Source organism: Stenotrophomonas sp. Y-13 (assembly GCF_046267925.1).
GTDB classification, from domain to species: Bacteria; Pseudomonadota; Gammaproteobacteria; order Xanthomonadales; family Xanthomonadaceae; genus Stenotrophomonas; species Stenotrophomonas acidaminiphila_A.
The window spans coordinates 245,001-360,343 of the sequence record NZ_CP176501.1 but is presented as its reverse complement, the minus strand read 5'-3'; the positions used below and the strand labels follow the sequence as shown (position 1 = coordinate 360,343).

General features: G+C 69.2%; 88 protein-coding genes, 2 rRNA genes and 1 pseudogene (2 of these 91 cut by a window edge). 28 read left to right on the top strand and 63 right to left on the bottom strand.

Going from position 1 to position 115,343, the window contains the following annotated elements; genetic code table 11:
* The 3 genes from ACJ7VY_RS01500 to ACJ7VY_RS01490 form a co-directional block, all read right to left on the bottom strand.
* On the bottom strand, positions 1-1,339 hold the 5' portion of the coding sequence (locus ACJ7VY_RS01500) for an MATE family efflux transporter (protein ID WP_312347751.1). The gene continues 23 nt to the left of window position 1, outside the view; only the first 1,339 of its 1,362 coding nucleotides appear in the window; its start codon is at positions 1,337-1,339; its stop codon lies beyond the left edge, outside the window.
* Positions 1,340-1,499: 160 nt separating this feature from the next.
* Positions 1,500-2,063 carry a DUF3106 domain-containing protein gene (locus tag ACJ7VY_RS01495; protein WP_409476223.1) on the bottom strand — a complete coding sequence of 188 codons (564 nt, stop codon included), beginning with the start codon at positions 2,061-2,063 and terminating at the stop codon, positions 1,500-1,502.
* The gene (locus ACJ7VY_RS01490; RefSeq protein ID WP_409476222.1) at positions 2,050-3,060 is read right to left on the bottom strand and encodes a hypothetical protein; all 1,011 of its coding nucleotides are present in this window, start codon (positions 3,058-3,060) and stop codon (positions 2,050-2,052) included. Before ACJ7VY_RS01490 ends, ACJ7VY_RS01495 begins: the two co-directional genes overlap by 14 nt.
* Positions 3,061-3,524: 464 nt before the next feature.
* Between ACJ7VY_RS01490 and ACJ7VY_RS01485 the strand changes: the two genes are divergently transcribed.
* Entirely contained in the window at positions 3,525-5,720 is a 2,196-nt protein-coding gene (locus ACJ7VY_RS01485) for a primosomal protein N' (RefSeq protein WP_409476221.1), read from the top strand.
* Positions 5,721-5,759: 39 nt separating this feature from the next.
* Here the strand turns inward: ACJ7VY_RS01485 and ACJ7VY_RS01480 are convergent, their stop codons facing one another.
* From ACJ7VY_RS01480 to ACJ7VY_RS01445, 8 genes are all read right to left on the bottom strand, one after another.
* Positions 5,760-6,869 (bottom strand): serine hydrolase domain-containing protein, encoded by a 1,110-nt coding sequence (locus ACJ7VY_RS01480; RefSeq protein WP_409476220.1) that lies wholly within the window; start codon positions 6,867-6,869, stop codon positions 5,760-5,762.
* 144 nt (positions 6,870-7,013) lie between these two features.
* Positions 7,014-8,441 carry a glycoside hydrolase family 47 protein gene (locus ACJ7VY_RS01475; protein ID WP_409476219.1) on the bottom strand — a complete coding sequence of 476 codons (1,428 nt, stop codon included), beginning with the start codon at positions 8,439-8,441 and terminating at the stop codon, positions 7,014-7,016.
* On the bottom strand, positions 8,441-11,113 hold the full coding sequence (locus ACJ7VY_RS01470) for a beta-mannosidase (protein ID WP_409476218.1): 2,673 nt from the start codon (positions 11,111-11,113) through the stop codon (positions 8,441-8,443). Before ACJ7VY_RS01470 ends, ACJ7VY_RS01475 begins: the two co-directional genes overlap by 1 nt.
* An 82-nt stretch (positions 11,114-11,195) precedes the next feature.
* On the bottom strand, positions 11,196-12,473 hold the full coding sequence (locus ACJ7VY_RS01465; protein WP_409476217.1) for an AGE family epimerase/isomerase: 1,278 nt from the start codon (positions 12,471-12,473) through the stop codon (positions 11,196-11,198).
* Positions 12,470-13,465, bottom strand: a complete 996-nt coding sequence (locus tag ACJ7VY_RS01460; RefSeq protein ID WP_409476216.1) for a carbohydrate kinase family protein — start codon at positions 13,463-13,465, stop codon at positions 12,470-12,472. The genes ACJ7VY_RS01465 and ACJ7VY_RS01460 overlap by 4 nt, the downstream gene beginning before the upstream one ends.
* A 6-nt stretch (positions 13,466-13,471) precedes the next feature.
* Positions 13,472-14,779, bottom strand: coding sequence for an L-fucose:H+ symporter permease (gene fucP / locus ACJ7VY_RS01455; protein WP_409476215.1), 1,308 nt, complete (start codon positions 14,777-14,779; stop codon positions 13,472-13,474).
* A 31-nt stretch (positions 14,780-14,810) separates the two neighbouring features.
* A complete protein-coding gene (locus tag ACJ7VY_RS01450; RefSeq protein WP_104937825.1) occupies positions 14,811-15,872 on the bottom strand; it encodes a LacI family DNA-binding transcriptional regulator in 1,062 nt (353 codons plus the stop codon).
* A 127-nt stretch (positions 15,873-15,999) separates the two neighbouring features.
* The gene (locus ACJ7VY_RS01445) at positions 16,000-18,450 is read right to left on the bottom strand and encodes a GH92 family glycosyl hydrolase (protein WP_409476214.1); all 2,451 of its coding nucleotides are present in this window, start codon (positions 18,448-18,450) and stop codon (positions 16,000-16,002) included.
* A gap of 743 nt (positions 18,451-19,193) precedes the next feature.
* Here ACJ7VY_RS01445 and ACJ7VY_RS01440 point away from each other — a divergent pair.
* Positions 19,194-22,274, top strand: coding sequence for a TonB-dependent receptor (locus ACJ7VY_RS01440; protein ID WP_293763791.1), 3,081 nt, complete (start codon positions 19,194-19,196; stop codon positions 22,272-22,274).
* Between the two features lie 193 nt (positions 22,275-22,467).
* On the opposite strand, the gene ACJ7VY_RS01435 is transcribed toward ACJ7VY_RS01440, so the two are convergent.
* Together ACJ7VY_RS01435 and ACJ7VY_RS01430 are read right to left on the bottom strand one after the other, a co-directional pair.
* Positions 22,468-23,088, bottom strand: a complete 621-nt coding sequence (locus ACJ7VY_RS01435; protein ID WP_161615367.1) for a glutathione S-transferase family protein — start codon at positions 23,086-23,088, stop codon at positions 22,468-22,470.
* A 79-nt stretch (positions 23,089-23,167) separates the two neighbouring features.
* Complete coding sequence (locus tag ACJ7VY_RS01430; RefSeq protein ID WP_104937821.1) at positions 23,168-23,944, bottom strand: NYN domain-containing protein; 777 nt, start codon at positions 23,942-23,944, stop codon at positions 23,168-23,170.
* Positions 23,945-24,075: 131 nt separating this feature from the next.
* Here ACJ7VY_RS01430 and ACJ7VY_RS01425 point away from each other — a divergent pair, with 131 nt between their 5' ends.
* A complete protein-coding gene (locus ACJ7VY_RS01425) occupies positions 24,076-25,377 on the top strand; it encodes an NAD(P)/FAD-dependent oxidoreductase (RefSeq protein WP_409476213.1) in 1,302 nt (433 codons plus the stop codon).
* Positions 25,378-25,388: 11 nt separating this feature from the next.
* On the opposite strand, the gene ACJ7VY_RS01420 is transcribed toward ACJ7VY_RS01425, so the two are convergent.
* From ACJ7VY_RS01420 to rhlB, 7 genes are all read right to left on the bottom strand, one after another.
* The gene (locus tag ACJ7VY_RS01420) at positions 25,389-25,790 is read right to left on the bottom strand and encodes a GFA family protein (protein WP_409476212.1); all 402 of its coding nucleotides are present in this window, start codon (positions 25,788-25,790) and stop codon (positions 25,389-25,391) included.
* A 179-nt stretch (positions 25,791-25,969) separates the two neighbouring features.
* Positions 25,970-26,845, bottom strand: a complete 876-nt coding sequence (rpoH, locus tag ACJ7VY_RS01415) for an RNA polymerase sigma factor RpoH (protein WP_054661518.1) — start codon at positions 26,843-26,845, stop codon at positions 25,970-25,972.
* A gap of 177 nt (positions 26,846-27,022) precedes the next feature.
* Positions 27,023-27,757 (bottom strand): uracil-DNA glycosylase, encoded by a 735-nt coding sequence (gene ung / locus ACJ7VY_RS01410; protein WP_409476211.1) that lies wholly within the window; start codon positions 27,755-27,757, stop codon positions 27,023-27,025.
* A complete protein-coding gene (locus ACJ7VY_RS01405) occupies positions 27,754-28,596 on the bottom strand; it encodes a response regulator (RefSeq protein ID WP_161615372.1) in 843 nt (280 codons plus the stop codon). The genes ung and ACJ7VY_RS01405 overlap by 4 nt, the downstream gene beginning before the upstream one ends.
* Positions 28,597-28,603: 7 nt before the next feature.
* A complete protein-coding gene (ftsX, locus tag ACJ7VY_RS01400; RefSeq protein ID WP_409476210.1) occupies positions 28,604-29,581 on the bottom strand; it encodes a permease-like cell division protein FtsX in 978 nt (325 codons plus the stop codon).
* Positions 29,578-30,264, bottom strand: coding sequence for a cell division ATP-binding protein FtsE (locus tag ACJ7VY_RS01395; RefSeq protein ID WP_054661506.1), 687 nt, complete (start codon positions 30,262-30,264; stop codon positions 29,578-29,580). Before ACJ7VY_RS01395 ends, ftsX begins: the two co-directional genes overlap by 4 nt.
* A 96-nt stretch (positions 30,265-30,360) precedes the next feature.
* Positions 30,361-32,052, bottom strand: a complete 1,692-nt coding sequence (gene rhlB, locus ACJ7VY_RS01390; protein WP_409476209.1) for an ATP-dependent RNA helicase RhlB — start codon at positions 32,050-32,052, stop codon at positions 30,361-30,363.
* A 197-nt stretch (positions 32,053-32,249) separates the two neighbouring features.
* Here rhlB and trxA point away from each other — a divergent pair, with 197 nt between their 5' ends.
* Both trxA and rho read left to right on the top strand, forming a co-directional pair.
* Entirely contained in the window at positions 32,250-32,579 is a 330-nt protein-coding gene (trxA, locus tag ACJ7VY_RS01385; RefSeq protein WP_054661500.1) for a thioredoxin TrxA, read from the top strand.
* 221 nt (positions 32,580-32,800) lie between these two features.
* The gene (rho, locus tag ACJ7VY_RS01380; RefSeq protein WP_409476208.1) at positions 32,801-34,525 is read left to right on the top strand and encodes a transcription termination factor Rho; all 1,725 of its coding nucleotides are present in this window, start codon (positions 32,801-32,803) and stop codon (positions 34,523-34,525) included.
* Positions 34,526-34,600: 75 nt separating this feature from the next.
* Here rho and ACJ7VY_RS01375 read toward each other — a convergent pair whose 3' ends face one another.
* From ACJ7VY_RS01375 to ACJ7VY_RS01345, 7 genes are all read right to left on the bottom strand, one after another.
* A complete protein-coding gene (locus tag ACJ7VY_RS01375) occupies positions 34,601-35,470 on the bottom strand; it encodes a protein tonB (protein ID WP_409476207.1) in 870 nt (289 codons plus the stop codon).
* A gap of 58 nt (positions 35,471-35,528) precedes the next feature.
* Positions 35,529-37,247, bottom strand: coding sequence for a bifunctional isocitrate dehydrogenase kinase/phosphatase (aceK, locus tag ACJ7VY_RS01370; RefSeq protein WP_409476206.1), 1,719 nt, complete (start codon positions 37,245-37,247; stop codon positions 35,529-35,531).
* A 186-nt stretch (positions 37,248-37,433) separates the two neighbouring features.
* Entirely contained in the window at positions 37,434-39,659 is a 2,226-nt protein-coding gene (locus tag ACJ7VY_RS01365; protein WP_293762477.1) for an NADP-dependent isocitrate dehydrogenase, read from the bottom strand.
* Positions 39,660-39,959: 300 nt separating this feature from the next.
* Positions 39,960-40,448, bottom strand: a complete 489-nt coding sequence (locus tag ACJ7VY_RS01360) for a hypothetical protein (protein WP_240212837.1) — start codon at positions 40,446-40,448, stop codon at positions 39,960-39,962.
* 44 nt (positions 40,449-40,492) lie between these two features.
* Positions 40,493-40,792: a LysM peptidoglycan-binding domain-containing protein gene (locus ACJ7VY_RS01355; RefSeq protein WP_161614030.1), complete on the bottom strand. Its 300-nt coding sequence runs from the start codon at positions 40,790-40,792 to the stop codon at positions 40,493-40,495.
* 102 nt (positions 40,793-40,894) lie between these two features.
* The gene (queF, locus tag ACJ7VY_RS01350; protein ID WP_409476205.1) at positions 40,895-41,707 is read right to left on the bottom strand and encodes an NADPH-dependent 7-cyano-7-deazaguanine reductase QueF; all 813 of its coding nucleotides are present in this window, start codon (positions 41,705-41,707) and stop codon (positions 40,895-40,897) included.
* A 208-nt stretch (positions 41,708-41,915) separates the two neighbouring features.
* Positions 41,916-43,232: an amidohydrolase gene (locus tag ACJ7VY_RS01345; protein WP_240212835.1), complete on the bottom strand. Its 1,317-nt coding sequence runs from the start codon at positions 43,230-43,232 to the stop codon at positions 41,916-41,918.
* 209 nt (positions 43,233-43,441) lie between these two features.
* On the opposite strand from ACJ7VY_RS01345, the gene ACJ7VY_RS01340 reads away from it, so the two are divergent.
* From ACJ7VY_RS01340 to ACJ7VY_RS01330, 3 genes are all read left to right on the top strand, one after another.
* Entirely contained in the window at positions 43,442-44,692 is a 1,251-nt protein-coding gene (locus ACJ7VY_RS01340) for an efflux RND transporter periplasmic adaptor subunit (protein ID WP_409476204.1), read from the top strand.
* Positions 44,693-44,850: 158 nt separating this feature from the next.
* The gene (locus ACJ7VY_RS01335; RefSeq protein WP_240212834.1) at positions 44,851-48,087 is read left to right on the top strand and encodes an efflux RND transporter permease subunit; all 3,237 of its coding nucleotides are present in this window, start codon (positions 44,851-44,853) and stop codon (positions 48,085-48,087) included.
* On the top strand, positions 48,084-51,203 hold the full coding sequence (locus ACJ7VY_RS01330) for an efflux RND transporter permease subunit (RefSeq protein ID WP_409476203.1): 3,120 nt from the start codon (positions 48,084-48,086) through the stop codon (positions 51,201-51,203). The genes ACJ7VY_RS01335 and ACJ7VY_RS01330 overlap by 4 nt, the downstream gene beginning before the upstream one ends.
* 246 nt (positions 51,204-51,449) lie before the next feature.
* Here the strand turns inward: ACJ7VY_RS01330 and ACJ7VY_RS01325 are convergent, their stop codons facing one another.
* From ACJ7VY_RS01325 to ACJ7VY_RS01260, 14 genes are all read right to left on the bottom strand, one after another.
* Complete coding sequence (locus ACJ7VY_RS01325; protein ID WP_409476202.1) at positions 51,450-52,814, bottom strand: VOC family protein; 1,365 nt, start codon at positions 52,812-52,814, stop codon at positions 51,450-51,452.
* 113 nt (positions 52,815-52,927) lie between these two features.
* On the bottom strand, positions 52,928-53,512 hold the full coding sequence (locus ACJ7VY_RS01320; RefSeq protein ID WP_409476201.1) for a hypothetical protein: 585 nt from the start codon (positions 53,510-53,512) through the stop codon (positions 52,928-52,930).
* On the bottom strand, positions 53,509-54,258 hold the full coding sequence (locus tag ACJ7VY_RS01315; protein WP_104937807.1) for an HAD family hydrolase: 750 nt from the start codon (positions 54,256-54,258) through the stop codon (positions 53,509-53,511). Before ACJ7VY_RS01315 ends, ACJ7VY_RS01320 begins: the two co-directional genes overlap by 4 nt.
* Before the next feature lie 88 nt (positions 54,259-54,346).
* Complete coding sequence (locus ACJ7VY_RS01310) at positions 54,347-54,694, bottom strand: EF-hand domain-containing protein (RefSeq protein ID WP_409476200.1); 348 nt, start codon at positions 54,692-54,694, stop codon at positions 54,347-54,349.
* A 222-nt stretch (positions 54,695-54,916) separates the two neighbouring features.
* Positions 54,917-55,297 (bottom strand): hypothetical protein, encoded by a 381-nt coding sequence (locus ACJ7VY_RS01305; RefSeq protein ID WP_161613995.1) that lies wholly within the window; start codon positions 55,295-55,297, stop codon positions 54,917-54,919.
* Positions 55,298-55,444: 147 nt separating this feature from the next.
* On the bottom strand, positions 55,445-56,149 hold the full coding sequence (locus tag ACJ7VY_RS01300; protein WP_409476199.1) for a M15 family metallopeptidase: 705 nt from the start codon (positions 56,147-56,149) through the stop codon (positions 55,445-55,447).
* 21 nt (positions 56,150-56,170) lie between these two features.
* Positions 56,171-58,210, bottom strand: a complete 2,040-nt coding sequence (locus tag ACJ7VY_RS01295; protein ID WP_409476198.1) for a hypothetical protein — start codon at positions 58,208-58,210, stop codon at positions 56,171-56,173.
* Positions 58,211-58,267: 57 nt separating this feature from the next.
* Positions 58,268-59,026 (bottom strand): N-acetylmuramoyl-L-alanine amidase, encoded by a 759-nt coding sequence (locus ACJ7VY_RS01290; protein WP_409476197.1) that lies wholly within the window; start codon positions 59,024-59,026, stop codon positions 58,268-58,270.
* 143 nt (positions 59,027-59,169) lie between these two features.
* Positions 59,170-62,058 carry a TonB-dependent receptor domain-containing protein gene (locus ACJ7VY_RS01285; RefSeq protein WP_409476196.1) on the bottom strand — a complete coding sequence of 963 codons (2,889 nt, stop codon included), beginning with the start codon at positions 62,056-62,058 and terminating at the stop codon, positions 59,170-59,172.
* Positions 62,059-62,573: 515 nt separating this feature from the next.
* A complete protein-coding gene (locus ACJ7VY_RS01280; protein WP_409476195.1) occupies positions 62,574-64,130 on the bottom strand; it encodes a serine hydrolase domain-containing protein in 1,557 nt (518 codons plus the stop codon).
* A 17-nt stretch (positions 64,131-64,147) separates the two neighbouring features.
* Positions 64,148-64,978 (bottom strand): N-acetylmuramoyl-L-alanine amidase, encoded by an 831-nt coding sequence (locus ACJ7VY_RS01275; protein WP_409476194.1) that lies wholly within the window; start codon positions 64,976-64,978, stop codon positions 64,148-64,150.
* Positions 64,975-66,255, bottom strand: coding sequence for a diaminopimelate decarboxylase (gene lysA / locus ACJ7VY_RS01270; protein ID WP_321989803.1), 1,281 nt, complete (start codon positions 66,253-66,255; stop codon positions 64,975-64,977). Before lysA ends, ACJ7VY_RS01275 begins: the two co-directional genes overlap by 4 nt.
* A gap of 94 nt (positions 66,256-66,349) precedes the next feature.
* Positions 66,350-69,343: a TonB-dependent receptor domain-containing protein gene (locus ACJ7VY_RS01265; protein ID WP_313256410.1), complete on the bottom strand. Its 2,994-nt coding sequence runs from the start codon at positions 69,341-69,343 to the stop codon at positions 66,350-66,352.
* A 49-nt stretch (positions 69,344-69,392) separates the two neighbouring features.
* The gene (locus ACJ7VY_RS01260; RefSeq protein ID WP_409476193.1) at positions 69,393-70,880 is read right to left on the bottom strand and encodes a transglutaminase-like domain-containing protein; all 1,488 of its coding nucleotides are present in this window, start codon (positions 70,878-70,880) and stop codon (positions 69,393-69,395) included.
* A gap of 126 nt (positions 70,881-71,006) precedes the next feature.
* Here ACJ7VY_RS01260 and ACJ7VY_RS01255 point away from each other — a divergent pair, with 126 nt between their 5' ends.
* From ACJ7VY_RS01255 to ACJ7VY_RS01225, 7 genes are all read left to right on the top strand, one after another.
* The gene (locus ACJ7VY_RS01255; RefSeq protein WP_409476192.1) at positions 71,007-72,455 is read left to right on the top strand and encodes an SH3 domain-containing protein; all 1,449 of its coding nucleotides are present in this window, start codon (positions 71,007-71,009) and stop codon (positions 72,453-72,455) included.
* Positions 72,452-73,549, top strand: a complete 1,098-nt coding sequence (locus ACJ7VY_RS01250; RefSeq protein WP_104937795.1) for a dipeptide epimerase — start codon at positions 72,452-72,454, stop codon at positions 73,547-73,549. Before ACJ7VY_RS01255 ends, ACJ7VY_RS01250 begins: the two co-directional genes overlap by 4 nt.
* A gap of 78 nt (positions 73,550-73,627) precedes the next feature.
* Positions 73,628-73,753, top strand: coding sequence for a hypothetical protein (locus ACJ7VY_RS01245; RefSeq protein WP_409476191.1), 126 nt, complete (start codon positions 73,628-73,630; stop codon positions 73,751-73,753).
* Positions 73,754-74,444: 691 nt separating this feature from the next.
* Entirely contained in the window at positions 74,445-75,299 is an 855-nt protein-coding gene (locus tag ACJ7VY_RS01240) for a MurR/RpiR family transcriptional regulator (RefSeq protein WP_313249916.1), read from the top strand.
* Positions 75,300-75,316: 17 nt separating this feature from the next.
* Complete coding sequence (locus ACJ7VY_RS01235) at positions 75,317-76,105, top strand: L,D-transpeptidase (protein ID WP_409476190.1); 789 nt, start codon at positions 75,317-75,319, stop codon at positions 76,103-76,105.
* 182 nt (positions 76,106-76,287) lie between these two features.
* Positions 76,288-77,556, top strand: a complete 1,269-nt coding sequence (locus ACJ7VY_RS01230; protein ID WP_104937791.1) for a dicarboxylate/amino acid:cation symporter — start codon at positions 76,288-76,290, stop codon at positions 77,554-77,556.
* A gap of 100 nt (positions 77,557-77,656) precedes the next feature.
* On the top strand, positions 77,657-78,802 hold the full coding sequence (locus ACJ7VY_RS01225) for a PQQ-dependent sugar dehydrogenase (RefSeq protein WP_409476189.1): 1,146 nt from the start codon (positions 77,657-77,659) through the stop codon (positions 78,800-78,802).
* A 59-nt stretch (positions 78,803-78,861) separates the two neighbouring features.
* On the opposite strand, the gene ACJ7VY_RS01220 is transcribed toward ACJ7VY_RS01225, so the two are convergent.
* From ACJ7VY_RS01220 to tsaD, 5 genes are all read right to left on the bottom strand, one after another.
* The gene (locus ACJ7VY_RS01220; RefSeq protein WP_104937789.1) at positions 78,862-79,356 is read right to left on the bottom strand and encodes a hypothetical protein; all 495 of its coding nucleotides are present in this window, start codon (positions 79,354-79,356) and stop codon (positions 78,862-78,864) included.
* Positions 79,357-79,455: 99 nt separating this feature from the next.
* The gene (locus ACJ7VY_RS01215; protein ID WP_409476778.1) at positions 79,456-81,630 is read right to left on the bottom strand and encodes a glycoside hydrolase family 3 N-terminal domain-containing protein; all 2,175 of its coding nucleotides are present in this window, start codon (positions 81,628-81,630) and stop codon (positions 79,456-79,458) included.
* A gap of 86 nt (positions 81,631-81,716) precedes the next feature.
* Positions 81,717-82,985 (bottom strand): mechanosensitive ion channel family protein, encoded by a 1,269-nt coding sequence (locus ACJ7VY_RS01210; RefSeq protein WP_409476188.1) that lies wholly within the window; start codon positions 82,983-82,985, stop codon positions 81,717-81,719.
* A 68-nt stretch (positions 82,986-83,053) separates the two neighbouring features.
* Positions 83,054-83,407 (bottom strand): dihydroneopterin aldolase, encoded by a 354-nt coding sequence (folB, locus tag ACJ7VY_RS01205; RefSeq protein WP_313249904.1) that lies wholly within the window; start codon positions 83,405-83,407, stop codon positions 83,054-83,056.
* Between the two features lie 108 nt (positions 83,408-83,515).
* The gene (gene tsaD, locus ACJ7VY_RS01200; protein WP_104937786.1) at positions 83,516-84,541 is read right to left on the bottom strand and encodes a tRNA (adenosine(37)-N6)-threonylcarbamoyltransferase complex transferase subunit TsaD; all 1,026 of its coding nucleotides are present in this window, start codon (positions 84,539-84,541) and stop codon (positions 83,516-83,518) included.
* A 186-nt stretch (positions 84,542-84,727) separates the two neighbouring features.
* Here tsaD and rpsU point away from each other — a divergent pair, with 186 nt between their 5' ends.
* The 6 genes from rpsU (at position 84,728) to ACJ7VY_RS01170 (ending at position 89,819) form a co-directional block, all read left to right on the top strand.
* Positions 84,728-84,943 carry a 30S ribosomal protein S21 gene (gene rpsU / locus ACJ7VY_RS01195; protein ID WP_002808376.1) on the top strand — a complete coding sequence of 72 codons (216 nt, stop codon included), beginning with the start codon at positions 84,728-84,730 and terminating at the stop codon, positions 84,941-84,943.
* Positions 84,944-85,078: 135 nt separating this feature from the next.
* The gene (locus tag ACJ7VY_RS01190) at positions 85,079-85,525 is read left to right on the top strand and encodes a GatB/YqeY domain-containing protein (RefSeq protein ID WP_104937785.1); all 447 of its coding nucleotides are present in this window, start codon (positions 85,079-85,081) and stop codon (positions 85,523-85,525) included.
* A 97-nt stretch (positions 85,526-85,622) separates the two neighbouring features.
* Complete coding sequence (locus tag ACJ7VY_RS01185) at positions 85,623-86,507, top strand: YihY/virulence factor BrkB family protein (protein ID WP_409476187.1); 885 nt, start codon at positions 85,623-85,625, stop codon at positions 86,505-86,507.
* Positions 86,508-86,564: 57 nt separating this feature from the next.
* Positions 86,565-88,298 (top strand): DNA primase, encoded by a 1,734-nt coding sequence (dnaG, locus tag ACJ7VY_RS01180; RefSeq protein WP_161613973.1) that lies wholly within the window; start codon positions 86,565-86,567, stop codon positions 88,296-88,298.
* Positions 88,299-88,318: 20 nt separating this feature from the next.
* Positions 88,319-88,816, top strand: a complete 498-nt coding sequence (locus tag ACJ7VY_RS01175; RefSeq protein ID WP_104937782.1) for a beta-lactamase hydrolase domain-containing protein — start codon at positions 88,319-88,321, stop codon at positions 88,814-88,816.
* A gap of 31 nt (positions 88,817-88,847) precedes the next feature.
* Entirely contained in the window at positions 88,848-89,819 is a 972-nt protein-coding gene (locus tag ACJ7VY_RS01170) for a bile acid:sodium symporter family protein (RefSeq protein WP_104937781.1), read from the top strand.
* A gap of 81 nt (positions 89,820-89,900) precedes the next feature.
* Here ACJ7VY_RS01170 and cyoE read toward each other — a convergent pair whose 3' ends face one another.
* From cyoE to ACJ7VY_RS01150, 4 genes are read right to left on the bottom strand one after another with little or no spacing between them, the layout of a single operon-like run.
* Positions 89,901-90,794, bottom strand: coding sequence for a heme o synthase (gene cyoE / locus ACJ7VY_RS01165; RefSeq protein WP_104937780.1), 894 nt, complete (start codon positions 90,792-90,794; stop codon positions 89,901-89,903).
* A gap of 4 nt (positions 90,795-90,798) precedes the next feature.
* Positions 90,799-91,962, bottom strand: a complete 1,164-nt coding sequence (locus ACJ7VY_RS01160; protein WP_409476186.1) for a COX15/CtaA family protein — start codon at positions 91,960-91,962, stop codon at positions 90,799-90,801.
* Between the two features lie 10 nt (positions 91,963-91,972).
* Positions 91,973-92,548 (bottom strand): hypothetical protein, encoded by a 576-nt coding sequence (locus ACJ7VY_RS01155; RefSeq protein ID WP_409476185.1) that lies wholly within the window; start codon positions 92,546-92,548, stop codon positions 91,973-91,975.
* A gap of 27 nt (positions 92,549-92,575) precedes the next feature.
* Positions 92,576-93,286, bottom strand: coding sequence for an SURF1 family protein (locus ACJ7VY_RS01150; protein WP_313232092.1), 711 nt, complete (start codon positions 93,284-93,286; stop codon positions 92,576-92,578).
* A gap of 57 nt (positions 93,287-93,343) precedes the next feature.
* Between ACJ7VY_RS01150 and ACJ7VY_RS01145 the strand changes: the two genes are divergently transcribed.
* Positions 93,344-93,562 carry a twin transmembrane helix small protein gene (locus tag ACJ7VY_RS01145; RefSeq protein WP_104937776.1) on the top strand — a complete coding sequence of 73 codons (219 nt, stop codon included), beginning with the start codon at positions 93,344-93,346 and terminating at the stop codon, positions 93,560-93,562.
* Between the two features lie 83 nt (positions 93,563-93,645).
* Here ACJ7VY_RS01145 and ACJ7VY_RS01140 read toward each other — a convergent pair whose 3' ends face one another.
* From ACJ7VY_RS01140 to ACJ7VY_RS01115, 6 genes are all read right to left on the bottom strand, one after another.
* Positions 93,646-94,521 carry a cytochrome c oxidase subunit 3 gene (locus tag ACJ7VY_RS01140; RefSeq protein WP_409476184.1) on the bottom strand — a complete coding sequence of 292 codons (876 nt, stop codon included), beginning with the start codon at positions 94,519-94,521 and terminating at the stop codon, positions 93,646-93,648.
* A gap of 21 nt (positions 94,522-94,542) precedes the next feature.
* Complete coding sequence (locus ACJ7VY_RS01135; protein ID WP_161613967.1) at positions 94,543-95,130, bottom strand: cytochrome c oxidase assembly protein; 588 nt, start codon at positions 95,128-95,130, stop codon at positions 94,543-94,545.
* A complete protein-coding gene (locus tag ACJ7VY_RS01130) occupies positions 95,127-95,261 on the bottom strand; it encodes a hypothetical protein (RefSeq protein ID WP_256363883.1) in 135 nt (44 codons plus the stop codon). Before ACJ7VY_RS01130 ends, ACJ7VY_RS01135 begins: the two co-directional genes overlap by 4 nt.
* 11 nt (positions 95,262-95,272) lie before the next feature.
* Positions 95,273-96,883, bottom strand: coding sequence for a cytochrome c oxidase subunit I (gene ctaD / locus ACJ7VY_RS01125; RefSeq protein ID WP_104937773.1), 1,611 nt, complete (start codon positions 96,881-96,883; stop codon positions 95,273-95,275).
* 64 nt (positions 96,884-96,947) lie between these two features.
* Complete coding sequence (gene coxB / locus ACJ7VY_RS01120) at positions 96,948-97,871, bottom strand: cytochrome c oxidase subunit II (protein WP_409476183.1); 924 nt, start codon at positions 97,869-97,871, stop codon at positions 96,948-96,950.
* A gap of 17 nt (positions 97,872-97,888) precedes the next feature.
* Positions 97,889-98,362, bottom strand: coding sequence for a DUF2244 domain-containing protein (locus ACJ7VY_RS01115; protein WP_161615605.1), 474 nt, complete (start codon positions 98,360-98,362; stop codon positions 97,889-97,891).
* Between the two features lie 303 nt (positions 98,363-98,665).
* On the opposite strand from ACJ7VY_RS01115, the gene putA reads away from it, so the two are divergent.
* Positions 98,666-101,872, top strand: coding sequence for a bifunctional proline dehydrogenase/L-glutamate gamma-semialdehyde dehydrogenase PutA (gene putA, locus ACJ7VY_RS01110; RefSeq protein ID WP_312347607.1), 3,207 nt, complete (start codon positions 98,666-98,668; stop codon positions 101,870-101,872).
* Between the two features lie 88 nt (positions 101,873-101,960).
* Here putA and ACJ7VY_RS01105 read toward each other — a convergent pair whose 3' ends face one another.
* The 3 genes from ACJ7VY_RS01105 to ACJ7VY_RS01095 form a co-directional block, all read right to left on the bottom strand.
* Positions 101,961-103,028 (bottom strand): AAA family ATPase, encoded by a 1,068-nt coding sequence (locus ACJ7VY_RS01105; protein ID WP_409476182.1) that lies wholly within the window; start codon positions 103,026-103,028, stop codon positions 101,961-101,963.
* Complete coding sequence (gene pnuC, locus ACJ7VY_RS01100; protein ID WP_409476181.1) at positions 103,015-103,614, bottom strand: nicotinamide riboside transporter PnuC; 600 nt, start codon at positions 103,612-103,614, stop codon at positions 103,015-103,017. Before pnuC ends, ACJ7VY_RS01105 begins: the two co-directional genes overlap by 14 nt.
* A gap of 121 nt (positions 103,615-103,735) precedes the next feature.
* Positions 103,736-105,115 (bottom strand): outer membrane protein transport protein, encoded by a 1,380-nt coding sequence (locus ACJ7VY_RS01095; RefSeq protein ID WP_104937768.1) that lies wholly within the window; start codon positions 105,113-105,115, stop codon positions 103,736-103,738.
* 213 nt (positions 105,116-105,328) lie between these two features.
* Here ACJ7VY_RS01095 and ACJ7VY_RS01090 point away from each other — a divergent pair, with 213 nt between their 5' ends.
* Both ACJ7VY_RS01090 and ACJ7VY_RS01085 read left to right on the top strand, forming a co-directional pair.
* Positions 105,329-106,021, top strand: coding sequence for a rhomboid family intramembrane serine protease (locus ACJ7VY_RS01090; RefSeq protein ID WP_104937767.1), 693 nt, complete (start codon positions 105,329-105,331; stop codon positions 106,019-106,021).
* Positions 106,022-106,057: 36 nt separating this feature from the next.
* Positions 106,058-106,381, top strand: a complete 324-nt coding sequence (locus tag ACJ7VY_RS01085; RefSeq protein WP_104937766.1) for a DUF1820 family protein — start codon at positions 106,058-106,060, stop codon at positions 106,379-106,381.
* Between the two features lie 148 nt (positions 106,382-106,529).
* On the opposite strand, the gene ACJ7VY_RS01080 is transcribed toward ACJ7VY_RS01085, so the two are convergent.
* Positions 106,530-107,933 (bottom strand): S41 family peptidase, encoded by a 1,404-nt coding sequence (locus ACJ7VY_RS01080; RefSeq protein ID WP_104940073.1) that lies wholly within the window; start codon positions 107,931-107,933, stop codon positions 106,530-106,532.
* 114 nt (positions 107,934-108,047) lie between these two features.
* Positions 108,048-109,322, bottom strand: a complete 1,275-nt coding sequence (locus tag ACJ7VY_RS01075) for a murein hydrolase activator EnvC family protein (RefSeq protein ID WP_321989789.1) — start codon at positions 109,320-109,322, stop codon at positions 108,048-108,050.
* A 91-nt stretch (positions 109,323-109,413) separates the two neighbouring features.
* Between ACJ7VY_RS01075 and ACJ7VY_RS01070 the strand changes: the two genes are divergently transcribed.
* The 3 genes and pseudogenes from ACJ7VY_RS01070 to ACJ7VY_RS01060 form a co-directional block, all read left to right on the top strand.
* Positions 109,414-110,070, top strand: a complete 657-nt coding sequence (locus tag ACJ7VY_RS01070) for a hypothetical protein (protein ID WP_409476180.1) — start codon at positions 109,414-109,416, stop codon at positions 110,068-110,070.
* 59 nt (positions 110,071-110,129) lie between these two features.
* Positions 110,130-111,845: a M28 family metallopeptidase gene (locus ACJ7VY_RS01065; protein ID WP_409476179.1), complete on the top strand. Its 1,716-nt coding sequence runs from the start codon at positions 110,130-110,132 to the stop codon at positions 111,843-111,845.
* A 29-nt stretch (positions 111,846-111,874) separates the two neighbouring features.
* A pseudogene (locus ACJ7VY_RS01060) lies at positions 111,875-112,045 on the top strand (beta-ketoacyl-ACP synthase I); the annotation flags it as partial.
* 496 nt (positions 112,046-112,541) lie between these two features.
* On the opposite strand, the gene rrf reads toward ACJ7VY_RS01060, so the two are convergent.
* Both rrf and ACJ7VY_RS01050 read right to left on the bottom strand, forming a co-directional pair.
* Positions 112,542-112,656 (bottom strand): 5S ribosomal RNA (gene rrf / locus ACJ7VY_RS01055).
* 124 nt (positions 112,657-112,780) lie between these two features.
* Positions 112,781-115,343, bottom strand: a 23S ribosomal RNA gene (locus tag ACJ7VY_RS01050); it runs 315 nt beyond the window's last position.

Below are 115,343 nucleotides of genomic sequence, written 5' to 3'. Positions count from 1 at the left end.
GGCGCTGGCTGCTGATCCGCAGGCGCCAGCCCATCAGCACCGCGGCGGCGGTCAGGCCCATGATCAGGCCGATCCACATGCCCTGCGGTCCCCAGCCCAGGCCCAGGCCGAGGCCGGCGCCGAGCGGCATGCCCAGCCCCCAGTACGCGAACATGGCGATGAACATCGGCACGCGCGTGTCCTTGAGCCCGCGCAGCGCGCCGGCCGACAGCACCTGGATGCCATCGGGGAACTGGAAGGCCGCCGCGTACAGCAGCAGGGTGGAGGCCAGCGCGGCCACCGCCAGGTCATCGGTGTACAGGCGTACCACCGCGTCGTGGCCCAGCAGCAGCACGGTGATCGACAGCAGCTGCGTGACCAGCACGATCGCGTAGCCGGCCCAGGTGGCGCGGCGCACGCCCAGCGGATCGTTGCCGCCCACCGCATGGCCGACGCGCACGGTGGTGGCCTCGGCCACGCCCATCGGGATCATGAAACACAGCTGGGCGACGTTGATGGCGATCTGGTGGGCGCTGGCCTCGACCGCGCCGATACGGCCGATCAGCAGCGCGGTGATGATGAACAGGCCGCCTTCCATGAGCACGGTGATGCCGATCGGCAGGCCGGTACGCAGCAGGTCCCAGATCGCGCGCCAGCGCGGCGGCTCGAAATGGCCGAACAGCCGCAGGTGGGCGAAACGCCGGGTCTTCCACAGGTAGCCGGCGAAACACAGCGCCTGCAGCCACATCGTCACCGACGAGGCGATACCCAGGCCTTCGGCACCCATTTCGGGAAAGCCGAAGCGGCCATTGCACAGCGCATAGCCCAGCGGCCCCAGCACCAGCAGCCCGCCGAACCCGAGCAGCATGGTCGGCAGCGTCCAGTGCATGCCCTCGCTCAGGTAACGCATGCAGAAATAGAGCGTCAGCGCCGGCACGCCCCAGCGGATCGCGTGCAGGAAGCCGGTGGCGCCGGGAACGATCTCCGGGGCGATGCCGAACGCGGGCAGGAACGCCGGCACCACGCTGAGGAAAGCGAACATCAGCGCGCTCAGGCCCACGCCCAGCCACAGCGCCTGGCGGAACAGCGGGCCGATGTCGCGCTCGCGGCCGGCGCCGTGCAGCTGCGACACCGAGGCGGTCAGCGAGATCAGGGTGCCGATCGGCACCAGCATCGGCAGCCACAGCAATGCGGTGCCGATACTGACCGCGGCGAAGGTATCGGTACCGTGGTGGCCGGCGATGGTGTTGTCGACGAAGGCGATCAGGCCGGTCGAAACATGGCCCAGGACCAGCGGCAGGGCGAGCAACCCGGTGGCGCGCACTTCCTGGCGGAAGCGCGGCGTGGCGGTGGTGGACATGCGGGAAATGGCGCGGACTGCGGCCGGCGCGGGACGCGCTGTTGCCGGGTCGCGGAGGGGACGCATTGTAATGGCTATGGATGAAGCCGGGTGAAAGGCGCGACCTTGACGACACTTTCGCCCTGGCCGCGGCACCGGCGCCATGGCCGGCGTGCGCGTCTCAGCGCGATTCGGTGCGCTGCCGCAGCCAGTCGCCGCGCTGCGCCGCCGGCAGCGCCAGCAGGCGCTCGCGCAGCGCATCGCGCTCCTGCGGCGGCGTGCGCTGCGCCAGCACGCCCAGCTGCGCCAACTGCGTGGCGTCAAGCTGGCGCAGCAGCGCCAGCATCGGTTCGCGCTGGTGTCCGGGCAGGTAGCCCAGCAACGGCTGCAGCTTCGGGTAGTGCGCGCCCAGCTGCGGGCCCAGCCGCCAGCCATCGCGGTGCAGGCGGTCCAGGCCGAGGAAGCGGTTGCGCACGGCCGCGCGCTCGGGCGCGGGCAATGCCGCCACCTCGGCCGCGGCCCGGCGCACCCGCTGGCGCTCGGATTCGGGCAGCGCGCGCCACGCCGCATATCGTGCGCGCAGCTCGCGCTGCTGGGCCGGGGCCAGTGCCTGCCAGCCCACCGCCGGATCGGGCGCGGGCGTGGCACTGCCCGCCGGCAGGACAGGCGCCACCGGCACCGCCAACGACGGCGCGGCCGGCAACAGCGCCAGCACTACCACCAGCAGCCCCTCAATCCTCGGCATCGACCGTCTCCAGTGCACCGCCGGCAGGTTCGGCGCGGCCGGGCTGCGCCTGCGATTCGTCCACCGGCAGCGGGCCGCCGGCGGCGTACCAGGCATGGAAGTCGGCGTCCCGCGCCAGCGCCAGCTCCGGATCGGCCAGCATCGCGGCATCGTCGGCGGCATGGCTGCCGGCGGCCGCCGGCCCGGCGGGGGCGCCGTCGTCCGGCAGCGCTTCCACCTGCACCGGACCGTTGTCCGCCACCGCGCCCTCGGCGGCCGGCGCCGCCGCACCCGGCAACGCCGGGCCATGGCGGATCCACCCCCAGGCCAGGACCAGCGCCAGCAGCAGCAACGGCAGGCACAGCAACAGCCAGGTCCGCCGGCTCCAGCGCGCCCGGGTACGGCGCGGCGCGCGTACCCTGCGTCCATCGGCCTCCACCCGGGGCGCGGGTGCCGGCCGCGGCGCCGGCGCGGCGGCGGCCGCCATCATCCCGCGCAGTTGTTCCAGCTGTTGTACCTGCCCGGCCGGCAGCTCGCGGACCCGTGCCTGCACCTGCTCGGCCAGCCCGCGCCAGGCCAGCGCATCCGGATGGCCCTGCGCATCCAGTGGACAGGCAGCGGCCAGCGCGCGCCGGTATGCCTCGGGCGTGAGCCCCAGCACGGCGGCCGCGGCGTCTTCGTCCAGGCCGCCACCGACGCGCAGCAGCAGTGCCAGCCGCGGGTCGGGCGCCAGCCGCTGCAGGTGCAGCAGCGCGGGCGGCCAGCGCCCGCCCTGGGACGCTGCCCGCAGTTGCGGGCTGCCGCACAGCAACGCCCAGAAGCGCGCCGGCCAGTCGGCCATGGGCAGGTCCGCGGCGGGGCCGGCAAAGGCACGCATGGCGGCCGCCACGGCCTGGGCGGCGGCGGCCTCGTCGCCGCCCTGCAGGCTGGCGACGACCAGCGCGCGGCGTTCGACACCTTTCAGGAAAGCGGACAGGGCGCTGGCTGCGGCCGGTGCGGGGGAGGCGGGTGCAGCCATCAGGTGGACTCCTTCATCGGCGGGAATGATACCCAGCCGATCCCGCCCTGCAGATGCCGCCGGCGGCGGCCTCCACGCGCTCTTCACGCCGTTGCGGGCGGCCCATGCCGCAACTTGTGCACAGCGTCAATAGTCCGGCCCCGGATGCCCGCGATTGCGCCAGCGCGCCCACATTTCGCTTTTGTTTCACGGCCAAGTTGTTGATTTTAAATATATTGATGGCGTGGCTATTTTTTGACCAAGTTGACTGAAAGGCTTCAACCACCGCCTTGGACGCGTGGAGCACAACGCTGATGCACAGAGTTATCCACAAGTTGTGTGGATAAGCCCAAATCTCCAATCGGGGCCTGCGTTTACACGGTGTTTATGCTTCTGGCGCTGCACAAGCGCACGCAAGTAACGCGCCCGCGGGCAGCGGGCGCGGGGGTGTGCCGGGCACCGGCCACCGCCCTACACTGCCGCCCATGCCCACCTGCCCCACCCTGCGCATCGCGCTGCCGGTTCCGTTGCCGCAGACCTTCGATTACCTGCCCCCGCCCGGCAGTCCGGCGCCGGACACCGGCGATGCCGGGCGCCGGATCAAGGTGCCGTTCGGCAACCGCGAGCTGGTCGGCATGGTCGAGGGCATCGGCACGGTGCAGGACCCGGCGACCCTGCGCGAGGCGCTGCAATGGCTGGATGGGCCGCCGCTGCTCGGCGGTGAACTGTACGCCTCGCTGCGCTGGCTGGCGCGCTATGCGCATGCGCCGCTCGGCGAGGTGGTCGCCACCGCGCTGCCGGCGCCCCTGCGGCGCGGCGAACCGCTGCCCGATACCCAGGAGTGGGGCTGGGAACTGACCGCGGCCGGTCGCGAGGGCCTGTCGCGGCTGCGCGCGGGCAGCCGGCCGCGACGCCTGGCCGAGCTGCTCGGCGACGGTCCCCTGGCCGAGGACGCGCTGGCCGCGCGCATGGACGGTTGGCGCGAGGCCGGGCGCGCCCTGCTCAAGCGCGGCTTCGCGCAGCGCGTTGCGCTGGCGGCGGCACCGGCGGTTGCGCAGCCGCTGCCGGGGCTGGACCCCAACCCGCAGCAGCAGACGGCGATCGCGGCGATCACCGCGGCCGACGGCTTCCAGCCCTTCCTGCTGGACGGGGTCACCGGCAGCGGCAAGACCGAGGTCTACCTGCAGGCCATCGCCCGCTGCCTGGCGCAGGGCCGGCAGGCGCTGGTGCTGGTGCCGGAGATCGGCCTGACCCCGCAGATGCTGGCGCGCTTCCGCGGCCGCCTGGGCATCGCCGTGCACGCGCTGCATTCGGGACTGAACGACAACGAGCGCGCACGGGTGTGGGCGGCGGCCGCGCGCGGCCAGGCGCGGGTGATCGTCGGCACCCGCTCGGCGGTGTTCACGCCGCTGCCGCAGGCCGGGCTGCTGATCGTCGACGAGGAACACGACGGCAGCTACAAGCAGCAGGACGGCATCCGCTACCACGCCCGCGACTTCGCCCTGGTGCGCGGCAAGGCGCTGGACGTGCCGGTGGTGCTGGGCAGCGCCACGCCGTCGCTGGAATCGCTGCACAACGCGCGCGCCGGCCGCTACACCCACCTGCGCCTGCAGCAGCGCGCCGGCGACGCGCGACCGCCGGCGGTGCGGGTGTTCGACGTGCGCAAGCGGCCACTGCAGGACGGCCTCTCGCCGGAAGTGCTGGCCGGCATCGAGCAGCACCTGCGTGCCGGCAACCAGGTGCTGGTGTTCAAGAACCGGCGGGGTTACGCGCCGGTGCTGTTGTGCCACGACTGCGGCTGGACCGCGCCGTGCAGCCGCTGCAGCACGCCGTTGCACACCACCCCGATGACCGTGCATGGCGCCGGGCGCCGCCTGCAGTGCCACCATTGCGGCGCGCGCGCGCCCGTGCCGCTGGCCTGCCCGGACTGCGCCAGCCTGGCGCTGCAGCCGCAGGGCATCGGCACCGAGCGGCTGGAGGAACGGCTGCTGCAGCTGTTCCCGGATTTCCCGGTGCTGCGCATCGACCGCGGCACCACCGCCCGCCGCGACGCGCTGGAACAGACCCTGGCCACCCTCGGCGCGCAACCCGGCATCCTGGTCGGCACCCAGATCCTGGCCAAGGGCCACGACCTGCCGCGGCTGACCCTGGTGGTGGTGGTGGGGATCGACGAAGGCCTGTTCTCGGCCGACTTCCGCGCCAGCGAGAAGCTGGCCCAGCAGTTGATCCAGGTCGCCGGCCGCGCCGGCCGCGCCGACCGCCCCGGCGAGGTCTGGCTGCAGACCCACCACCCGGACAACGCGTTGCTGCACACGCTGGTCAACGGCGGCTACCACGCCTTCGCCGATGCCGAACTGGCGCAGCGCGAGGCCGCCGGCTTCCCGCCGTTCGCGCATCTGGCGCTGATCCGCGCCGAGGCCAGGCAGGTGGAGCATGCCAATGCGTTCCTGGCCACGGTGAAACAGGCCGTTCCCGACGCCAGCCCGGTCGAATGCTACGGCCCGATGCCGGCGCCGATGCCGCGCCGCGCCGGTTTCCAGCGTACCCAGCTGCTGCTGTCGGCCACGCAGCGGCGTGCGCTGCACGGCCTGCTCGACACACTGATGCCGCAGGTCTACCCGTTGCCGCAGGCACGGCGCGTGCGCTGGTCGCTGGACGTGGACCCGATGGACCTGTATTGACCGCGGCGCCCGGCCGCGCGCCGGGCATGCGATACCGGGTCAGCGCGCCGCGGCGGCCGGCACCGTGCGATAGAACCCGGCGATCCCGGCGATGAAATCCTGCGGGTCGGCACCGACCAGGTTGGTCAGCACGACCACCGCCAGGCCCTCGTCGGGATAGATGCGGAAGGCCGCGCGGGCGCCGCCCATGCTGGTCACTTCGCGATGCGGGGCGGTGCCGGCCACCGGCCAGCCGGCGGCCCAGTCACCCAGGCCGCCATTGTTCAATCGCTCCGGCGCCCACATGCGTTCGCGTACGTCCGCCTCGAGCAGCCGCCCCTGCATCAGCGTGACCAGCCACTGCGCCAGTTCGTCGGCGGTGGTCTGGATCCCGCCGCCCGCCCACAGCCCGTGCGGCACGTCGTAGAACCAGTGCGACAGCCGCGCGGGCATGCCCGGCGCATCGCTGCGGCGCGGCAGGAAGCTGTACACGGTGGCCGCGCCGGCGGCCAGGTCGTAGCTGTCGCCAAAGCGCGAACGGTGCATGCGCAGCGGCGCGAACTGGTGGTCGGCGACGAACGCCGCGTACGGCATCGCGCCCTGCGCTTCGACGATCCGCGCCAGCAGCCCGTAGTTGGTCTGGTTGTAGGCGAAGCGCTCGCCCGGCGCGGCCTGCAGCGGCATCGCCGCCACCGCCTGCCACGCGTCCGGCTCCGCGCCGGTGCCGACCAGCCCCTGCGCGTCGACGATGTCCGGCAACCCGGAGGTATGCGCGAGCAGCTGGCGCACGCGGATCCCACGCCACGCCGGCGGCAGGTCCGCCAGGTAGGTCGAGATCGGCGCCTCCAGGTCGACGCGCCCGGCCTGCTCCAGCTGCATCACCGCCACGCCGGTGAAGGCCTTGGTCGCGGAGTTGATCGGGAACAGGGTCGTGGGTTCGACCGGCACGCGGTTCTCAACATTGGCCAGGCCGTGGCTTTCGGAGAACACCACGCGACCATCGCGGACCACCGCGACCTGCAGGCCCGGGATGCCCCGCGCCTTCATGGTCGCGCGGACGAAGTCGCGGGCGGCGGCATTGGCATCGGCCAGGGAAGCAGCGGTGGCCGGCGCGCCGGCCAGCAGGGCAAGTAGCGCCAGCAGCAACAGCCGGCGGAGCGTGGTCGGCATCCAATGTTCTCCAGGGTCGGGTATGGCCGATGCGCACCGACAGGTGCGCGACTGGAGGTTGGATGGCGGACAGGTGCAGAAAGGTTTAAAGCGACGCAACCGCAGCCGCCCTCTCCCCCGCGGGGAGAGGGGGCCGGCGTGCGCTCACCAGGTGCGGCGCAGCGGATGCGCTTCGGTGTTGAACACCACGCCGTCGAAGTCCAGGGTGTCGGCGGGGGCGAACAGCAGGTAGTAGTACTTGAAGGTCTCGGCGAACAGGAAGCTCTCCATAGAGTCGTCCTTCTCCTTGCTGCGCACATCCTTCAGCGCCGAAAAGCCGTGTTCGGTGCGGGTGTATTTCACGAAGTCCTCGAAGAACTCCTTGCCCATGCCGCGGTAGCGCGCGTCGCCGGTGTAATGGTGCAGGTAGTAGGCCGACTCGACGATTTCCGGACGCAGCGCGTAACCCGGCGAGCGCACCTGCATCGCCGCGTAGTCCAGCGACTCCGGCTCGATGCCGTGCAGCCGCCACATCTTCAGGTTGGATTCCTGCAGGCGTTTGGCGCGGTCCAGGTCGCCGCCCAGGGCGAGCAGGCCCGGCATGAACGCATCCAGCGCGCCGTAGGTGGTGGAGGTGCGCGCGCCGCTGTCCATGTCGGCGTGGCCGTACCACAGCTCGCCCTCGCGCACGTCGTCGGCCAGGTACTGGTTGAGCGGGCCGATGCTGTCCTCCCACATGCGCTTGCAGTCCTCGTCGCCGAACAGCTTCCAGCACTTGAGCAGGTACTCGTAGTACGAGTCGATGCCGCCGGCGATCGAGGCGTCCTTGTTGGTCCACTCGCCGGTTTCGACATCGATGTTCAGCCCGACCAGGCCGATCTTCGAGCGGCGCTTGTAGGTTTCCACCAGCGCGCGCTTGGCCTTGTCGTAGTACGCCTGCTTGCCGGTGAGCTTGGCGAGCGTGCCGAACTCCAGCAGCAGGGTGCCGGTCTCGGCCGGGTTGCTGATCGTGCCGCGGGTCTTGCCGGTGCGCAGGTTGACGTGGGTGTACGGCAGGCCGGTGGGGCTGTCGAACACCGGCGACAGCCGCGTGCCCAGGTCGTCGGCGAGCTTGAGCAGGCGCGCGTCGTTGGTCATCTGGTAGGCCGACAGCAGGCCACCGAGCAGGCGGATGGTGACCTCGAAGTTCTGCACTTCGATGTCCTGGTCGAACGACAGCTGTCCGACGATCAGTTCGCGCGCCTCGTTGGCCTCCTTGTCCAGGCCCAGCAGCAGCAGCGTGTCCAGCGCGTCGACCGGCGACATCAGCAGCGGCGCCGGGTACCAGTCGCGCGGCTGCGCGCTGATCGGCTTCAGGTCGTCGTGGCCCCTGGCGTACTGCATGTAGCCCTGCCAGGCATGGCGGGTGGCCTCGCGCACCTGCTCGGCCATGCGTGCGGCCTCGGCGGCGTCGACCGCCGGCACGTCGGCGGTGGCGGCCGGGGTGGCGGTGGTCGCCGCATCGGCCGGCGTGGCGGGCGGCGGCGGGCTGCAGGCGGACAGCGCCAGCAGCAGGGCGGCGGCCAGGGGGGCGTTGCGCAGGGCTCGGTTCATCATCGGGTCCTCGGGGTGGAAGCGGGGTCGTGCGGGGAAGTGGAAGCGGCGTGCAGGGTGTCGCCCAGGGTGTGCACGCGCAGCGCGGCGCGCAGCGCATCGAGACGGGCGTCGGCGTCCACGCGCAGCTCGCGGGTTTCGCCCGGCAGCAGGTCGAAGGCGTTGTCGTCCACGCGGGCACCGGTGTCGCCGAAATCGACCCACACCGCGCGCACCAGGCCATCGGCGTGCAGTCGCAGGCGATAGTCGCCGCCGTCGGCAACCAGCTCGGCGCGCAGCTGGCCGGCGGCCAGCGCCTGTTCCCTGGCCGGCACGAAGTGCACCAGCCGCCGCGCGACCACCTCGCCGTCGCGCAGCAGCTCGAACGCCGCCACGCTGCGTGCCGGGTCGTGGCCCTTGAGCAGGTCGGCATCGACCAGATCGGCCACCGCGGTCGCGGCCATCGGCGCCAGGGTGATGGTTTCCTGCTGGCGCGCGAACTCGCCACCGGCCACGTCCATGACCCGCACGCGCCACTGCGCGGTGAGCGGCTGGCGGCCATCGTTGAGCAGGCGGAAGCGGGTGACCCCGTCGTCGTCGCGCAGCGCCGCCACGACCACGTCGGCGAAGAAGCGGCGCGCGTGGTAATGCAGCGCCTTCCAGTGGCCGAAGTAATCCAGGCTCGACCATGACGCGCCCGGCCACACGTCGTTGAGCTGCCAGTACAGCGAGCCCATCGTGTACGGCCGCGAGGCGCGGTGGTGCAGCGCCGCCAGTTCAATGCCCTCGGCCTGCATCACCTGGCTGAGGTAGATGAAGTCGGCGAACGAGGCCGGCGTGCCGTACTCGCGCTCGATGTAGTGCAGCAGGCGTTCGTTGCCCTGGCCGGCCATGAACTTCTGGTGGGCGCGGATCACCGGCCCGTCGATGTGCTGCTCGTCGGGCGTGGCAAATGCGTCCACCGTGGACAGCTGCGGCCACGCCTGCAGGCCGTACTCGGACATGAAGCGCGGCGTCTCGCGCAGGTAGGCGGTCGCCGGCAGCGCCGGGCCGCCCCACACGTCCCAGTAATGCTTGTCGCCGCGCCGGGAGTCGTTGGCCTTGGCGTCCAGGTCGTTGCCCGGCGAGCTGGACCAGTAGGGCACGCCCAGCGCTTCCTCGGCCACCACCTGGCGCAGGTCGTTGCCGAACAGGTCCACGTAGCCCTGCCACACCTTGGCCGCGAACCCGGGGTCGGCGGCGGCCAGCGCCTTCCCGTGCCCCCAGTCCTTCCAGGCGGTTTCCTCTTCGTTGTTGCCGCACCACAGCACGATGCTCGGGTGGTGGCGCAGGCGGCGGATGTTGTCGCGCGCCTCGGCCACCACGTTGGCGCGGAACCCCGGGTCGTAGCCGGGCTGCATGCCGCCACCGAACATGAAGTCCTGCCACACCAGCAGGCCCAGTTCGTCGGTGATGTCGAAGAAGTCGTCGCTCTCGTAGTAGCCGCCACCCCAGTTGCGCAGCATGTTCATGTTGGCGTCGCGCGCGGCCTGCAGGTCGTGGCGCAGGCGCTCGCGGGTGACCCGCGCCGGGAACGATTCGAACGGAATGACGTTGGCCCCCTTGGCGAACACCGGTACGCCGTTGATGACGAAGGCGAAGCCCTGGCCGCCATCGGCGTCCGCCTCGCGGCGCAGTTCCACCGTGCGCAGGCCGGTGCGCCGCAGCGCCTCGCGCGCCGGATCGCCACCGCCATCGATGCGCGCCTGCACCGTGTAGCGGTCCTGTGCGCCATAGCCCACCGGCCACCAGCGCCGCGGCTGCGCGATCTCCAGCGGCAGTTGCACCGTGTTCTGGCCGGGATGCAGGGTGACTTCGCGTTCGAGGCTGGCGACGCGGCGCCCGTCGGGGTCGAGCACATCCACTGCGACGCTGGCCTTGCCGGTCGTGGCGCCCCGCTCCACCTGCAGCAGCACGCCCAGGCGCGCGCGCTGGTCATCCAGCGCGTCGGTGCGCACGGCCAGGTCGGTGATGCGGTGCTGGTCCCAGCTGTCCAGGTGCACTGGCCGCCATACGCCGGCGGTGACGTAGCGCGGGCCCCAGTCCCAGCCGAAGTGGTAGGCCGGCTTGCGCGCGAAGTTGCCGACCATGGCGTCCTTGGGCTCGTCGCCATAGGGCGAGGGATAGTTGCCGGCGATCTTGTGCGGCATCGCCTGCACCTGCGGCAGCAGGGTGCGGATCGGCGAGCGGAACACGACGCGCAGCTCGTTGCCCTGCGCGCGCAGGCGCCCGTCGACGCGCGCGCGCCAGGTGCGGTGCGCGTTGTCGGCCTTCAGCAGCGGCTGGCCGTTGAGGCTGACCTCGGCGAAGGTGTCCAGGCCGTCGAAGCGCAGTTCGGCATGGCGGCGCGCCAGCGTGGCCGCGTCGACGTCGAAACGCGCGCGGTATTCCCAGTCGGCCAGGCCGATCCACTGCAGCCCGGCCTCGGCCGCGCCCACGTAGGGATCGCCGATCACGCCTGCCTGGTGCAGGTCGTCATGCACGCTGCCCGGCACCTGCGCCGGGCGCCAGGCATCGAGCCCGGGGTGCGCCGGCAGCTGCGCATCGCCCGGCAACAGGCGGAAGCTCCACTGCGCCTGCAGCGGCGCGGCCGCGGCGATGCCGGCGAAGGCACACAGCAGGCACGGCAGCAGCACGCGCCAGATCTTTGCCAACTGGACTTGCATCGATCCAAAACCGAATGTCGCCTGGCGCATGCCTGCCTCCCGTCGTCGCCGTGGCGGATGTCGCCGGGCCTCAGCCCGGCATGCCCTCGCGCACCACATTCAACACTTCGTGGCAGGCGCCCATGGTGTGGTAATCGGTCTTGCCGGCCGGGCTCTTCTCGTCGTCGTACTTGCGGTTGTCGGCGTCGAGGATGCGGAACCAGGCGCCATGGGTGTGGTCGACGAAGTGCTCCCACGAATACGCCCACAGCTTCCCGTACCACTGCCAGTACGCGTCGTCACCGGTGCGCCGGGCGAGCAGCGCGGCGGCGGCCAGCGATTCGGCCTGCACCCAGAAGTACTTGTCGTCATCACAGATATCCGCCGGTCCCTCCGCAGCAGCCCCGGCATCCACGGCCGGACGCGCCGATGCTTGCGCTTCGTTCAGCGCCTGCTGCAGCCCGGCCGGTGCGAAGCCGTAGTACAGGCCGCCACGCGTGGCGTCCCACGAACGGGTGACGGCGCTGTCGAACAGGTGGCGCGCGGTCGGCAGCAGCCAGTCGGCCTCGACGTGGCGGTCCAGGATCATCAGCAGCTTGGCCCACTCGGTCTGGTGGCCGGGCTGGAAGCCCCAGGGGCGGAACAGGTGCTTCGGGTTGTCGAGGTTGTAGTGCCAGTCGACGTTCCAGTCGGCGTCGTAGTGCTCCCACACCAGCCCGCCAGCCTTGGCCGCCTGGCGGCGGGTCATGTTGTCGGCCAGCTGCAGCGCGCGCTCCAGGTAGCGGCGCTCGCCGCTGGCCTCGAAGGCGGCCAGCATCGCCTCGCACATGTGCATGTTGGCGTTCTGACCACGGTAGCCGGTGAAGTTCCAGTGCGCGTCGGCCTCGTCGCGGTACAGGCCGTGCCGCGGCTCCCAGAAGTGCGTTTCCAGCAGCTGCCAGGTTTCGTCCATCCATTCGCGGCCCTGCTCGATGCCGGCCTTGAGCGTGCAGCTGTAGGCCAGCAGCACGAAGGCCACGCCGTAGCAGTGGTTCATGTCGTCCTCGACCGTGCCGTCGCGCAGGGTCCAGGCGTAGCCGCCGGTGGCCGGATTGCGGTGCACGTTGCGCAGGTAATCCACGCCGTGCTGCACCGCGGCCAGGTACTCGGGGTTGCCGAACTCGCGGTAGGCCATGGCGTAGTTGAAGACGAAGCGGGTGCTGCTGACCAGGTGGCGGTGGCGGGCGTCGTAGACGCTGCCGTCGTCCTTGTAGTAGTGGAAGAAACCGCCGGCCGGGTCGATGCAGCGCGGGTGGTAGAACGCCATGGTGTCGGCGATGTGCGCGCGCAGGAAGGCCGGGGAACGGAAATCGGGAGCGGGAGTGTTCATGCGATGGCGTCCTGTTGCTGTAGCAGCTGCTGCACTTCTTCGAGTTCGGGCATGGCGGCGAAGGCGCCCTTGCGGGTGACCGCCAGCGCGCCCACCGCCGCGGCGAAACGCAGGGTGGCGGTGATGGCATCGTGGTCGTGGCAGAACGCGTCGAACGCCGCGCCGGTACCGCCGCGTTCGGCCAGGCCGTACAGCACGCCGCCGACGAAGGCGTCGCCGGCCGCGGTGGTGTCCACGACGGGCACGCGGAAGCTGGGCACCTGGCCCTGGGCCTCGCGGGTCAACCAGCGCAGTGGCGCGGCGCCATCGGTGACGATCACCCAGCGCGCCTGCGCGCCGAGCAGGCGCCGCAGTACCCGCGCCTCGCCGTCCTCGCCGAACGGGGCCGCCAGGTAGTCCAGTTCCTCGCGCGAAAGCTTGACCAGGTCGGCGCGCTCCAGCGCCTGCCACAGCCACGGCGTCGGGTCGACCGCGGCGGGCCACAGCGCCGGACGCAGGTTGAGGTCGAGGCTGACCACCGCGCCGGCGTCGCGCGCGCGGTCCATGCCGGTGAAGGTGGCCGCGGCGATATCCGGCTCGGTCAGGCTGTTGGAACAGACGTGGAAGCAGCCGGTGCCGTTGAAGCAGGCCGGGTGGAAATGCCCGGCCCGGAACAGCAGGTCCGCGGCCGGCGGCCGGTAGAAGCTGAAGCTGCGTTCGCCGTCCGCATCCAGCGCGACGAACGCCAGCGCGGTCTTGGCCGCATCGGTGCGCACGATGCAGTCGGTGAGCACGCCGGCATCGGCCAGGCTGTCGGCAAGGAAGTCGCCGAACATGTCGCGGCCGAGCATGCCGGCGAAATAACTGCGTGCGCCCAGCCGCGCCGCCGCCACCGCGACGTTGGCCGGCGCCCCGCCGGCATACTGAAGGAACGCGCGCGGGGTCTCCGGCGTGGCCGGCGGCTGCGCCAGTAGATCGATCAAAATTTCACCGAAACAAACAATCTTGCCCATCTGGCCTCAGCCTCCCTGGCCGCTGGCGGCCCGCGGTCGCGAACCGACCAGGCCGTAGAAAATGATGTAGAGGTAACACGCCACCGGCAGCACGAAACTCAGGTGCAGGCCCATGCGGTCGGCCAGCATGCCCTGCAGCAGGGGGATCACCGCGCCGCCGACGATGGCCATGATCAGCAGGCTCGAGGCCTTGTTGGTCAGCGGCCCCAGGCGCTCGATGGCCAGCGAGAAGATGGTCGGGAACATGATCGAGTTGAACAGCCCGGTGGCAACGATGCCGTACACCGCGACCTCGCCGCTGGCGGCCAGGATCACGCCCAGCAGCACCACGTTGGCCAGGGCGAACACGGCCAGCAGGCGCCGCGGCGGGTACTGCACCAGCAACCACGAGCCGGCGAACCGCCCGACCATGGCGCAGCCCCAGTACGCGGACACGTAATGGGTGGCGCGCTGCTCGCTCATGCCGCCGATCTCCGGCAACGCCAGGTAGTTCACCATCAGGCTGCCGATGGACACTTCGGCGCCGACGTAGAAGAAGATCGCCAGCACCCCGAACAGCACGTGCGGGTGCCGCAGCGCATCGAGCAGGGTGTGGTGGCCGCTGTCGGCCTTCTCGGTGGCCTCGGTCAGGCTGGGCAGGCGGAACAGGCAGACGAACACCGCCAGCAGCGCCAGCGCGATGGCCAGGCCGACGTAGGGCCCCTGCACCGACTGCGCTTCGGCGGCGCGGTAGGCGATCTGCTCGGCCGCCGGCAGCGCGTCGATCTGCTCGCTGCTCTTGACCGTCGTGCTCAGGATCAGCAGGCCGCCGAACAAGGGCGCCAGGGTGGTACCCAGCGAATTCAACGCCTGCGCCAGGGTCAGCCGGCTGGAGGCGGTCTGTTCCGGCCCCAGCAGCGCCACGTACGGGTTGGCCGCCACCTGCAGCACGGTGATGCCGGTGGCCAGCACGAACAGCGAGGCCAGGAACGCTTCGTAGGTGCGCAGCGCCGCCGACGGCCAGAAACCGAGCGCGCCGATGGCGGCGATCAGGAGGCCGGCGATGATGCCTTTCTTGTAGCCCAGGTGCGCGACCAGCCGGCCAGCGGGCAACGACATCAGGAAATACGCGCCGAAGAACGTGAACTGCACCAGCATCGCCCGCGTGTAGTTCAGCTCGAACACCGCCTTCAGGTGCGGGATCAGCACGTCATTGAGGCTGGTCAGGAAGCCCCACATGAAGAACAGCGTGGTGGCTACCGCCAGCGCGACCCGGGGCGTGACCACCGGGGTGGACGTCGCGGGCGTTGACAGGGGCGTGGACGGTATCGGCATGGCGCGCCTCGGGGTGCGGGGTCGGAAGGAATCAGATGGGGCGCGCGGCGCTGCTTTCGCGGATGCGCAGCTGTACCGGCGCGACCGTGCGCATCGGCGGCGCATCCGGGTCGTCCAGCCGCTGCAGCAGCAGCGCGGCGGCCTGGCGGCCACGCTCGCGCGGGTCGGCGGTCAGCGTGGTCAGCGGCGGCACCGCCACCGCGGCCTCGGAAATGTCGTCGAAGCCGGTGACGGCGAAATCACCGCCGGGGCGGATGCCACGCGAGGTCAGGCCCAGCATCAGGCCCAGCGCGACGGTGTCGTTGTAGCAGACCGCGGCGCTGGGGCGCTGGCCGTCGGCGAACAGCTCGCCGGTGCGCGCGGCCGCTTCCAAGCGGTTGGGTGCCGACTCGATCATCCATTGCGGGCGTGCCTGCAGGCCGGCCTCGGCCAATGCCTGCTGGTAGCCGGCGCGGCGCTGGTGGCAGGAGCTGGACGCGGCGTGCCCGCCGAAGAAGGCGATATCGCGATGGCCGCGCTCGATCAGGTGGCGGGTGGCCAGGTAGGCGCCCTGCTGGTTGTCCATGGTCAGGAAATCCCAGTCGGCGCCGGGCAGTTCGCGGTTGAACAACAGCACGTTGGCGTGGCTGCCGAGCACCTGCCGCAGCTGCGCCGCGTCGCTGCCTTCGGCCGGTGACAGGATGAAGCCGGTCGGGGTGTGCTCCATCAGCGTGCTCAGCACCGCCTGCTGCCGCTCCGGCGACTCGCCGGTGCTGCCGAGCAGGGTCACGTAACCCTTGCCGCCCAGGGCCTCGTCCACGCCGGATGCGAACTCGGCGAAGAACGGGTTGGACAGGTCGTTGATCACCAGCGCGATCGACGACGAGGTGCGCCGCCGCAGGTTGGCCGCGGTACGGTTGTACACGTAGCGCTGGCGGCGCAGTTCGGCCTCGACCCGGGCGCGGGTATCGACGTTGACCAGCGGGCTGCCACGCAGCACCAGCGACACGGTCGCGCGCGACACGCCCACGGCCTGGGCGATGTCGGTCACGGTGACCGCGCGCTTGCCGGTCCGGCGCGTGGATTTTCCGGCGGTGGAGGTGTCGTTGCTCATCGTCGCTCGCAGGTGGGCATGAACGTCACAGCTTAAGAGCGGCCAATGACGAAGTGGGAACCGGGATCAGTCCCCGTGGCCCGGCACATCGCCCGGGTCGTCGCCGCCTCGTCCGCAGGGCGCCGGCTCATCGCATGGCGCTGCCCGGGGTGGCGCACCAGGACACCGGCAGGTCGGCCACGTCCGTGCCCCAGCCCTGCTCCGGCGCCTGCGCGGCCAGCGTGTAGCGGATCGTGCCGCCCGCGCGCAGCCGCGCCCAGTCCAGCCACACCGCGCGCTGCGGCCTGCCGTCGACCTGCACGGCCTGGATGTACTGCAGGCTGCGGCCGTCGGCGCCCGGTGCCTGCAGGCGCAGGGTGCGGCCATTACCCAGCGCGACCTCGGCGCTGGAAAAGCGCGGCGCGTGCAGCAGGAACTGGCCGCTGCCCGGCACCGCCGGGTACAGGCCCAACGCACTGAACAGGTACCACGCCGACATCGTGCCCAGGTCGTCGTTGCCGGTGACGCCGTTGGGCGCGTTGGTGAACAGCTGCTGCGCCGCGCGCACCACGGTGGCGGTCTTCCACGGCTGGCCGATCAGCGTGTACATCCACGGCGCATGCAGGTCCGGTTCGTTGTTCGGGTTATAGCGGTACTGGTTGTAGTAGCTGTACGGGCCGACCACCCATTCCTTGCGCGCGGCGGTCAGCGGCGCCTGCACCAGCGCGTCGTAGGCGAAGAATGCATCCAGGCGGCGTCCGGCCTGTTCGCGGCCGTGCATCGCCGCCACCAGCCCCGGCACGTCCTGCTGCACCAGCCACTGGTACTGCCAGGCGGTGCCCTCGTGGAAGCCATGCTGCGAGCGCGGGCTGTAGTGGCCATCGGCCGGCGTGTACCACGCGCCGTTCTCGTCGCGCGGGCGCGGGAAGCCGCTGAAGCCGGTCTCGGCATCGCGCACCTGCGGGTCCCATACCTTGTGCCAGTTGCGGCCGCGCTCGCGCAGCGCCGCCGCGTCGTCGGCATGGCCCAGGCCATCGGCCATCTGCGACAGCGCGCAGTCGGCCAGCGCGTACTCCAGCGTGGCCGAACCGCCGTGGTGCGGGTCCACGTCCATGCCCTTGGACGGGAACGCGCGGTCATAGGCGACGAAGCCGTCGCGCAGGTAGCGGGCGTTGCCGGAGCGGCCGGCCGCGCGTGAGTTCAGCGGCGGCATGCCGAAGGCATTGCGGCGCAGCGCCGCCCAGGCCTCGGCTTCGCGGCCCGCCAGCGCGCCGAAGCGCCACAGGTCCACCAGGAACGGCGTGACCGGGTCGCCGGTCATGACGTTGGTCTCGAAGTTGGCGTAACCCCAGCGCGGCAGCCAGCCACCCTGGGCGTCGATCGCCAGCAGGGTGCGGCCGATGTCGCGGGCCACGTCGGGCCGGGTCAGCGCCAGCCACTGGTTCTGCGCGCGGTAGGTATCCCACAGCGAGAAGTACTCGTAGTAGGTCCAGCCATCGGCGCGGTGGATCGCGTCGTCGTAACCGCGGTAGCGGCCATCGGCGTCGCTGCCGGTCATCGGCTGCAGCAACGCGTGGTACAGCGCGGTGTAGAGCACCGTGCGGTCATCGCGGCTGCCGCCCTGCACGCGCACCGCGTCCAGCTGTTCGCGCCAGCCCTGCTGCGACAGCGCGCGCATGCGCTCGAAACCGAGCAGGCGGCCGTCCTGCATGCCATCGGCACGCAGGTTGCTGCGCGCACCTTCGGCATCGACGTGCGAGATCGCGCTGGTCGCGGTGACGGCACGGCCGTCGGCCAGATCGAAGCTCAACCACGCACCATTGGGCTTGAGCTCGCCCTCCATGCTGTGGCGTGCGCCGGGCAGGCCGCCCTGTTCGCCCCAGGTGCCGTGCGCCTTGAACGGGCGGTCGAACTCGATGCGGAACCAGGTGGTGTACTGGTGGCCGCCGCAGAAACTGCGGGTCACCAGCTTGCCTTCCACGGCGCGGTCGCCGACCACGTCGATGACGCTGCCGATCACCGAATGGCGCTCGTTGGCCTGGCCCACGTTGACCAGCACATGGCCCTCGGCGCCGGTGGCGAAGGTGTAGCGCTCGCTCGCGGCGCGGGTGCGCGCGGTGGCTTCCACGTCGATGCCGCCGTAGTCGGTCAGGCGCACCCGATAGTAGCCGGCCTGCCCCACTTCGCCGACATGGCTGTAGGCCGATGCGTAGCGCTTGTGGTCGAAGGCCTTGGCGTCGGTGGTGTCGAAATCACCGCCGGGGCCGATGCTGCCGGTGACCGGCAGCACCGATACCTGCCCGCCCTGCTCCCAGCAGCCGGCACCGGACAGGAAGGAATGGCCGAATCCGCGGATCTTCTCGTCGTCGTAGCGCCAGCCGGCGTAATGGCTGCCGATCGGGCTGACCTGGATCAGGCCGAACGGTGCCGACGCACCCGGGAAGGTGTTGCCGTCGTCCTTGCTGCCGATGAAGGTGTTGACCTCGCGCTCCAGCGCGGGCGGCGCGGCCGCCAGCGACGGAACCCAGGCCAGGGCCAGCAGGCAGGCGAGCCCGGCGGCGGAACCCTTGCGGGGGGCGGTGGACGGCGATCGGCGCATGCGGTGGTTCCTCAGGGTCGATGTCGGTGGGTGGAAAAGGGGGTCCGGCCGAAGCCGGACCGGTGATACCCGGCCATCCCGTGCGGGATGGGGAGAGGAGCCGGGATCAGAAAGCGGCAGGGCGACGCGCGGCCCGCCCCGCCGGGAATGACGGCGCGGCCAGGGCCAACGGGTGATTCGATCCGGTCATGGCGTTCTCCCCTGCGACCCGCGGGTGCAGCGCTGCGGAAACGGCCCACAGCCGGCATTCGCGGGATCTTCCATCGGTCCAAACGGGACCTGCGTTGAATTTAGATCGATTCAAGTAAACCACGGCCCTTTGCCGGACCGCATTCTGCGGCGCACCATCGCCACCCGCCCAGGTCATCTGCCCGGCCCCGGCGACGACGTCGGGCGCGCCCAGACCGTCTCCCCCCCTTGCCCGTTCACGGCCGGCGGCGCCAGACGCGGGCAGGCGCCCCCTGGCAGGGGGCCGCCAGCCCGCGGACCCGCCGCGTCTTATTGCGCAGCAACATGCAGCGGGGAGGGCGCTGTGCTAAAAAAACTGCGTCATTTGTTTAGATCGATCCAAATAGAGATCGACTGGCAATTGCCTGCGACAAGGGAAAACGGACCGGGTCCGTCACTCGATCCATGCACGAAACGCCCCCGGCGCGCCGGGGATGCGTGGCTTCAGAACTTAGATCGATTCAAGTCCTTTCGTACCAGAAGCGGATCCAAATCCAGGAGAGGGAGAGAGTGGAATGAAACAGACATCACGCATGCACGCCCGCAGTTCGCTGTCCGGCGCCATCGCCATCGCATTGGCCGCCGCGGCGCTGCCGGTGAGCGCCATTGCCCAGCAGGCGGCCACGCCGGCGCCGGATGCCACCACGCTGGATGCGGTCACCGTCACCGGCTACCGCTATGCCATCGAGAAGAGCCTGCAGCAGAAGCGCGACGCCAACGCGGTGGTCGAAGTCATCACCGCCGAGGACGTCGGCAAGTTCCCCGACAAGAACGTGGCCGACGCGCTGCAGCGCGTGCCGGGCGTGATCATCACCCGCAGCGGCGGCGAGGGTAAGAACGTCAGCGTGCGCGGACTGTCCTCGGAACTGACCCTGACCGAGTTGAATGGCAACTACATCGCCACCGCAGAATCCAACGGCGACCCGACCCGTTCGTTCAACTACACGCTGCTGCCGTCGAACATGCTGGGCAGCGCCGAGCTGTTCAAGTCGCCCGAGGCGCGCATCGACGAAGGCGGCATCGGTGGCACGGTGATCCTGCACACGCGGCGTCCGCTGGAGATGGAATCCAACACCGGCTTCGTCTCCGTCGAAGGCACCTGGGCCGATACCACCCGCAAGACCGACGGACAGGCCTCGGCCTCGTACGCCTGGCACGACAAGGACGAGCGCTTCGGCGTGTTCGTCGGCTACACCGACCAGAAGCGCACCACCCGCACCCTGGGCGCCAGCACCGAAAGCTGGCAGTGGTATGGCCGCGACGAAGGCGGCACCGCGGTCGACGTCAACGGCAACCCCTCGAAGTTCAACTCCAACTGGTGGGGCGGCACCGGCTTCTACGACCAGAGCGGCCGGTACTACACCGGCTTCATGATGCCGACCTCGGTGAACCTGGACGTCAAGGAGGAGGAACGCGAGCGCAAGGGCGGCCAGCTAACCCTGCAGTTCAAGCCGCTGGACAACCTGACCCTGACCGCGAACTACTTCCGCTTCGACCTGTCGCAGAACGCCCAGACCCACACCATCAAGGTGCCGGAATGGAACATCGCCCGCTACTGGGGCGACGGCAACTGGGCCGGCGGACGCCTGCTCGACGGGCTGACCCTGGACCCGAGCGGCACCATCGTCACCGGCGCCGATTACAGCCGGCACCCGGGCAAAACCTATTACTGCAGCGAGGAACAGGCCGCAGCAGGCGGCATGGCGCCGGGCGGCTGGGGTTCGGACGACTGCACCGTGCCGACTCCACAGATCACCGGCAGTTACAACCTGGAAAAGGCGCTGTCGCAGACCGCCGATTTCTCGGCCGAATGGCGCGGCGAGTCGGTTGACATCGCCTTCAAGGGTGGGCGCACCTGGGCCAAGGGCGGCCCGTCGCTGCAGTTCTCGGTGCCGCTCAAGCCACGCAGCCAGAACGCGGACGGCAGCTGGAACCTGGGCAACCTGGCCAGCTCCTGGAACCTGACCGGCACGCCGTCGATGGCGTTCTCGCCGGAACTGATGCAGAACCTGAAGAACGGCATCCTGCAGGTCGACCTCGGCTCGACCGGCTCGTCCTGGACCCGCAACACCACCGAGCAGAAGTACGCGCAGATCGACAGCACCTGGTACAACGACAGTGGCGTCCTCGACTCGCTGCAGTTCGGCGTCAAGTACCGCGACGGCGGCATCCACCGCAGTACCGGCAACAGCTACTGGACCTGCCCGGGTAGCGATCCGGCCGACTACGAGAACCGCTACTGGAACGGCGGCTGCAACGACCTCGCCCAGCAGTTCTCGCCCGACTTCCTGTACGCGATGGGCAACCTGGCCGGCGGCATCAACGCCAGCGCGTTCCCGGCCATCAACTACCCGGCCTACATCGCCTATCTGAACAAGACCTACGGGCCGATGCAGACCCGCAACGAGGACAACTTCGTCTACAACGTGGACGAAAAGATCTACGCCACCTACCTGCAGGCCAACTTCCGTACCGAGCGCCTGCGCGGCAACGTCGGCGTGCGCGTGGTCAGCACCCGCCAGCACGCCGATTCCACCGACAAGGTCACGTCCTACAACGACTACTTCTACGACGACGCCAATGGCAATCCGCTGGCATGCCAGGCCGGTGACACGGTACCTGGCGGCGCCCCCGCCCGTACCTACTGCGGCACCGAAGGCTATTGGCGGCTCTCCGACAGCGAGGCGCGCACCGAATCGTTCGCGGTCAGCGGGCTGGATCGCAGCTACACCGACGTGCTGCCGAGCTTCAACCTGGCCTATGACCTGACCGACAACCTGCTGCTGCGTGCGGCGGCCTCCAAGGTGATCGCGCGCCCGAGCTACAGCAACATCGCCGCCCCGGGCAGCCTGGAGTACTTCAGCCCCGAGTACGTCAACGACCGCCGCCTCACCGGCGGTGCCGGCGAACAGGGCTGGTACGGCTCGGGCAGCAACAAGAACCTGGAGGCCTACAAGGCCACCCAGTACGACATCGGCTTGGAGTGGTACTTCCAGCCCGGCTCGGTGCTGGGCCTGGGCCTGTTCCGCAAGGACGTCAGCAACTTCTCGGTGCCGGTGGTGCAGGACGTGACCCAGAACGTCGGCGGCCAGACCGTGGTGGTGCAGAACTACTCGACCACCGCCGGCGGCCGCGACGCCGTTTCGCAGGGCGTGGAGTTCTATGCGCAGCACACGCTGGATTTCGGCCTGGGCTTCCAGGCGAACTACACCTGGAACGACACCAACGAAGCCGCCATCACCCTGGAGGACGGCACCGAGATCGGCAAGTCACCGCTGGTCGGCAGCGCCAAAAACCAGGCCAACTTCACGGTGTTCTATGAAGTGGAGAAACTGCTGCTGCGCGCCTCGTGGAACCGTCGCGGCGAAGTGGTGCAGGGCCTGGTCAGCGGCCTGAACCTCTACCAGGAGCCGTACCAGCAGATCGACCTGAATGCGGCCTACAACATCACTCCGGCACTCTCGCTGAGCGCCTCGGTGCTGAACCTGACCCAGGAAGAGTCGCGTACCCACCTGGGCAATGACACCAAGGCCCGCTTCTACTCCAACAACTATGCCGGCCGTGTCATGTATCTCGGCCTGACCTGGAAGTTCTGATCCCTGCCTTCCGGGCACCGACGACGACAGCCGCGCTGGTACAGGCGGCTGTCGCTGTTTGCAGCGCTTGTAGATGCGGGGCTCGCCCCGCATGGGGTTCACCGGAAACGCCCCGTGCGGGACAAGCCCCGCACCGGCGGACTCCCTGCGTGGATGCGGGGCCTGCCGCGCGTGTGCGGTATTCCGGCAGTTCTCAGGTCAGCGGCGTCATCACGCCCTTGCGGTAGGCCGGGCGCTGCTGCAGGCGCGCGTACCAGCCGGCCAGGTGCGGCAGCTCCGGGCGCTGCACCGGCATCTCGAACCAGGCATACGCGAACGCGCCGAGCGGGATGTCGCCCATCGCGAACGTCTCCCCGGACAGCCACGGTTGCCGCGACAGCTCGGCGTCGGCCAGCGCCAGCAGCTCGCCACAACGCACCAGCGCGGCGTCGATGCGCGCCGCGTCGCGGTCGGCCGGTGCGGTGCGCACCACGCCCCAGAACAGGTCGCGGAAAGCCACGGCGAAGCTGGAGATGGTCCAGTCCATCCACTTCTCGCTCTGCGCGCGCCGCGCCGGATCCTCGGGGTACAGCGTACCCAGCGCGTAGCGCGCCGACAGGTAGCGGACGATTGCGTTGGATTCCCACACCGGCAGGCCATGGTCCTCGATCACCGGCACCAGCCCGTTGGGATTCATCTGCCGGTACTCGGGGGTCTGGGTGCCGCCGAAGGCGCCGCCGACCTCGATCGATTCATACGGCAGGCCGATCTCCTCGGCGCACCACAGCACCTTGCGCACATTGCTGGAATTGTGGCGTCCCCAGATCTTCAGCATTGCGGTTCCCGTCATGGCCGATGCCAGGCGCGCACGATACGCCAGCCCACGTCATGATGGCGTCCGCGGTGGTGCGCCATCAGCCCGCGCCCGGCTTGCCGGCCTTGGGCGCGGCCTTGCGCGGCAGCGCGCGCACGTAGGACGACTTGCCGTCCTTCTTCAGCTCGAACAGGCCGATCGCCGCGAGCAGGTCGGAAAGCTTGCCGTACCCGTAGTTGCGCGGATCGAACGAGGCCTGGTTGCCGATCTGGCTGCCCACCGGCCCCAGGTGCGCCCAGCCATCCTCGCCCTCGGCCGCGGTCACCGCGCGGCGCAGCATCTTCACCAGCCGCGTGTCGCCGCGCAGCTCCGCGCCGCTCTTGCGCGGGCGCGCCTCCTCGGCCGCGTCCGGGCCCACTTCCGGGGTACTGGGGTGCGGCTGCCCCAGCGCCTCGAGGTAGGTGAACTGCGAGCAGGCGTTGACGAACGGATCGGGCGTCTTCTTCTCGCCGAAGCCATATACCTTGACCCCGTCGGTCAGCAGGCGCATCACCAGCGGGGTGAAATCGGCATCGCTGGAAACGATGGCGAAGCCGTCCAGGTTGCGCGCATAGAGCAGGTCCATCGCATCGATCACCATCGCCATGTCCGAGGCGTTCTTGCCCTTGGAATAGGCGAACTGCTGGATCGGCCGGATCGCGTACTCGTGCAGCACCGACTCCCAGCCCTTCAGCCGCGGGCTCTTCCAGTTGCCATAGGCGCGGCGCACGTTGGCCACGCCGAAGCGCGCCACCTCGGACAGTACTTCGTCGATCTTCGCCGCGGGCGCGTTGTCGGCGTCGATCAGCAGGGCGATGCGCTTCTCCGGATCGGACACGGCGTTGTCTCCATGGCGGTCGATTGGCCCCAGTATCGACCATCGACATGCGCGCGCGCACCCCGTGCGAAGATGGAAGCCGGTTGTCACGCTCTCCAGCCGGCCGCGCCCGGCCCCCACCGGAGTAACGCATGCCCCACGACCGCCCTCCCCGGCTGCTGATCATCGGCGGCGGCTTCGCCGGCCTCTGGGCCACACGCGCCCTGGCCACCGCGAAACTGCGTATCACCCTGGTCGACCGCCGCAACCATCACCTGTTCCAGCCGCTGCTGTACCAGGTGGCGACCGCCGGCCTGTCGGCCCCGGACATCGCCGCGCCACTGCGGCACATCCTCGGCCGCCAGCGCAACGTCGAAGTGCGGCTGGGCGAAGTGGAGGCGATCGACAAGCAGCACCGCCAGGTGCGGCTGCGCGACGGCGGCACGCTCGACTACGACCTGCTGCTGGTGGCCAGTGGTGCCACCCACGCCTATTTCGGCAACGACCAATGGGCGCCCGACGCGCCCGGGTTGAAGACGCTGGACGACGCGCTGGCGCTGCGGCGGCGGCTGCTGCTGGCCTTCGAGAAGGCCGAGGCCGAGCCGGATCCGGCAAAGAAGGCGGCATGGCTGAGTTTCGCCATCGTCGGCGGCGGCCCCACCGGCGTCGAGCTGGCCGGCACCCTGGCCGAGATCGCGCGCCACACCCTGCGCAACGAGTTCCGCCATATCGATCCGGCATCGGCGAAAGTGCGCCTGGTCGAGGCCGGGCCGCGGGTGCTGTCCAGCTTCCCGGAAGTGCTGTCGTTGAAGGCGCGCCGGCAACTGCAACGGCTCGGGGTCGACGTGCATACCGGTACGCCGGTGACCGCGATCGACGCACGGGGCTTCCGCCTGGGCCAGGACTTCATCCCCGCCCGTACCGTGGTCTGGGCCGCGGGTGTCGCCGCCTCGCCGCTGGCGCGGACGCTGGAGACGCCGCTGGATCGCGCCGGCCGGGTACTGGTGCAACCCGATCTCACCGTGTCCGGCCACCCGGAGATCTTCGTCGCCGGCGACCTGGCCGCGCTGGCCCAGGCCGATGGCCGGCCGGTACCGGGCGTGGCGCCGGCCGCCAAGCAGATGGGCAAGTACGTGGCCGCCGCCATCCACGCGCGGCTGCAGCAGCGTGCGGCACCGCCCCCGTTCCGCTATCGCGACCAGGGCAACCTGGCCACCATCGGGCGCATGGCCGCGATCGTGCACATGGGCCGGCTCAAGCTCTCCGGACTGCTCGCCTGGTGGTTCTGGCTGGCGGCGCACGTGTTCTTCCTGATCGGCTTCCGCAACCGGCTGGTGGTGCTGCTCAACTGGGCGGTGGCGTACTGGAGCTACCAGCGCAGCGCGCGCATCATCTTCGGCGACGCCGATACCGGCGCCGGTGCCGATCCACCCACGCGGCCGCCGGCGGACTGAGCGCAGCGGGACTAGCCGTTGCCGCCGGCGAACTGCTCGAACACCTGCTGGCCGGTCAGCGTCGGCGTCTGGTTGGCCAGCACATAGAACGGCGGCTTCTCGTCGATGAAGATCTGGCTGGCCAGTTCGAAGGCCTGCTCCTGGAACAGGCCGGCCGAGACGTAGTACGCGCCGTCGGGCACCAAGCGGTAGTAGAGGGTGCTGCCGCAGGTGCCGCAGAACGCGCGCTCGGCCCAGTCCGAGGAGCGGAAGGTCTTCAGCGCGGCGCCGCTGAACTGCACCGTGTCGTCACAATGCACGGCGAAGAACGGCCCGCCGGTCCAGCGCCGGCACATGCTGCAGTGGCACAGGCCGATCTGCGCCGCATCGTTGGCCACCACTTCGACCGCACCGCACAGGCAGGTTCCCTTCATCGTCGTCTCCGTTCGTGGATTGCGTCCGCGCAATCTACACCGCGGCAACGCCACGCAGGCCGTCGGCGGTCGCGGTTTGGCAAGACGGCGCCGGCATGCCCACGCCGGTAGCGGCCAGCGGCAACGAAAAAGCCCGGGCTTCCCCGGGCCTTTCGCATGCCCGCCTGGCGGCGTGGCGATCAGGCGGTGAACAGCGCCTTCATCTTCTTCAGCGCGTTGGCCTCGATCTGGCGGATGCGCTCGGCCGACACGCCGTACTCGTCGGCCAGCTCCTGCAGCGTCACCTTGCTGTCGGCATCGAGCCAGCGGCGGGCGATGATGTCGCGCGAACGCTGGTCCAGGTTGGCCAGGCCCTCGCGCAGCAGCTGCAGCTGGTTTTCCTCGCTGTCCTCGCGCTCGTAGGCCTGCGACGGGTCCTCGTCGCGCGCGACCAGGTACGCCGCCGGCGACGGCGGTGCGTGGTCGTCGTCCTCGTCGGACGGCGCGTCGAAGCCGACGTCGCGACCGGACAGGCGCGACTCCATCTCCATCACTTCGCGCTCGGAGACATTCAGGTCCCGGGCCACCGCACTGACCTCGGCCGCGTTCATCCAGCCCAGGCGGGTCTTGGACTTGCGCAGGTTGAAGAACAGCTTGCGCTGCGCCTTGGTCGTGGCGACCTTGACGATGCGCCAGTTCTTGAGGATGAACTCGTGCATCTCGGCACGGATCCAGTGCACCGCGAAGGACACCAGGCGCACGCCCATGTCCGGGTCGAAGCGCTTGACCGCCTTCATCAGGCCGATGTTGCCTTCCTGGATCAGGTCGCCCAGCTGCAGGCCGTAGCCGTTGTAGCCGCGGGCCACGTGCACGACGAAGCGCAGGTGCGAATGCACCAGCTCGCGCGCGGCGTCCAGGTCCTGCTCGTCGCGGAAGCGGCGCGCCAGTTCCTGTTCCTCATCGACCGAGAGCACCGGGATCTGGTGCACGGCACCGATGTAGGCATCCAGCGAACCCAGCGCACTGGGAATCGGAAGATTGTTTGCCACAAGGGCAGTGGAGGTGTTCTGGCTCATAGGACCTCATCTTAGCAGTCGAACTATTGGACTGCCCGGTACAGAAAAAGTTCCAGCGTTCTATTTTTGTCGAAAAACAGCCGCCGAATCACCTCAGAACCCCCGGTATGGATCAACCGGGAATCAGCCCAGCGTAGCAGGAAGCGGGTCACCGCCACATGACAGCGCAGGGAGCGTTCAGCCACCGGCGAGCCGGGCGTCCAGCGCCGCGCGGGGGGGCAGACGCCAGTCGATCGGCCGCTGTCCGCGGCGGACCAGGTACTCGTTGGCCTGGGAGAAATGGCGGCAGCCGAGGAAGCCGCGGTGGGCCGACAGCGGCGAGGGATGCGGCGCCTTCAGCACGCGGTGGCGGCGGGTGTCGATGACCTTGCCCTTGGCCTGCGCGTAGCTGCCCCAGAGCAGGAACACCAGGCCTTCACGCTCGCGGTTGAGGACATCGACCACGTGGTCGGTGAAGCCCTCCCAGCCCTTGCCCTGGTGGGCGCCGGCGCGGCCTTCCTCGACCGTCAGCACGGCGTTGAGCAGCAACACCCCCTGCCGCGTCCACGGCAGCAGGCAGCCGTGGTCCGGGCGCTGGAACGGCGGCGCGACGTTGCCGTCGCTTTCCAGTTCCTTGTAGATGTTCAGCAGCGACGGCGGCACCGGCACCCCCGGCATCACCGAAAAGCACAGGCCATGGGCCTGGCCGGCGCCGTGGTACGGGTCCTGGCCGAGCACCACCACCTTCACCTGCTCGAACGGGGTCGCGTCGAACGCGGCGAATATCTGCGGCCCCGGCGGGAACACCCGCGCACCGGCGGCCTTGCGCTGGCGCAGGAAGGCCGCCAGTTCGCGCATGTCAGGGCGCAGCAGCCAGTCGCCGATGCGCGCCTTCCAGCCCGGCTCGAGCTGGATGTTCGGCGCTGCGCTCACAGCGCCACGGCCGGTTGCGCCAGCCGGGTCAGGCGCAGCTGGAACAGCACCTTGGTCACCAGCAGGCGCTCCTCGATCGGCTTCTGCACCAGGTCGTTGGCACCGGCCTGCAGCAGTGCGGACTGGTTGTGCGGGTTGCTGTCGCCGGTCATCACCAGCACCGGCAGGCGGCGCTTGCCGTAACCGAAGTCGATGCGCACGCGCTCGACCACGTCGCGGCCGTTGAGCTCGCCCTTGAGGGTGACGTCGGTGAGCACCAGGTCGATGCGCCGGGTGGTGCGCCCGAGCGACTCGGCGGTCAGCAGCGAGAAGGCATCCTCGGCGGTGAGCACGTGCACCACGTGCAGGTCGTGGCGCTCGAGCATGCGCTTGGTGGCTTCGGCCACCACCCGGCTGTCCTCGACATACAGCACGGTCGCGCCGGGCACCGGCTCGGGCTGCACGTAGCCGCGGATGAAGGTCGCCAGCGCCTCGTGGCCCAGCGCCTTGTCGAAATAGTCGGTGACGAACTCGTTGAAGCGGCGCTGCTCCAGGTGACGCTGCGCATCGCCGGATACCACGATCACCGGCACGTAGGCCTGCCCGGCCGCCTCGCGCACGCTGCGCGCCAGCGCCAGGCCATCGCCATCGGGCAGGGCCAGCGAGGTGGTGACCAGGTGCACCGGGCCGGTTGCCAGCGCCGCGCGCGCTTCCTCGATGCTGGCGCAGCCCACCACCTCCACGTCCGGCAGCTCGCGCTGCAGCACATCGGAGATCAGCTTGCGCACCAGTTTTGAGCCATCGACCACCATCACCCGCGGGGCGTCGCTGATCAGATGCTTGAGTTCGTGCGTGGACATGCGCGTGTCAGGTATCGGTCGGGCGAGTCTGCCTGAGGAAGTGCCCGGTCACCAGCCACGCCCCCAGCCACCCCAGGATCACCGTCCCCAGCAGCACCAGCCCCGAATGCAGGGCATCGAGCCCATGGAGGGTGAAGGTACTGCCATAACTGCCGGTCAGCGCGGCCAGCGGCGGGCGCAGGGCCAGGCCGCAGGCACCCACCAGCGCCAGCGCCAATGCGCCCGCGCCCAGGCCGTACCAGGCGCCCAGGTAGACGAAGGGGCGACGGATGAAGCCATCGCTGGCGCCGAGCAGCTGCAGCACGCCGATTTCCTCGCGCCGCGCCTGGATGTCCAGCCGCACGGTATTGCCGACCACCAGCACCGCGCCCAGCCCCAGCAGCAGCGACAGCACCTGCACCAGGCGCGTGCCGAAGCCGAGCCAGGCGTCCAGGCGCTGGCGCCACAGTGCGTCGTGCTGGACCAGGTCGGCCTGCGGCAGCGCCTGCAGCGCGCTGGCCAGGGCCATGTCCTGGTCCCCGGCCGGAGTGACGATCAGCAGTGTCGGCAGCGGGTTCTCGCCGAGTGCGTCGATCGCCTCGCCCAGTCCCGCGCTCTGGCGCAGTTCGGCCAGGCCTTCGTCCGGCGTACGCAGCACCACGCCGGCCACGTCGGCACGCGAGCGCAGGCCCGCGGCCACGTCCTGCGCGGTGGCGCCGTCGACTTCGGGCTTGAGGAACAGATTGATGTCGCGCGACTGCTGCACGCTGCCGGCGAACAGCTTCAGGTTGTCCAGCGCGATCGACAGCCCCAGCGGCAGCGCCAGGGCCAGCGCCATCACCGCCACGGTCAGCACCGTCGCCCAGGGCTTGCGCAGCGCGCGACCGAGGCTGAAGACCACGCTGTGCAGGTGGTGGGCGAACCACACGCGCAGCCGCGACGGCGCTGGCGTGGCATGCGCGGCGGCCTTGCCCGCGGCGTCCTTGTTGTCCGGAGTGCTGCTCATTCGGCCAGGTCCTGCGGCGAGATGTCGTCCACCAGGCGACCGTGGTCCAGGATCAGCACGCGCTTACGCATGCGCTTGAGCAGCGGCAGGTCGTGGCTGACCACCAGCACGCTGGTGCCGCGCCCGGGCAGTTCGGCGAACAGGGCCATGATCTCCGCGGCCAGGGTCGGGTCGAGGTTGCCGGTCGGCTCGTCGGCCACCAGCAGCCTGGGTTCGGCGACGATCGCGCGGGCGATGCCCACGCGCTGCTGTTCGCCGGCCGACAGCTGCGTGGGCAGCGCCTTCTCGCGATGGCCCAGGCCCATGCGCTCGAGCACCGAGCGCACCCGCTTGCCGGTGTCGGCGCGACGGTCGCCACGCAGGATCAGCGGCAATGCCACGTTCTCGCCGACGCTGCGGTCGATCAGCAGGCGGTGGTCCTGGTGCACCGCACCGACTTCACGGCGGTGCAGCGCCACCTTGCCGCCGCGCACCTTGAGCAGGTTGCGCTCGCCGAACAGCACGGCGCCACGGGTCGGGCGCTCGCTGAGATGGATCAGCTTCAGCAGGGTGCTCTTGCCGGCACCGGAATGGCCGGTGACGAACAGCATCTCGCCGGCAGCCACCTCGAAGCTGACGTCCACCAGCGCCTGGTGGCCGCCCGCATAGTGCTTGCTGACATTGTCGAAACGCAGGACGCTCATGCAGCGATTATGCCGGAGCCGGAGCGCGGCGTGCATCGCGCCGCCGGGCGCGGCCGCGGAACGACAACGGCGCCGGCCAGGGGCCGGCGCGCCCGATCAATCGCCCGACAGCATCCGCCGGATCTTGCGTCCCAGGCGGGTCAGGAACGAGTCGCTGTCACTGCCGGACGCGCGCATCGGCGTGGCCGGCACCTGCACCGGGCCGTTGCCGGCCGCAACCGCGGGCGCGGCGACGGCGGCTTCGGCGCCCTCAACCGGACGCCCGTGGCGACGACGGCGACGCTTGCGCGGCGCGCGCTCGCCTTCCACTGCGGCCTCCGGCGCGCCTTCGGCACGCGGGGGGCGGGGCGGGCGCGGAGCGGCGGCGGGTTCGGCCGCGGCCGCCCCCTGCTCGCCCTCGACGCGCGGCTTGCGCGGGCCACGCGGCTTGCGATCGCCATCGCGGCGCTCGCCACGGCCGGCGCCGGAACGCCCGCCGCTACGGCCACCACCGCGGCGCTCTTCCTCGGCGGCACGGGCTTCGCGCGCCTCGCGGAAGATCGCGCCGACGCTTTCGTTCTCTTCGCCTTCGCCTTCGCCCTCGGCCGGCGCCGCGCGTTGCGGGCGCGGCAGCGGGGTCAACAGTTCCTTGGTGACCGGCTCGGAGGGAATCTTCTGCTCGATGTAGGCCTCGATGTCCGGCAGGCTCATCGCATAGCGCTCGCAGGCAAAGCTGATCGCGTCGCCCTCCTCGCCCAGCCGCGCGGTGCGGCCGATGCGGTGCACGTAGTCCTCGGCATCGAACGGCAGGTCGTAGTTGTAGACGTACTTGATGCCGTCGATGTGCAGGCCGCGCGCGGCCACGTCGGTGGCGACCAGGATTTCCAGCTGGCCCTTCTGGAAGCGGTTGAGCAGGCTCTCGCGCTTCTTCTGCGGCACGTCGCCGGACAGCACGCCGACGCGGTAACCGGCCTTCTCCAGCGCGCGGGCGACGCGCTCGACGAACACCTTGGTGTTGACGAACACCATGGTGCGCGCGCCCTCGCTGCGCGAGAGCAGGCCCAGCAGCAGCGGCAGCTTCTCCTCGTCGGAGGGGAAGTAGATGCGCTGGCGCACGCGGTCGGCGGTGATGTTGTCGGTTTCCACCACCAGCTTCTGCGGCTCGTTCATGTGCTCGTAGGCCAGCTCCAGCACGCGATGGCTGAGGGTGGCCGAGAACAGCAGGGTCTGGCGGGTGGTTCGCTCGGGCATGCGCCGCAGCAGGAAGCGGATGTCCTTGATGAAGCCCAGGTCGAACATGCGGTCGGCTTCGTCCAGCACGCAGATCTCGCAGGCATGCAGCGAGACCACCTTGTGCTGCTTGACGTAGTCGATCAGGCGGCCCGGGGTGGCGATGATCACGTCCACGCCCTTCTGCAGCAGCTCGCGCTGCTTGTCGTAGTCGACACCGCCATAGACCAGGGCGAAGCGCAGGCCCGAATCGGAGGCGAATTTCATCGCGTCCTTGTGGATCTGGATGGCCAGCTCGCGGGTCGGCGCCAGGATCAGCGCGCGCGGGTCCTCCGGCTTGCGGTCGGCCAGCGCCGGCCGGCTCAGCAGCCGGTTGATGACCGCCACCAGGAAGGCCAGCGTCTTGCCGGTGCCGGTCTGCGCCTGGCCGGCGACGTCGCCGCCCGGCAGGGCCACCGGCAGGGTCAATGCCTGGATCGGGGTGCAGCGGGTGAATCCGGCTCCCTCGAGTCCGGCCAACAGCGCCGGTTGCAGCTCGAAGGAGGAAAAAGTCACATCAGTCAGCGGTTTGTCGCTCATTATTTGGTCTTGGTAGTGCCAGCCGGCTAGGTTGGCCGGGCGGCTTGCATCGTATCGGGCACCGTCGCACACTGCGGCCCCTGCGCCGGGTCGCGCGACGCAAGGCCAAGCCTTTGGGTCCGCGCAATGCCCCAGTTTAGCGCAATGCGGCAGCCAACCCGGCATGGGCCGTCGCATTGCCCCAGGAGACTCCTCAAGTGAGCGATAAGGTTCTACACGTCGGCGATGCCGATTTCGACGCCGCCGTGCTGCAGTCCGACACCCCGGTGCTGGTGGACTTCTGGGCCGAATGGTGCGGCCCGTGCAAGATGATCTCGCCGGTGCTGGACGAACTGGCCGACGCCTACGACGGCAAGCTGAAGATCGCCAAGCTCAACGTCGACGACAACCGCGCCACCGCGGTCAAGTACCACGTGCGCTCCATCCCGATGCTGCTGCTGTTCAAGGATGGCCAGATCCAGGCCACCCAGATCGGCGCCGTCGGCAAGGGCCAGCTGAGCCAGATGATCGACAAGGCGCTGGCCTGACCCCTCCCCGCCGGCGGCCTGGCCGCCGGCTCCGGGCCGCCCTTACCGCGGCCCAACGGGCGTTTCCCGCCACCTTGCACCGCCGTGCGCGGCGGTGTTAGTGTCGCCGCATCCGGCAGCGTTCGCCTGCCGCACCCTCCGGCCGGGTTCTCGTCCGGATCATTCCCAACCAGTTCGCCGCCCTGTCAGGCGCTCGCACGTCAGCGAGAGGAATCAAGCACTTGTCCGAGAACACTCCTTCCGAAACCGGGAGCGCCGACGCGCCCGTCGAGAAGCGCGTGCGCAAGCCGCGTGTCGCCAAGGCCGCCGAGGCCGCCGACAGCAGCAGCCCCGCTTCCCCCCCGGCCCAGTCCGCCCTGCCGCTGCCGGCCGGCGACAGTTCCCCCGCTCCTGCGACCCCGGACCCCGGCAACGACGCCCCGGCACCCGCGCCGGCCGGCAACCCGTCCGCCGGCCAGGAGGGTGGCGAGGCGCGCGGCGGCGACGGCAACAACAACGCCCAGCGCCACGGCCAGCAGAACCAGCAGAACCAGCAAGGTCAGGGCCAGGGCAATCGCCGCGACCGCTTCCGCAACCGCCGTGAGCGCAACCGCGACCGCTTCCGCGACGACGGCCTGCCCGGCGACAACGGCAACGAGACCTTCGTACCGCGCCCGCACCCTTCGGTGCCGGAAGGCTTCCCGGTCTATTCGCTGAGCGATCTGAAGAAGATGCCGGCGCACAAGCTGCTGGAAATCGCCGAGCAGCTGCAGATCACCGACGGCGTGGCCCGTGCCCGCAAGCAGGACGTGATCTTCGCCCTGCTCAAGGTGCTGACCCGCCATGGCGAGGGCGTGGCCGCCGATGGCGTGCTGGAAATCCTGCCCGACGGCTTCGGCTTCCTGCGCGCCGCCGAGGCCAGCTACCTGGCCGGCCCGGACGACACCTACATCTCGCCCAGCCAGATCCGCCGCTTCAACCTGCGCACCGGCGACCACATCGCCGGCCGCATCCGCTTCCCGAAGGACGGCGAGCGCTACTTCGCGCTGAACATCGTCGACACCATCAACGGCGAGCCGATCGAAGCGTCGAAGAACAAGGTGCTGTTCGAGAACCTGACCCCGCTGTTCCCGCGCAAGCGCTTCACCCTGGAACGCGGCAACGGCTCTTCCGAAGACATCACCGGCCGCATCCTCGACCTGATGGCACCGCAGGGCAAGGGCCAGCGCGCGCTGATCGTCTCCCCGCCCAAGGCGGGCAAGACGATGATGATGCAGCAGATCGCCACGGCCATCACCACCAACCACCCGGAAGTGCACCTGATCGTGCTGCTGGTGGACGAGCGCCCGGAAGAAGTGACCGAAATGCAGCGCACGGTGCGCGGCGAAGTGGTCTCCTCGACCTTCGACGAGCCGGCCGCACGCCACGTGCAGGTGGCCGAAATGGTGATCGAGCGCGCCAAGCGCCTGGTCGAGCACAAGAAGGACGTGGTGATCCTGCTGGACTCGATCACCCGCCTGGCCCGCGCCTACAACAACGTCGTGCCCAGCTCCGGCAAGGTGCTGACCGGCGGCGTCGACGCCAACGCCCTGCACCGCCCGAAGCGCTTCTTCGGCGCCGCGCGCAACGTCGAGGAGGGCGGCTCGCTGACCATCATCGCCACCGCGCTGGTGGAAACCGGCTCGAAGATGGACGAGGTGATCTACGAGGAGTTCAAGGGCACCGGCAACAGCGAAGTGCACCTGAACCGCCGCATCACCGAGAAGCGCGTGTACCCGGCCATCGACATCAACCGTTCCGGCACCCGCCGCGAAGACCTGCTGATCGAGCCGGAGCTGCTGCAGAAGATCTGGATCCTGCGCAAGCTGCTGCACCCGATGGACGAAATCGCGGCGATGGAATTCCTGCTGGACAAGATGAAGAACACCAAGTCCAACGACGAATTCTTCGGTTCGATGAAGCGCTGATCCCCCGCCGGATCGGCTGTAACGGAAAAGCCCCGCGAACGCGGGGCTTTTTCGTGGCGGGTGCAGCCGGCGCGCTCAGCCTTCCAGCGGCGTCAGCAGCTTCGGTCCACCACCGCGGCCGGCCATGTAGACGCCACCATCAGCCAGTGCGTCCGAGCCGTTCTCCCAGTCCTCGTCGCTGATCCATGGCGCGCGTTCGCGCGGTCCGGGGATGTAGGCCTGCCACGTGCCGTACTCGTCCGGCATCGATCGGCCCTGGTCGACCACCGCATAGCGCACCGGCACGCGCACATTCCAGTGCGGCGCATCCACGTCCTTGCCTTCGACCGGAACGCGGAACTCCCACTTGCGCGCCGCGGCCAGCGCATTGCCGCCCAGCACCTGGCGGAACCGGCGCATCTGGCCTTCGCTGGCCACCACGGTCATGTTGACCTGTTCCACGTATGCATCCTCGACGCGGCCATCGCGCCCGACCCTGACGACCAAGTAGACATTGCCCTGCGCCCCCACCTCGTACATCGAACGCGGGTAGCTTGGCGGCGTCATCTTCAAGGCGGTGACCGCGCTCCTGCTTTGCGGATCGTAGGCCTCGAAAGTGGCGCTGCGGATGGCCACCTGGGTGCCGCCGTCTTCCAGCCTCTTGCCGACCAGGCGCAGCATCAACGGCGAACGCGCGGCGACCGGCTTGCCGTCGCGGACCACCGGCACGAAGGTCCAGCCCATCACCGAGCTGCGCACGAAACGGGACAGCTCCGCGCTCAGCCGGTCCTGCTGGTCCAGCCGCACCGCTTCCACGCTGCCATCGAGCGCGATGTCGATCTGCCCGGACAACTGCATGGCCATCTCGGCCTGCTTGCGCACGGCCCCGGGCCCGGCGGCCGACGCGGCAACGGCCACCAACAGCAACGCGGCCAGCACGGCCCCGCGACGCAACGACGTCAGCATGACGCTCTCCCTGCCCTCCATGTCCAGGACGCGACTGTAGCGCTTCCGGCGGCGATGTTCACGCCAGCCGCAGTGCGCGTGGGTAGGGCGGGGTATCGGGAAACTCGCCGCGGGCGAAGGCGGCCTGCAGGCCACGCCACCAGCGCGGATCGAACAGCTCCCCGTGCGCCTCGCGCACCGCCTCCATCAGCGGCCGCGGCAGGCCCATGAACAACGGGAAGCGCTCGGGAAACACGTCGTTGGGCGCGACGTGGAACCACGGCTCGGCGGCCAGGGCTTCGGCGGCATCGCGTGGCTGCGGCCACTCGCGGAACGTGCAGTCGCTGACCCGGCACAGCTCGTCGTAGTCGTAGAACACCACGCGGCCGTGGCGCGAGACGCCGAAGTTCTTCAGCAGCATGTCGCCGGGGAAGATGTCGTTGCGCGCCATGTCGGTGATGGCCTGCGCATAGTCGAGCGCCGCCGCGCGCGCGGCCTGCGGGGTCTGTTCGCGCAGGTACAGGTTGAGCGGGCGGAACCGCCGCTGCACGTAGCACAGCGATATCACCAGGTCATCGCCCTCGACCCGCACGCTGCGCGCGCAGCTCTCCAGCAGCTCCTGGCGCAGCGCCGGGGCGAAGCGCGCCAGCGGGAAGCGCAGGTGGCGGTACGGCTGCGCATCCAGCAGCCGGCCGATGCGGTCCAGGTTGAACACCAGCGCATAGCGGTCCTCCACGTCCTGGCGGCTGACCGTCTTGGGCCAGGCGAAGCGGTCGCGGATCAGCTTGAACACCAGCGGGTAGCTGGGCAGGGTGAACACCGCCATCACCATGCCCGGGGTGCCCTCCGCCGGTACCAGGCGCTCGTCCGGATGCTGCTGGAAGTGGCGGAAGAAGGTGCGGTAGCGCTCGGTCTTGCCCTGCTTGGCGCGGCCCAGCACGGTGTAGATCTCGTCCACCGGCTTGCCGGGCAGCAGGCTGCGCAGGAACACCACCGCATCGGCGACGGTGGGCAGGTCGGCCTGGAAATAGCTGCGCGACACGCCGAACAGGTGGGCCACGTCGCGGCGCCGGCTCAGCACCGCCTCCGCGCGCAGGCCGTCGTCGCCATCGTTGACCAGCGCGATCACGCAGGGCGAGAAGCGGTGCTCGCCGAACACGCGCCCCACCAGGTAGGCGCGGCGCTCGCGGTAGAACACGGTATCGAGCAGCTCGATGGCGCGCACCGGGTTCGGCCCCCAGTGCGCCAGGTCGTCCTGCAGGCGCACGGCGATGGCCGCGGCGCAGCGCAGGCGGTGCCGGTAGGGCACGTCGAAACGGTAGTCGGCCAGCACGCGCTCGAAGGCCTCGGCCGGGCGCGCCTCCGAAACGGTATAGACATGGCGCGCCACCGGATGGGTGATGGCATCGGACGGCTCGATCTCCAGTGCCATGAACTCGATGGCATCGTCCACCCCGCGGGTGGCGAACAGGCGCCGGGTCAGGGTGTTGTAGAAGGTCTTGTACAGCTCGCCGTCGATCTGCCCTTCCACCAGCGCGACGAAGGCCGCGCGTACCCCGGTCCACGCATCGCGGCCGGGCCGGCTGCCCGCGATCGCCTGCAGGCGCGCCATGCACTCGCCGACGCACAGGTCGTAGAGCGCGATGCGCTCGACCGCATCCTGGCGCGCCGCCGCCCAGTCGCGCTGCTCGAAGCGCCCGCGCGCGCGCCGGGTGATGGCAGCGAAGCGGGCGTGGTAGTCCTCGAAGCCGTCGCGGATGCAGCGGGCGATGGCGTGGGCGGATTCGGTGGCAGGCATCGGCAGTGGAGAGTCGGGGGCGCCGGCCACCACCCTACCGCACCGCGCCAGCGCGCGTGTCCCGGCCACCGCCGCGCAGGCAACCGGGGTGCCCGCAGCGTTGCGGGGATGCGCGGCACCATGAAGCACGAAGCCCGCATCGCGCGGCGATGCGGGCTTCGGCTCAAACGGCCGTGGCGGCTGCGATCAGAGCGCGGCCAGCGCGGCGTTGAGGGTCGCGCTCGGGCGCATCGCGCGGCTGGTCCTGCCCAGGTCCGGGCGGTAGTAGCCGCCGATGTCCACGGCCTTGCCCTGCACCGCGACCAGTTCCTCGACGATCTTCTGCTCGTTGTCGGCCAGCGCCCGGGCCAGCGGCGCGAACCTGGCCTTCAGCGCGGCGTCCTCGTCCTGCGCGGCCAGCGCCTGCGCCCAGTACATGGCCAGGTAGAAGTGGCTGCCGCGGTTGTCGATGGTGCCGAGCTTGCGGCCCGGCGAACGGTCATTGTCGAGGAACATGCCGTTGGCCTGGTCCAGCGCCTTGGCCAGCACCGCGGCGGCGGTGTTGTCGTAGCGCTGGGCCAGGTGTTCCAGCGAGGCGGCCAGGGCCAGGAACTCGCCCAGCGAATCCCAGCGCAGGTAGTCCTCCTCGACGAACTGCTGCACGTGCTTGGGTGCCGAACCGCCGGCGCCGGTCTCGAACAGGCCGCCACCGGCCATCAGGGGCACGATCGACAGCATCTTGGCGCTGGTGCCCAGCTCCAGGATCGGGAACAGGTCGGTCAGGTAGTCGCGCAGCACGTTGCCGGTCACCGAGATGGTGTCCTGGCCCCTGCGGATGCGCTCCAGCGAGAACTTCGTCGCTTCCACCGGCGACAGGATGCGGATGTCCAGGCCCTGGGTATCGTGGTCCTTCAGGTACTTCTCGACCTTGGCGATCACCTGCGCGTCATGCGCGCGGTTGGCGTCCAGCCAGAACACGGCCGGGGTGTTGCTCAGCCGCGCGCGGCTGACGGCCAGCTTGACCCAGTCCTGGATCGGCGCGTCCTTGGTCTGGCACATGCGCCAGATGTCACCGGCCTCGACCCTGTGCTCGAACACCACGTTGCCGGCGTCATCGCTGACGCGCACGGTGCCGTCGGCCGGGATCTGGAAGGTCTTGTCGTGGCTGCCGTACTCCTCGGCCTTCTGCGCCATCAGCCCGACGTTGGGCACGCTGCCCATGGTCGCCGGGTCGAACGCGCCATGCGCCTTGCAGTCCTCGATCACCGCCTGGTAGACGCCGGCGTAGCAGCGGTCCGGGATCAGCGCCTTGGTGTCCTGCAGCTTGCCCTCGGCGTTCCACATGCGGCCGGAGTCGCGGATCATCGCCGGCATCGAGGCGTCAACGATCACGTCGCTGGGCACGTGCAGGTTGGTGATGCCCTTGTCGGAGTTGACCATCGCCACCGCCGGGCGCCTGGCGTACTCGGCGGCGATGTCGGCCTTGATCGCCTCCTGGGTGGCTTCCGGCAGCGACGGCAGCCGCGCGTACAGGTCGCCGATGCCGTTGTTCGGGTCGAAGCCGGCCTGCCTGAGCTCGGCGGCGTACTTGCCCAGCACGTCCTTGTAGAACTCCTCCACCACCACGCCGAACATGATCGGGTCGGAGACCTTCATCATGGTCGCCTTCAGGTGCAGCGAGAACAGCACGCCCTGGGCGCGGGCGTCGGCGATCTGCGCGGCGACGAACGCGGCCAGCGCGCGGCGCGACATCACCGAGGCATCGACGATCTCGCCGGCCTTGACCGCGGTCTTCTCCTTGAGCACCACGGTCCGGCCATCGTCCTGCACCAGCTCGATCTTCAGGCTGCCGGCGGCGGCCAGCGTGGCCGACTTCTCGCTGCCGTAGAAATCACCGTCGTCCATGTGCGCCACGTGCGACTTCGAGTCGCTGCTCCACGCGCCCATGCGGTGCGGGTGCTTGCGCGCGTAGTTCTTGACCGACAGCGGCGCACGGCGGTCCGAGTTGCCTTCGCGCAGCACCGGGTTCACCGCACTGCCCTTGACCTTGTCATAGCGCGCCTTGATGTCGCGGGCGACGTCGTCGGCCGGCGCATCCGGGTAGTTCGGCAGCGCGTAGCCCTGGTCCTGCAGCTCCTTGATCGCGGCCTTGAGCTGCGGCACCGAGGCGCTGATGTTGGGCAGCTTGATGATGTTGGCTTCCGGCCGGGTCGCCAGCTCGCCGAGCTCGGCCAGGTCGTCGCTGATCTTCTGCCCGTCCTGCAGGTAGTCCGGGAACTGCGACAGGATGCGGCCGGAAAGCGAGATGTCGCGGGTCTCCACCGCGATGCCGGCGGTGGTGGCATACGCATCGATGATCGGCAGCAGCGACTGCGTCGCCAGGAACGGGGCTTCGTCGGTGAGCGTGTAGATGATCTTCGGCGTATCGGACATGGGGGATGGTTTCCGTCGGAAGTAAATGCGGGTAGTCAGCACTGCATTGTCGCGCGTCGCGACGGTTCGGGCAAAACGGGCCGGTACGGTTGCGGCAGTGCGCCGCCGCGCCGGCGCATGGCATCGGCGCATGGGGCGGGCATCAGGCGGACGCGTGGCGTCGCGGCGCGGGCGCCCAGCGACGCCGACGCCGCGCTGGCACGGCCACCGCGCATGCGGCCATAAAAAAGGGCGCAGTCCTGCGACTGCGCCCATGGCCTGCACCTGTCGGGAGAGAGGGGCGACAGGTGATGCCGCTTGCTACTTCACTTCGAACTCCTGGGTGGTGCCAGCCGGCTGGCCGTCCAGGGTCACGTCCGCGCGGTATTTGCCGGCGGGCCATGCGCTTGCCTTGCTGAATTCGACGTTGGTGGTCTCGGCACCGGTGGCGGTGAGCGTTGCGGTCTGCTCGCCGGCCACCTGCCCGTCCTGGTAGGTGAGCTTCACGCCGAGGGTGGCGTTGGTCGCGGCGCCGTCGGTCTTCACCGACACGATGATCTTGTCCTTGCCGCCGATCATGGCCACCGGCGCCACCGACTTGTCCGCCGCCGCGGTGGTGCCGACGGTGACCGAGGTGACACTGACCGCCGGTGCGGCCGCCGGCGGCGGTGCCGGTTCACTCATCGGCGCCGGCGCCGGGGTGCTTTCCATCGGCGGCGGCGCGGTCTCTTCCTGCTTCTTGCAGCCGGCCACGGCCAGGGTGCCGGCCAGGGTGATCATCAGGACACTGCTGAGCGAAATCTTCTTCATGGGATGCTCCGGAATGGGAGGAAAAGGCACCGGGCCTGGCGGCCTCAACCCTGGCGCGGGGGAATCGTCAGGGTCTGCCCGGGAAAGATCTTGTCGGGGTCGGAAAGCACGTCGCGGTTGGCCTCGAAGATCTGCTTCCAGGCATTGGCATCACCCAGCAGGTGCTTGGCGATGCGCGACAGGCTGTCGCCCTTCTGCACGGTGTACTGCTGCCCGCCGGCGATCTGCGCGGTGGAATCCACCCGCGCGGTCACATCGGAAAAATCAGCCTTCGGCGCGACGGTGGCGGTGCTGTCCACCGTGGACGTCACGTCCGAAAAATCGGCCTTCTTGTCATTGCTCATCGGGTCGTTCCTCCTCGGCTGGGTGCCACCATTGCACCGGCCGCGTTAAGGAACCATCGCGCCGGCGTAAAGCCGGCGTGTACCCGGTGCGGGCGGCCCGGCCTACTGGCGCGGGTCGCGCAACGGCCGGTGGCCGGCGGCCAGGTCCCGGGTCGACCGGCGCGGGTTGATGTCCAGCCCGCCGCGGCGCGTGTAGCGCGCCTCCACGTCCAGCGAATGGCAGCCGCAGTGGTGCATCAGGTCGAGGAAGATCCGCTCCACGCACTGCTCGTGGAACTCGGCGTGGTCGCGGTAGCTGACCAGGTAGCGCAGCAGGCCGCCGCGGTCGATCCGCGGGCCCGCGTAGCGGATGCTGATGCTGGCCCAGTCGGGCTGGCCGGTGACCGGGCAATTGGACTTGAGCAGTGCCGAGACCAGTGTCTCGGCGACGGCCTCGCCGGCATCGGCATGCAGGAAGCCGGCCTGCGGCGGACCATAGTGGTCGATGTCCAGGTCCAGGCCATCGATGCTGTGGCCTTCGGCGTCGGCCACCGGCGGCAGCCCGAACTCGACCGTGACCGCGGCCCCGGCGCAGGCGGACAGGTCGGCGGCGATGCGCGCACGCACCTCGTCGGCACTGTCGAAGCGCGCCGCGTTGAGGGAGTTCAGGTAGAGCTTGAGCGACTTGGACTCGACCAGGTGCGGCGAGGCCGCCGGCACCCACAGGGTCGCGGTCGCCACGCACGGCTTGCCGCGCCTGTCCAGCCAGCCCAGCTCATAGACATGCCAGCGGTCCTGGCCGACGAACGGCAAGGCGGCATCCAGGCCGATCGCGGCGCGGGCGGTGGCGCGCGGGATCGGGAACAGCAGGCCCGGGTCGTACTGCGAGGGATAGGCGACCTCGCGGCCGAGGCTGGAATCGTGGGGGGTATTCATGCGCGGATTGTAGGGGGTGCCGGGTGAGCCCTGCCTGCACCCCGCATCGCCGCCGGTGCCAGCGCCGCCGGGCGCTGGCCGGGAGGCCGGGCCGCAGCTGCCTTCCCGGGGGCACACAGGCGCGCGCGTCACCGGGCCAGGGCCCGGCGCCACGGCCAGGCGGGCGGCGGCTGTGCGGCCGCCCGCCGTTGCCGGTACCCGCCGCGGCTCAGCCCCGGGCGCCGTGCAGGTAGTCCAGCGACACCTGCAGCAGCGCGCGCAGGCCGACGTCCAGCGCCGTCTCGTCGAGCAGGAACTTCGGCGAGTGGTTGCTGGGCGCGGTGGCCGGATCGATGCCCTGCCCGGTCGAGCCGACGAAGAAGAACATCGCCGGCACCTGCTGCGCGTACAGCGAGAAGTCCTCCGAGCCCATCTGCAGCGGCGGCTCGTAGACATTGTCCTTGCCGACCACGGCCTGCAGGCTGGGCAGCATGCGCGCGGTCAACGCCGGATCGTTGACCGTGGCCGGGTTGCCGTCCTTCTCGTAGATGTCGGTGGTGGCGCTGGCGCCGTGCGCGGCCGCGGTGTGCTCGGCGACGCTGCGCAGGTCGGCGAAGATCTGCCGGCGCATGTCCGGGTCGAAGGTGCGGATGGTGCCGACCATCTCCACCGCGTCGGGGATGATGTTGTAGCGGATGCCGCCCTTGATCGCGCCGAAGGTGAGCACCGCCGGCTGTTTGGACAGGTTGGCGCGGCGGCTGACGATGGTCTGCGCGGTGCCGATCAGGTCGGAGGCGGCGACGATCGGGTCGATGCCGTTCCACGGCGCCGAGCCGTGGGTCTGGCGGCCGTTGACGGTGATGGCGAAGCGGTCCGACGCGGCCATCAGCGGGCCGCCACGCACGGCGATCTGCCCGGCCTGGACGCTGGAGAACACATGCAGGCCGAACACCGCCTCCGGCTTGAAGTCCTTGAACAGCCCTTCCTTGAGCATCAGTTCGGCACCGCCCTGCTCCGGCGGCGGCGCGCCCTCCTCGGCCGGCTGGAAGATCAGCATCACTTCGCCGGGCAGCGTGTCGCGCATCGCCACCAGCGCGTCGGCCACGCCGAGCAGGGTGGCGGTGTGGGCGTCGTGGCCGCAGGCGTGCATCACCCCGACCTTCTCGCCGCGGTACTCGGCGGTGGCGGTGGACGCGAACGGCAGCCCGGTCTGCTCGGTCACCGGCAGTGCGTCCATGTCCGCGCGCAGGGCGATCTTGGGGCCCGGCAAGCCGCCCTTGATGACCGCGACCACGCCGTGCACGGCCACCCCGGTCTTCGGCTGCAGGCCCATCGCGCGCAGGCGTTCGGCGACCTTGGCGGCGGTGCGCGCTTCGCGGTTGGACAGCTCCGGATGCTGGTGGAAGTCGCGGCGCCACTCCACCACCTGCTGCTGCAGGCGCGCGGCGGCGGCCGCGACCTCGGGGCGCTGGGCATCGCCGGCCAGCGCGGCCGCAGGGGCCAGGGCGCACGCCAGCGCGGTCAACACAACGGTCTTGCGGATCATCCAGGCATTCCTCGTCGGCAATCGAGAGGTGAATGTAGGGCAAACGAACCGGGGCGACGAGTGTCAACCGATGCCGCGCGGAACCGTTCACCCCCCTTGCCGGTCAGAGCGCGTGGCCCATCGGTCATGCAGCCGCTGTCATGGCCCGGCGTTATGCTCTGCGCCGTTGTGCCCGCCCCTTCGCCCATCGGTTCCTCGGGAGTTTTTGCATGTCGCGTTTCTGGAAGATCGTGCTGCTCGTCATCGCCGTCCTGCTGGCGGCGGGAATCGGCTACCGGATGATGGGGGGCGGCAAGCAGGCCGGGGGCGCGGCACCAACCGCAGGCGGCCCGGGAGGCCGGGGCGGCGGCGACAAGGCACGCGATCCGGTGCCGGTCACCGCGGTGGCGGCCGAACGCAGGAACGTGCCGGTGTATGTCACCGCGCAGGGCACGGTGGCCGCCTACAACACGGTCACGGTCAGCCCGCAGGTGGGGGGCGAGCTGCTGAGCGTGGACTTCAAGGAAGGGCAGACGGTGAAGAAGGGCGACCTGCTCGCCCGGATCGACCCGCGCACCTTCCAGGCCCAGTACGACCAGGCCATCGCCAGCCAGCGCCAGAACCAGGCCCTGCTGGCGACCGCCCAGTCCAACTACGAACGCTCCAATTCCGAGGCCTACCGCCAGTACGTGGCGCAGACCGACCTGACCACCCTGCGCAACCAGGTCGCGCAGTACCAGGCCGCGGTGGCGGCGGCCCAGGCCAGCGCCAACCAGAGCAGGGTGCAGCTGGGCTACACCCGCATCGTCTCGCCGATCGACGGCGTGGCCGGCATCCGCGCGGTCGACCCCGGCAACGTGGTCAGCGCCGGTACGGCGATCGTCACCCTGACCCAGCTGCAGCCGATCTACGTGCTGTTCAACCTGCCCGAGCAGCAGTTGGAGGCGGTGCGCGCGGCGCAGGGCAAGGGACCGCTGGAAGCCGCGACGCTGGACCGCGCCGGCGGCAGCGTGGTCAACGCCGACGGCAGGCTGCAGGTGGTGGACAACCAGATCAGCGCCAGCAGCGGCACTTTCCGCCTGCGCGCCGAGTTCCCCAACGCCGACCAGGCGCTGTGGCCGGGCCAGTTCGTCAACGTGCGCATGAAGCTCGACGAGCTGCCCGACGCGGTGGTGGTGCCGGCCGAAGCTGTGCAGCGCAGCAGCACCGGCGACTTCGTCTACCTGATCAAGCCGGACAACACCGTCACCTTGCGCGAGGTGGTGCAGGGCGGCCAGGTCGACGACAGCCACGTGGTCATCAGCAAGGGCCTGCAGCCGGGCGACAAGGTGGTGACCGAGGGCCAGTTCCGGCTCAAGGAAGGCGTCGCGGTCAATCCGCTGCAGCCGGGGCAGGCGCCGCCGGCACCGACCGAGGCGCAGCTCAAGGCTGCCAGCGAGAAGCGTGGCGGCGGCGGCCGGGGTGGCCGTGGCCCGCGCTGAGGCGCGACCGCTGCCTGCCGCGCGCGACGGCGCGGCGCGGGCACCGGCTCCCTATGCACGCGTGAACACCCGGTGCGGTGCACGCGACGCGCGCGGCCGGAGCTGGGGCAGGCACTGACCGCCCCGCGCCGCGCACACTCTCACCACAGGAATCGACCGTGGGCTTCTCGACTCTCTTCATCCGCCGCCCCATCGCCACCTCGCTGCTGATGGTCGGGCTGATGCTGCTCGGCATCCTCGGCTACCAGCGCCTGCCGGTTTCGGCCCTGCCCGAGATCGAAGCACCCAGCCTGGTGGTGACCACGCAATACCCCGGCGCCAGCGCGCAGACCATGGCCTCGCTGGTGACCACGCCGCTGGAGCGGCAGCTGGGCCAGATCTCCGGCCTGGACCTGATGACCTCCGACTCCTCGGCCGGCCTGTCCACGATCGTGCTGCAGTTCTCGATGGAGCGCGACATCGACACCGCCGCCCAGGACGTGCAGGCGGCGATCCGCCAGGCCACCCTGCCCGGCTCGCTGCCGTACCAGCCGGTCTACAACCGGGTGAATCCGGCCGACGCGCCGATCCTGACCCTCAAGCTGGCCTCGGACACGCGCCCGCTGCGCGAGGTCAACGACCTGGCCGACTCGGTGCTGGCGCAGCGCCTGTCGCAGGTGGACGGCGTCGGCCTGGTGTCGATCGCCGGCAACGTGCGCCCGGCCGTGCGCATCCAGGCCAATCCGGCGCAGCTGGCCAACATGGGCATGACCCTGGAAGACCTGCGCAGCGCGCTGACCCAGGCCAACGTCAACGCGCCCAAGGGCTCGCTCAACGGCAAGACCCAGAGCTACACGCTGTCCACCAACGACCAGCTCAGCGACGCGGCCGACTACAACGACATCATCGTGCGCTACCGCAACGGCGCGCCGGTGCGGCTGCGCGACGTGGCCAGCGTGGTCGACGGGGTGGAGAACGACCAGATCGCGGCCTGGGCCGACGGCAAGCCGGCGGTGCTGCTGGAAGTGCGGCGCCAGCCCGGCGCCAACATCGTCAAGACCGTGGAGAGCATCCGCCAGATCCTGCCCGGCCTGCAGGGCATGTTGCCGGCGGACGTGAAGCTGGACGTGTTCTCCGACCGCACCGTCACCATCCGCGCCTCGGTGCACGACGTGCAGTTCACCCTCATCCTGACCATCTGCCTGGTGGTGGCGGTGATCTTCGTGTTCCTGCGCCGGCTGTGGGCCACGGTGATCCCCTCGGTGGCGGTGCCGCTGTCGCTGCTGGGCACCTTCGGGGTGATGGCCTTCGCCGGCATGTCGCTGGACAACCTGTCGCTGATGGCGCTGACCGTGGCCACCGGCTTCGTGGTCGACGACGCGATCGTGATGATCGAGAACATCGTGCGCTACATCGAGCAGGGCAAGGACGGCCAGGATGCCGCCGAAACCGGCGCCAGGGAGATCGGCTTCACCGTGCTGTCGCTGACCGTGTCGCTGATCGCGGTGTTCCTGCCGCTGATCCTGATGCCCGGCGTCACCGGTCGCCTGTTCCACGAGTTCGCCTGGGTGCTGTCGATCGCGGTGGCGATCTCGATGCTGATCTCGCTGACGCTCACCCCGATGATGTGCGCCTACCTGCTCAAGCCCGACGCGCTGCCCGAGGGCGACGATGCCCACGAGCGCGCCGCCGCGCAGGGCAAGGTGACGGCGTGGTCGCGGCTGGTGCACCTGTACGAATCCAGCCTGGACTGGGTGCTGCGCCACCAGCGCATGACCCTGGGCATCGCCCTGGGCTCGGTGGTGCTGACCGTGCTGCTGTACATCGCCATTCCCAAGGGCCTGCTGCCCGACCAGGACACCGGCATGATCACCGGCGTGGTGATCGCCGACCAGAACGTGGCCTTCGAGCAGATGCAGCAGCGCACCCAGGCGGTGGCCGAGGCGTTGCGCCAGGACGCGGCGGTGACCGGCGTGGCCGCCTACATCGGCGCCGGCTCGATGAACCCCACGCTCAACCAGGGCCAGCTGAACATCGTGCTCAAGGACCGCGGCGAGCGCGGCAGCCTGGACACGATCCTGCCGCGGCTGCAGGCCGCCGCCGCGCACATCCCCGGCGTCGCGCTGTACCTCAAGCCGGTGCAGGACGTGACCCTGGACACGCGCGTGGCCGCCACCGCCTACCAGTTCTCGCTGTCGGACATGGACAGCCGGGAGCTGGCCGAACAGGCCGCGCGCGTCACCGACGCGCTGCGCCGCCTGCCGGAGCTGGCCGACGTCGACAACAACCTGGCCGACCACGGCCGCGCCCTGCACGTGGAAGTGGACCGCGACAAGGCCAGCCGCTACGGCGTGCCGATGCAGACCATCGACGACACCCTGTACGACGCCTACGGCCAGCGCCAGATCTCCACCATCTTCACCCAGCTCAACCAGTACCGCGTGGTGCTGGAGGTGGCGCCGGAGTTCCGCACCGCCGACGCGCTGATGAACCAGCTGGCGATCGGCAGCAACGGCAGCGGCGCGCTCACCGGCAGCAACGCCACCACCCTGGGCCAGGTCAGCTCCAGCAACTCCTCCACCGCCACCGGCATCGGCAACAGCAACACCGGCATCGCGCTGGGCGCCGGCGGCAGCATTCCACTGTCGGCCATCGCCACCGCCACCCCGGGCACCGCGCCGCTGGTCGTCAGCCACCAGCAGCAGCTGCCGTCGGCGACGATCTCGTTCAACCTGGCCCCGGGCTATTCGCTGTCCGAAGGCGTGGCGGCGATCAACAAGGCCGTGGCCGCGCTGCAGCTGCCGCCGCAGATGCAGGCGCAGTTCGTCGGTACCGCGGCCGAGTTCTCCAGCAGCCAGACCGACGTGGTGATGCTGCTGCTGGCCGCCATCGCGGTGATCTACATCGTGCTCGGCGTGCTCTACGAGAGCTGGATCCATCCGCTGACCATCATCTCCACCCTGCCGCCGGCCGGGGTCGGCGCGCTGCTGGCGCTGTACCTGTGCGGGATGAGCCTGTCGGTGGACGGCATCGTCGGCATCGTGCTGCTGATCGGCATCGTCAAGAAGAACGCGATCATGATGATCGACTTCGCGCTGGACGCGCAGCGCGCCGGCATGAACGCCTTTGACGCGATCCGCCGCGCCTGCCTGCTGCGCTTCCGCCCGATCATGATGACCACCGCCGCGGCCATGCTCGGCGCGCTGCCGCTGGCGCTGGGCACCGGCATCGGCTCGGAGCTGCGGCGCCCGCTGGGCGTGGCCATCGTCGGTGGCCTGCTGCTGTCGCAGCTGGTCACGCTGTACACCACGCCGGTGATCTACCTGTACTTCGAGCGGTTCTCCGAGTGGGCCGCGCGGCGCCGCGAGCAGCGCGCGGCCGCACGCCTGCAGGCCGCCGGCAAGCGCACGGCATGAACATCTCCGCGCCCTTCATCAAGCGCCCGATCGGCATCAGCCTGCTGGCCATCGGCCTGTTCTTCGCCGGCCTGCTCTGCTACCTGCGGCTGGGCGTGGCGGCGCTGCCGAACCTGTCGATCCCGGTGATCTTCGTGCAGGCCAGCAACATCGGCGCCGACGCCGACACCATGGCCGCCACCGTCACCGCGCCGCTGGAACGCCACCTCGGCCAGGTGCCGGGCATCAGCACCATGCGCTCGAGCAGCAGCGACGGGCGCAGCATGGTGTTCCTGATGTTCGACACCAGCCGCGATATCGACGCCGCCGCGCAGGACGTGCAGGCGGCGATCAACGCCGCCATGGCCGACCTGCCGGCCGGCATCAACACGCCCACCTACCAGAAGGCCAACCCCAACGACGACCCGGTGATCGCGCTGTCGCTGACCTCGGACACGCAGTCGGTCGCGCAGCTCTACAACCTGGCCGATTCGCTGCTGGCGCAGCGTCTGCGCCAGTTGCCGGGGGTATCGCAGGTGGACATCGCCGGCGCCTCGACCCCGGCGGTGCGGGTGGACCTCAACCTCCGCGCGATGAACGCGCTGGGGCTGAGCCCGGACGACCTGCGCAACGCCATGCGCGCGGCCAACGTGGCCTCGCCGCTGGGCTTCCTCGACGACGGCCGCAGCCAGACCGCCATCGTCCTCAACGACCAGGTACGCAGGGCCGCCGATTTCGCCAACATCGCCATCGCCAGCCAAGACGGCGCGGTGGTGCGGCTGAAGGACATCGCCACCGTCTACGACGGTCAGCAGGACGCGTTCCAGGCGGCCTGGTTCAACGGCAAGCGCGGCGTGCTGATGTACGTGTACCTGCGCAGCGGCGCCAACCTGGTGGCGACCGTGGACCGGGTCAAGGCGGAAATGCCGGCGCTGTCCAGCCATCTCGATGCCGGCACCACGCTCACCCCCTACTTCGACCGCACCCCGACCATCCGCGCGTCGCTGGCCGAGGTGCAGATCACCCTGATGATCAGCCTGGCGATGGTGGTGCTGACCATGGCGCTGTTCCTGCGCCGGCTGGCGCCGACGCTGATCGCCGCGGTCACCGTGCCGCTGTCGCTGGCCGGCGCGGCGGTGGTGATGATGGTGCTGGGTTTCACCCTCAACAACCTGACCCTGCTGGCGCTGGTCATCGCCATTGGTTTCGTGGTCGACGACGCCATCGTGGTGATCGAGAACATCATGCGCCACCTGGACGCCGGCATGCCGCGCCTGCAGGCGGCGATGGCGGGTGCGCGCGAGATCGGCTTCACCATCGTCTCCATCACCGCCTCGCTGGTGGCGGTGTTCCTGCCGATCATCTTCGCCCAGGGCATGCTCGGCGCGTTCTTCCGCGAGTTCACCCTGACCCTGGTGGCGGCGATCATGGTGTCGGCGCTGGTGTCGCTGACCCTGACCCCGGCGCTGTGCGCGCGCTTCCTGCAGCCGCACGCGGCACACGTGCGCGAATCGCGCATGCACCGCCTGCTCGACCGCGTGCACGGCGGCATGCTGAAGGTGTACACGGTGGCGCTGGACTTCTCGCTGCGCCATGCGCTGCTGCTGGCGCTCACCCCGCTGCTGCTGATCGTGGCCACGTTCTACCTGGCCGGCGCGGTCGGCAAGGGCAACTTCCCCGAACAGGACACCGGCCTGATCTGGGGCCGCGCCAGCTCCAGCGCCACGGTGTCGTTCAACGAGATGAGCCAGCGGCAGCGGCGCCTGAGCGACATGTTTCTGGCCGACCCGGCGGTGAAGATGGTCGGCTCGCGGCTGGGCTCCAGCCGCCAGGGCAGCAGCGCGCAGTTCAACATCGAGCTCAGGACCATGGCCGAGGGCCGGCGCGAGCCGACCAGCCTGGTGGTGGCCCGGCTCAGCGCCAAGGCGGCGCAGTTCCCGGACCTGGACGTGCGCCTGCGCGCCATCCAGGACCTGCCGTCCGACGGCGGCGGCGGTGGCGGCCAGGGCGCGCAGAACCGCGTCACCCTGCAGGGCAACGATGCCGCGCAACTGGCCGAATGGCTGCCCAAGCTGGTCGAGGTGCTGAAGCAGAACCCGAAGCTGCGCGATGTCGGCTCGGACGTGGACAAGGGCGGGCTGATGCAGAAGATCGTCATCGACCGCGAGAAGGCCTCGCGCCTGGGCGTGAGCATCGGCGCGATCGACGGCGCGCTGTACGGTGCCTTCGGCCAGCGCCAGATCTCCACCATCTACGCCGATCTCAACCAGTACGGCGTGGTGGTCAACGCGCTGCCGGAACAGACCGGCAGCCCGGCGGCCATCGACGACGTATACGTGCGCTCCAGCAGCGGGCAGATGATCCCGCTGACCGCCTTCGCCCACCAGGAACCGGGGCTGGCGCCGTCGCAGGTGACCCACCAGAACCAGTACACGGTGATGGACCTGAGCTACAACCTGGCGCCCGGGGTCAGCAGTGGCGAGGGCGACGCCATCGTCAAGGCCGCCATCGACGGCCTGCGCATGCCCGGCGACATCCGCCAGGCCGAACCCGGCGGCTTCCGCCAGGCGCTGGACCCGGCGGCGATGCTGATGCTGATCATCGCCGCCATCGCCACCGTCTACATCGTGCTGGGCATGCTGTACGAGAACCTGGTGCACCCGGTGACGATCCTGTCCACCCTGCCGGCCGCCGGCATGGGCGCGCTGCTGGCGCTGTGGGTGACCAACACCGACCTGTCGGTGATCTCGACCATCGCCCTGGTGCTGCTGATCGGCATCGTCAAGAAGAACGCGATCATGATGATCGACTTCGCCCTGGTGGCGCAGCGCGAACACGGCAGGTCGCCGGCCGAAGCGGTGCGCGAGGCCAGCATCGTGCGCTTCCGCCCGATCATGATGACCACGATGGTCGCGATCCTGGCGGCGCTGCCGCTGGCGATCGGCCTGGGCGAAGGCTCGGAACTGCGCCGCCCGCTGGGCATCGCGATGATCGGCGGCCTGCTGATCTCGCAGAGCCTGACCCTGCTCAGCACCCCGGCGCTGTATGTGATCTTCTCCTGCCTGCAGCAGCACTGGCGCAGCTGGCGCGCACGCCGCCGCGAGCGCAAGGGCCAGCGGCGGATCGCACGGGCCTGATCGTCTCCTGCACGGGGCTACGTTCCGCTGGAACGTAGCCGGGAACGTCCCTGCCTGGCATTGCGCGGCATCGCGGAGATCACCATCGCGGCGACGCAGCCGTCACCCCGGCCAACGGCTGCACGCGGTTCATACGTGCGGGTTTCCGTCCGCAGCGACATGGCCGGCGGATGGAGGCCGGCAGCAGATGGGGCAAGCACAGTCGCGCCGGCAGCCGGCGTGTCGTACCGGCCCCATCGCCACGGATCAGGCCACCAGCTGCGCCAGCGATTCCGCCTGCAGGCGCTCGTAGATCGCGAATTCGTCGGCCACCGTGGCCCCCAGTGCCTGCTCGAACGCTTCGCGGTTGGCGCGCGCCGCATAGGCGCGCTGCTCCTCGCCGCCCAGGTTGGACTGGAAGATGCCCGCGGCGCTGACCGGCAGGAAGTCTTCGTAGACGATGGGTTCGGCGACGGCCAGGCCACGCTCGATCAGCACCTCGGCCGGCAGTGCGCGCTCAGCCACCGGCAGCGCGCGGCCGGCATCGGTCAGCGCGTAGCGGTAGTAGCCCAGGCCCTCGCGGCGCAGGGTGGCGTGGTCGTCGGGGAAGCCGGCGAACGCCGCCTGCAGGCGCTGCATGTAGTCGCGACCGGTGCTGCCGGCGCCGCCGTTGTCGCGCGCCTGGGCCAGCAGCGCGTCGTACAGCGCGCGGCCCTTGGGAGTCAGCGCCAGGCCGCGCTGCTCGATCTCGCCGAAACGCGCGGTATGGGTGCCGGCGGCGTTGTCCTCGCCCGAGGGGAAGTGCACCAGTTCCTCCAGCGCCTTGAAGCTGGTCTGGCGCAGCAGGATCGGGCACGCGCGGCGCGGCGGGCCTTCGATCACCGCCTTGGCGGCCAGGCCGCGCGCGTGCATCGCCGCCTGCGCGGCGTCGATGTCGAGGGTGCGCGGGGTCAGGTGGTTGATGTGCGGGCCACGGAAGCTGACCACATCGGCCACCAGCCGGTGCGCGGCATGCAGGGCGTGGTAGGTCTGCAGCGACACGGTGGCCTCGTTGTGCCAGCGGAAGGTCTCCAGTGCCTCGACCACGAAGCGCCAGGCATCCTCGCCGGACAGGCCGCCATCGCGTTCGCACTGCTCGATGAGCTGCAGCACGCCCGGGGTGAAGATCGTGCGCCGGGACAGGATCCCGGCCGCCTGCGCGCGCAGCGCTTCGTCCTCGATCAGTTCCAGCCGCAGCAGCGAGGTGAACACCCGGAACGGATTGCGGTTCAGCGATTCGCCATCGACCGGGCGGAACGCAGTGGAGTGCACCGGCACGCCGGCCACCGACAGGTCGTAGTAGCCCACCGGCTGCATGCCCATGACCGCGAACAGGCGGCGCAGCGTGGACAGCTCCTGCGCGGTGCCGACCCGGATCGCGCCGTGGCGCTCCACGTCCAGGCGTTCGCGCTCGCCACTGCGCTGCATCTGCGCATCCAGTTCCGGCTGCGCCGCCAGGACGCCGGCGTTGACCTCGCCGACCAGCTCCACAAGCGTGCCGTACAGCGGCACCTCGGTGCGGTACATGTGCGACATCGCCTGCGAGAACAGGCTGCGGATGTGATCGGCGGAGACGAAACGGTCGGCGGTCATGGCGGGGCGCGCGGCGCGGCAGGGGAAACCGCTATTTTCGCCCGGATGGGGTCAGCCGGTCATCCATTGCATTGGATACTTTCGCGGCACCGACGGCACCGCGACGCGGGCGGTCAGTCGTGGCCACGGGCGGCCGCATCGCGGCGCGCGCGGTCACCGAGCTGGCGCTGCAGCAGCGCGTCCAGCCGGATCGGCCGGTCCCAGTGGTCGTAGCTGGCGACCAGGGCGTGGCGCACGGCGCGCCAGTGCAGGTTGTCCGGCGCCACCGGCAGGCTTTCCACCACGGTTCGCCAGCCCTCGCCCGGGAGCCGGCTGCGCGCCTGCACCGGCTCGCGGCAACTGGCACCGATGGCCTGGCCCCAGAAGCAGGCGAACCAGACGTCGCCGGGCACCCAGCCATGCTGCTGCAGCAGCGCCTCGACGTAACCGCGGCGCGCGCCGCCATAGCGCACCAGCTCGTCGATGAAGGCGTCGGGGTAGCGCTCGGCGTAGCGGTTGACGTCGGCCAGCTGGCGGTCGAGCCAGGCATCGCCGGTCCCCGGTTCGTAGGCGGGCGCGGTGGCCGCCGGGTCCGCGGCGGCCGCCTGTGCCGCTGCCACCGCGGGGAACAGGGGCCACGCGGAAACGCACGCAAGCAACGCGGGCAGGCAGCGGCGCAGCCATGCCACCCGTGGCACCGCGCGCACGCGCCGGTTCATCGGCCGGCCGCTTCGATCGCGGCCACTGCCTGCGGCCACTGCCAGGCGGTGTCGGCCAGGCGCAGGCGCGGCTCCTCGCTGGACACGCCGTGCTCGGCCTCGTGCGCCCAGGTCATCGCGTACGGGGTATGCACGCCCCAACCGCCGAGCGCCAGCACCGGTTCGATGTCCGAGCGCAGCGAGTTGCCGACCATCACGAAGCGCTCGGCCGGCAGCCCGAACTCGGCCAGCACCCGGGCGTAGGTGGACGGGTCCTTCTCCGAGACGATCTCGATCCGCGGGAACAGGTCGCGCAGGCCGGAGCGTTCGATCTTCTGCTCCTGGTGGAACAGGTCGCCCTTGGTGATCAGCACCACCGGCCAGCGCGCGGCGATGGCCGACACCGCTTCGCGCACGCCGTCGATCACCTCGACCGGATGCTGCAGGGTGCGGCGGCCGATCTCGACGATCTGGCGCAGGTGGGCGGCGGAAATACGCTCGTCGGTCAGCTCGATCGCCGCCTCGATCATCGACAGGGTCATGCCCTTGGCGCCGTAGCCGAATATCGCCAGGTTGCGCCGCTCCACCTTGAGCAGGTGCTGCGCGGTGCCGGCATCGTGCAGGTCGACGTAGTGGCCGAGGATGGACTCGAATTCCTGCTCGGCCAGGCGGTAATAGTCTTCGCTCTTCCAGAGCGTGTCGTCGCCGTCGAAGCCGACCAGGCCGATGGCGGAAGAGGGGGTGGGAGCGTGGGGTGCGTGCGTCATGCGCCACAGGATAGCAACCCGCCCCCGGGGGAAGAGCGGCCGGCGGCCGCTCTTCCGGGACCGGGGCGCCGGCGCCGGCGCCGGCGCGTTACTTCTGCTGCGAGGCGGTGTAGGTGCGGTATTCGTCCGGGGTCAGCTTGCCGTCCTTGTCGGCATCGGCCGCGTCGAACACCTGCGCCAGCCCGGCGTGGGCCTGCGATTCGGCGCGGCTGATGCTGCCGTCACCGTCGGCGTCCAGGCTGGCCCACGACTGGCCATTGCCGCGGGTGGCGGCATCGTCGGCGGCATCCTGGCCGGTGTCACTGGCCTGCGCCGCCTGCTCGTGCGCCTGGTGCTGCTGTTCGGCGCGGGCGTCCTGGGCCATGGCCGGCATGGCCAGTGCGGCACCGGCGGCGGCGACGAGGGCGAACAGCGGATTGCGGTTGCGAACGGTCATCAGGGGGTTCCTCCTGCGGTCTGGAAAGCGCGGTGATTCCGCACGCCGCCACCCTCGCAGGCCGGTGCTGAATCGCGCACGCCCCGCGGAATCGCCGCAGACACGGCGTTAACCAACGCACGCGCCGGAACCGCTACCGCCCTGGTTAGCGATGCGTGAGCCGCAGGTAAGCCGCGCATTCGGGCGTTCCATCCGCGGCACGCCCGCGCGGATCGGCCGGCGTCAGTCGCCGCGGGTGTCGTCCCTGGCGGTGGCGCGCGGGCTGAACGCCCGCCATCCGAGCCCCACCCCGACCAGCGCGCCGGCCACTTCCAGCACCACCCGCGTGCCCAGCTGGTCGGGGTCGTGGATGCCGGCCAGCGCCAGCCGCGCGTAAAGCGGCGACTCCAGTTGCACCATGCCCAGGTAGAACAGGTTCCAGCCATCCACCCCGGCACCGATCGCAACCGCGGCCAGGCACGGCCAGGCGATCGCATGGCCCGCCGACAGGCCGCTGCGGCGGCACACCTGCCACCACAGGGAAAACACCACGAAGCCGACCGCCAGCGCGATCAGGGCTGCTTCCAGCGAGCCCAGCAGGCCGTAGTGGAGTTCCAGGTTCATCGGGGGTCGGTCATGGCAACGGGGACGGCGCAGTGTAGCCGGCGGCACACAGCCTGCAGGTGCGCCGGCGGCCGCGCTGCGGCTTTGCTGGCCACGCCATCAGGTGCCGACACGCCGGCAGCGCCGCCGGACGCGGCGCCGATGGTGCTAGCGCACCGGGAAATCGTAGGCGGTATCGGGCGTCGGCTCGGGGCGGAAGGTGTAGTGCCACCACTCCATCGGGTAGTTGGCGAAGCCCTGGGCCGCCATCGCGTCGAGCAGCAGGCGCCGGTTGTGGCGCTGCTGCGCGGTGATCCCGGGGCTGTCGGTATGCGCCAGCGGATCGAACCGGTCGAAGCCGGTGCCCATGTCCAGCTCCACGCAGCCGCCCTGGCGGCAGTCGAGCAGGCCCAGGTCGACGGTGGCGCCGCGGCTGTGCCCGGAATGCTCGGCGATGTAGCCGTCCAGCAACCGGCTCTTGTCGATGTTCGGGTAATAGCGGGCCTTGGCCTGCTGGTCACCCGGGTCGTGCGCCCAGGCGACGAACGACTGCACCGAGCGCACCGGGCGGTAGCAGTCGTACAGGCGTAGTGCGTGGCCCTGCGCCTGCAGCGCGCGCTGCACGCGCGCCAGCGCCTGCGCGACCGGGGCGAGCAGGTAGCAGCGCGGTGCGTCGTATCCGGGCACCGGGCGGCCGGTGAAGTTGTCGCTGCCGGCATAGCGCATGTCCAGCGAGAACCCGGGCGCCAGGGTGGCGACATCCAGCATGCCGGCCTGCGCCGGGGTGGCCGCCGGGGACACCGCCGGTACCGCCGCCTGCGCCGCGGCGCAGGCGGCCAGCACAGGCAACGCGATCCAATACCGGACATTCATCGCAATGGCTCTGCCCATGGCTCAGGCGCGCCCGCGCAGGTAGCCGTTCAGGCCCTTGGCACGCAGCAGCTGCGCGGCACCGGCCCAATCCAGCGGCTTGCCGCTGTCCAGGCGCTCGAGCACGGCGACGATCGCCAGTTCCACCTCGGGCAGCTGCGCCGCCTCGGCCAGGCGCGCGCGCTGGTCGATCGCCTCGAACAGCACGCGGTTGGCCTCGGCATAGCTCAGCGGCGCGGTGTTGCCGTGCCGCGCGCGCCAGCGCTGGCCGTCGAGCACGGCGTTGACGTGCGACTGGATCAGGTAGGTGGCGCGGCCGATCAGCTTGAGGTTGCCCGGCTGCACCGCGGTCATGGTGTTGCCCACGGTGCGCCCGAGCCGCGCCATCACCGCGGTCGAATGCGCGTTGAGCAGCATCTTCAGCGCCAGCGTGCGGTCCAGGCCGAGCGGGTCGTTGCTGCGCGGCAGGTCCAGCGCGACGCCCGGCGCCGCGCCGTCCAGCGCGCGGGAATCATCGCCGGTGCCGGCGCCATGGCCCACGGTGACGGCGAGCCGGCCGGCGCCGGCATCGGCGAACGCCTGCCACCATTGCCGGGCCAGTGCGTCCACCGGCTCGCCGGCGTAACGCAGCAGCACGCCGAGGTCGCCCGCCTGCGGCGGCAGCCGCTCGCGGTTGCCCGGCGACCAGGACAGGTCGTACAGCGCCTGCTGCTCGGCGCCGGCGCGTTCCAGGCTGCGCAGCGCGGTGGCGCGCAGCGCCGGATCGTCCACGTTCTGCTCGAACTGCGGGCGGTACTGCGCCGCATCCAGCCCGTGGAACGGGCGGTGCAGCAGTGCGTCCCAGGCAGCCTGCGCTGTCGCCACCGGCGCCCACACGCGGATCCACGACGCCGGCGGCGTGGTGTCGGTGCGGTCCAGCGGCGCCAGCCGGAAGGTCGGCGCGCGTTCGGTCACGTCAACGAACACCGGCATCAGCGCCTGCCCGGCCAGGTAGGTGGCGTGGCGGCCGTCGGCATAGGCCTGCGCCTCGCGCGCGGTCCACTGCGCCAGCTGCGGGGCACTGGCGGCCACGCGGCGCTGCAGGCCGGCGAAGCCGCGCAGGCGGCTTTCGATGGTGTCGCGGGCATCCAGCCCCAGGCGCTGCGCATCGGCGGCGTCCAGTTGCGGCAGCAGCAGCGCGCGCAGCGCGTCTTCCAGCACCAGCCCCAGCGCGTACAGGCTGGTGGTGGTGGCCTGCATGCGGGTGGACCCGGTGATGGCCTGCGGCCCGGTGGGCAGGGCGATCTTGTGGATGCGCGCGTCATCGAGCACGCGCCGGCTGCGCTCGAACGGGCGCAGCACCTCGTCCGGGTTGTTGTAGACGAACCAGACCCGGTCGGTACCCGCACCGCGCTGGTCGGCGGCGGCCAGCGCGGTGCCGATCACCGCCGACGTCTCGCCGCCTTCGGTCACCGCGAACACCACGTCGTCGGCGCCGATGCCGTCGTCGCGCATCTGCAGCGCGCCGATCAGCTGCAGGTCCTCGAAGCCTTCCAGCGAGCTGATCAGCGCGCGGTCGCCACCGGTGATCTCGCCACGCACGCGCTCGCCCAGCCCGGCCGGCAGCCGGGCGGCGATGCGCGGCCACGCCGGGTCGGCCTGCAGGCGCTTCCAGAACGGCCGCCACACGCCGCTTTCCAGGGTCTCGGCCAGGCGCCCGGTCGAGCCGGTGCCGTAGAAGTAGATGCGATGGCCGTCACGCAGCGCGCGCTGTACCTCGCTCGAGGCGGCGTGCAGCTTCGCCATGCGCTGCGGATCGTCGGCCAGCGCGGCGAAGGCGCGGGCCACGTCCTCGTCCACCGAGAACAGCTGCGCCAGCGCCTGCGCCGGGTCGTGCGCGGCGACTTCACTCAGGTTCCAGGTCCGGGGATGGCGTTGTTCGGTCAGCAGCGTATGCAGTTGGAACTGGGTGCGCTGCTGCACGAACCCGGTGGAGGCCGGTGACGGCGGCAGCCCCAGCCGCTCGCCGGCATCGGCGGCAAGCGCGGCCGGGCTGATCGCCGCCAGGCTCAGGGCGAACGTCATGGCAATGCGTCCAGTACGGGGGAAGGAGGCACGGTTCGGTCGGGTCATGCGGCCGCCTCAGGGGTTGGCGGCCGGGGCGGCCAGGTTGCCCGCGGCCAGCGCATGCAGGATGCGCAGGTCCTCGGCGTCCAGTTCGCTGCCACCCTGGCCGCGGAAATGGTTGCGGAACGCGCGCACGGTGGCGGCGCGGTCGTCCAGCGGGTAGCCGATCAGGCGCAGCGCGGTCCATGGGTCGAACCCGGCCGGCGCCGGCGGCGCATCGGCGACGGGCCAGCGGCCGAAGCCGGCATCGGCCAGGCGCTTCCACGGGAACAGCGGGCCCGGGTCGGGCTTGCGCGTCGGCGCCAGGTCCTGGTGGCCGATGATCTGGCTGCGCGGGATGCGCAGGCGCGTGCACAGGTCCTCCAGCAGCACCAGCAGGCTCTGCACCTGCGCCTCGGCGAACGGCGACCTGCCGTCGTTGTCCAGCTCGATGCCGATCGAGGCGGAGTTGAGGTCGGTGAACGGGCCCCAGCTGCCGGCACCGGCATGCCAGGCGCGGCGCTCGTCGCTGACCAGCTGGTAGCGGGTGCCGTCGGCACCGATCAGGTAGTGCGCGCTGACCGGGCCGCCACTGTTGCGGCCGCGCAGCGTATCCAGGCTCTGCTGCACCGAATCCTGTTCGGTGAAGTGGATGACGATCAGGTTCGGCCGGCGCACGTCCTGGTTCGGCGAAGGCACCCAGCCTGCCAGCGGGTTGCGCGGCGGCGCGTGGCCGCAGGCGGTGAGCAGGGCCAGCAGCGCGGCTGGCAGCAACAGCTTGGTGGACATCTTCATCAACGCCTCGCTTGCACGACGGTGGTGCGTGGATCAGGGCAGGACCGGCGCGCGGCCTGCCGACAACACGAAGAAAGCGCCTTCGCCGCCGCCGGTTGCCGGGCGGCGGCGAAAGGGGCCCGGCAACCGGGCCCGTGGGCATGTCACTGGAAGCGGTACTCCAGCAGCAGGTTGAACGAACGGCCGCGCGGGTCGGCCACGCGCGCTTCCCAGCCGGCGCCGTCGCCATCGTCCAGGTAGCGGACGGTGAACGGCGGATCGGTGTTGAGCAGGTTGCGGATGCCGAACGTCGCCTTCAGGTTCTCCATGCCGGTCCAGGTCAGGCTGTAGTTGTAGGTGATGTAGGCATCGACGTTGCCGTCCCACGCCGGCGGGTTGTAGCCGTTGACGATGCCGCCCGGCTTCCAGTCCTTGTAGCCGCCACGGTAGACCTGGGTCAGCGTGTGCGCCCAGTCGCCCCGCGCCCAGCCGGCGCTGACGGTGTGCTTCCAGCGGATCGGCAGGTTGTAGTAGCGCTCGTACTCGCCGACCAGGTTATCGCTGTAGGGCAGGCTGTCGAAGGTCTTGGTCCTGAACGTATCCAGGTAGTTGCCGTTGAGGTGGACGTTCCAGGTACCGCCGGCCAGGTCGCCGCGCACGTTGGAGTCCAGCTCGATGCCACGGGTCAGGGTGCCGCCGGTGTTGATGTAGCGCTGGTCGATGGCGATGATCTTGCCGCCCGAATCGCGGATGAAGTTGGAGGCGTACAGCGGGTAGTTGGCGGTCATCGTCGACAGGTTGAAGCCGCTGCGGATCGTGTTGGTGCGCTCGATCTCCCACCAGTCGACGCTGACGTTGAAGTTGCCGTTGGGCGCGATCACGAAGCCGATGCTGCGCTGTTCGGCCTCTTCCGGCTTCAGGTTCGGATTGCCGCCGGTGATGATGTCCGGGCGGATCTGCTCGCTGCAGTTGGGCACGTCCGGGTTGTACTGGCCCTTGGGGCAGGTCGCCGGATCGGCCAGGTCAAGGCCGGTGTACTGGCTCTCGGTGATGCCGCGGAACAGCTTGGCGAAATCGGGCACTTTGAAGCCGGTGCTGTAGGAGCCGCGGAACACCAGCCAGTCCATCGGCTGCCACTTGAACGAATACTTCGGGTTGGTGGTGCCGCCGAAGCCGTCGTAACGGTCGTGGCGCACGGCCAGGTTGACTTCCAGGCTGTCGACCACCGGCAGGTTGACCTCGGCGAACACCGCCTTGACGTTGCGCTGCTTGGGCGACATGTAGTTGGAGGCATCGCCGGGAACGCCGAACACGTAGGCGTTGCCCGCCACCCATTCGGCCGGGCCGCCGAACTCGTATTCCTCGCGGCGCACGTCCACGCCCGCCGCCGCCTGCACGTCGTTGTCGCTCCACAGGCGGAAGCCGAGGCTGCCGCTGAAGCTGGCGTCGAAGGTGGTCGTGGTCGAGGTGCCTTCGTAGATCTGCAGGCCGCTGGCGTCGGCCGCGGCCAGCGCGTCATACGCGGCCTGGGACTGGCTCTGGCCCGGCATCAGGAACGGGTTGAGCACGCCATTCTTCAGCGCCGCCTTCAGCTGCGGGGTGTAGTAGTAGCCGCCGGCGGTCACCGACTCGGCCTTGCTCTGCGCGCGCGACAGGCCGATGTTGTAGTCCCAGCTGCCGAGGCTGCCGGTCATGCCCAGCAGCGCGCGGTAGGCCTTGGTGGTGGTCTCGATCTGGCGCGGGCCGCAGACTTCGCAGCGCCAGCGGTAGGCGATGGGGCTGCCGTAGACCAGGTTGGCCTGGTTGCCGAAATAGTCGTGCAGCTGGTTGTAGATGGCGTCGTAGGTCGCCTTGGTGTTGGCATTGAGCTCGTAGGCATCGAGCTGGGTGGCGCTGGCGTTGATGCTGGTGGTGATCTGCTGCGCTTCGAACTGGCGCTTGGAGGTCACCTTGGAGCCCATGAACTCGGCGAAGAACTCATGGTTGTCGCCGACCTTGAAGGTGGCGCGGCCGATGCCCTGCACCGTGTCCACCGGCTGCTGGATGGTACGCGCGCGGCCATAGTCCCAGGCGCAGCCGAAGCTGGCGCCGGGGCTGGCCCAGATCTTGTCGCCGTAATCGCCCATCATGTCGCCGCCGTTCACGCAGCCGGCGCCGCCGGGCAGGCGCAGCGTGTTGATGGTGGTCTTGGTGAGGCCGGTGACCGGGTCCTTCAGGCCGCCGCCGATCATGCTGCCGGTGCCAGTGACGATGTTGGCGAACGGCGTGCCGCGGGTATCCGGCGACAGGCCGCGGTCGGCCTGGAAACTGTTGACGAAATCGCGCTGGTTGCCGCGCAGGATCTTGTTCTGCTTCACGTTGACCGCGGCCCAGACGTTCCAGCGGTCGTTGTCCAGGTCGCCCCAGCCACCCAGCAGGCTGCCGTGGAAGATGTTGCCGCCGCCCTCCTCGGTCACGTCGGCGCCGGCGGTGAGGGTGATGCCCTGGTAGTTGTTGCGGGTGATGAAGTTGATCACGCCGCCGATGGCGTCGGTGCCGTACACGGCGGACGCGCCGTCGCGCAGCACTTCCACGCGTTCGATCGCGGCGAACGGGATCGAGTTCAGGTCGACCACCTGGCCCGCCAGGCCGTGCGCGGCGACGCGGCGGCCGTTGAGCAGCACCAGGGTCGCGTCGGCGCCCTGCCCGCGCAGGTTGGCGCCGGATACGCCGTTGTTGCCGCGGGTGCCCGGGGGCGCGACGCCGCTGTTGGCGGCCAGGCTGTCCGGGCCGCTGCTGGCGATGTTCAGCTGCTGCAGCAGCTGTTCGGCCGAGGTGATGCCCTGGGCCTCGATCTCGGCTTTCTGGATGATGGTGACGGGCATCGCCGCTTCGACGTCGGTGCGCTTGATGCGCGAGCCGGTGACTTCGATCTTGTCGAGCGTGCGCGCCTCCGGCGACGCCGGGGAAGCCGCGGGCTGCGCCTGCGCGAACGCGGCCAGCGGGCTGCCGAGCGCCAGCAACAGTGCGGCGCTCAGGTGGTGCATGCGGGGGGGACGTGCGGTTGCGGACATGCTCTCTCTCCAGAAAAGGGCGCGTAACGTGGGTGCTGCAGGAGCGATGCCGGCGCCCTTGCTCATCCGGGCTGGCGGGGGTACGACGACCATCCATCGATCCTCAAGGGGGGGCGGCACGATTCCGCCTGGGCAATGGGATCCACGGCCACCGCTGCGGGGGCCGCGCCTCTCCTTCCATGGTTGCACCACACCGGGGAGCGTCCTTGTCTGCCGGCCTGCAACATGCCAGGCCCCGACCGCAGACCTGTCCAGCACCGGGACTGCCACCCGGACGCTGCGTCATGCAGTCCCGGGCGGTGAAGCGGCGGGCGCATGCGCTCCCGCCCAGACCCCGTTTCACAGCTGTTTAACACGGGCTGAATCCGGCGGTCAATAAACTATTCCCCATACCCCAAGGCTATGGAAATAAAATATTTTCGTGATGCGTCGCACAACCCCGGCGCGGCATCACGCAAGCGCGCCTGGCGGACCGAGGGAACCGGGCGCGGGCCGGCGGCCCGTCGCCCACGCCTTCACGGGCAATCGCCCACGCGGCGGAATTCCAGATCCTGGTAGTCGTAGCTGAAGTCGATGTCCGGATCGATGGCGCGCATGTGCAGGGTGCGCTGCGCGCCCTCGCCGGAGAACACCAGCCAGGCCTCGGCGTCTTCGCCCAGCCCCTGCCACTGCACCCACGGGCGTCCGGCCGAGCGCATGACCCGGCCGCGCAGGGCCGGCGATTTCGCCGCGGCGAAGGTGATGCCGGTACCGACCGGGCACAGCGTGACCTGTCCGAACCAGGGGTCGGCCCACACCCCGGCATCGGCGCCGAACTCCCCCGCGGCGACCGCGGCTGCCGGCGCCAGCACCGGGCGCACGTGGCCGGCCGCGCGGCGCTGGGTCCGCTCGCGTTCCAGCAGCCCGGCGTAGTGCAGCACATCATGGCTGGCGGCTGGCGCGGTCTGGCGCTTGAGCAGCGCCTGCATCAGCGCGGTGCGCGCGTCCTCGCCCTCGCCATTGATCAGGATCACCACGCCGCTGCGCCGGTCCGGCAGCAGTGCCAGCGACGAGTACATGCCCGACAACGTGCCGGTATGCGCCACCTTCCATTGCCCGTCCATGTCCGACAGGCGCCAGCCGTAGCCGTAGGCTAGGAAGTGGGTGTTGTCCCAGTCGCGCAGGCGCTGGCCGATGGGCATCGGCATGTGCGCGGTCCACAGCGCACGGCGCTGGGTGGCGTCGAGCCAGCCCGGTACCCGCGCCGGATCGAGCAGCGCCTGCATCCAGCGCAGCATGTCATCCAGGCTGCAGCGCACGCCGCCGGCGGCCATCGACGGGAAGTCGGCAGCGACGTCGCCATCGCGCCCCACCACCACGTTGCGCCCGTCCTGGCGGTAATGCGGCTGGGCGACATTGCCCGCCTTCGCCGGCGACCATTCGCCGACCTGGCAGCGGTCCATGCCCAGCGGCCCGAAGATCTCCTGCCGCACCAGTGCCGCGTATGGCTTGTCGGCGGCTGCCGCGGCCACCTCGCCGGCCACCACGTAGAGCAGGTTGTCGTAGGCGTAGTCGGCGCGGAAGCTGCCGGCCGGCTTGAGGTGCGCCAGCCCGGCGATGATGTCCTGGCGGCTGAAGTGGTTGGGCTCCGGCCACAGCATCAAGTCGCCGGCGCCCAGCCCCAGGCCGCTGTTGTGGATCAGCAGGTCGCGGACCTGCATGTTGCGCGTCACCCACGGGTCGTACATGCGGAACGCGGGCAGGTACCTGGTCACCGGATCGTCCCAGCGCAGGCGCCCGGCCTGCACCAGCCGCGCCAGCACCGCCGCGGTCATCGCCTTGGTGTTGGAGGCGATCTTGAACAGCGTGTCGCCATCGACGCGCCGTCCCTCGCCGGCGACCAGCTCGCCGCGGGTGGCGACGTGCACCACCTTGCCGTCCTCGATCACGCCCACGGCCAGGCCCGGCAGGCGGTAATGCTCGAAGGCCTGCTGCACCGCCGTGTCGTAGAACGCGGCATCGGCATCGGCGGCGGGTGCGGTGGCGTGCACGATGCCCGGCAGCAGGGCGAGGCACAGCAGGATCGGTTTCATCGGCGCGCTCCGTGCCGTTACGGCGTGTCGGCCGTGGCCGGCGCCGACGGCGCCCGGGCCTGCAGCAGCGACCGGCTCAGGCCGTAGAGGATGCGCCGGTCCTCGGCATCCAGCTCGGCGCCCTCGCTGCGCATGCCACGGAAGTGATGGCGGAAGGACTGCAGGGCGTTGGCGCGGTCGTCCAGCGGGTAGCCGATGGCGACCATCGCCAGCCAGGCGTCGAACGCCGGCGGCGGATCGCCGGCGGCCGGGTCGGGCCAGATGCCGAAGCCGGCCTCGTGCAGGCGCTTCCAGGGGAACAGCGGGCCCGGGTCGATCTTGCGCCCCGGTGCCATGTCCTCGTGGCCGATGACCTGCTGGCGCGGGATGCCCAGGCGCCGGGTCACGTCGTCGAGCAGCACGATGAGCTTTTCGATCTGCACGTCCGGATACGGGCTGTAACCGTCGTTGTCGATCTCGATGCCGATCGACGCCGAGTTGAGGTCGGTGATGGTGCCCCAGCGTCCGTCGCCGGCATGCCAGGCACGCTTGCGCTCGTCCACCAGCTGGTACAGCGTGCCGTCCTTGCCCAGCAGGTAGTGCGCGCTGACCGGGCCGTTGCTGTTGGCGGTCCGCAGCGTGCGCAGGCTGCCCTCGGCGGTCTTGCCGGCGGTGTAGTGCAGCACCACCACCACCGGGCGCCGCGCGTCGAAGTTCGGCGAACGTTCCCACCTGGCCAGCGGATTGCGGTGCGCGCAGGCGCTCAACAGCACGAGCAGCAGCAGCGCCACCAGCAGCCGCGGCAGCCCACGGGCCGGCCCACGTCCGCAGCCCGGCGCCTCGGCAGCACGGGTTTTCCGATGGGTCATGTCCGCCTCCAGTCACTGGCCGGCTGTTCGCCGGACAGCATTTCATCCAGGCTCTGGCGCCGGCGCACCACCGCGTAGCGGTCGCCGTCCAGCAACACCTCGGCCGGCAGCGGCCGCGAGTTGTAGGTGGACCCCATCGATGCACCGTAGGCCCCGGCGCCGAGGATCGCCACCAGGTCGCCGGCCTCGCAGCGCGGCAACGCGCGCGCGGTGGCGAAGGTGTCGCCGGTCTCGCACACCGGCCCCACCACGTCATAGGTCGCGGCCTCGCGCCCGGCGGCGGCGCCCACCGGCACGATGTCATGCCAGGCGTCGTACAGGCTGGGGCGCAGCAGGTCGTTCATCGCCGCGTCCAGCACCAGGAAGCGGCGTGCCTGGCCGTGCTTTTCCAGCAGCACGCGGGTCAGCACGATGCCGGCCTCGGCCACCAGCCAGCGGCCCGGCTCGACCAGGATGCGCCCGCCGAAGCCGGCCAGTGCCTGGCGGATGGCATCGGCATACGCGCGCGCATCCGGCGCCTGCTCGCCTTCGCGGTAGCGCACGCCCAGCCCGCCACCGACGTCGATGCTGGCGATGGCGTGCCCGGCCGCGGCCAGTTCCTTCCAGAACGCGGCCATGCGTGCCAGCGCCTCGCGCACCGGGTCCAGGCTGAGCAGCTGCGAACCAATATGCATGTGCAGCCCGTCCAGGCGCACGTCGGGCCATTGCGCCTTCGCGTCGAACCACGCGCGCGCCTCGGCGATGGACACGCCGAACTTGTTCTCGGCCTTGCCGGTGGAAATCTTGGCGTGGGTCTTCGCGTCCACGTCGGGGTTGATCCGCACCGACGCGACCGCGGTGACGCCACGCGCGGCGGCGATGCGCTGGATCGCGTCGAGCTCGGCGCGGGACTCGATGTTGAAGCGGCCGATGCCCACGTCCAGCGCCAGCGCTATCTCGGCGTCGGACTTGCCCACGCCGGAGAACACGATGTCGGCCGCGGCGATGCCGGCGCGCAGCGCGCGTTCGAGCTCGCCACCGGACACGATGTCCGCACCCGCGCCTTCTTCGGCCAGCAGGCGCAGCACCGCGCCGTTGCCGTTGGCCTTGACCGCGTAACGGATACCCGCGTCCAGCCCGGACAGCGCCTCGCGCAGCGCCCGTACCCGCTGGCGGATGGCCGGCGCGGCATAGACATACAGCGGGGTGCCCTCGCGGGCCGCCAGCTCCACCAGGTCGGCCTGCCGGAACGCCTCCGGCAGACCGCACAGGCCATCTCGTGTGAATCCCTGATCCAAGGCATTGCTCCAAAAAAAGATGGCGGCCCCCATGCAGGGGCCGCCAGAGGAGGAACTCAGTACCGCAAATCCATCATGGTGCGCCGCGGCCCGGTCAGAAGTTCCAGGTCACGACCAGATTCGTGTAGCGCGGTGCCTGCCAGTGGGTGCCCTCGCCGAAGTAAGGCATCTTGGTCCCCGGAGTGCTCTCGTAGCGGGAGTGGACGTTCACCACTGCCTGGCGGTTGAGCAGGTTGTAGACCGACAGCCGCGCCTTCAGGTCGATGCCCTCGACCGGCAAGGTCCACATCACGCTGGCCCCCAGATCGACCACCCACGGCATGCGACCGAACGCACCGCGCTCGGTGTATACCAGTTCGCGGTTGGCCCAGCTCGAGCAGTTGGCGGTACACAGCCAACCCGAACCACCGCCGCTGTACTCGCCCGGACCACCGGCGTTGCGGTTGTCGTTCGGCCACACCACGCCGAACGCGGTGATCGGGCCGCCCGAACGCGCCGACAGGGTGCTGCCGAAGGACCACTGCTCGTTGAGCTTGAAGGTGCCACGCAGCTTGAACTGGTGGCGCGCGTCGTTGAACGTCACGCCGTAACGCTCGTTCACCGCCGGGTGGTCGTAGTACTGCACCAGGTTGGTGTCGTTGTAGCCGGTATCCGAGTTCACCGGCCCTTCGATGTTGCCTTCGCTCTTGGACAGGAGGTAGCTGGCGTTGAACGCCCACTTGTCGTTCCAGGCGCGGTCGAGCTGGAACTCCAGCGCCTTGTAGGTACGCCGCGGCCTCTTGTAGCCCATGATGGCGCCGCTGCCCGAGGCCTTGTAGCCGTCCTTGGACGAATCCAGGGTCACCCAGCTGTTGGTGTCCGGGCACCACAGCTGGTTGGTCTCACCCGGGTTGATGATCGGCCAGTCGCCCGAGTACCACGGGCAGCCTTCGACGTGGTTGATGCGCGCATCCTCGACGGCACGGGTCATGCGCCGGTAGGTGGCGTTCACGCCGTACGACCACTCTTCGTTGAGCGCCTGCTGGAAGCCCAGGATGAACTCGTCCTGGAACACCTGCTTGAGGTCGCGTGCCACCGCCGTGCGCACGTCCGAAGGCGCCGGCGCGTTGCCATCGGTGTTGACCGGGCCGATCTGCTGGCCCAGCACCGGCACCAGGTAGGTGTTGCCGGTCGAGCTCTGCTTCTGCGACCAACCCTGGAGCACGTAGTAGGTGTGCTCGTCGGTGGTACCGCCGCCGAAGTAGTCGGCGATCTTGTTGGTCAGCGGGGTGTAGTAGCGACCGGCGTTGCCGAACACCTTCATCGAGCCGTCACCCTGCACGTCCCAGCTGAAGCCAAGGCGCGGCGAGATCATGTCGCTGAAGGTGCTCTTTGCGAACGTGGCGCCCGATGCCAGCTTGTTGTGGAACTGGTCGAAGCGCACGCCCAGGTTCAACAGCAGGTTCGGGGTGACGTTCCAGTTGTCTTCCACGTAGAACGCCTGCGCCTTGGTGCTGACCGGCGACCCGGTGACCTTGTAGCGGGCGTCGATGATGTCGGTGACGCCAGGCGGCAGCACCACGCCATTGACCGAGCTGCCGGCGTTGACCACCAGCGCCTGGTACATGAATCCGTCACCCGGATAGACCACCGAGCTGTCCGAATCCATCACTTCCTGGTCCATGCCGAAGCGGACCAGGTGGTCGCCCAGGGTCCATTCGAAGTCCAGGCGCGCTGCTTCGCGCTTGTCCTCGCGGCTGCTGATGGCGGCGTTGGTCGGGTGGCAGCCCTCGTTGGTCTTCGGGCCGTACTTCTTGGTGTAGCTCGACGCCAGGGTGATGATGCTGCACTCGGCATCCATCGGGCTGTTGCTCAGCGCGCTGCGCTTGTTGACGCCGTACATCGCCTTGGCGACGAAGTTGTCCGTAAGCGTGCCGGTATAGGTCAGCGACCAGTTGTCGCCACCGGAGGAGCCGCTGCTCTGTCCGCTGGAATCACCAAAGACGTTCGTATCCCAGTTGTAGTTGTCGTAACTGGTGGTGACCGAATCGGCCTTGTCCGAGAACGCAAGCAGTTCCAGGCGGTTTCTGTCGTTGATGTACCAGTCGAGCTTGGTGCCCCAGAAATCGTTGTTGCTCTTGGTCTTCCATGCCTCGGTGGTATCGACGTCCTGCGACTTGCTGTCGCGGTTCTCGTACATGGCGAAGAAGAACAACTTGTCCTTCAGGATCGGGCCGGACGCCCATACGTTGGTCTTCAGCAGCGGGCTGCGGTCGCGGCTGGTGCGGTCGCGCTCGTCGATGGTGCCGTCGCGGTGGAAATGGTCCTTCTTCGCCGATGCCCAGGCCGAGGGCTCCATGGTGACCTGGACGCCGCCCTTGAACTCATTGGTACCCGAACGGGTGATGGCGTTGATGACGCCGCCGGTGCTGCGACCGAACTCGGCCGAGTAGCCGCCGGTCTTGATCTGGAACTCTTCGTAGAAATTGAACGGTACCGTCGAGAAGCCCTGGCGACGGTAGGGGTCGGTGACATTGAGGCCATTGATATAGGCCACGTTCTCGGCGACGGACGAGCCGCCGAAGCTCAGGCCGCCGAAGCTCGATCCCGAGCTGACCACGCCCGGCGCCAGCAACGCGACCGCGGCCACACTCTGGTCCACCGGCATGCGCGAAAGCTCTTCGCGGTTGATGTTGAACGAGGACTCGGTCGAGTACACGTCCACCCGGTTGATGATGCGCGAACCGACCACCTGCACCGAATCCAGCGTCACCGGGCCGGTGTCGCTGCCACCCAGGTTGACGTTGGTGGTGCCGCCCAACGAGACGTTGACCGCGACCGGCTCCTTGTCGGCCTGGCCGTCGCGCTTGACGGTCAGGCTGTAGTCGCCCACCGGCAGCTGGCTCAGGCGGTAGCTGCCGTCGCCCCCGGCGGTGACCGTGCGGGTCAGCCCGGTGGCGGTGTTGGTGATGGTGATCTGGTCGCCGGCGTTGGCGCGGCCGGCGATGGCGCCGGTGGCACTCTGCGCCATGACGGTCGGTGCGAGCGCCCCGAGGCACGCACCCAGCGCGACGCTGAGCGCCGCCTTTTTCAGCATTTTCCTGTTCATCCCCTGCTCTCTCCTGCAGTGTTGTGTATTACAGCGGTGTCACGAAGCGTCAATCTTCCGGTGGCGGCAAGACCTGCCACTGGAAGTCGTAGTTCCATTGGTCGAAATAGAGATTGCCGCCCGCCCATTCGGCCTCGCCGCGCTGCGAGTCCACGGTTTCGGAGCGGAAGTGCTGCTTGGCCGGTACCAGCGCCTGCGCGTAGTCGTCGTTGAACGCGATGCGGTAGGCATCCAGCCCGCCGAAGTAGAAATCACGTACCGCCGGCACCGGGCTGTCGAGCGCGCCGGTGGTGACGTCCATCGGCACCCAGCCATAGGGCGCCAGGTACAGCGCGCCCCAGTCGTGCAGGTTGCTGTAACCGGTGGCGTTGTCCGAGTACACCATGCCCGACTGCCAGCGCGCGGGTATGCCATTCAGGCGCAGCAGGCTCATCAACAACAGTGTCTGCTGCCCGCAGTCGGCGTGGGTAGCATGCAGCGCGTGGTCGCTGATGTTGCCGATGGTCGAGTACTCGCGCGCGCCCCCCCAGGGAATGCGGTCGACCGCGTCGAACAACCTGCGCGCGACGCGGTAGGGGTTGGTTTCACTGCCCACCACGCGCCGCGAGAACTCGCGCAGCGCCGGGGTGAACACGATGTGAGGCGCACGCTCGGCCAGGTACGGTGCCAGCGCCGGGTCGTCCGGCGTCGGCTGCACCCTGGCCGGGTCGATGGCGAAATGGCGCGCGTACACGGTGACCTCATAGCTCACCGAGAACGCGGTCGGCGTGCCGGCAACGGCCTTGCGTTCGAGGTAGGCGGTGCGCTGCAGCGTGGCTTCGGGCGCGACCTGCGCCCCGTCCGGCACGCTGCCCAGCAGGTGGATGTCCTGCTGCTGCCCGGGAATGGCCCGCGGGTACGGGATCCAGGCGCGGATGGTCTCGCCGGCCGGTACCGCATCGGCCTTGACCGTGAGCGACTGGGTGACCCGTACCCGCCGCGGCGCGACGCTGCTGGCGGCATCGGCCTGCGCGCGCTCGAGCACCTCCAGGTGATGTGGCGTGACCACCTCGAACGGGCCCGGTGCCGGCGGCCTGATCGCCGGCGAGCGCCGTGCGGCCGCCGCGGCACTGACCCGGAACAGGTTGGACGGTGCGCGGTTGAACCAGCGGCGCTGGCCATCGATGTCCAAGTGCTCGATCAGCCCGGCCTCGTCCCAGGCACGGAACTCGTCCTCGCGCAGGTCGGGAATGATGCGGCGCACGGCGGCCATCGCGTGCTCGCGGTCCAGGCTGAAATCCAGTCGCATGCGGCGCATGCGCTCGCGCTGGAACAGGTAGGCGTCACGCTGGCTGGCGTCCAGTGCCGGCTGCTGCAGTGCAGCGTCAATCTGCGCCTGCGCACCGGCAAAATCACCGCGGTCCACGCGCGCGGCCAGCTGCCCGGGCGTGTCCACGGCGCCCGCCGTGGCGGACACCAGGCACAGCAGCAGGCCTGCCATGAGCCGGTACCGGGCAGGCCTGAAAGCGACTGGGACTTGGCGCAACGCTGGATCCACGGCAACACTTCCACGGGTACGCGGGATAACGGTTGTGTAACACGCGTGCGACAACGGGTCAATAATTTATTCTTGATTTCAAGGAAGAAAGGAATAAGTATTCCAATGCACCCAGAGGGAGTCCTCATGATCGCCACCCCCGTCCATCCCCGCCGCCGGCGCCTCGCCTGGGCGTGCTGGTCCCTGCTGCTCGCCGCACCGCTGTGCGCGGCACCGGCCTTCGCGCTCGGCGCGGCCACCGCTTCGCCGCAGGACCATGCCGGCGTCATCGGCCTGCGCGAGGAATACCTGTCGGCCGCGCACTGGATCGCGCAGTTGTCCGATCCGGACCGGGTGATCCTCGACCGCGCCGGGATCGCGGCGCAGAACGCGCGCATGCGCCAGCTGGACGCGTCGATCCACGATCTGCGCGCACTGCCGGCGAACTTGACGCGCGAATTCGTGCGCGCGCAGATCGAGGCGATTTCACGCCCGCCGACCCGCACGCTGTACGACGTGCAGGGCAAGCCGGTCGACGCCGCGCAGCTGCGCGCGATCAGCGACAACCTGGCGCTGGACCGGATCGGCGAAACCCGCCCGCTGCAGTACGGCCTGGCCGTGCACCGCGCCGCGCTGCGCGCGTTCCCCACCGGGCTGCGCGTGTTCTCCAGCAGCGGCGACACCGACATCGACCGCTTCCAGGAATCGGCGCTGTTCCCCGGCGATGCCGTGGCGGTGCTGCATGAGAGCGCCGATGGCCAATGGCTGTTCGTCGCCAGCGAGCGCTATGTCGCATGGGTGGAGAAGCGCTTCGTCGGCATCGGTGACGCCGCCCAGGTGTTCGGCTACGGCGCCAGCGGCCCGTACCGGGTGATCACCGGCGCCACCGCCACCACCACGTACACCCCGGAAGAACCGCGCGTCTCGCGCCTGCAGCTGGACATGGGCGTGCGCGTACCGGTGCTGGCCGACTGGCCCGCACAGCAACCGGTCAACGGCCAGCAGGGCCATGCCGCGCACGTCATCCAGCTGCCGGTGCGCGACGCCGACGGCCGCCTGGGCTTCGCCCCGGCGCTGTTGCCGCGTTCGCAGGACAGCAGCGACGACTACCTGGCGCTGACCCCGCGCAACCTGCTCACCCAGGCCTTCAAGTTCCTGGGCGAGCGCTACGGCTGGGGCCACTCCTACGACACCCGCGACTGCAGCGGCTTCGTCTCCGAGGTCTACCGCAGTTTCGGCGTGCTGCTGCCGCGCAATACCAGCGCGCAGGCGGTGAGCCCGGCGCTGGACCGCATCGCACTCGGCGAGAAGGACGGCAAGGCGCGGCGCGACGCCGCGGTGGACGCGCTGCAGGTCGGCGACCTGGTCTACATCCCCGGGCATGTGATGATGACCATCGGCCATGCCGACGGCATGGCCTGGATGATCCACGATACCTCCGGTGGCAGCTGGTTCGGTGCCGATGGCAAGCGGGTCCAGGCCCACCTCAATGGCGTCTCGGTGACGCCGCTGCAGCCGATGATGGCCAGCGATACCGCCAGCTACGTCGACCGCATCACCAACATCCAGCGCATCCGCCCGCATACCACCAAATGAAGATCACCGATATCGAACTGGGCATGCTGCGCGTGCCCCTGAAAACCCCGTTCAAGACCGCGCTGCGCACCGTCGAATCGGTCGAGGACATCGTGGTGCTGGTGCGCACCGATACCGGCCACACCGGCTACGGCGAGGCGCCGGCCACCGCGGTGATCACCGGCGACACCCATGGCTCGATCATCGAAGCCATCAACAACTTCATCAAGCCGCGCCTGATCGGCGAGGACATCGCCAACCTCAACCGCATCTGCGGGCTGGTGCAGTCCTCGCTGGAACGCAACACCAGCGCCAAGGCCGCGGTGGAGATCGCCATCTACGACCTGTGGGCGCAGCTGCACGGCGCGCCGCTGTACCAGATGCTCGGCGGCGGCGACCCGGTGATCACCACCGACATCACCATCAGCGTGGATTACATCGACAAGATGGTGGCCGACTCGCTGTCGGCGATCGAGCGCGGCTTCGAATCGCTGAAGATCAAGGTCGGCAAGGACATCGGCCTGGACATCGAGCGGGTCAAGGCGATCCACGCCGCGGTCGAGGGCCGTGCGCTGCTGCGGCTGGACGCCAACCAGGGCTGGACCGCCAAGCAGGCGGTGTATGCCATGAGCGCGCTGGAGAACGCCGGCGTGGTGCTGGAGCTGCTGGAGCAGCCGGTCAAGGCGGCCGACATCGACGGCATGAAGTACGTCACCGAGCGGGTCAATACCCCGGTGATGGCCGACGAGAGCGTGTTCGGCCCGCACCAGGTGTTCGATCTGATCCAGCAGCGCGCGGCCGACATCATCAACATCAAGCTGATGAAGACCGGCGGCATCTCCAACGCGATCAAGGTCGCCGACATCGCCTCGCTGTACGGCATCCCGTGCATGATCGGCTGCATGCTCGAATCGAGCATCAGCGTGGCCGCGGCGGTGCACCTGGCGGTGGCCAAGTCGGGGGCGATCACCAAGGTGGACCTGGACGGGCCGTCGCTGAGCCTGTTCAACCCGGTCAATGGCGGGGTGATCTTCAACGAATCGGAGATCAGCATCACCGATGCGCCGGGGCTGGGCATCACCGAGGTACGCGGGCTGGAGATGCTGAAGGCATGACCGGCATGGCGACGGCAACCGACCTTGTTGCTGTCGCACTCCCTCGCGGGTGGGCCGCATCGCAGGAAGCAGTGGGGAGTGCTTCTGCCGTTGCTTCTGCCGTTGCTTCTGCCGTTGCTTCTGCCGTTGCTTCTGCCGTTGCTTCTGCCGTTGCCGTTGCCGTTGCCGTTGCCGTTGCCCGTGATTTTGCTCTTCGGCTTTTGATTTCCCCGGCCGTAGAGCGGGCCGAGCACCACAGCGGGCCGAGGGGCAAAGAGGCGCACGTGTCTGAGCGAAGCGAGTTGTGCGCCGTCCCCTTGGCACGCGAGGAGCGCAGGGGACCGGCGGGCGCAGCCCGACGGATCGCGTCCCGGCCCGTGTTTCTTTGGGCCACGTTTCTTTGCACGAGCAAAGAAAGGTGGCTCGCTCCCCGGAGGGGGGCGAAAGCCCTTGATCCTGCTTCAGCCGTTGCTTGGGTTTTTGCTCTGGAAAGAAGCAACAGTCAAAGCGCGAAGCAGCCAAGGCATGAAGCAGAGCTTTCGCCCCTGCTTCGCAGGAGCGAGTTACTTCTCTTTGCTCGTGCAAAGAGAAGTAACCAAGAGAAAGCACGCCCCTGCCTCTGCGCCCAGCCCGCTACGCGGGCCGGGTCCACTCCGCCGGCGGGATTTTTCGACGAGACATCCCTGTCTCGTCGAGAAACGACGTGCATCCCTGCACGTCGCCCCTACGGGGTCTTGTCCGCCGGCTCCGTCGCTGCGGAAGGGGACCCGGGACGTCAAAAGCACATGCAACTACAAGAGCAACAGCCGATCTTCCCCCGGCTGCCTTGCCAACGTAACGTCCCGGCTGGATGCCAAGCCTTACCGGCTCCGCAAAATCCTTTTAGAGTCACCCCATCGCAGCCGACGGCCCACCCATGCCACCCCTGGTAAAAATCCGCTCCGAACGCGAACAGATGTCGGCGATCGAACGGCGTATCGCCGACTTCATCCTGGACAACGCGCACCTGCTGCGCGACTACTCGTCGCAGCAGCTGGCCAACGCGCTGGGCATCAGCCAGTCGAGCGTTGTCAAGTTCAGCCAGAAGCTCGGGTTCAAGGGCTACCCGGACCTGAAGTACTCGGTTGGCGCGGCGGTGGCCCTGGCCAGCAACGGCAACGGCAACGTCACCGAATGGCCGCCGGAGAACGATCCGCACGGGTACCTGCAGGTAGCCGAGGGCCTGCGCCGCAGCAAGGCCGCGGCCGAGGAGGAGACCCGCGTCGCCAATCCGCAGGAAGAGGTCGAAGCGGTGATCGCGCTGATCGACGCCGCGCCCAAGGTGTTCGTCTACGGCCTGGGTGACGACGGCCTGTATGCCCGCGAGTTCGCCATGCGCCTGGCGTTGCTGGGCATCCTTACCGTGCAGCATGCCGACCCGATCCTGATGACCGCCAACCTGTCGGCCGCGCGCCCGGGCGATGTGCTGCTGGTGTTCTCCGAGTTCGGCAAGCTGCCGCAGCTGTGGCAGCTCTCGCGCCAGTTCCAGGAGATGGGCGGCAGGGTGGTGTCGATCACCCGCCACACCGCCAACCCGCTGCGCGCGCATGCCGACGCCTCGCTGGCGATCTGCGCGCAGGACCCGCAGCCGCCGGTGGCGCAGCTGCTGTACCGTTGTTCGTTGCAGTACCTGCTGGATTTCGTGTTCGTGCTGCTGTGCCATGCCAACTCCGACCGCCAGCGCCAGCTGGCGTTGAACCAGGAGCGCATCCAGCAGTTGATCGACAACTGATTGCCGGAGCCGTCGCCATGCCTTCCCTGTTCCGTTCCTTCGCCCGCTGCCTGCTGCCGTCGCTCGCGGCGATGGCCGTGGCCACTGCTGCCGGCGCCGCGACGCCGGCCGCGCCGGTGCACGATGCACGCCAGCTGGTAGTGGTCACCACGCCATCGTGGGACAGCCCTGCCGGCCGCCTGCAGGCCTACGAGCGCACCGCGCAGGGCTGGACGCCGCATGGTGCCGGATTCGAGGTATCGCTGGGCCGCAACGGCAGTGCCTGGGGCCTTGGCCGGCACCCGGCGCAGACGGACGGCCCGCAGAAACGCGAGGGCGACGGCCGCAGCCCGGCCGGCGTGTTCGGCATCGGCGAGGCCTTCGGCTACGCGCCGCGGATCGACAGCGCGCTGCCCTACCAGCCGATGCTGGCCACCAGCTATTGCATGGACGTGCCCGATTCCCCGCTGTACAACCGCATCGTCGATGCCGAGGTGGTGGGCAGCGACGCGGTGGAGGGTTCCACCGAGCCGATGCGGCTGGACCTGCACAACCAGGGCGACCGCCGCTACCGCGAGGGCTTCGTGATCGAGCACAACCCCAAGGCCGAGCCCGGACGCGGCAGCTGCATCTTCGCCCACCTGTGGCGGCAGCACGGCGAGGCGACGGCCGGCTGCACCGCGATGGAACCGGAGCACATGTCCGCCCTGCTCGGCTGGCTGGACCCGGCCGCGCATCCGCTGTTCGTGCTGCTGCCCGAGGCCGAGTACCGGCGCCTGCAGCAACACTGGGGTCTGCCGGCGCCTGCGGCCAAGGCCGGTCATTGACCGGCGCCATGCCCGGGCGCTCCCGTATTCCCGCGGCAGGCGGTGCCTGCCACGCCATGGATGGGCGAACCGGTCGCCTCAGGCATCGCCCTGAGGCATGAGGCGCGCCCGGCAGTGGCGCCTCGCTCGTGGCACGGGCTCGCCCCCTGCCCTGTTTCCCTCCTTCCGCAATCCGGCCCTCCATGACCCCAACGACCCGACGTTTCCGGCTCTCCGCTCCCGTCAAAGTGCTGATCTCGCTGCTGGTCGGCGCGGTGGTCGGGCTGTCACTGACCCACCACGACCCGGCGCTGGCACTGCAGGTCGCCGAGTTCGCCCGGCCCATCGGCCGGCTGTGGCTCAATGCGCTGCAGATGACGGTGGTGCCGCTGGTCACCGCGCTGGTGATCGTCGGCGTCAACACCGCCAGCAACGCCGCCGCCTCCGGGCGTACCGCGCGCAACGCGATCCTGGTGTTCATCGTGCTGCTGGTCGCCGCGGCGAGCTTCTCGGCGGTGGTGACCCCGGCGCTGCTGGGCCTGGTGCCGCACGACAGCGCCACCATGCAGACCTTCCGTGCCGCGCTGCACGCGCCGGAGACGCTGTCCAAGGCGCCGACCGCCGCGCAATGGATCTCGTCGCTGATTCCAAGCAACGTGCTGGCGGTGGCGTCGGCCAACGCGATGCTGCCGCTGGTGGTGTTCGCGATGTTCTTCGGCTTCGCGCTGAGCCGGCAGGACGCCGAGCGCCGCGACCGCATCCTGGAGATCATCAAGATCATCGGCGACACCATGATCACCATCGTGCGCTGGGTGCTGTGGGCCGCGCCGCTGGGCGTGTTCGCGCTGGTGCTGGTGGTCTGCGCCGAGGTCGGGATGAGCGTGCTCGGCATCCTCGGCTACTACATCCTGCTGATGTGCGTGGTCTACATCCTGATCACGCTGCTGTTGTACGTGGTGGCGGTGCTGGCCGCGCGCGAGGGCCTGCGCCGCTTCGCCGCCGCGCTGGTGCCGGTGCAGGTCATCGCCGGCAGCACCCAGTCGTCGCTGGCCTCGCTGCCGGCGATGATCGACAGCGCGCGCAACCGGCTGGGCTACCCCACCGCGCTGACCTCGCTGGTGCTGCCGATGGCGGTGTCGCTGTTCCGGGTCACCAGCCCGGCACAGTACATCGCCGTGGCCAGCTTCATCGCCTGGCTGTACGGCATCGACATCACGTTCTCGCAGTATGCGGTGGCGGTGCTGCTGGCCGCGGCGATCAGCATGGGCTCCACCGGGCTGCCGGGCCAGGCCAACTTCATGACCAACAACATGCCGGTCACGCAGAGCATGGGCCTGCCGGTCGAACCGCTGGGCGTGCTGCTGGCGGTGGATACGATCCCCGACGTGTTCTGCACCATCGGCAACACCACCGGCGACATGACCGCCACCTCGATCGTCGCCAGGCGGATGGCGCCGGCCGACGAGGCCTGATCCGCGCGGCGGGCACGCACGATCGTGCATGCCGGCGTGCCTCGCGCGCCGGCTTCGCATAAGGTGTGCGGTTCCACCGCTTGCCGCCCTGGAGTTCGCCATGCCCCGCCCCCTGCTGCTCAGCCTGGCCCTTGCGCTGACGCCCGTCCTGTCCATCACCGCCTGTGCCGCGGACCCGGCCGCGCAGGCCGCGGTCAAGCCGGCGCAATGGCCGTTCACCGCCACCGAGGTGGCCCGCTTCGACAGCCCGTGGGCGATGGCGTTCCTGCCCGACCGCAGCCTGCTGGTCACCGAGAAGGCGGGCAGGCTGGTGCATTTCGACCCGGCCAGCGGCCGCCGCCTTGAGATCGCCGGGGTGCCGCGGGTGGCGCATGCCGGCCAGGGGGGCTTCGGCGATGTCGCCCTGCACCCGCAGTTTGCCCGCAACGGGCTGGTCTACTACAGCTACGCCGAGCCCGGCGCGAACGACACCCGCGGCGCCGCGGTGGCGCGCGCGAAACTGGTGCTCGACGCGCAGGGCGGCGGCCGCCTGGTCGAGCCGCAGGTGATCTGGCGGCAGACGCCGAAGGTGAGCGGCAATGGCCACTACGGGCACCGCCTGCTGTTCGGGCCCGAGGGCAAGCTGTGGATCAGTTCCAGCGAACGGCAGAAGTTCGACCCCGCGCAGGACATGGGTGGCAACCTCGGCAAGATCATCCGCCTCAACGACGACGGCAGCGTGCCCGCCGACAACCCGTTCGCCGCGCAGGGTTCGCCGGCCAACCAGGTGTGGTCGCTCGGCCACCGCAACGTCCTCGGGCTGGCGTTCGACGCGCGCGGGCGGTTGTGGGAAAACGAGATGGGCCCGAAGGGCGGCGACGAGCTCAACCTGATCCGGCGCGGCGGCAACTACGGCTACCCGCTGGTCTCCAACGGCGACCATTACGACGGCCGCGACATTCCCGACCACCACACCCGGCCGGAGTTCGTCGCGCCGAAGGTCAGCTGGACGCCGGTCATTTCCCCGTCCAGCCTGATCATCTACGACGGTGCGCTGTTCCCGCAGTGGCGCGGCAATGGCTTCATCGGCGGGCTGTCGTCGCAGTCGCTGGTGCGCATCGCCTTCGACGGCGACAACGCGCGCGAGGCCGAACGCTTCGACATGGGCGCGCGCATCCGCGCGGTGACGCAGGGCCCCGATGGCGCGCTGTGGCTGCTGGAGGACGGCAGCAACGCGCGCCTGCTCAAGCTGACGCCGCGCACGTAGCCGCCACTGTCGTACGCGGGAGGGCGTGCCGTTGACGCCCCTCGCGCAACGGGCCTGCGCTACGGTTTGTAGCGCAGGCGCAGGTGCAGGCCGATGGCCTGCGTCAGGCCGTAGCAGACCAGGGCGGCAGCCAGGCCCAGGGTCAGCGGGCTGGCGTTGGCGGCGCCGGGCGCCATGCCCTGGCTGAAGGCGCCGTCCTGCCAGCGCCAGGCCAGGCGCGCGACCAGCAGCAGCGACAGGGCGCCGCCGATCCACGGATTGGGCGTATAGCCGGGCCGGCCTTCGCGCGCGTCGAAGCGCGTGTGTTTCAGCGCAAACCATCCCAACGCGATGCCGGCCAGCGCGCCCACGGCCATGCCGGCGGCCACGTGCGGCACGAAGGCCGCCGCCAGCCCGAGCATCGCCGCCACCAGCGCCAGGATCACGATGCGCGCCAGGGTGCGGCGCGGCTGCCAGGGCTGCCAGCCGAAGTGGCGGCGGAGCCGGCGGTAGTACATCCAGCCGAAACCGGCAGTCATCAGCCACGGCAGGTAGGTGGGCATCGGTGCGGGCATGGCGGGTCTCCGTGGGCGCGGCGACAGCATCGCACGCCCGCTGCCCGCTTCAAGATGCCGGTCGTCATCCCGGCCCGGCAGGCGGGTCGGGGCAGGCGGTCAGGGCGCCAGCAGTTCGAACCGCACCGGTTCGCCATCGGCCGACGACGCGCACACCCACAGGTCGAACAGGCCGGGCTCGGCGGCGAACACGCCTTCGCTGTTGGTGAAGGCCAGCTGCCCGCGGTCGAGCCGGAACACCACGTCCCTAGCCTGGCCGGGCGCCAGCGCGATCTTCTCGAACGCCTTGAGTTCGCGCACCGGGCGCACGCGGCTGGCGACGCGGTCGTGCACGTACAGCTGCACCACTTCCTCGGCGGCCACGGTGCCGGTGTTGGTGACGGTGGTGGTGACGACCAGCTCGCCGTCCCAGTCCAGCTGCGGCGCGCTCAGGCGCGGCGCGCCGTAGGCGAACGTGGTGTAGCCCAGGCCATGGCCGAAGGCGTACAGCGGCGCATTCGGGATCTCGCGCCAGCGCGCCTTGAACTCGGACATCTCCGGCAGCTCCGGGCGGCCCGTGCGCGGGTGGTTGTAGAAGTACGGCTGCTGCCCGGAATGCTGCGGGAAACTCACCGGCAGCCGGCCCGACGGGCTGTAGCCACCGAACAGCACGTCGGCCACGGCGTGGCCGGTCTGGGTGCCGAGGAACCAGGTCACCGCGATGGCCCGGGCGTCGCGCACCGCGCCCTGCAGCGCCAGCGCGCGGCCGTTGCGCAGCAGCACCACCACCGGCGTGCCGGTCGCGGCGACCGCTTCGGCCAGTGCCTGTTGCACCGCCGGCAGCACGATCTCCACCCGCGACTGCGCCTCGCCGCTGTAGCGCTGCGGCTCGCCCAGCGCCAGCACCACCACGTCGGCGCGCCGCGCCGCGGCCACCGCCGCCTCGATGCCGCCTTCGACCGCGTCTTCCAGCGCGCAGCCGGGCACCACCTCCAGCAGCGCGTCGTCGTCCAGCGCCGCGCGCATGCCGGCTTCCAGCGTCACGTAGCGCGTCTTGTCGCCGAACAGGGTCCAGCAGCCTTCGATGTTGTCGCGGTCGCGGGCGAACGGCCCAATCAGCGCGATCCTCTGCCCGGCCCGGCGCAGCGGCAGCGCGGCGCCCTCGTTCTTCAGCAGCACGATCGAACGCCGCGCTGCGTCGCGCGCCAGCGCGTCATGCGCGGCGAGGTGCGAGGTATCGGCCTCGCGTGCCGGGTCCAGCGAGCGGTAAGGGTCGTCGAACAGGCCGATGGCCTCCTTCAGGCGCAGGATGCGGCGCACCGAGGCATCCAGTGCCGCCATCGGCACCTGGCCGCTGCGCACCAGCCCCGGCAGGTGCGCGGCATAGAAGCCGCTCTGCATGCTCAGGTCGAGCCCGGCCAGGAATGCCTTGGCGGTGGCGTCGGTTTCGTCGGCGGCGTAGCCGTGGGCGATCAGCTCCATGTCGGCGGTGTAATCGGACACCACCACGCCGTCGAACCCCCACTGCCCGCGCAGCAGGTCGGTCAGCAGCCAGCGGTTGGCGCTGGCCGGCACGCCGTTGATGTCGTTGAACGCGCTCATCAGCGCGCGCGCGCCGGCCGCCAGCGCGGCCTTGAACGGCGGCAGGTGCACGTCGTGCAGGGTCTGCGGCGAAATGTCCACCTGTGCGTACTCCATGCCGGCAGCCACCGCGCCATACCCGGCGAAGTGCTTGGGCGTGGCCAGCAGCGAATCGGCGGCGGCCAGGTCCGGGCCCTGGAAACCACGCACGCGCGCGGCGGCGAAGGCGCAGCCCAGCACCACGTCCTCGCCGGCCGATTCCGCGCCCCGGCCCCAGCGCTGGTCGCGGGCGATGTCCACCGCCGGTGCGTAGGTCCAGTGGATGCCGGCGGCGGTGGCCTCGATGGCGGTGGCGCGCGCGGTGCGCTCGGCCAGCGCCGGTTCGAAGCTGGCGGCCTCGCCCAAGGGGATCGGGAACACCGTGCGCATGCCGTGGATCACGTCCGCGGCCAGCGCCACCGGGATGCCGAGCCGGCTCTCCTCCACCGCCACGCGCTGGATCTCGCGGCCCTGCGCGGCGCCGACGCCGTTGAACAGGCAGCCGACGCGGCCGGCACGCACCTGCTCCAGCACCTGCGCGGCGTTGCGCACGTTGGCCTCGGGATTCACGTCCGGCGCGAACGGGCGGACCATGTCGGCGAACACGCCCAGCTGGCCCACCTTTTCTTCCAGGGTCATGCGGGCGATGAGGGATTCGATGCGGTCTGCCACCAGCGGCGGTCCTTGTGGAAACGCTTTCAGAGCGCGGATTCTAGCCGTGTCGCCGTGAAGCCGGCGACGCCGGGCCAGGCCGCCGTACGCTAGCCCGTGGCCGGCCCGCCGCGCATCGCCATGAGCATGGCGTCGCTGGATTCCTGGAACACGCGCAGGCCGAACTCGGGCAGGATCGCCAGCAGGTGGTCGAACACATCGGACTGGATCGCCTCGTACTCGCCCCACGCGGTGGTGACGGTGAAGCAGTAGACCTCCAGCGGCAGGCCCTGCGGCCCCGGCGCCAGCTGCCGCACCAGCAGGGTCATGTCCTGGTGGATGCCCGGGTGGCTGCGCAGGTAACGCTCGACATAGGCGCGGAAGGTGCCCAGGTTGGTCAGCCGCCGCGCGTTGACCTCTTCCGGGTGCGCCTGCGCCACCTGCGTGTTCCAGCGCTGCAGCTCGGCCTGCTTGCCCGCCAGGTAATCGTCGAGCAGGCCGAACCGCTGCAGCCGGCCCAGTGCCGCCGCGTCGAGGAACTGCACGCTGTGCTGGTCCAGGTACAGCGCGCGCTTGATCCGGCGCCCGCCCGCCTCCTGCATGCCGCGCCAGTTCTTGAACGATTCGGTGACCAGCTTCTTGGTCGGGATGGTGGTGATGGTCTTGTCGAAGTTCTGCACCGTCACCGTGTGCAGGGCGATGTCGATCACGTCGCCATCGGCGTTCTGGCTGGGCATCTCGATCCAGTCGCCGATGCGCACGCGGCCGTCGCCGCTGATCTGCACGCTCGCCACCAGCGACAGGATGGTGTCCTGGAAGATCAGCATCAGCACCGCGGTGGCCGCGCCCAGTCCGGTGACCAGGTAACGCAGGTCCACGCCGGCCAGGGTGGCGACGATGGACAGCCCGGCGATCACGAAGATCACGATCTTGGCGACCTGCAGGTAGCCCTTGATCGGCTTGTCGCGCGCGTCCGGGCGTCGCTCGTAGAGGTCGTTGGCCGCGTCCAGCGCATGCGATACCGCCAGCGCCACGGTCAGTACCGCCCACGCCTGGCAGGCGCCGACGACGAACGTCACCACGCCCGGCGGCAGGTCCGGCACCACCTTGATGCCGGCGGCGATCACCTGGCTGGGCACCACGTTGGAAAGGCGCGCGATCACCCGCATCAGGTGGCTGCCGCGCCCGGTCTCGGCGCCGGGCAGGCGGCTGAGCAGCCGGCGCAGGCCGCGCAGCAGGATGCGCTTGGTGACCCAGTTGGCCAACCCCGCGGCCACCAGCAGGGCCAGGATCGTCAAGGCCAGGTAAGCCCCGGGATAGGGTTCCAGTGTGTCCTGCAACCGCTCGAGCCACTGTACCGCCACCACCGCATCCACCATCCGTCGTCTCCTGTGTGTTTCCGTGTACTTCGTTCCGCGCGCTTACCGGCCGGACGCCGGCAACGTGCTCAGACCCGCTCGCGCTCGATGACCACGCCCACCGCGCGCGCGCCGCGCACCGCGCCCGGCTTGCTCAGCTTCAGCCGCAGCCAGCGCACGTCGAACTCGTCCAGCACGATGGCCGCGCAGCGCTCGGCCAGGGTTTCCACCAGGCCGAAATCGGATCCCCGCACGTAGTCCTGCAGGCGCCGGCTGACCGCCTTGTAATTGAGGGTGTCGGCAATGTCGTCGGTCGCCGCCGGCCTGCGGTTGTCGAACCCCATCTCCAGGTCGAACACCAGGGTCTGGCGAATGCGCCGTTCCCAGTCATAGATGCCGATCAGGGCGTCGATCTCCAGCCCTTCGATGAATACCTTGTCCATTGCGTCCGTCGCGGTGAATGAACGGACATGGTAACGAGCCGCTGCTGAGCCTGCCGTTACGGCGCAGGAGGGGGCGCCCGGGCGCACGGCCCGGGACGCGGGGTGGCGTCACACCGGTGGCAGGGTCGCCATGTCCCAGCGCGGCACCACCTTCACCTCGGCCGGGCTGTGCTGGCCGGCCTGCAGGCGCAGCGCGCCGGCGAAGGCGATCATCGCGCCGTTGTCGGTGCACAGCGCCGGGCGCGGGAAGCACACGCGGCCGCCGCGGCGCTGCGCCGCATCCTGCAGTTTGGCCCGCAGGCGCTTGTTGGCGCCGACCCCGCCGGCCACCACCAGCACGTCGCAGCCGGCCGCCTCCAGCGCGCGTTCGCACTTGATCGCCAGGGTGTCGACCACCGCGTCCTCGAAGCCGCGGGCGATATCGGCGCGCGTCTGCTCGCTCTGGTCGCTGTCGCGCCAGGCCAGCAGCACCTGGGTCTTGAGCCCGGAGAAACTGAAATCCAGCCCCGGCCGGTCGGTCATCGGCCGCGCGAACCTGAAGCGCCCCGGCGTGCCGATCTCGGCCAACCTGGCCAGTTGCGGCCCGCCGGGGTACGGCAGGCCCATCAGCTTGGCGGTCTTGTCGAAGGCTTCGCCGGCGGCGTCGTCCAGCGTCTCGCCGAGCAGGCGATAGCTGCCGATCGCGTCCACCGCGATCAGCTGGGTATGCCCGCCGGAGACCAGCAGCGCCACGAACGGCGGTTCCGGCGGGTCGTCCTCCATCAGCGGCGCCAGCAGGTGGCCTTCCATGTGGTGCACGCCGATGGCCGGCACGTCCAGCGCCCAGGCCAGCGAACGCGCCACCCCGGCGCCGACCAGCAGCGCGCCGACCAGCCCGGGGCCGGCGGTGTAGGCCACGCCGTCCAGTTCGGACACGGCGATGCCGGCCTCGTCCAGGGTCTGCCGGATCAGCGGCAGGGTCTTGCGCACGTGGTCGCGGCTGGCCAGCTCCGGCACCACGCCGCCGTACTCGGCATGCAGCGCGATCTGGCTGTAGACCGCATGGGCGCGCAGGGCGTCGACGCCCGACAGCGCGGTGTCGTACACCGCCACGCCGGTCTCGTCGCAGGAGGATTCGATGCCAAGGACTTTCATGCCGGTATTGTGAACCTGCCGACGCGTGTTTACGAACCGCCCGGGGCCCGGCCCGGCGGCCGGGACGGCGGCCACGCCCGCCCCCGCGCCGCGCCGTCCTGCCGGCCCACTTGCGCCCGGATTCAAAGCGGCTATAATGCGCGGCTCACCGGGCGTGACCCGGTCTCACTGTGTCCCGGAGATTCCATGCCCAGCGTCAAAGTCCGCGAGAACGAACCTTTCGAGTTTGCGCTCCGCCGCTTCAAGCGCACCTGCGAAAAGGCCGGCGTGCTGGCCGAGACCCGCAAGCGCGAGTTCTACGAAAAGCCGACCCAGGAACGCAAGCGCAAGGCTGCTGCTGCCGTGAAGCGCCAGCTGCGTCGTTCCTCGCGCGACGTCACCAAGCGTCAGCGCCTGTACTGATCGGACGCAACTCCTGAACGGGGGCTTCGGCCTTCCGTGACCGGAGTGGAAGCCGGCACGCGCGAGCGTAGCCGGCTTTTTGCGTTCCCGCGCCCCGTGCGCATCCCCGCATTCCGATCCCGCAAGAGGTGATCCATGAGCCTGAAACAGCAACTGACCGACGACATGAAGGCCGCCATGAAGGGCGGCGACAAGCACTCCCTGGGCGTGATCCGGCTGATCAACGCGGCGATCAAGCAGAAGGAAGTGGACGAGCGCATCGAGCTGGACGACGCCGCGGTGATCGCGGTGCTGGACAAGATGGTCAAGCAGCGCAAGGACTCGGTGACCCAGTACGAGGCCGCCAACCGCGAAGACCTGGCCAAGGTCGAGCGCGAAGAGATCGTGGTGATCGAGCGCTACCTGCCGGCCAAGCTGGGCGAGGCCGAGATCCTGGCCGCGATCAACGCCGCGATCAGCGAAACCGGCGCCAGCAGCGCGGCCGACATCGGCAAGCTGATGGGCGTGCTCAAGCCGCTGCTGGCCGGCCAGGCCGACATGGGCCTGGTGTCGAAGCTGGTCAAGCAGGCGCTGGCCGGCTGAGCCCGGCGCACCCGGCCTGCCGCCGCCGCCAGCGGCGGGCCGGCGCGCGGCCGCCCATCACGGCGGCTACGCGGACGGGTATGCCATCCTGCGCGGCATGGCGCCCCTGTCACCGCACATGAAGCACCGCCTGGCGCGGTTGCAGCAGAGCCTGCCGGCCGCCCTGGTCCGCCGCTTCACCGAAGCGGACGTGATGACCCAGGCGGCCTCGCTGGCGTTCTATACCCTGCTTTCGCTGGCCCCCCTGCTGGTATTGCTGCTGTGGCTGACGGCCTCGCTCTACCCGCCCGCGCAGCAGGCACTGGTCGGCCAGATCGGCGCGCTGGCCGGGCATAGCGTCGCCGAGGTCGCCGACACGGTGATCGCCAATGCCAGCGCGCAGCCCGACCTGGGCTCGCTGGCCGGCGCGTGGAGCCTGTTGCTGCTGTTCATCGGCGCCACCGTGGTGTTCGCCCAGCTGCAGGCCGCCCTGAACCGTATCTTCCGCGCCGACCTGCAGCGTTTCGACGGGATGCTGGGCTGGCTGAAGAAGCGCATCTTCTCGGCCGGGGTGGTGCTGGCCCTGGGCTTCCTGCTGATCGTGTCGATGGTCGCCACCACCGCGCTGCAGGTGGTGTTCGCGCACCTGCCGTCGCTGCTGCCGGCGGTGGGCTACGTGTCCACCCTGCTGCTCTACACCCTGGGCTTCGCCTTCCTCTACCACTACCTGCCCGACCGCCCGGTGGCGTGGCGCCAGGCCTTCGGCGGCGGCGCCATCACCGCGGTGCTGTTCACCCTGGGCCGCTACGGCATCGGCCTGTACATCGCCAACGCCGCGCCCGGCAGCGCCTATGGCTCGATGGGCACCCTGGTGATCATGCTGGTCTGGGTGTACTACGCCAGCGTGGTGTTCTTCGCCGGCGCCCTGGTCACCGCGGTCATCGACGAACGCGCGCATGCGCGCGCGACCACGGCCACGGCCATGCCCGGGCCGGGCGTCTAGTACACTTGCCGCACACCTTCGCCATGTACCGCCTGCCGCGGTGCTCCAGTCCCCCGCATGGCCCGAATCCCCGACGCGTTCATCGACGACCTGCTCGCCCGCTCCGATATCGTCGAAGTGGTGGGTTCGCGCGTGCCGCTCAAGCGCCAGGGCAAGGAATACGCGGCGCGCTGCCCGTTCCACGACGAGCGTTCGGCCTCGTTCACGGTGTCGCCGACCAAGCAGTTCTACCACTGCTTCGGCTGCGGCGCGCACGGCACCGCGATCAGCTTCCTGATGAACTACGACCGCCTCGAGTTCCTCGACGCGGTGGAGGAACTGGCCAAGCGCGCCGGCATGGAGGTGCCGCGCGACGCCCACCCGCGCAGCCCGCAGCAGCAGGATGACAGCCGCGACCAGTACTCCGCGCTCGACGCCGCCGCGCGCTTCTTCCAGAAGCAGCTGGAGGGCAGCGACAAGGCCCTGGCCTACCTCGATGGCCGCGGTGTGGACGCCGATACCCGCGCACGCTTTTGCATCGGTTATGCGCCGGACGGCTACAGCGCGCTGAAGGACGCGCTGGGCAAGGACGAGCGGCGGATGAAGCTGCTCGACCGCGTCGGCCTGTTCTCCAAGAACGACCGCGGCCATGTCTACGACAAGTTCCGCGACCGGGTGATGTTCCCGATCTTCGACCGCCGCGGCCGGGTCATCGCCTTCGGCGGCCGGGTCATGCAGAAGGACGACGGCCCCAAGTACCTCAACTCGCCCGAGACCGCGCTGTTCCACAAGGGCCGCGAGTTGTACGGGTTGTGGCAGGTACGCCAGGCCAACCAGAAGATCGAGCGGCTGATCGTGGTCGAGGGCTACATGGACGTGGTCAGCCTGTTCCAGTTCGGCGTCACCCAGGCGGTGGCGACGCTGGGCACCGCGACCACCCCCGACCATGCCGAGCTGCTGTTCCGCAATGCGCCGGACGTGTACTTCTGCTTCGACGGCGACGCCGCCGGCCGCCGCGCGGCGTGGCGCGCGCTGGAATCGGTGCTGCCGCGGATGAAGGACGGGCGCCAGGCGTTCTTCCTGTTCCTGCCCGACGGCGAGGACCCGGACACCATCGTGCGCAAGGAAGGCGCCGACGCCTTCGACGCGCGGCTGAAGCAGGCCACGCCGTTGTCGCAGTTCTTCTTCGACGAGCTCACCCGCGAGATCAACCTGGGCACGCTGGACGGCAAGGCGCGCCTGGCCGAGCGCGCCAGGCCGATGCTGGCGCAGATTCCCGACGGCGCCTTCGGCGACCTGATGAAGCAGGAGCTGCAGCGCCTGACCGGCATCGGCCGCGCGCCCGCCGGCACCGCAGCCGCCGCCGCGCCCGTGCGCCGCGCGGCGGCCGCACCGGTGCAGAAGCGCAGCCTGGTGCGCGCGGCCATTGCCCTCCTGCTGCAGCAACCCTCGCTGGCGCTGAGCCTGGAAGGCCACCATGCCATCGCCGGCCTGCGCCTGCCCGGCATTGAACTGCTGCTGGAACTGCTGGAACTGGTGCAGCAGCGCCCGGACATCAGCACCGGCGCGCTGCTGGAGCATTTCGACGGCCGCGAGGAACAGGCCGCGCTGCATCGGCTGGCCGCCGTCGCCCTGCCCGGCGACGAAGCCAGCTGGACCCAGGAGCTGCACGACGCCATCGTGCAGCTGGAGAAGCAGCTGCTGCAGCAGCGGCTGGACGAGCTGCAGGCCAAGCAGCGCCAGCAGGGCCTGGACGAGACCGACAAGTTCGAACTGCGCGAGCTGCTCAAGGCGCGCGCGACGATGCGCTGAGGCGCGGACGGAGCGAAGCGATGCATAAACACCTGCCGAAACTGCTGTTCCTGCTGCTGGCCTGCGCCGGCGCCACCGCTGCCGCCGGGCAGGGACTGAAGCAGCCACGCCCGGGCCTGTTCACCGGCGGCCAGCCCAGCGCGCAGCAGCTGCGCGACGCCGCGCAAGCCGGCGTCACCAGTGTCATCGACCTGCGCATGCCGCACGAGGACCGCGGCTATGACGAGGCCGCCGCCGCCGAGGCGCTGGGCCTGCGCTACGTGCGCCTGCCCATCGACGGCGCCGGCGGCATCAGCGAGGCCAACGCGCGCACGCTGGACCGCCTGCTGCGGCAGGACCCCGGCAGCACGCTGCTGCACTGTGCCTCGGGCAACCGCGCCGGGGCGCTGCTGGCGCTGGCGCAGGCGCGCGTGCACGGCGCTTCCCCCGAAGCCGCGCTGCAGTTCGGCCGCGATGCCGGCCTGACGTCGCTGGAGCCGGCCGTGCGCGCGGCGCTGGAGCACCCCGCGCGGCCATGACCGCGCCACACCGACAAGGACACCCCTGCCGATGACCCGCTGGTGGTCGCGCCTGCGACCGGACAACTTCACCCTCGCCCTGCTCGCCACCGTGGCCCTGGCCAGCGTGCTGCCGATGACCGGCGATGCCGCGCGCGGGCTGGACCGCTTCACCGACCTGGCCATTGCCGCCCTGTTCTTCCTGCATGGCGCACGCCTGCCACGCGAGTCCATCGTCGCCGGCATGCTGCACTGGCGCCTGCACCTGGTCATCCTGGCCTGCACGTTCGTGCTGTTCCCGCTGCTGGGGCTGGCGTTCAAGCCGCTCGCCGGGTGGGCGCTGACGCCCGACCTCTACGTCGGCGTGCTGTTCCTGTGCGCGCTGCCGTCCACGGTGCAGTCATCCATCGCGTTCACTTCGATGGCCGGCGGCAACATCCCGGCGGCGGTGTGCGCGGCCTCGCTGTCGAGCATCCTCGGTGTGTTCCTGACCCCGCTGCTGATGGGCCTGCTGGCCGGCAGCCAAGGCGGCATGGCCGATCCGCTGCACGCGGTCGGCGCGATCATGCTGCAGCTGCTGGTGCCGTTCGTCGCCGGGCACCTGCTGCGGCCGTGGATCGCGCGCTGGGTGGAGCGGCAGCGCGCGCTGCTGCGCTACACCGACCAGGGCACGGTGCTGCTGGTGGTCTATGGCGCGTTCGGCGAATCGGTGGTGGAAGGGCTGTGGCACAAGACCCCGGTGGGCTCGCTGCTCGCCGCCGCCGGGGTCGCGGTGGTGCTGCTGGCCATCGCCATGCCCGGCATCACCTGGCTGGCGCGGCGGCTGGGGTTCAGCCGCGAGGACGAGATTCCCATCGTGTTCTGCGGCTCCAAGAAGAGCCTGGCCACCGGCGTGCCGATCGCCAAGGTGCTGTTCGCCGGCGGCAGCCTCGGCGCGATCGTGCTGCCGATCATGATCTACCACCAGCTGCAGCTGATCGTCTGCGCGGTGGTGGCGCAGCGCTACGCGCGCCACGCCCCGTAGCTGCGGGGCTTGCCCCGCAGGAGGCGTTCCCGGTGAAGCTTCGTGCGGGGCGAGCCCCGCACCTGCGGCGCGGGCCCGGCCTCAAAGCCAGGGCAGCAGCCAGTGGTCCACCAGCAGGAAGGCGAACAGCGCCATCAGGTAGACCACCGAGTAGCCGAACATCTGCATGTTGAACATCTCGTCCGGCGGGTCCTGCATCTTCCACGCGTACCACAGGAACACCAGGTTCAGCACGGTGGCGCCGCCGAGATAGAACACCCCGCTCATGCCCAGCGCCACCGGCAGCAGGGTCACCACCACCAGCACCACCGAATAGAACAGGATCTGCCGGCGGGTGTGCGCCACGCCATGGGTGACCGGCAGCATCGGCACCGCGGCCTTGGCGTAGTCGGCGCGGCGGAAGATCGCCAGCGCCCAGAAATGCGGCGGCGTCCACACGAAGATGATCAGCACCAGCAGCGAGGCGTAGGCCCAGTCGGAGCCCCCCTGCATGCCGGTCACCGCCGCCCAGCCGAGCAGTGGCGGGGTCGCGCCGGCGAGGCCGCCGATGACGATGTTCTGCGACGTCGCCCGCTTCAGGTACACGGTGTAGACCACCGCGTAACCGATCAGCGAGGCGAAGGTCAGCACCGCGGTGATCACGTTCACCCACAGCACCAGGATGGTCATCGACAGCGCGGTCAGTGCGCCAGCGAACACCAGCACCTGCCGCGGGGTCACCTTGCCCACCACCAGCGGCCGCCACGAGGTGCGCGCCATCTGCGCGTCGATGCGCGCATCCAGCAGCTGGTTGATCGCCGCGGCGGCGCCCGCCGAGAGCCAGATGCCGATGAAGGCCACCGCGCCGGTCAGCGCCTGCGCGGCGGTCGGCCAGCCGGGGATCGCCAGGAACATGCCCACCAGCGCGGTGAACACGATCAGGGCCACCACCTTGGGCTTGGTCAGGTCCCAGTAATCACGCAACGTCGTACTCATCGGCTCACTCCGGGGCACGCAGCCGCGCCAGCAGCGAGACCAGCACGAACAACAGGCACACGGCGCCGCCGTTGTGCATCACCGCCACTGCCAGCGGCAGCGCGAGCTTGACGTTGAGCACGCCCAGGGTGACCTGCAGCAGTACCAGCACACCCAGCGCGCTGGCCCAGCCGCGCATGCCCGGCAGGCGGAACAGGCGCACCGACAGCACCAGCAGGTACACGGCCACGACCACGGCCATCATCCGGTGCGCCATCTGGATGGCAATACGCGAGGCGCCATCAAGCACGCCGCCTTCGTAGTCCACGCCGATGCCGCGCCACAGGGTGAAGCCTTCGGCGTAGTTCTGCGGCGGCCACCACTGGCTCACGCAGCGCGGGAAATTGTCCAGCGACGCACTGCCGCCGCCGCAGGCCAGCGCCGCGTAGTTGGCGCTGACCCAGCCGCCCAGCGCGATCTGCAGCACCAGCAGCGCCAGCCCGGCGCGCAGCCACCAGCGCAGGCGCGGTGCCTGTACCAGGGTGATCGGCAGGTGCGTGGCCTTCCACGCCATCCATACCAGCAGGCTGAACATCAGCATGCCGCCGAGCAGGTGGCCCATGACCACGATGGGCTTGAGCAGCCAGGTCACCGTCCACATGCCCAGCAGCGCCTGGAAGATCACCACCGCCAGGGTCAGTACCGCCGCGCGCGACAGGTCGATATTGGACCAGCGCAGCGCCGCCAGCAGCAGGATCGCCTCGCCGCCGATCGCCAGCACGCTGGAGGCGACATGTTCGCCGCGCATGTACAGGGGAATGGCCAGCGCCACCAGCGCCGAGGCGGTCACCACCTGGGCCACGCCCCGGCGGTGGCGGCGCGCGGCCAGCAGCGCCAGCGCCAGCACCTCGACGCCCAACAGGCCGGCCAGGAAGCGGTGCACCTGCTCGCGCCAGGCCTTGTGGCTTTCCAGCGGGCGGATCTCGCTGGCCACGTGCTGCGCGGCCTCCACCTGGGTCTGCGGCCAAGTGACGCGGCCGTAGCAGGTCGGCCAGTCCGGGCAGCTGAGCCCGGCATCGGACAGGCGCACGAACGAGCCGAACATGATCGTGCTCGCGGTCATGATCAGGGCGAACCACGCCAGGCGGTGGAAATTGCGGTACAGCGCCGGACGCGCGGGAGCATTCATCGGATGGAACTCACTTCAGTTTCAACAGCCTGGAAAGATCGGTGCGCAGGCCGCCCGGGTCGAAGCCGGGCGCATAACGCAGGACCACGAAGCCGTTGGGATCGATCACGTAAACCGGGATGCCGGCGGGGTCGTCCACCCCCGGCAGTTTCGCGCGGAACGCTGGCGAGGCCTGCAGCACCTTGAGCGCCGGCGAGGCCACCACCTGTTCCGGCGGCGTGCCCAGCCACAATATCTCGACATTATCGGCGTTATGCCCGAACAGCCGCCATACGGTGTCCAGCTGCTGCGACAAAGTGACGCAGGCCGGCGCGCAATCGGCGGCCGGCGCCAGCACGATGCGCCAGTGGCGGGCGGCCGGGTTCCATGCATAGGCGCTGCCGTCGGCCAGCCGCAGCCGTTCCTGGCGCAGGTCCAGCGCCGGGTCGAACAGCTGCCCGTGGTTGCGGTTTACCTGCGGCATCCAGCCGGAGAAGCGCAGGATGCCCGCCAGCGCCATCGACCCGAAGAACAGGGCGAAGATGAGCAGCAGCACGCGGCGGCCGCGCTTGCGGATGACGAGTTGTTCCGGGGTCAGGGCATTCATGTGCGGCATTTTCCCATGGCTTGGCGTTCAGCGCCCGCGGCGGCGGACATGCAGCACGCCGGCGATCACCAGCACCGCCAGCGCCATGGCGAACCACTGCACCGCATAACCGAGATGGCGCGAAGGTGGCAGGGTATTGGGCAGCAGCTCCAGGTCGCGGGCGTAACCCAATGGCATGGCCGGATCCAGCCGCAGCACCTGGCCCGGTAACGCAGCGGCCGGCAGCTGCAGCTGCGTGGCGATGGCGGGAATGTCTAGGCGCGTGGCCAGCCACACCCGCGGCTGCGCGGTGGCCGCCAGCGCCGGCCCCAGCGCCAGGCCCGGTGACGGCGGGGGCGCCCACAGGCCCTGCACCTCGATCCGCCCCTGCAGCGGCACGATGGGCGGCAACCGGCGATCGCCCGGCAACGGCAGCCAGCCCAGGTCGACCAGCACCGCATTACCTTCCGCGCGCGCGGCCTGGTACACCTTCAGCCCGGGGCGGCCATCGCGCAGCTGGTTGTCCAGCAGCACCGTGGCGGGCAGGAACTCGAGCGTGTCGTGCACCCAGTGCAGCGTGGCCGGCGCGCGCATCGCCTGCGCCAGCGCCAGCCCGTGGCCGCGCTCCGGCGGCACCTGCGCCAGCAGCGCCTGCTTGTCATGCATGCGCTGCAACTGCCACGCGCCGAGCGCGCTGAACAGCGCGGCCACCGCCAACGCCAGCAGCCAGCCCAGCAGCCCCGTGTGCTGTCGCGTCATGACAACGGCGCCGCGAGCGGGTGAGATAGCAACGCCTTCCCACTCCTAGAGCCGTGCATGAATGATTCGCTGAAGACACTGCTGGTGATCGCGTTCCTGATCGTCATCGTCTGGAATCTTGGCGCCGGGCTGTACTACCTGATGATCGACCGCGGCCAGACCAAACGCACGGTCAATGCCCTGACCCGGCGCATCGTGCTGTCGGTGGTGCTGATCCTGCTGGTGATCTTGGGCATCTACAGCGGCTGGATCAGGCCGCACGGCGTCGGCGGCTGACACCGGGCGCGTCCATGAAGTGAACCAGGGAGCGATGCGCCGGGATCCCGTCCCGATGCCCCGCTCCCTGTCTTTTCTGCCGCTTACAGCACGTAGACGAACAGGAACAGCATCAGCCACACCACGTCGACGAAGTGCCAGTACCACGCCGCGGCCTCGAAGCCGAAATGGTTGTCGCGGGTGAAGTGGCCCTTGGCCGAGCGCAGCCACATCACGATCAGCATGATCGTGCCCAGCGCCACGTGCGCGCCATGGAACCCGGTGAGCATGAAGAAGGTCGAGCCATAGATGCCCGAGCCCAGGGTCAGGTTGAGCTCGCCGTAGGCATGCATGTATTCCTCGGCCTGGAAGAACAGGAACACGCAGCCCAGCAGCACGGTGGCGCCCAGCCAGATCAGCAGCTGCCGGCGGTTGCCGGCCTTGAGCGCGTGGTGGGCGATGGTCAGGGTCGCGCCGGAGCTCAGCAGGATCAGCGTATTGACCAGCGGCAGGCCCCACGCCGGGATGGTCTGGAACATACCGCCGATGCCGCCGGGGCCGTTGGTCGGCCAGGCCGCCGAATAGCCGTCCCAGAGGATTTCGTTGGTCGCCACGCCGTGGCCCTCGCCGCCCAGCCAGGGCAGGCCATAGACGCGGGTATAGAACAGCGCGCCGAAGAAGGCGCCGAAGAACATCACTTCCGAGAAGATGAACCAGACCATCCCCATGCGGAACGAGCCATCGACCTGGCGGTTGTAGTTGCCGCCGACCGACTCGCGGATGACGTCGCCGAACCACAGGAACAAGGTGAACACCAGCATCGTCAGGCCCACGAAGAAGGTCCAGCGGCCCCAGCTGGCGTCGTTGAGCCAGCTGGCCACTCCGACCATCAGCACCAGCATGGAAATCGAGCCGACGAAGGGCCAGCGACTCTGGCTCGGCACGAAGTAGACGTTGGCATCAGGCGTGTTATGGGCCATGGCTTGCTTCCGGATCCGTGGTCAGGGGGCCGCGTGCGACGAGCCGCCGGCCGAAGCCGGTGCCAGCTGCGCCGTCAGCGCGTCGTTCTTGAAGAAGGTGTAGGACAGGGTGATCGTGCGGACGTCTGCGGGCAGGTCCGGATCGACGATGAAACGTACCGGCATCTCGCGCTGCTCGCCGGCCTGCAGGGTCTGCGCGGTGAAACAGAAGCACTCGGTCTTGTTGAAATAGCCCGACGCGCGCGCCGGTGCCACCGAGGGCACGGCGCTGCCGACCAGCGCGTGGTCGCTGTCGTTGCGGGCGAAGTACAGCGCCTCGTTCAGCTCGCCCGGCACCACGTCCATGGTCAGCTTTTCCGGATGGAACGCCCACGGCAGCTTGGAATTGACCCCGCCATCGAACTCCACCCGCACCAGGCGCCTGCCGGTGGCGGATGCGGACGCGGCGGCCTGGCTGGCGCCACGCTCAAGGCGCACGCCGAACACCTTCTCGCAGGCGATGCGGTACAGCGGCACCAGCGAGAAGGTCAGCACGAACACGCCCAGCGCCACGCCGAGCAGCCGGACGATGCCGGCATTGCGTTCGGGCCGGGGCGCGGGCGTGGTCAATGCGCGAGTACCCCGGACAGGATGAAGCCGGCGTAGATCAGTACCGCGATCACGCCCACCACCAGCGCCGTGCGCCGCGAACGGCGGCGGCGCAGGGCCAGCTCATCGGGTTGCCAGTCGGGACGGCTCATCGTCGCGCGCCTCAATGGGTCACGTCGTCGTGGGCCAGGTCACCCGGCCGGATCACCGGCGGCACGGTGAAGGTATGCGCCGGCGCCGGCGACGGCACGGTCCACTCCAGGCCCTTGGCGCTTTCCCAGGCGCGCGCTTCGGCGCGCTGGCCGCTGCGCAGCGACGACAGCAGGATGGCGGCCATCAGGAACGGGGTGACGAACATGCCGAACGCACCGATCGAACTGACCAGATTCCAGTCGGCGAACACCGGGTTGTAGTCGGGGATGCGGCGCGGCATGCCGGCCAGGCCGAGGAAGTGCTGCGGGAAGAACAGCAGGTTGACGAACACCATCGTCCACCAGAAGTGCACCTTGCCCCAGAACTCGTTGTACATGCGCCCGGTCCACTTCGGCCACCAGTAGTAGACCGCCGCGATCAGCGCCAGCACCGCGCCGGTGACCAGCACGTAGTGGAAGTGCGCCACCACGAAATAGGTGTCGTGGTACTGGAAGTCGGCCGGCACGATGGCCAGCATCAGGCCGGAGAAGCCGCCGATGCTGAACAGCACCACGAAGGCGATGGAGAACAGCATCGGGGTCTCGAACGTCAGCGCGCCCTTCCACATCGTGCTGACCCAGTTGAACACCTTCACGCCGGTCGGGATCGAGATCAGCATGGTGGCGAACATGAAGTAGATCTCGCCGCCCAGCGGCATGCCCACCGTGAACATGTGGTGCGCCCACACGATGAACGACAGGAATGCGATGGCCGCGGTGGCGTACACCATCGCCTGGTAGCCGAACAGCGGCTTGCGGCTGAAGGTGGGGATGATCTCGCTGATCACGCCGAACGCCGGCAGGATCATGATGTAGACCTCGGGATGCCCGAAGAACCAGAAGATGTGCTGGTACATCACCGGGTCGCCGCCGCCGGCGGCATTGAAGAAGCTGGTGCCGAAGAACTTGTCGGTCAGCAGCATGGTCACCGCGCCGGCCAGCACCGGCATCACCGCGATCAGCAGGAACGCGGTGATCAGCCAGGTCCAGCAGAAGATCGGCATCTTCAGCAGGTCGATGCCCGGGGCGCGCATGTTGAGCACGGTAGCGATGATGTTGATCGCGCCCATGATCGAACTGATGCCGGCCACGTGGATGGCGAACACGCTGAAGGCGACGTTGTAGCCGCCCTGCAGCGACAGCGGCGGGTACATGGTCCAGCCGCCGGCGGGCGCGCCGCCGGGCAGGAACAGGGTCAGCAGCAGCAGCGTGAATGCCACCGGCAGCAGCCAGAACGACCAGTTGTTCATGCGCGGCAGGGCCATGTCCGGCGCGCCGATCTGCAGCGGGATCATCCAGTTGGCCAGGCCCACGAAGGCCGGCATCACCCCGCCGAAGATCATCACCAGCGCGTGCACGGTGGTCATCTGGTTGAAGAATTCCGGCTTCATGTGCTGAAGCCCGGGCTCCATCAGCTCCCAGCGGATCAGCACCGACATGAAGGCGCCGATGATGAACATCAGGAAGCTGAAAAGCAGGTACAGCGTACCGATGTCCTTGTGGTTGGTCGAAAAGAACCAACGCTCGAAGAAGCCTTGCTGGTGGCCGTGATGGTCGGAGTGGCCCACTGCGGAGTTCGCCATTGCAGCTATACCTCGTTATCCAGTTTCCAGGCATCGCGCCGGCAGCGGCCGGCGCGCGGCGGTATCAGGCGCCGGGCGCCGCGGCAGGCGCGGCCTCCGGCTGCGGGGCGTCGGTGGCGGGCGCCGGCTCGACGGCCGGGGCGGGTTCGGCGGCCGGCGCAGGCGCAGGCTTGCGCGAGGCCAGCCACGCCTTGAACTCGTCCTTGGACACGGCCTTGACCACGATCGGCATGAACCCGTGGTCCTTGCCGCACAGTTCGGCGCACTGGCCGCGGTACACGCCTTCCTGCTCGATGTTGGTCCAGCGCTCGTTGATGAAGCCCGGCACGGCGTCCTGCTTCCAGCCCAGCGCCGGCACCCACCAGGCGTGGACCACGTCGTCGGAGGTGATGACGAAACGAACCTTGGTATCGACCGGCAGCACCAGCGGGTTGTCCACGTCCAGCAGGTAGTGCGGGTCGGACGCCAGGGTCGGCACCGCGCCGCTCTGGCGCACCTCGTCGGACTTGCGGTCCAGGCGGCTGGTGAACGCCACGTCCTCGCCCAGGTATTCGTACTTCCACATCCACTGGTAGCCGGTGATCTTCACCGTCATCTCGGAATCGCGGGTGTCGTACATGGCGATCAGCTTGGCCGTGGCCGGCCATGCCATCACCACCAGGATGATGATCGGGATGACGGTCCAGATGATCTCGGCCTTGGTGTTGTGCGAGAACTGCGCCGCCACCGCGCCCTTGGACTTGCGGAACTTGACGATCGCATAGCCCATCGCGGCGAACACGATCAGGCCGATGACCGTGCATACCCACAGCGCCACCATGTGCGCGTCCCACGCCATGCGCGCGGTGTGGGTGACGCCCTTGCCCATGTTGAGCTGCCAGGGCTTGGGATCACCCGCCTGGGCCCATGCCATGGGTGCGGCCAGCGCCATTGCCGCCACCCCCAGACCCTGCCTGCACCACACTCCCCACCTGTTGCTTTGCTTCATTGCCTAGACCCTTGACGTCATCGGTTGCGGCCGTCACTGGCCGCGAGCAAGCCATCCAGCGTCGCCGCCAGTTCCCTGCGTTCGGCGGGCGCGAGGAGACTCCCCACTTCGACCCGCTTTCCGCTGGAGACCAGCACGACCCGTTCGTCCTCGATCACCAGGCGCACCCAGTACGGGTGGGCGCGGAAGACCGGCGGACATCCGGCTGCGGGAATCACCTCCACGCAGTCCGGTCCTACCCGGATCTCTTCCCGGCGTTCGCCGCTGCGCCAGGACGCGCGCAGGGCAGCTCCCACCAGGAAGCAATGCAATAGCGCGAAGACCGGGGCGAAAACGTTTCCAGACAGCCAACCCAGGCCTGCGGAGAACGCCATCAACCCTGCCAGCGCGACGAACAACAGGACGAACTGCCGGGCACTGAGCGCCCGTGGGGGATGCAGCACCAGCTGCGCACGTGAGTCGCCTTCAACCTGCCGAAGCATCTCGATCATGTCGCAACCGCGTCCGTACCGCGGAAAACGGCTTCGATGGTAGCCCCGCCCAATCACCCCGGCAAGCTCTCATTCATCATTGTTGTGATTGCTGCACCGCACACTGGATCGGCCGCCGGCTGAAACGACATCGGCAGAAAATTTGCCGGATTCAGCACAAAAAGACTCCGTGCCGCCTGTTTCCCCGAATCGCCCATCCACCAATGGTTTTGCCACCCCAACGGGGCACCGGCGAGGGCTGGGAAATTTGACGCAAGGGATTAAAATGGCCGAATCCCAACGTGTCCCGACGTGGTCATGCCCATGAATGCAACACCCTCCGCCCAGGCCGCCACGGCGCGGCCGCTGCTCTCGCCCGAACTGCCCCCGCCACCGGCCGCACTGCGCCAGGCCATCACCGATGCCTGGCTGAAAGACGAAACCACCCATGTGCGCGAGCTGCTGGAACAGGCCCGCCTGCCGGCCGACGAACAGGCACGGGTCCAGGCCACCGCCGCCGACCTGGTGCGCCGGGTGCGTGCCCGCGCCCGCAACCAGGGCGCGATCGAGGCGTTCATGCGCCAGTACGACCTGGGCAGCGAGGAGGGCGTGCTGCTGATGTGCGTGGCCGAGGCGCTGCTGCGCATCCCCGACCAGGAAACCGCCGACAAGCTGATCCGCGACAAGCTCGGCGAGGCCGACTGGAAGCGGCACATGGGCCAGTCCGATTCGGTGCTGGTCAATGCCTCGACCTGGGGCCTGATGCTGACCGGCCACCTGGTCGACCTGGCCGACGACACCAAGCGCGACGTGCACGGCGCCTTCAAGCGCCTGATCGGCCGCGTCGGCGAACCGGTGATCCGCCTGGCCGTGCGCCAGGCGATGAAGATCATGGGCCACCAGTTCGTCATGGGCCGCACCATCGACGAGGCGCTGGCGCGCTCGCACAAGGGCGACAACGGCAACTACCGCTATTCCTTCGACATGCTCGGCGAAGGCGCGCTGACCATGAAGGACGCGCTGCGCTACCTGGAAGACTACCGGCGCGCGATCCATGCCATCGGCACGGACAACCTGGCACGCGGCGGCAGCGCCGATGGCGACGTGACCCGTTCGCACGGCATCTCGATCAAGCTCTCGGCGCTGTACCCGCGCTATGAGCACGCCAAGCGCGAGCGGGTGCTCGCGGACCTGGTGCCGGGCGTGCTGGAGCTGGCGCAGCTGGCCAAGTCCTACGGCATCGGCTGCACCGTCGACGCCGAGGAAGCCGATCGCCTGGAGCTTTCGCTGGACATCATCGAACGGGTGGTCAGCGATCCTTCGCTCAAGGGCTGGGAAGGCTTCGGCATCGTGGTGCAGGCCTACCAGAAGCGCACCCCGTACACGATCGACTACCTGGCCGACCTGGCCCGCCGCATAGGCCACCGCCTGCAGGTGCGGCTGGTCAAGGGCGCCTACTGGGACGCGGAGATCAAGCGCGCGCAGATCGATGGCCTGCCCGGCTACCCGGTGTTCACCCGCAAGCAGAACACCGACGTGTCCTACCTGGCCTGCGCCAGGCGGCTGTTCGGCCACAGCGACGTGCTGTACCCGATGTTCGCCACCCACAACGCGGCCACCATCGCCGCGGTGAAGCAGATCGCGCAGGGCCGCACCTACGAGCACCAGAAGCTGCACGGCATGGGCGACGACCTGTACGCCGAAGTGATCCCGGCCAACCGCCTGGGCGTGCCCTGCCGCGTCTACGCGCCGGTCGGTTCGCACGAGGACCTGCTGCCCTACCTGGTGCGCCGCCTGCTCGAGAACGGCGCCAACTCCAGCTTCGTCAACCGCATCACCGACGAGGACGTGTCCATCGACGAGCTGATCCGCGATCCGGTCGAGGCCGTGTCCTCGTTCGCCTCCATCCCGCACCCCAAGATCCCGCTGCCGGTCGACCTGCTGCGCAGCCAGAACCACGACAGGAACAACTCCATGGGCATCAACCTCGCCAACGACAACGCACTGCGTGCCCTCGCCGGGCAGCTCAACGCCGCCGTCAAGCCGTGGCAGGCCGCCCCGCTGGTGCCCGGCGCCACGCCCGCCGGCGCCAGCGTCGCGGTGACCAACCCGGCCGACCACCGCGACGTGGTCGGCCACTGGCAGGCCGCCGACAGCGCAACCGTGCAGCAGGCGCTGGCCAACGCCGTCGCCGCACAGCCTGCCTGGAACCGCACGCCGGCCGCCAGCCGTGCCGCGATCCTCGAGCATGCCGCCGACCAGCTGGAAGCGCGCATCGCCGAGTTCATGGCGTTGTGCGTGAAGGAAGCCGGCAAGAGCCTGCCGGACAGCGTCGCCGAAGTGCGCGAGGCGGTGGATTTCCTGCGTTACTACGCCAAGCAGGCGCGCGAGCAGTTCGGTCACGCCGAAACGCTGCCGAGCCCCACCGGCGAGAGCAACGAGCTGCAGCTGCACGGCCGCGGCGTGTTCGTCTGCATCAGCCCGTGGAACTTCCCGCTGGCGATCTTCCTGGGCCAGGTCAGCGCCGCGCTGGCCGCCGGCAACAGCGTCATCGCCAAGCCGGCCGAGCAGACCAACCTGGTCGGTTACTACGCGGTCAAGCTGCTGCACGACGCCGGCGTGCCGGCCGAGGTGCTGCAGTTCCTGCCGGGCGACGGCGCCACCGTCGGCGCCGCGCTCACCGCCGACCCGCGCGTGGCCGGCGTGGCGTTCACCGGCTCGACCGAAACCGCCCGCGCCATCAACCGCGCGATGGCCGCGCGCGACGCCGCCATCGGCGTGCTGATCGCCGAGACCGGCGGCCAGAATGCCTTCATCGCCGACTCCTCGGCGCTGCCGGAGCAACTGGTCAAGGACGCGATCGGCTCGGCCTTCACCTCGGCCGGCCAGCGCTGCTCGGCCGCGCGCGTGCTGTTCGTTCAGGACGACATCGCCGACAAGGTGATGGGCATGCTGGCCGGTGCCATGGCCGAACTGAAGGTCGGCGACCCGGGCGAGCTGTCCACCGACGTCGGCCCGGTGATCGACGCCGACGCACTGCGGATCCTCGAGCAACACGCCGTGCGCATGGATGCCGAAGCCCGCCTGATCGCCACCGCGCCGCTGTCCGACGCCACTGCCCACGGCACCTTCTTCGCCCCGCGCGCCTACGAGCTGAAGGACCTGGGCCAGCTGCACCGGGAGATCTTCGGGCCGGTACTGCACGTGATCCGCTGGAAGGCCGACCAGCTCGACGCGGTGATCGACCAGATCAACGCCACCGGCTACGGCCTGACCCTGGGCGTGCACTCGCGCATCGACGAGACCGTCGAGCGCATCGCCTCGCGCGTCAACGTCGGCAACGTCTACGTCAACCGCAACCAGATCGGCGCGGTGGTCGGCGTGCAGCCGTTCGGCGGCCAGGGCCTGTCCGGCACCGGCCCGAAGGCCGGCGGCCCGCACTACCTGCTGCGCTTCGCCACCGAGAAGACGGTGACGGTCAACACCACCGCCGCCGGCGGCAACGCCTCGCTGCTGACCCTGGGCGACTGATTGCCGGCATGTCCCCGTGAACGAAAAACCCCGCGCAGGCGGGGTTTTTCGTGCTCTACCGGTCGCGCCGGGCCATGCCTGGCGACGATCATGCCGCCACGCTGAACCGGCTGTCCGCACGCTTGGCCAGCGCGTCCCGCACCGTCGCGATGCGCGTTTCCAGGTCGCCCTGCAGCAGCACGTACTGGGCACCCCGCGCCTGCAGCTCGCGCACGTACCACGCATGCTGCTGCGCGCGGAATGCCTCCCCCAACCGCGTGCCGTCCTGGTCGAACGGAATATCCGGCGCGCACAGGAACAGCAGGTCATATGGCCGCAGTGCAGCCCGCTGCAGTGCCTCCGGTGCCGTACCAAACATCCAACCGCTGTAGCCCAGCGTCACCCACGGCGTGGTATCGCAGAACAACCAGCGATACGCGCGCCGCGCGGCCTCGTCTTCGTGTTGTGGCTGTGTCATTGCGATGCGAAGCAGATCCTCCGGCTTCAGTTCTCCTCCCTGCCGCTCCCATAACGTGCGGCCATATTCCGGCACCCAGGCGGTCTGCAGATGCTCGGCCATCATGCGCGCCAGCGTGGTCTTCCCGGTGGACTCGCCACCAATGAATGCCACGCGCTGCACGTAGGCCGCATATACCTCGGCGGAAAGGCTGTGCCGATGTGCATGTGGATCGGCACGCAGCTGCGTGCCGCTGGCCTGTCCGACATCATGCGTACGCTCCAGCCGTTCATGACGCACCGGCGCGTTGAAGCAGGCCGCCAGCGTGTCGGCAAAGCCATCGCCGTAGTCCTCGCCCGTGAATACCGCCTGCACCGGACCATCAAACAGGTGCTGGCACAGCCAGGCGGTAAACATGCGCTGCACCTGCTCGCTGTCGCTGTCCTGCGGCAACACGCGCGGCGGCAGCCCGTGTTCGGCACACAAAGCTGCCAGCCGCGCATCATCCAGTACCACCACCGTCGCCAGGGGGAAGCGCGCACGCAGCCAGCGCTCGCGACGCGCAGCGCTGTAGCCGGCAAAGCCCGGCTGCGACCAGCCGATCACCAGCAACTGCTGGCAGCGCGTGGAGGCAAAGTTGATCAGTCGTTCATGGCCGAGGTGCAGTGGGCAGAACTTGCCCACCACCAGGCCGCGCTCGGCCCGCTCAGGCAGCGGCATGGGCCGCCTTTGCCTCATCGCGCATCAGATGCCGCCAATGGCGCAGCGCCACCAGCGCATTGAGCCAGAAGCCTACGTAAAGGATCGAGGTCAGGTGCAGGCCGCGGCTGTAGTACAGCGGTACCGCGATGCTGTTCACCAGCAGCCACAGCCACCACGACTCCAGCTTGCGCCGCATCATCAGCAGCTGCGCGATCACGCTCAGCACCAGCACGGCAGAGTCGACATACGGTGCATAGGCGTTGGTCAGACGGGTCAGCATCCAGCCGTAGCCGAACGTGGCCAGCACCGCCAGCGGCGCCAGCCAGGCCCATGCACGCGGTCGCAACGAGGTGATCGGCAGCGGCGCACCATGGTCGCCACGCAGCCACTGCCACCAGCCCAGCACGCTGATCGCGACGAAGAAGAACTGCAGCACCATGTCCGCGTACAGGTGCGACCGCTGGAACACCAGCGCGAACAGCGCGCAGCCGACAATACCCAGCCACCAGGTGTGTACGTTGTTGCGGCCGGCCAGCAGGATCGAACCGGCGACGGCGATGTTGGCGGCCAGCTCCAGCTGGAAGGCGGGGTCGGACAGGTTCATGCCGCATTGTCGCCCGTCGTGCGCCGCGGGGCGACGGTACGCGCGGCAATGCGCCGCCCACGAAAGCGAAGGGCCCCGCTTGCGCGGGGCCCTCCGGTCAGTCGTACCAGGCGTGCCCGGATCAGAACTTGTAGTTCATCGACGCGGCCAGGATGTCGCCACCGACCTTGTACTTGCCCTGCAGCACGTTGCCGGTGCTGCTGGTGGCGTTGATCGCCGGGTCGTTGGTGAACAGGTGGGTGTAGCCGAAGTTGAACTCGGTGTTCTCCTTCGGGGTCCAGCCCAGGCCGAACGACAGCCACTTGCGGGTCACGTCCGGCACGCGCACGTCGCGGTGGCCGTAGGTGGTCGGGGTCTCGTCATAGGCCACGCCGCCACGCAGGGTGATGGTGTCGGACAGCTTGTACTCGGTACCGATCGAGCCGAAGGTGGTGTCCTTGTAGCCGAACACCAGCACGTTGTCCGGCTGGTTCGATGCGAAGTCCACGGTCACCTTGTCGAACGCGGTGGCCCAGGCGGTGCGCGACACGTCGCCCATCACCGTCCAGCGGTCGTTGACCTTGTGGGTCACGCTCAGGGTAGCCGAGGCCGGCAGGGTCACCGTGGCCTTGCCGCTGGTGTCGACGAACAGGCCCTTGGCCGCCAGGCCCAGTACCGCGTCGACCTTGCCCGGGACATCGAAGCGGGCCTTGCCGCCGGTGATCTTGTGCTCGACCTTGGAGCGATAGCTCAGCGCGATGTTGGTGTTCTCGGTCGGGCTGAAAGTACCGCCGATCACGTAGCCGACGGCATTGTTGTTGCCTTCGACGGTGGCGTAGCCATCGGCGCTGCCCGGCACCAGGCCCAGCGCCGCGCTGGCGCCCTTGCTGGAGCTATAGGCCACGGCGCCGAAGTCCACGGCATTGGCCAGCTCGATGGTCAGGTGCTCGACGAACACGCTGGCGCCGAAGGACACGTACGGGTTGACGTCATAGGAGAACGCCGCGCCCAGGTCGACCGCCTTCAGGTCGGTCTTGGTGCCGTGGTAGCGGCCCACCCAGTCGCGGTCGTATTCGGTCTTGAAACCGAACGGCGCGGTCAGCGACAGACCGAAGTGCATGTTGTCGTTCTCGCCGAACGGCACGTGGAAGTACGCGGCCGGAACCGGGGCGATCATGCCCGCGTCGCCGCCGTTGCCGCCGGAGATCGGGGTGCCCTTGCCAGCGCCGGTCGGGCCGGCGTTGCGGGCGCTGTAGACGTCTTCCATCTTGGCCGAGAAGCTGATCGCGCTCAGGTCGGCCTGGAACTGGCGGCCGTCGAGCAGGCGCATCGAAGCCGGGTTGGTGGCGATCACCGAAGCATCGCCCCAGGCGGAGCTGGAACCGGCGAAGGCGCGGCCCAGGCCCTTGGCGCTGTTTTCCTTGAGCTGGAACGCGGCGGCGTCGGCGTGGCTGAAAGCCAGGGCACCGGCAATGCCGACAGCCAGGGCGGTGACGCGTGCGAGGGTGGAAGCGGTATGCATGTTGGAAGCTCTCTCCGTAGGCCAAAGGTGATTCGTTGTGCGCCTGCACCCGGTGCCGTCGAACGGCCCTGCGGTGCGCCGGATTCCCCTCCCGACATACGACGCCGTATGCAGTATCCATCAAGCTTGTTAACTAAACAATAACGCCCCCGCATTCATTTCCTTCGGCTCCATCACCCTGTCCGGCCCCGCACGGGGTAGGCTTCCGCGTCCATGTTCGTTTCCATTCCCTCCCGCGACAAACCCGGACTCCGCTGGGCGGTGCCGCTGCTGTTCGCGGCGATCTGGCTGGCCTTCCTCTGGTCGATCTCGCGACCGGACGAGGCCCGGCGTTCGCTGTGGATGGACTGGGGCGCGCTGTCCACCGGCCTGGGCAATCCCCAGGACTGGTGGGCCGCACTGCGCGACGGCAGCGTGCTGCGCCTGTTCACCGCGCTGTTCCTGCACGCGGACTGGTCGCACCTGCTGGGCAACCTGGTGTTCCTGCTGATCTTCGGGCTGCCGGCCGAGCGGGTGCTGGGGCCGTGGCGGCTGTTGTTGCTGTTCCTGCTGGGCGGTGCCGCGGCCAACCTGGCGGCGCTGTACGCCATGGGATCGCCCGACCAGATCATCATCGGCGCCAGCGGCGCGGTGTCGGCGCTGCTGGGGGCCTACCTGGCGCTGTTCCCCGGCGCGCGGCTGGGCGTGGTGCTGCCGCTGGGGCTGTTCCTGGAGTTCGTCCGCGCACCGGCGTATCTGTTGATCGGCGTGTGGGCGGCATTGCAGATCGTCTTCGCCTACATCGGCCCCAGCTTCGGCATGGTGGCCTGGTCCGCGCATCTGTCCGGCTTCCTGTTCGGCATTGTCTACGGGCTGTACGTGCGCGCGGCCATCGCCCGGCGGCTGCGCAAGCGCCACGGGTTCTAGCAGCCGCCGGCTCCGCGTGCTCTCTATAATCGCGCCATGAGCAGCAAGCCCCTGTACAAGATCACGTTCCTCAACCACGGCAAGGTCTACGAGCTGTATGCCCGGCGCGTGGGCAGCAGCCACCTGTGGGGATTCAACGAAATCGCCGAGCTGGTGTTCGACCTGCACGACGGGCTGGTGGTCGATCCCACCGAAGAGCGCCTGCGTGAGGAGTTCGCCGACACCAAGGTGCTGCACCTGCCGATGCAGAGCATCGTGCGCATCGAGGAAGTGGAAAAGAAGGGCCAATCGGCCATCCGCGATGCGGCCACCGGCGAGAAGGTGGTCACCCCGTTCCCGATGCCCGCCAAGCCACGCTGAGCACCGGCTGCGGGATCATCGCCGCGGAATTGGCGGCACGCGTGCAGCACGCCCGGCCGCGCGCCGCTGCTGCCTTTCCATTGCCGGGCTTGCCGCGGCGCGCACCGGCGATTGACACGCAGGCCCCGCGGCGCGCGGGGAACGCGCGCTATTTGCCGCCGTCGGCCGCCTCCGGCCTGGCAGGCACGTTGACGCCCGCCGGCGCAGGCGCTGCCGGCGGCTTCACCGGGACATCCGGCCGTGCCGCGGCCGCGGGCCGGGCAGCGAGCGAGCCCGGTCGCTTGAGCTCACGCAGGGCCGAGCGCACCGGCCCTTCGCCCGGCAACACGACGCCGGTCGCGACGCCGCTGGTCTCGTCGTCGCCACGCAGGTGGCCCGGCAGCTTGGCCTCGCTGAAATCGGCGATGGCAGCCGGCACGTCCTTGTCCGTGGTGCCCGGATCCGGGGTCAGTTCCACGTCCGGTACGATGCCGGTGGCCTGGATCGAACGTCCGCTGGGCGTGTAGTAACGCGCGGTGGTGAGCTTTACCGAGTCGCCGTTGTCCAGCGGCAGCACGGTCTGCACCGAGCCCTTGCCGAACGTGCGGCTGCCGACGATGCGCGCACGCTGGTTGTCATGCAGCGCACCGGCCAGCACTTCCGAAGCACTCGCCGAACCGGCATCCACCAGCACTACCACCGGCGCGCCCTTCATCAGGTCGCCGGGCGTGGCCTCGAACCGGGCATCGCTGACCGAGATGCGGCCGCGCGTGCTGACGATCCCTCCCTTCTCCAGCAGGTCGTCGGCAACCTGCACCGCCGCGGTGAGCAGGCCGCCCGGATTGCTGCGCAGGTCCAGCACCAGGCCCTTCAGCTTGCCGCCGGCCTGCGACTGCAGCTGCGCGAGGTGCTTCTGGAAGTCGGCGCCGGTATCGGCCTGGAAGGTGCTGATGCGCACATAGCCATAGCCCGGCTCGAGCATCCGGCTGCGCACGCTGGTGACGCGGATGGTCTCGCGGGTGACGGTCACGTCGAACGGCTTTTCCTCGCCGCGCTCGATGGTCAGCACGACCTTGCTGCCGGCGGGACCGCGCAGCGGTTCCATCGCCTCGAACGCACTGATCGGCTTGCCGTCGATGGCCACGATCAGGTCGCCGGCGCGCAACCCGGCCCGCGCGGCGGGCGTTTCGTCGATCGGCGACACCACCTTGAGCGCACCGTCCTGCTGCAGCAGCTCGACGCCGATGCCCTCGTAGGCGCCCGTAGCCTGCTCATCGAAGGCCTGCGCGTCTTCCTTGTCGAAATAGGTGCTGTGCGGATCCAGGTCCAGCAGCAGGCCGCGCACCGCCGACTGCATCAGCTTCTTGTCGTCCACGGGGTCCACGTAGGCCGCGCGCACCGCGTTGTATACCGCGACGAAGCGGCGGATCTCGTCCAGCGGCACCCGCGAGGTGACCGACTCCTGGGCATCGGGGTCGTCCGCCTTGGGCGTCTTGTCCGGGGCGCCCTGCGCCAGGCCGACGGCCGGCGACAGTGCGAACAGCAGGGCAGCAGCAAGGCCGGCTACACGCATGAACCACTCCATGAAAACGGATGCGCACCATGCGCGTCGGACCGATTATGCGCGAACACCGGTGGAATTCACGTTGAACGCGGCCGCCGCCGGGGGCGCCCGCTCAGCCGCCGCTCACTGGCGCTGCAGCCAGGTACCCGGGTCCACCGGCTGGCCGTTGCGGCGCAGCTCGAAGTAAAGCGCCGTCACGCCCTGGCCACCGGAGTTGCCGACCCGTGCCACCGCCTCGCCGCGGCGCACCCGCGCGCCCGAATCGCGCAGCAGGGTGTCGTTGTGGGCATACAGGCTCATGTAGCCATTGCCGTGGTCGACGATCAGGATCATGCCGTAGCCGGTCATCCAGTCGGAGAAGACCACCGTGCCGTCGGCAACCGCGGTCACCGTGGTGCCGGGCGGGGCGCCGATCAACACCCCGTTGCTGGTGCGGCCATCCGGCAGGCGCCCGCCGTAGCGGGCCAGCAGGTTGCCGGACAACGGCCAGCCCAGCCCGCCGACCTTCGGTGCCGGCGCATTCGCGGTGACCCGCGGCGGCACCTTGCCGGGGGTGGGCCGTGCCGTCCCGGTGGCCGCCTGGCGCGACTGCTCGGCGGCGGCACGGCGCGCGGCCGCCTTGCGCTCGGCCTCGGCGCGTGCGGCCGCCGCGCGCAGGCTGGACAGCAGCTGCTCGAGCGCCCGCGCGTCCTTGCCCAGCACCTTCTCCCGCTCGCTGCGGTCCTGGTAGCGCTGGTCCAGCTCGGCCGCCAGCTGCGCGCGCCTGCGCCGGTCCTCGGCCAGCGCCGCGGCCTGCTCGCGCTGCTGCGCGCGTGCCTGCTCCAGCTCGCGGCTGCGCGCCAGGATCTCCTGTTCGTTCGCTGAAAGTGCCTGGAGATCGCCGGCCAGCGAGGCGATGGTCCGCGCCCGCTCACGCTGCAGGTAGCGGTGATAGGCCAGTTCGCGGTTGGCGTCGGCCACGCGGTCCTGCGACAGCAGCAACTTCAGCGGGGCATGGTTGCCCAGCCGGTAGGCGCCGCGCAGCAACGCGGCAAGCTGCTCGCGCTGCCGCGACAGGTTGGCTTCAAGCGTGGCGCGGCGTTGCTGCAGCCCGGCCAGTGCCTGCTGTTCGCGGCGCATCGCCGCCTCGGTGTCGGCCACCGCCCGGCCGCTGCGGGCCACCTTCTGGTCGGCCTCGCGCAGCCGCCGCGACGCCGCTTCCCGCTCGGCCTGCAGGCGCTGCCGCTCCTGGGCCACGTTCTTGAGTTCGCCGCGTACCTGCTGCAGCTTCTTTTCCGCATCGCGCGGGGTGTTCTGCGCCGGCGCGGACGGCACCAGCAGCGACAACCCCAGCAGGCAGCCGGCGGCCCAGGCCGGCGGTGCCGGGAAGCGGGCGGGCGGGCGGCGGGAGGGTCGCAAGGGCATTCCAGTGACTTCAGGCAGATGCGGATTGTATCCAGCCATGGTGCCATCCCGGCTCGCCCACAGGAAATCCCGACGGAGACCCGCGATGAAACGATTCCTTCTTCTGCTGGCCCTGGGCCTGGCCAGCCCACTGGCGATGGCGTTCGACGACATCAGCAAGGTGAACGGAAGCATCCGTACCGACTCCGGCACCGCCTACCGCGACCTGGACACCGTCAATGGCAGCATCCACCTCGCCAAGGGCGTGCAGGCACGCAGCGTGGAAACCGTCAACGGCAGCATCAATGCCGACGACAACGTGCAGGCGCGCAGTCTGGAGACGGTGAACGGCGCGGTGCGTGCCGGACGCGGGCTGGTCCTCTCCGGCGACGTGGAAACCGTCAACGGCAGCATCTTCATCGACCAGGGTGGACGCATCGGCGGCGGCGTGGAAACCGTCAACGGTGGCATCGGCCTGGTCGGGACCGAGGTCGGGCGCAACATCGAAACGGTGAACGGCGACATCACCGTCGGCATCGGCTCGCATGTGAAGGGCGGCATCCGCGTGACCAAGCCGTCGTTCAGCCTGTCACTCACGCCCCCGCGCAAGCCGCGGGTGATCATCGGCCCCAACGCGAAGGTCGACGGCCCGCTCAACTTCGAGCGCGAAGTGACGCTGTACGTGCACGACAGCGCCTCCATCGGCCCGGTCAGCGGCGCCACCGTGCGGCGCTTCGACAGCGAGGCCGCGCCGAAGGATTGAGCGCTTCGCGGCAGGCTTGCCTAGAATCGGGCTTCCCCTTTCATCCGGAGCCCGGTTCCATGCCCCGCAGATTCCTGTTGTGCCTCGCCGCGGGCGCGGCGCTGGCCGCGTGCCGGCAAGAGGCCACGCCGCCGCAGGCGCCGGTGCCCGCCCCCGCGCCGGGACATGCATTCTCCACCGGCATCAACGCCGCGGACTTCGCCGAACTGGTGAAGACGCTGGCTTCGGATGCGTTCGAAGGACGCGCGCCAGGCAGCCGCGGCGAACAGCTGACCGTCGACTACATCCGCGACCAGATGCAGCGCATCGGCCTGCAACCGGGCAACGGCGACAGCTGGTTCCAGGAAGTGCCGATGACCGAGACCATCGCCGATCCCGCGACCGTGCTCACACTCGTGCATGGCGACGCCCGGCGCACGCTCGCCTTCGGCAGCGACATGGTGGTCGGCACCCGCAGCGGCCAGCCGGAAGTGCGGATCGACGCCAGCGACATGGTGTTCGTTGGCTACGGCGTGGATGCGCCGGAACAGGACTGGAACGACTATGCCGGCCAGGACTGGAAGGGCAAGACCGTGGTGATGTTGGTCAATGACCCCGGCTTCCACGCGGGCGATGCACGCCTGTTCGAGGGCAAGCGCATGACCTATTACGGGCGCTGGACCTACAAGTTCGAGGAAGCCGCGCGCAAGGGCGCCACCGCGGCGCTGATCGTGCATGACACCGCGGGCGCGGCTTACGGCTGGGACGTGGTGCGCAGCTCCTGGGGGGGCGCGCAGTACGACCTGCCGGCTGCCGAAGACAAGGAGCCACGCCTGCAGGCGCAGGGCTGGCTGAGTGCGGAAGCGGCACGGCAGCTGTTCGCCGATGCCGGGCTCGACCTGGACAAGGCCTATCGCGATGCCGGCAGGCGCGGCTTCAAGCCGGTACCGCTGCGTACCACGCTGTCGCTCGACCTGAAGAGCAGCATCGCGGAGAAGAAGTCGCGCAATGTCGTGGGCGTCCTGCCCGGCAGCAGGCGCGCCGACGAGGCCGTGCTTTACATGGCGCATTGGGACCACCTGGGCAGGCACGCGGACCAGGCACACGACGCGCAGGCCGGCGACGACATCTACAACGGTGCCGTGGACAACGCCACCGGCGTAGCCGGCATCCTCGAGATCGCCGACGCGATGGTCCACCAGCAGCCGGCGCCGGAGCGCTCGGTGGTGTTCCTTGCGGTGACGCTGGAGGAGTCCGGCCTGCTCGGCTCGCAGTATTACGTCAGCCATCCCACCTTCCCGCTGGACAAGATCGCCGGCGTGATCAACATCGACGCGATGTCGGTCAATGGCCGCGCCCGCGACATGACCGTCACCGGCTATGGCAGCTCGGAGCTCGAGGACATCCTCAAGCCCCTGGCGGCGGCGCAGAAGCGGACCCTGCACGCGGAGTCGTCGGTGCAGAGCGGCTTCTATTTCCGCTCGGATCATTTCAACTTCGCCAAGGCCGGCGTACCGGCGCTCTACGCTGGCGGCGGGGTGGATCTTCTGGATGGCGGGGTCGAGGCCGGCAGGAAAGCCGCTGAAACCTACGCCCGCGACCGTTACCACAGTCCGCGCGACGAGTACGACGCTGCCAGCTGGAAGCTCGACGGCACCCTGCAGGACCTCGAACTCCTGTACGGCGTCGGTCGCGAACTGGCGGGCGGCGACAGTTGGCCCAACTGGTACGAAGGCAACCCGTTCAAGGCCAACCGCGATCGCATGATGCAAAGCCGGCGCATGGCCAACGACTGATCCGCATCGGTCGTGCACCTGCACGGCCGGTGATGCGCGACGGTTTCATGGCCGGCTCAGCAAACATCACCACGCTGGACCCGCGCGCGGAGGGTTTTCCGATCCTGCGTTCGACGCAGGAAGCGCGGTTGGAGAGGGTGATGTCGAACCGTTTTGGTTTTGGGGGTACGAACGCGACGCTGGTGTTCGGGCGGGTGTGATCTTCGCGTTCTGGCGGCAGTGATGGAAGCAACGGCGCCTTTTGGCGCCGTTGTCGTATGTGGGCGGCGGGCAGGCTCAGGCAGGCAACGACCTGACAGCCGATCCAAGCGGGCATGCCCGCGGCAGGATTGGTCAGCAGCGATGCCGGCTGTGTGCGGTTGTCGCGTTCGCGTCCCGTTTGATCCTGCGGGACGCATCGCAGCCGGCAGCCGGCTGTTCCCGGCAAGCGGGCTGCAGGCGCCGTGCTGTGCGGCGACGGACAAGCCAGGTGAGGCGCTGTCCCTGCGCGCGGCCTGCTGTCACGCCTTACGACACCGGCGCCCCTGAGCGCCGTTGTTTCCTCTTCCGCCGCCGGCCCACGCGTTACCGGGTGGTTTTCCGGCGGTGGGTCTCACGGATTCCGGCGTGGCCGGGGCCGGGCCGAGCCGAAGGATTTTCGATTGAGCAAAAAAGCAAACCCCCGCTGCGTGAGCAGCGGGGGTTTGGGGGTAAAGCCCCTGGCGATGACCTACTCTCGCATGGCTTGAGCCACACTACCATCGGCGCAGCTGCGTTTCACTTCCGAGTTCGGGATGGGATCGGGTGGTTCCACAGCGCTAATTTCACCAGGGAGAGGGTTGGAGGGTCGCTATCCGTTGGAGCAGGATAAAGCGCCAGCCTCTCGTAGGTCTTGTGACGTAGCGTGCACTTGGGTCTATCGACATGTCATGTCGGCCAAGGCAACTTGAGGTTATATGGTCAAGCCACACGGATCATTAGTATCAGTTAGCTCAACGCGTTGCCGCGCTTACACACCTGACCTATCAACCACGTAGTCTACATGGTTCCTTCAGGGGGCTTGTGCCCCGGGAAGTCTCATCTTGAGGCGCGCTTCCCGCTTAGATGCTTTCAGCGGTTATCGCTTCCGAACATAGCTACCCGGCAATGCCACTGGCGTGACAACCGGAACACCAGAGGTTCGTCCACTCCGGTCCTCTCGTACTAGGAGCAGCCCCTCTCAAACTTCCAACGCCCATGGCAGATAGGGACCGAACTGTCTCACGACGTTCTGAACCCAGCTCGCGTACCACTTTAAATGGCGAACAGCCATACCCTTGGGACCGACTACAGCCCCAGGATGTGATGAGCCGACATCGAGGTGCCAAACACCGCCGTCGATATGAACTCTTGGGCGGTATCAGCCTGTTATCCCCGGAGTACCTTTTATCCGTTGAGCGATGGCCCTTCCATACAGAACCACCGGATCACTAAGTCCTACTTTCGTACCTGCTTGATCCGTCGATCTTGCAGTCAAGCACGCTTATGCCTTTGCACACAGTGCGCGATGTCCGACCGCGCTGAGCGTACCTTCGAGCTCCTCCGTTACTCTTTAGGAGGAGACCGCCCCAGTCAAACTACCCACCATACACGGTCCCCGACCCGGATAACGGGCCTAGGTTAGAACGTCAAGCACGACAGGGTGGTATTTCAAGGATGGCTCCACTGCAGCTGGCGCCACAGTTTCATAGCCTCCCACCTATCCTACACAGACGAACTCAACGTTCAGTGTAAAGCTATAGTAAAGGTTCACGGGGTCTTTCCGTCTTGCCACGGGAACGCTGCATCTTCACAGCGATTTCAATTTCACTGAGTCTCGGGTGGAGACAGCGCCGCTGTCGTTACGCCATTCGTGCAGGTCGGAACTTACCCGACAAGGAATTTCGCTACCTTAGGACCGTTATAGTTACGGCCGCCGTTTACTGGGGCTTCGATCAAGAGCTTCGCCTTGCGGCTGACCCCATCAATTAACCTTCCAGCACCGGGCAGGCGTCACACCCTATACGTCCACTTTCGTGTTTGCAGAGTGCTGTGTTTTTGATAAACAGTCGCAGCGGCCTGGTCACTTCGACCATCGCCAGCTATAGCCCGCATGGGCCACCGGCAATGGTGCACCTTCTCCCGAAGTTACGGTGCCATGTTGCCTAGTTCCTTCACCCGAGTTCTCTCAAGCGCCTGAGAATTCTCATCCTACCCACCTGTGTCGGTTTACGGTACGGTCTGCGTAAGCTGAAGCTTAGGAGCTTTTCCTGGAAGCGTGGTATCAGTGACTTCGTCTTAAAGACTCGTCTCGGTGCTCGGTCTTGAAGGATCCCGGATTTGCCAAAGATCCAAACCTACCGCCTTTCCCCAGGACAACCAACGCCTGGTACACCTAACCTTCTCCGTCCCTCCATCGCACTTACGCGAGGTGCAGGAATATTAACCTGCTTCCCATCGACTACGCATTTCTGCCTCGCCTTAGGGGCCGACTCACCCTGCGCCGATTAACGTTGCGCAAGGAAACCTTGGGCTTTCGGCGTGCGGGTTTTTCACCCGCATTATCGTTACTCATGTCAGCATTCGCACTTCCGATACCTCCAGCAAGCTTCTCAACTCACCTTCACAGGCTTACGGAACGCTCCTCTACCGCGCATAACAAAGTTATGCACCCCAAGCTTCGGTTCTGTGCTTAGCCCCGTTAAATCTTCCCCGCAGACCGACTCGACCAGTGAGCTATTACGCTTTCTTTAAAGGGTGGCTGCTTCTAAGCCAACCTCCTGGCTGTCTGTGCCTTTCCACATGGTTTTCCACTTAGCACAAAATTTGGGACCTTAGCTGTGGGTCTGGGTTGTTTCCCTTTTCACGACGGACGTTAGCACCCGCCGTGTGTCTCCCATACAGTCCGTCTCGGTATTCGGAGTTTGCAATGGTTTGGTAAGTCGCGATGACCCCCTAGCCATAACAGTGCTCTACCCCCGAGAGGATACATATGAGGCGCTACCTAAATAGCTTTCGAGGAGAACCAGCTATCTCCGGGTTCGATTAGCTTTTCACTCCTAATCACACCTCATCCCCTACCTTTGCAACGGGAGTGGGTTCGGGCCTCCAGTGCGTGTTACCGCACCTTCACCCTGGGCATGACTAGATCACCCGGTTTCGGGTCTACTGCCCGCGACTATGCGCCCTTATCAGACTCGGTTTCCCTTCGCCTCCCCTATACGGTTAAGCTTGCCACGAACAGTAAGTCGCTGACCCATTATACAAAAGGTACGCAGTCACTCTTTCGAGCTCCTACTGCTTGTACGCACACGGTTTCAGGTTCTATTTCACTCCCCTCTCCGGGGTTCTTTTCGCCTTTCCCTCACGGTACTGGTTCACTATCGGTCGGTCAGTAGTATTTAGCCTTGGAGGATGGTCCCCCCATGTTCAGACAGGGTTTCACGTGCCCCGCCCTACTCGTCTTCACTGGAATGGCCCTTTCAAATACAGGGCTATCAC

Coding starts and splice junctions, on each gene's coding strand:
- ACJ7VY_RS01495 (WP_409476223.1), bottom strand. CDS start 2,063: ATGCCGAGGATTGAGGGGCTGCTGGTGGTAGTGCTGGCGCTGTTGCCG.
- ACJ7VY_RS01490 (WP_409476222.1), bottom strand. CDS start 3,060: ATGGCTGCACCCGCCTCCCCCGCACCGGCCGCAGCCAGCGCCCTGTCC.
- ACJ7VY_RS01485 (WP_409476221.1), top strand. CDS start 3,525: ATGCCCACCTGCCCCACCCTGCGCATCGCGCTGCCGGTTCCGTTGCCG.
- ACJ7VY_RS01480 (WP_409476220.1), bottom strand. CDS start 6,869: ATGCCGACCACGCTCCGCCGGCTGTTGCTGCTGGCGCTACTTGCCCTG.
- ACJ7VY_RS01475 (WP_409476219.1), bottom strand. CDS start 8,441: ATGAACCGAGCCCTGCGCAACGCCCCCCTGGCCGCCGCCCTGCTGCTG.
- ACJ7VY_RS01465 (WP_409476217.1), bottom strand. CDS start 12,473: ATGAACACTCCCGCTCCCGATTTCCGTTCCCCGGCCTTCCTGCGCGCG.
- ACJ7VY_RS01460 (WP_409476216.1), bottom strand. CDS start 13,465: ATGGGCAAGATTGTTTGTTTCGGTGAAATTTTGATCGATCTACTGGCG.
- fucP (WP_409476215.1), bottom strand. CDS start 14,779: ATGCCGATACCGTCCACGCCCCTGTCAACGCCCGCGACGTCCACCCCG.
- ACJ7VY_RS01450 (WP_104937825.1), bottom strand. CDS start 15,872: ATGAGCAACGACACCTCCACCGCCGGAAAATCCACGCGCCGGACCGGC.
- ACJ7VY_RS01445 (WP_409476214.1), bottom strand. CDS start 18,450: ATGCGCCGATCGCCGTCCACCGCCCCCCGCAAGGGTTCCGCCGCCGGG.
- ACJ7VY_RS01440 (WP_293763791.1), top strand. CDS start 19,194: ATGAAACAGACATCACGCATGCACGCCCGCAGTTCGCTGTCCGGCGCC.
- ACJ7VY_RS01435 (WP_161615367.1), bottom strand. CDS start 23,088: ATGCTGAAGATCTGGGGACGCCACAATTCCAGCAATGTGCGCAAGGTG.
- ACJ7VY_RS01425 (WP_409476213.1), top strand. CDS start 24,076: ATGCCCCACGACCGCCCTCCCCGGCTGCTGATCATCGGCGGCGGCTTC.
- ACJ7VY_RS01420 (WP_409476212.1), bottom strand. CDS start 25,790: ATGAAGGGAACCTGCCTGTGCGGTGCGGTCGAAGTGGTGGCCAACGAT.
- rpoH (WP_054661518.1), bottom strand. CDS start 26,845: ATGAGCCAGAACACCTCCACTGCCCTTGTGGCAAACAATCTTCCGATT.
- ACJ7VY_RS01405 (WP_161615372.1), bottom strand. CDS start 28,596: ATGTCCACGCACGAACTCAAGCATCTGATCAGCGACGCCCCGCGGGTG.
- ftsX (WP_409476210.1), bottom strand. CDS start 29,581: ATGAGCAGCACTCCGGACAACAAGGACGCCGCGGGCAAGGCCGCCGCG.
- ACJ7VY_RS01395 (WP_054661506.1), bottom strand. CDS start 30,264: ATGAGCGTCCTGCGTTTCGACAATGTCAGCAAGCACTATGCGGGCGGC.
- rhlB (WP_409476209.1), bottom strand. CDS start 32,052: ATGAGCGACAAACCGCTGACTGATGTGACTTTTTCCTCCTTCGAGCTG.
- ACJ7VY_RS01375 (WP_409476207.1), bottom strand. CDS start 35,470: ATGCTGACGTCGTTGCGTCGCGGGGCCGTGCTGGCCGCGTTGCTGTTG.
- aceK (WP_409476206.1), bottom strand. CDS start 37,247: ATGCCTGCCACCGAATCCGCCCACGCCATCGCCCGCTGCATCCGCGAC.
- ACJ7VY_RS01365 (WP_293762477.1), bottom strand. CDS start 39,659: ATGTCCGATACGCCGAAGATCATCTACACGCTCACCGACGAAGCCCCG.
- ACJ7VY_RS01360 (WP_240212837.1), bottom strand. CDS start 40,448: ATGAAGAAGATTTCGCTCAGCAGTGTCCTGATGATCACCCTGGCCGGC.
- ACJ7VY_RS01355 (WP_161614030.1), bottom strand. CDS start 40,792: ATGAGCAATGACAAGAAGGCCGATTTTTCGGACGTGACGTCCACGGTG.
- queF (WP_409476205.1), bottom strand. CDS start 41,707: ATGAATACCCCCCACGATTCCAGCCTCGGCCGCGAGGTCGCCTATCCC.
- ACJ7VY_RS01345 (WP_240212835.1), bottom strand. CDS start 43,232: ATGATCCGCAAGACCGTTGTGTTGACCGCGCTGGCGTGCGCCCTGGCC.
- ACJ7VY_RS01340 (WP_409476204.1), top strand. CDS start 43,442: ATGTCGCGTTTCTGGAAGATCGTGCTGCTCGTCATCGCCGTCCTGCTG.
- ACJ7VY_RS01330 (WP_409476203.1), top strand. CDS start 48,084: ATGAACATCTCCGCGCCCTTCATCAAGCGCCCGATCGGCATCAGCCTG.
- ACJ7VY_RS01325 (WP_409476202.1), bottom strand. CDS start 52,814: ATGACCGCCGACCGTTTCGTCTCCGCCGATCACATCCGCAGCCTGTTC.
- ACJ7VY_RS01320 (WP_409476201.1), bottom strand. CDS start 53,512: ATGAACCGGCGCGTGCGCGCGGTGCCACGGGTGGCATGGCTGCGCCGC.
- ACJ7VY_RS01315 (WP_104937807.1), bottom strand. CDS start 54,258: ATGACGCACGCACCCCACGCTCCCACCCCCTCTTCCGCCATCGGCCTG.
- ACJ7VY_RS01310 (WP_409476200.1), bottom strand. CDS start 54,694: ATGACCGTTCGCAACCGCAATCCGCTGTTCGCCCTCGTCGCCGCCGCC.
- ACJ7VY_RS01305 (WP_161613995.1), bottom strand. CDS start 55,297: ATGAACCTGGAACTCCACTACGGCCTGCTGGGCTCGCTGGAAGCAGCC.
- ACJ7VY_RS01300 (WP_409476199.1), bottom strand. CDS start 56,149: ATGAATGTCCGGTATTGGATCGCGTTGCCTGTGCTGGCCGCCTGCGCC.
- ACJ7VY_RS01295 (WP_409476198.1), bottom strand. CDS start 58,210: ATGACGTTCGCCCTGAGCCTGGCGGCGATCAGCCCGGCCGCGCTTGCC.
- ACJ7VY_RS01290 (WP_409476197.1), bottom strand. CDS start 59,026: ATGAAGATGTCCACCAAGCTGTTGCTGCCAGCCGCGCTGCTGGCCCTG.
- ACJ7VY_RS01285 (WP_409476196.1), bottom strand. CDS start 62,058: ATGTCCGCAACCGCACGTCCCCCCCGCATGCACCACCTGAGCGCCGCA.
- ACJ7VY_RS01280 (WP_409476195.1), bottom strand. CDS start 64,130: ATGAAACCGATCCTGCTGTGCCTCGCCCTGCTGCCGGGCATCGTGCAC.
- ACJ7VY_RS01275 (WP_409476194.1), bottom strand. CDS start 64,978: ATGACCCATCGGAAAACCCGTGCTGCCGAGGCGCCGGGCTGCGGACGT.
- ACJ7VY_RS01265 (WP_313256410.1), bottom strand. CDS start 69,343: ATGAACAGGAAAATGCTGAAAAAGGCGGCGCTCAGCGTCGCGCTGGGT.
- ACJ7VY_RS01255 (WP_409476192.1), top strand. CDS start 71,007: ATGATCGCCACCCCCGTCCATCCCCGCCGCCGGCGCCTCGCCTGGGCG.
- ACJ7VY_RS01250 (WP_104937795.1), top strand. CDS start 72,452: ATGAAGATCACCGATATCGAACTGGGCATGCTGCGCGTGCCCCTGAAA.
- ACJ7VY_RS01240 (WP_313249916.1), top strand. CDS start 74,445: ATGCCACCCCTGGTAAAAATCCGCTCCGAACGCGAACAGATGTCGGCG.
- ACJ7VY_RS01235 (WP_409476190.1), top strand. CDS start 75,317: ATGCCTTCCCTGTTCCGTTCCTTCGCCCGCTGCCTGCTGCCGTCGCTC.
- ACJ7VY_RS01230 (WP_104937791.1), top strand. CDS start 76,288: ATGACCCCAACGACCCGACGTTTCCGGCTCTCCGCTCCCGTCAAAGTG.
- ACJ7VY_RS01225 (WP_409476189.1), top strand. CDS start 77,657: ATGCCCCGCCCCCTGCTGCTCAGCCTGGCCCTTGCGCTGACGCCCGTC.
- ACJ7VY_RS01220 (WP_104937789.1), bottom strand. CDS start 79,356: ATGCCCGCACCGATGCCCACCTACCTGCCGTGGCTGATGACTGCCGGT.
- ACJ7VY_RS01210 (WP_409476188.1), bottom strand. CDS start 82,985: ATGGTGGATGCGGTGGTGGCGGTACAGTGGCTCGAGCGGTTGCAGGAC.
- folB (WP_313249904.1), bottom strand. CDS start 83,407: ATGGACAAGGTATTCATCGAAGGGCTGGAGATCGACGCCCTGATCGGC.
- tsaD (WP_104937786.1), bottom strand. CDS start 84,541: ATGAAAGTCCTTGGCATCGAATCCTCCTGCGACGAGACCGGCGTGGCG.
- rpsU (WP_002808376.1), top strand. CDS start 84,728: ATGCCCAGCGTCAAAGTCCGCGAGAACGAACCTTTCGAGTTTGCGCTC.
- ACJ7VY_RS01190 (WP_104937785.1), top strand. CDS start 85,079: ATGAGCCTGAAACAGCAACTGACCGACGACATGAAGGCCGCCATGAAG.
- ACJ7VY_RS01185 (WP_409476187.1), top strand. CDS start 85,623: ATGGCGCCCCTGTCACCGCACATGAAGCACCGCCTGGCGCGGTTGCAG.
- dnaG (WP_161613973.1), top strand. CDS start 86,565: ATGGCCCGAATCCCCGACGCGTTCATCGACGACCTGCTCGCCCGCTCC.
- ACJ7VY_RS01175 (WP_104937782.1), top strand. CDS start 88,319: ATGCATAAACACCTGCCGAAACTGCTGTTCCTGCTGCTGGCCTGCGCC.
- ACJ7VY_RS01170 (WP_104937781.1), top strand. CDS start 88,848: ATGACCCGCTGGTGGTCGCGCCTGCGACCGGACAACTTCACCCTCGCC.
- cyoE (WP_104937780.1), bottom strand. CDS start 90,794: ATGAGTACGACGTTGCGTGATTACTGGGACCTGACCAAGCCCAAGGTG.
- ACJ7VY_RS01160 (WP_409476186.1), bottom strand. CDS start 91,962: ATGAATGCTCCCGCGCGTCCGGCGCTGTACCGCAATTTCCACCGCCTG.
- ACJ7VY_RS01155 (WP_409476185.1), bottom strand. CDS start 92,548: ATGAATGCCCTGACCCCGGAACAACTCGTCATCCGCAAGCGCGGCCGC.
- ACJ7VY_RS01150 (WP_313232092.1), bottom strand. CDS start 93,286: ATGACGCGACAGCACACGGGGCTGCTGGGCTGGCTGCTGGCGTTGGCG.
- ACJ7VY_RS01145 (WP_104937776.1), top strand. CDS start 93,344: ATGAATGATTCGCTGAAGACACTGCTGGTGATCGCGTTCCTGATCGTC.
- ACJ7VY_RS01140 (WP_409476184.1), bottom strand. CDS start 94,521: ATGGCCCATAACACGCCTGATGCCAACGTCTACTTCGTGCCGAGCCAG.
- ACJ7VY_RS01130 (WP_256363883.1), bottom strand. CDS start 95,261: ATGAGCCGTCCCGACTGGCAACCCGATGAGCTGGCCCTGCGCCGCCGC.
- ctaD (WP_104937773.1), bottom strand. CDS start 96,883: ATGGCGAACTCCGCAGTGGGCCACTCCGACCATCACGGCCACCAGCAA.
- coxB (WP_409476183.1), bottom strand. CDS start 97,871: ATGAAGCAAAGCAACAGGTGGGGAGTGTGGTGCAGGCAGGGTCTGGGG.
- ACJ7VY_RS01115 (WP_161615605.1), bottom strand. CDS start 98,362: ATGATCGAGATGCTTCGGCAGGTTGAAGGCGACTCACGTGCGCAGCTG.
- putA (WP_312347607.1), top strand. CDS start 98,666: ATGAATGCAACACCCTCCGCCCAGGCCGCCACGGCGCGGCCGCTGCTC.
- ACJ7VY_RS01105 (WP_409476182.1), bottom strand. CDS start 103,028: ATGCCGCTGCCTGAGCGGGCCGAGCGCGGCCTGGTGGTGGGCAAGTTC.
- pnuC (WP_409476181.1), bottom strand. CDS start 103,614: ATGAACCTGTCCGACCCCGCCTTCCAGCTGGAGCTGGCCGCCAACATC.
- ACJ7VY_RS01095 (WP_104937768.1), bottom strand. CDS start 105,115: ATGCATACCGCTTCCACCCTCGCACGCGTCACCGCCCTGGCTGTCGGC.
- ACJ7VY_RS01090 (WP_104937767.1), top strand. CDS start 105,329: ATGTTCGTTTCCATTCCCTCCCGCGACAAACCCGGACTCCGCTGGGCG.
- ACJ7VY_RS01085 (WP_104937766.1), top strand. CDS start 106,058: ATGAGCAGCAAGCCCCTGTACAAGATCACGTTCCTCAACCACGGCAAG.
- ACJ7VY_RS01080 (WP_104940073.1), bottom strand. CDS start 107,933: ATGCGTGTAGCCGGCCTTGCTGCTGCCCTGCTGTTCGCACTGTCGCCG.
- ACJ7VY_RS01070 (WP_409476180.1), top strand. CDS start 109,414: ATGAAACGATTCCTTCTTCTGCTGGCCCTGGGCCTGGCCAGCCCACTG.
- ACJ7VY_RS01065 (WP_409476179.1), top strand. CDS start 110,130: ATGCCCCGCAGATTCCTGTTGTGCCTCGCCGCGGGCGCGGCGCTGGCC.